At 58.9% G+C, this 102,500-nt stretch carries 94 protein-coding genes, 1 tRNA gene and 3 pseudogenes (1 of these 98 running past the window's edge); 48 read left to right on the top strand and 50 right to left on the bottom strand.

Features of this window, described 5'->3' with window-relative positions; all coding sequences use genetic code 11:
* Both GRI58_RS12765 and GRI58_RS12760 read left to right on the top strand, forming a co-directional pair.
* On the top strand, nucleotides 1-1,815 hold the 3' portion of the coding sequence (locus GRI58_RS12765) for an ABCB family ABC transporter ATP-binding protein/permease (protein ID WP_160753985.1). It extends 3 nt beyond the left edge of the window; the window shows 1,815 of its 1,818 coding nt (coding positions 4-1,818); the start codon falls outside the window, past its left edge; its stop codon occupies nucleotides 1,813-1,815.
* Between the two features lie 83 nt (nucleotides 1,816-1,898).
* A complete protein-coding gene (locus GRI58_RS12760; protein ID WP_160753984.1) occupies nucleotides 1,899-3,392 on the top strand; it encodes a SulP family inorganic anion transporter in 1,494 nt (497 codons plus the stop codon).
* A 26-nt stretch (nucleotides 3,393-3,418) separates the two neighbouring features.
* Here the strand turns inward: GRI58_RS12760 and GRI58_RS12755 are convergent, their stop codons facing one another.
* The 4 genes from GRI58_RS12755 to GRI58_RS12740 all read right to left on the bottom strand — a co-directional run bounded on the left by GRI58_RS12755 (nucleotide 3,419) and on the right by GRI58_RS12740 (nucleotide 7,109).
* A complete protein-coding gene (locus GRI58_RS12755; protein ID WP_160753983.1) occupies nucleotides 3,419-4,597 on the bottom strand; it encodes a BaiN/RdsA family NAD(P)/FAD-dependent oxidoreductase in 1,179 nt (392 codons plus the stop codon).
* Between the two features lie 54 nt (nucleotides 4,598-4,651).
* The gene (gene hslU, locus GRI58_RS12750; protein ID WP_160753982.1) at nucleotides 4,652-5,953 is read right to left on the bottom strand and encodes an ATP-dependent protease ATPase subunit HslU; all 1,302 of its coding nucleotides are present in this window, start codon (nucleotides 5,951-5,953) and stop codon (nucleotides 4,652-4,654) included.
* Nucleotides 5,954-5,973: 20 nt separating this feature from the next.
* A complete protein-coding gene (hslV, locus tag GRI58_RS12745; protein ID WP_160753981.1) occupies nucleotides 5,974-6,534 on the bottom strand; it encodes an ATP-dependent protease subunit HslV in 561 nt (186 codons plus the stop codon).
* 68 nt (nucleotides 6,535-6,602) lie between these two features.
* On the bottom strand, nucleotides 6,603-7,109 hold the full coding sequence (locus GRI58_RS12740; protein WP_337190980.1) for an outer membrane protein assembly factor BamE: 507 nt from the start codon (nucleotides 7,107-7,109) through the stop codon (nucleotides 6,603-6,605).
* A 138-nt stretch (nucleotides 7,110-7,247) separates the two neighbouring features.
* Between GRI58_RS12740 and GRI58_RS12735 the strand changes: the two genes are divergently transcribed.
* Complete coding sequence (locus GRI58_RS12735; RefSeq protein WP_237452297.1) at nucleotides 7,248-7,781, top strand: ubiquinol-cytochrome C chaperone family protein; 534 nt, start codon at nucleotides 7,248-7,250, stop codon at nucleotides 7,779-7,781.
* Nucleotides 7,782-7,900: 119 nt separating this feature from the next.
* A complete protein-coding gene (locus GRI58_RS12730) occupies nucleotides 7,901-8,323 on the top strand; it encodes a YceD family protein (protein ID WP_337190979.1) in 423 nt (140 codons plus the stop codon).
* 80 nt (nucleotides 8,324-8,403) lie between these two features.
* On the opposite strand, the gene GRI58_RS15450 is transcribed toward GRI58_RS12730, so the two are convergent.
* Both GRI58_RS15450 and GRI58_RS12720 read right to left on the bottom strand, forming a co-directional pair.
* The gene (locus tag GRI58_RS15450; RefSeq protein ID WP_202386966.1) at nucleotides 8,404-8,760 is read right to left on the bottom strand and encodes a hypothetical protein; all 357 of its coding nucleotides are present in this window, start codon (nucleotides 8,758-8,760) and stop codon (nucleotides 8,404-8,406) included.
* A 129-nt stretch (nucleotides 8,761-8,889) separates the two neighbouring features.
* Nucleotides 8,890-9,372: a winged helix-turn-helix transcriptional regulator gene (locus GRI58_RS12720; RefSeq protein ID WP_160754035.1), complete on the bottom strand. Its 483-nt coding sequence runs from the start codon at nucleotides 9,370-9,372 to the stop codon at nucleotides 8,890-8,892.
* 190 nt (nucleotides 9,373-9,562) lie between these two features.
* Here GRI58_RS12720 and GRI58_RS12715 point away from each other — a divergent pair, with 190 nt between their 5' ends.
* Nucleotides 9,563-9,907, top strand: coding sequence for a CC_3452 family protein (locus tag GRI58_RS12715; protein WP_237452296.1), 345 nt, complete (start codon nucleotides 9,563-9,565; stop codon nucleotides 9,905-9,907).
* 82 nt (nucleotides 9,908-9,989) lie between these two features.
* Here GRI58_RS12715 and GRI58_RS12710 read toward each other — a convergent pair whose 3' ends face one another.
* The 3 genes from GRI58_RS12710 to galE form a co-directional block, all read right to left on the bottom strand.
* The gene (locus tag GRI58_RS12710) at nucleotides 9,990-10,598 is read right to left on the bottom strand and encodes an HAD-IA family hydrolase (RefSeq protein WP_160753978.1); all 609 of its coding nucleotides are present in this window, start codon (nucleotides 10,596-10,598) and stop codon (nucleotides 9,990-9,992) included.
* A 93-nt stretch (nucleotides 10,599-10,691) separates the two neighbouring features.
* Nucleotides 10,692-10,817 (bottom strand): type B 50S ribosomal protein L36, encoded by a 126-nt coding sequence (gene ykgO, locus GRI58_RS12705; RefSeq protein ID WP_007165381.1) that lies wholly within the window; start codon nucleotides 10,815-10,817, stop codon nucleotides 10,692-10,694.
* 90 nt (nucleotides 10,818-10,907) lie between these two features.
* Complete coding sequence (gene galE / locus GRI58_RS12700; RefSeq protein WP_160753977.1) at nucleotides 10,908-11,921, bottom strand: UDP-glucose 4-epimerase GalE; 1,014 nt, start codon at nucleotides 11,919-11,921, stop codon at nucleotides 10,908-10,910.
* Between the two features lie 157 nt (nucleotides 11,922-12,078).
* On the opposite strand from galE, the gene GRI58_RS12695 reads away from it, so the two are divergent.
* Nucleotides 12,079-12,681, top strand: coding sequence for a DUF4136 domain-containing protein (locus GRI58_RS12695; RefSeq protein WP_160753976.1), 603 nt, complete (start codon nucleotides 12,079-12,081; stop codon nucleotides 12,679-12,681).
* A complete protein-coding gene (locus GRI58_RS12690; protein ID WP_160753975.1) occupies nucleotides 12,678-13,817 on the top strand; it encodes a M14-type cytosolic carboxypeptidase in 1,140 nt (379 codons plus the stop codon). The genes GRI58_RS12695 and GRI58_RS12690 overlap by 4 nt, the downstream gene beginning before the upstream one ends.
* On the opposite strand, the gene GRI58_RS12685 is transcribed toward GRI58_RS12690, so the two are convergent.
* The 3 genes from GRI58_RS12685 to GRI58_RS12675 are packed head-to-tail and all read right to left on the bottom strand — an operon-like array spanning nucleotide 13,814 to nucleotide 15,466.
* Nucleotides 13,814-14,218: a cytidine deaminase gene (locus tag GRI58_RS12685; protein WP_160754034.1), complete on the bottom strand. Its 405-nt coding sequence runs from the start codon at nucleotides 14,216-14,218 to the stop codon at nucleotides 13,814-13,816. The two genes, GRI58_RS12690 and GRI58_RS12685, sit on opposite strands and share 4 nt — an antisense overlap.
* A gap of 20 nt (nucleotides 14,219-14,238) precedes the next feature.
* Nucleotides 14,239-14,958, bottom strand: a complete 720-nt coding sequence (locus tag GRI58_RS12680) for a glycoside hydrolase family 25 protein (protein ID WP_160753974.1) — start codon at nucleotides 14,956-14,958, stop codon at nucleotides 14,239-14,241.
* 4 nt (nucleotides 14,959-14,962) lie between these two features.
* Nucleotides 14,963-15,466 carry a UPF0262 family protein gene (locus tag GRI58_RS12675; RefSeq protein ID WP_160753973.1) on the bottom strand — a complete coding sequence of 168 codons (504 nt, stop codon included), beginning with the start codon at nucleotides 15,464-15,466 and terminating at the stop codon, nucleotides 14,963-14,965.
* Nucleotides 15,467-15,605: 139 nt separating this feature from the next.
* Here GRI58_RS12675 and GRI58_RS12670 point away from each other — a divergent pair, with 139 nt between their 5' ends.
* The 4 genes from GRI58_RS12670 to GRI58_RS12655 all read left to right on the top strand — a co-directional run bounded on the left by GRI58_RS12670 (nucleotide 15,606) and on the right by GRI58_RS12655 (nucleotide 19,626).
* Nucleotides 15,606-17,126 carry a replicative DNA helicase gene (locus tag GRI58_RS12670; protein WP_160753972.1) on the top strand — a complete coding sequence of 507 codons (1,521 nt, stop codon included), beginning with the start codon at nucleotides 15,606-15,608 and terminating at the stop codon, nucleotides 17,124-17,126.
* 93 nt (nucleotides 17,127-17,219) lie between these two features.
* Nucleotides 17,220-17,564 carry a DNA-directed RNA polymerase subunit omega gene (gene rpoZ, locus GRI58_RS12665; protein ID WP_160753971.1) on the top strand — a complete coding sequence of 115 codons (345 nt, stop codon included), beginning with the start codon at nucleotides 17,220-17,222 and terminating at the stop codon, nucleotides 17,562-17,564.
* Nucleotides 17,565-17,749: 185 nt separating this feature from the next.
* Nucleotides 17,750-18,490, top strand: coding sequence for a ParA family protein (locus GRI58_RS12660; protein ID WP_160753970.1), 741 nt, complete (start codon nucleotides 17,750-17,752; stop codon nucleotides 18,488-18,490).
* 62 nt (nucleotides 18,491-18,552) lie between these two features.
* The gene (locus GRI58_RS12655) at nucleotides 18,553-19,626 is read left to right on the top strand and encodes a DUF3667 domain-containing protein (protein ID WP_160753969.1); all 1,074 of its coding nucleotides are present in this window, start codon (nucleotides 18,553-18,555) and stop codon (nucleotides 19,624-19,626) included.
* A gap of 97 nt (nucleotides 19,627-19,723) precedes the next feature.
* On the opposite strand, the gene ftsH is transcribed toward GRI58_RS12655, so the two are convergent.
* From ftsH to GRI58_RS12635, 4 genes are all read right to left on the bottom strand, one after another.
* Nucleotides 19,724-21,688: an ATP-dependent zinc metalloprotease FtsH gene (ftsH, locus tag GRI58_RS12650; RefSeq protein WP_160753968.1), complete on the bottom strand. Its 1,965-nt coding sequence runs from the start codon at nucleotides 21,686-21,688 to the stop codon at nucleotides 19,724-19,726.
* A 133-nt stretch (nucleotides 21,689-21,821) separates the two neighbouring features.
* Nucleotides 21,822-22,277, bottom strand: coding sequence for a MaoC family dehydratase (locus GRI58_RS12645; RefSeq protein WP_160753967.1), 456 nt, complete (start codon nucleotides 22,275-22,277; stop codon nucleotides 21,822-21,824).
* On the bottom strand, nucleotides 22,277-23,695 hold the full coding sequence (locus GRI58_RS12640) for an aldehyde dehydrogenase family protein (protein WP_160753966.1): 1,419 nt from the start codon (nucleotides 23,693-23,695) through the stop codon (nucleotides 22,277-22,279). The genes GRI58_RS12645 and GRI58_RS12640 overlap by 1 nt, the downstream gene beginning before the upstream one ends.
* Nucleotides 23,696-23,721: 26 nt before the next feature.
* Entirely contained in the window at nucleotides 23,722-24,801 is a 1,080-nt protein-coding gene (locus GRI58_RS12635; protein ID WP_160753965.1) for a CaiB/BaiF CoA transferase family protein, read from the bottom strand.
* 118 nt (nucleotides 24,802-24,919) lie between these two features.
* On the opposite strand from GRI58_RS12635, the gene cysD reads away from it, so the two are divergent.
* From cysD to GRI58_RS12615, 4 genes are all read left to right on the top strand, one after another.
* Nucleotides 24,920-25,831 (top strand): sulfate adenylyltransferase subunit CysD, encoded by a 912-nt coding sequence (cysD, locus tag GRI58_RS12630; protein ID WP_160753964.1) that lies wholly within the window; start codon nucleotides 24,920-24,922, stop codon nucleotides 25,829-25,831.
* Nucleotides 25,831-27,675 (top strand): sulfate adenylyltransferase subunit CysN, encoded by a 1,845-nt coding sequence (cysN, locus tag GRI58_RS12625; RefSeq protein WP_160753963.1) that lies wholly within the window; start codon nucleotides 25,831-25,833, stop codon nucleotides 27,673-27,675. The genes cysD and cysN overlap by 1 nt, the downstream gene beginning before the upstream one ends.
* 23 nt (nucleotides 27,676-27,698) lie before the next feature.
* Nucleotides 27,699-28,460 (top strand): 3'(2'),5'-bisphosphate nucleotidase CysQ, encoded by a 762-nt coding sequence (locus GRI58_RS12620; RefSeq protein ID WP_237452295.1) that lies wholly within the window; start codon nucleotides 27,699-27,701, stop codon nucleotides 28,458-28,460.
* A 92-nt stretch (nucleotides 28,461-28,552) separates the two neighbouring features.
* A complete protein-coding gene (locus tag GRI58_RS12615; RefSeq protein WP_419957049.1) occupies nucleotides 28,553-31,885 on the top strand; it encodes a trifunctional glycoside hydrolase family 18/polysaccharide deacetylase/glycosyltransferase family 2 protein in 3,333 nt (1,110 codons plus the stop codon).
* Nucleotides 31,886-31,888: 3 nt separating this feature from the next.
* On the opposite strand, the gene GRI58_RS12610 is transcribed toward GRI58_RS12615, so the two are convergent.
* From GRI58_RS12610 to GRI58_RS12585, 6 genes are all read right to left on the bottom strand, one after another.
* Nucleotides 31,889-32,599, bottom strand: a complete 711-nt coding sequence (locus GRI58_RS12610; RefSeq protein ID WP_160753962.1) for a DUF4396 domain-containing protein — start codon at nucleotides 32,597-32,599, stop codon at nucleotides 31,889-31,891.
* Nucleotides 32,596-33,357, bottom strand: coding sequence for a glutaredoxin family protein (locus GRI58_RS12605; RefSeq protein ID WP_237452294.1), 762 nt, complete (start codon nucleotides 33,355-33,357; stop codon nucleotides 32,596-32,598). Before GRI58_RS12605 ends, GRI58_RS12610 begins: the two co-directional genes overlap by 4 nt.
* A complete protein-coding gene (locus GRI58_RS12600; protein WP_419957048.1) occupies nucleotides 33,354-33,626 on the bottom strand; it encodes a metal-sensitive transcriptional regulator in 273 nt (90 codons plus the stop codon). The genes GRI58_RS12605 and GRI58_RS12600 overlap by 4 nt, the downstream gene beginning before the upstream one ends.
* 82 nt (nucleotides 33,627-33,708) lie before the next feature.
* The gene (locus GRI58_RS12595) at nucleotides 33,709-34,857 is read right to left on the bottom strand and encodes a M20 aminoacylase family protein (RefSeq protein ID WP_160753960.1); all 1,149 of its coding nucleotides are present in this window, start codon (nucleotides 34,855-34,857) and stop codon (nucleotides 33,709-33,711) included.
* A gap of 88 nt (nucleotides 34,858-34,945) precedes the next feature.
* Nucleotides 34,946-37,255, bottom strand: coding sequence for a putative bifunctional diguanylate cyclase/phosphodiesterase (locus GRI58_RS12590; protein WP_160753959.1), 2,310 nt, complete (start codon nucleotides 37,253-37,255; stop codon nucleotides 34,946-34,948).
* Nucleotides 37,252-37,881, bottom strand: coding sequence for a cupredoxin domain-containing protein (locus tag GRI58_RS12585; protein ID WP_237452293.1), 630 nt, complete (start codon nucleotides 37,879-37,881; stop codon nucleotides 37,252-37,254). The genes GRI58_RS12590 and GRI58_RS12585 overlap by 4 nt, the downstream gene beginning before the upstream one ends.
* An 88-nt stretch (nucleotides 37,882-37,969) precedes the next feature.
* On the opposite strand from GRI58_RS12585, the gene GRI58_RS12580 reads away from it, so the two are divergent.
* A complete protein-coding gene (locus GRI58_RS12580) occupies nucleotides 37,970-38,845 on the top strand; it encodes a DUF3034 family protein (RefSeq protein ID WP_160753958.1) in 876 nt (291 codons plus the stop codon).
* A 10-nt stretch (nucleotides 38,846-38,855) separates the two neighbouring features.
* Nucleotides 38,856-39,392, top strand: coding sequence for a group I truncated hemoglobin (locus GRI58_RS12575; RefSeq protein ID WP_160753957.1), 537 nt, complete (start codon nucleotides 38,856-38,858; stop codon nucleotides 39,390-39,392).
* Between the two features lie 410 nt (nucleotides 39,393-39,802).
* Here the strand turns inward: GRI58_RS12575 and GRI58_RS12570 are convergent, their stop codons facing one another.
* The 6 genes from GRI58_RS12570 to GRI58_RS12545 form a co-directional block, all read right to left on the bottom strand.
* On the bottom strand, nucleotides 39,803-41,236 hold the full coding sequence (locus tag GRI58_RS12570; RefSeq protein ID WP_160753956.1) for a UdgX family uracil-DNA binding protein: 1,434 nt from the start codon (nucleotides 41,234-41,236) through the stop codon (nucleotides 39,803-39,805).
* Nucleotides 41,233-42,486, bottom strand: coding sequence for a putative DNA modification/repair radical SAM protein (locus GRI58_RS12565; protein ID WP_160753955.1), 1,254 nt, complete (start codon nucleotides 42,484-42,486; stop codon nucleotides 41,233-41,235). Before GRI58_RS12565 ends, GRI58_RS12570 begins: the two co-directional genes overlap by 4 nt.
* Nucleotides 42,487-42,953: 467 nt before the next feature.
* Nucleotides 42,954-43,382 (bottom strand): hypothetical protein, encoded by a 429-nt coding sequence (locus tag GRI58_RS12560; protein WP_160753954.1) that lies wholly within the window; start codon nucleotides 43,380-43,382, stop codon nucleotides 42,954-42,956.
* Nucleotides 43,383-43,404: 22 nt separating this feature from the next.
* Complete coding sequence (locus GRI58_RS12555; protein ID WP_160753953.1) at nucleotides 43,405-44,544, bottom strand: hypothetical protein; 1,140 nt, start codon at nucleotides 44,542-44,544, stop codon at nucleotides 43,405-43,407.
* 25 nt (nucleotides 44,545-44,569) lie between these two features.
* On the bottom strand, nucleotides 44,570-45,643 hold the full coding sequence (locus GRI58_RS12550) for a hypothetical protein (protein WP_160753952.1): 1,074 nt from the start codon (nucleotides 45,641-45,643) through the stop codon (nucleotides 44,570-44,572).
* Nucleotides 45,644-45,717: 74 nt separating this feature from the next.
* Nucleotides 45,718-46,146, bottom strand: a complete 429-nt coding sequence (locus tag GRI58_RS12545) for a hypothetical protein (RefSeq protein ID WP_237452292.1) — start codon at nucleotides 46,144-46,146, stop codon at nucleotides 45,718-45,720.
* A 206-nt stretch (nucleotides 46,147-46,352) separates the two neighbouring features.
* Between GRI58_RS12545 and GRI58_RS12540 the strand changes: the two genes are divergently transcribed.
* Nucleotides 46,353-48,971, top strand: coding sequence for an ATP-binding protein (locus GRI58_RS12540; RefSeq protein WP_160753950.1), 2,619 nt, complete (start codon nucleotides 46,353-46,355; stop codon nucleotides 48,969-48,971).
* 125 nt (nucleotides 48,972-49,096) lie between these two features.
* Nucleotides 49,097-49,588, top strand: a pseudogene (locus tag GRI58_RS12535) (IS5 family transposase); the annotation flags it as partial.
* Nucleotides 49,589-49,691: 103 nt separating this feature from the next.
* On the opposite strand, the gene GRI58_RS12530 reads toward GRI58_RS12535, so the two are convergent.
* Together GRI58_RS12530 and GRI58_RS12525 are read right to left on the bottom strand one after the other, a co-directional pair.
* Nucleotides 49,692-51,698 carry a tetratricopeptide repeat-containing sulfotransferase family protein gene (locus tag GRI58_RS12530; protein ID WP_160753949.1) on the bottom strand — a complete coding sequence of 669 codons (2,007 nt, stop codon included), beginning with the start codon at nucleotides 51,696-51,698 and terminating at the stop codon, nucleotides 49,692-49,694.
* 70 nt (nucleotides 51,699-51,768) lie between these two features.
* Nucleotides 51,769-54,426: a TonB-dependent receptor gene (locus tag GRI58_RS12525; RefSeq protein ID WP_160753948.1), complete on the bottom strand. Its 2,658-nt coding sequence runs from the start codon at nucleotides 54,424-54,426 to the stop codon at nucleotides 51,769-51,771.
* Between the two features lie 356 nt (nucleotides 54,427-54,782).
* Between GRI58_RS12525 and GRI58_RS12520 the strand changes: the two genes are divergently transcribed.
* A complete protein-coding gene (locus GRI58_RS12520) occupies nucleotides 54,783-56,330 on the top strand; it encodes a BCCT family transporter (RefSeq protein ID WP_160753947.1) in 1,548 nt (515 codons plus the stop codon).
* A gap of 391 nt (nucleotides 56,331-56,721) precedes the next feature.
* On the opposite strand, the pseudogene GRI58_RS12515 reads toward GRI58_RS12520, so the two are convergent.
* Nucleotides 56,722-56,979: pseudogene (locus tag GRI58_RS12515) on the bottom strand (transposase); the annotation flags it as partial.
* Nucleotides 56,980-57,502: 523 nt separating this feature from the next.
* Between GRI58_RS12515 and GRI58_RS12510 the strand changes: the two are divergent.
* From GRI58_RS12510 to GRI58_RS12495, 4 genes are all read left to right on the top strand, one after another.
* Entirely contained in the window at nucleotides 57,503-57,889 is a 387-nt protein-coding gene (locus tag GRI58_RS12510) for a hypothetical protein (RefSeq protein WP_160753946.1), read from the top strand.
* Between the two features lie 73 nt (nucleotides 57,890-57,962).
* On the top strand, nucleotides 57,963-58,139 hold the full coding sequence (locus GRI58_RS12505) for a hypothetical protein (protein WP_160753945.1): 177 nt from the start codon (nucleotides 57,963-57,965) through the stop codon (nucleotides 58,137-58,139).
* Complete coding sequence (locus GRI58_RS12500) at nucleotides 58,132-58,530, top strand: DUF2384 domain-containing protein (RefSeq protein ID WP_160753944.1); 399 nt, start codon at nucleotides 58,132-58,134, stop codon at nucleotides 58,528-58,530. Before GRI58_RS12505 ends, GRI58_RS12500 begins: the two co-directional genes overlap by 8 nt.
* Nucleotides 58,531-59,160: 630 nt before the next feature.
* A complete protein-coding gene (locus tag GRI58_RS12495; protein WP_160753943.1) occupies nucleotides 59,161-60,336 on the top strand; it encodes an NAD-binding protein in 1,176 nt (391 codons plus the stop codon).
* A 44-nt stretch (nucleotides 60,337-60,380) separates the two neighbouring features.
* Here the strand turns inward: GRI58_RS12495 and GRI58_RS12490 are convergent, their stop codons facing one another.
* Nucleotides 60,381-61,025, bottom strand: a complete 645-nt coding sequence (locus GRI58_RS12490) for an FABP family protein (RefSeq protein WP_160753942.1) — start codon at nucleotides 61,023-61,025, stop codon at nucleotides 60,381-60,383.
* Nucleotides 61,026-61,034: 9 nt separating this feature from the next.
* Nucleotides 61,035-61,676 (bottom strand): MarC family protein, encoded by a 642-nt coding sequence (locus GRI58_RS12485; protein ID WP_160753941.1) that lies wholly within the window; start codon nucleotides 61,674-61,676, stop codon nucleotides 61,035-61,037.
* 1,043 nt (nucleotides 61,677-62,719) lie between these two features.
* Between GRI58_RS12485 and GRI58_RS12480 the strand changes: the two genes are divergently transcribed.
* From GRI58_RS12480 to GRI58_RS12460, 5 genes are all read left to right on the top strand, one after another.
* Nucleotides 62,720-63,268 carry a hypothetical protein gene (locus GRI58_RS12480; protein ID WP_160753940.1) on the top strand — a complete coding sequence of 183 codons (549 nt, stop codon included), beginning with the start codon at nucleotides 62,720-62,722 and terminating at the stop codon, nucleotides 63,266-63,268.
* Nucleotides 63,265-64,935, top strand: coding sequence for a lysozyme inhibitor LprI family protein (locus GRI58_RS12475; RefSeq protein WP_160753939.1), 1,671 nt, complete (start codon nucleotides 63,265-63,267; stop codon nucleotides 64,933-64,935). The genes GRI58_RS12480 and GRI58_RS12475 overlap by 4 nt, the downstream gene beginning before the upstream one ends.
* A gap of 52 nt (nucleotides 64,936-64,987) precedes the next feature.
* Nucleotides 64,988-65,311: a hypothetical protein gene (locus GRI58_RS12470; protein WP_160753938.1), complete on the top strand. Its 324-nt coding sequence runs from the start codon at nucleotides 64,988-64,990 to the stop codon at nucleotides 65,309-65,311.
* A 117-nt stretch (nucleotides 65,312-65,428) separates the two neighbouring features.
* On the top strand, nucleotides 65,429-65,860 hold the full coding sequence (locus tag GRI58_RS12465; protein WP_160753937.1) for a hypothetical protein: 432 nt from the start codon (nucleotides 65,429-65,431) through the stop codon (nucleotides 65,858-65,860).
* A gap of 888 nt (nucleotides 65,861-66,748) precedes the next feature.
* Nucleotides 66,749-67,930 (top strand): MFS transporter, encoded by a 1,182-nt coding sequence (locus GRI58_RS12460; RefSeq protein WP_160753936.1) that lies wholly within the window; start codon nucleotides 66,749-66,751, stop codon nucleotides 67,928-67,930.
* Nucleotides 67,931-67,978: 48 nt separating this feature from the next.
* Here GRI58_RS12460 and tnpA read toward each other — a convergent pair.
* Both tnpA and GRI58_RS12450 read right to left on the bottom strand, forming a co-directional pair.
* A pseudogene (gene tnpA / locus GRI58_RS12455) lies at nucleotides 67,979-68,302 on the bottom strand (IS200/IS605 family transposase); the annotation flags it as partial.
* 521 nt (nucleotides 68,303-68,823) lie between these two features.
* Nucleotides 68,824-69,537 (bottom strand): alpha/beta fold hydrolase, encoded by a 714-nt coding sequence (locus GRI58_RS12450; protein ID WP_160753935.1) that lies wholly within the window; start codon nucleotides 69,535-69,537, stop codon nucleotides 68,824-68,826.
* A gap of 57 nt (nucleotides 69,538-69,594) precedes the next feature.
* Between GRI58_RS12450 and GRI58_RS12445 the strand changes: the two genes are divergently transcribed.
* The 6 genes from GRI58_RS12445 to GRI58_RS12420 all read left to right on the top strand — a co-directional run bounded on the left by GRI58_RS12445 (nucleotide 69,595) and on the right by GRI58_RS12420 (nucleotide 73,543).
* Nucleotides 69,595-69,948: a MerR family transcriptional regulator gene (locus tag GRI58_RS12445; protein WP_160753934.1), complete on the top strand. Its 354-nt coding sequence runs from the start codon at nucleotides 69,595-69,597 to the stop codon at nucleotides 69,946-69,948.
* A gap of 155 nt (nucleotides 69,949-70,103) precedes the next feature.
* The gene (locus GRI58_RS12440) at nucleotides 70,104-70,466 is read left to right on the top strand and encodes a hypothetical protein (protein ID WP_160753933.1); all 363 of its coding nucleotides are present in this window, start codon (nucleotides 70,104-70,106) and stop codon (nucleotides 70,464-70,466) included.
* A gap of 120 nt (nucleotides 70,467-70,586) precedes the next feature.
* Nucleotides 70,587-70,814 carry a hypothetical protein gene (locus GRI58_RS12435; protein ID WP_160753932.1) on the top strand — a complete coding sequence of 76 codons (228 nt, stop codon included), beginning with the start codon at nucleotides 70,587-70,589 and terminating at the stop codon, nucleotides 70,812-70,814.
* 354 nt (nucleotides 70,815-71,168) lie between these two features.
* On the top strand, nucleotides 71,169-72,605 hold the full coding sequence (locus GRI58_RS12430) for a hypothetical protein (protein WP_160753931.1): 1,437 nt from the start codon (nucleotides 71,169-71,171) through the stop codon (nucleotides 72,603-72,605).
* A gap of 80 nt (nucleotides 72,606-72,685) precedes the next feature.
* Nucleotides 72,686-72,997: a hypothetical protein gene (locus GRI58_RS12425; RefSeq protein ID WP_160753930.1), complete on the top strand. Its 312-nt coding sequence runs from the start codon at nucleotides 72,686-72,688 to the stop codon at nucleotides 72,995-72,997.
* 27 nt (nucleotides 72,998-73,024) lie between these two features.
* Nucleotides 73,025-73,543 (top strand): AAA family ATPase, encoded by a 519-nt coding sequence (locus GRI58_RS12420; protein WP_202386963.1) that lies wholly within the window; start codon nucleotides 73,025-73,027, stop codon nucleotides 73,541-73,543.
* Nucleotides 73,544-73,595: 52 nt separating this feature from the next.
* Here the strand turns inward: GRI58_RS12420 and GRI58_RS15945 are convergent, their stop codons facing one another.
* Nucleotides 73,596-73,799, bottom strand: a complete 204-nt coding sequence (locus tag GRI58_RS15945) for an SRPBCC domain-containing protein (RefSeq protein WP_419957050.1) — start codon at nucleotides 73,797-73,799, stop codon at nucleotides 73,596-73,598.
* An 88-nt stretch (nucleotides 73,800-73,887) separates the two neighbouring features.
* Between GRI58_RS15945 and GRI58_RS12410 the strand changes: the two genes are divergently transcribed.
* Nucleotides 73,888-74,178 carry a hypothetical protein gene (locus tag GRI58_RS12410; RefSeq protein WP_160753929.1) on the top strand — a complete coding sequence of 97 codons (291 nt, stop codon included), beginning with the start codon at nucleotides 73,888-73,890 and terminating at the stop codon, nucleotides 74,176-74,178.
* 507 nt (nucleotides 74,179-74,685) lie between these two features.
* Here the strand turns inward: GRI58_RS12410 and GRI58_RS12405 are convergent.
* The 5 genes from GRI58_RS12405 to GRI58_RS12385 form a co-directional block, all read right to left on the bottom strand.
* Nucleotides 74,686-76,209: a carboxylesterase/lipase family protein gene (locus GRI58_RS12405; protein ID WP_160753928.1), complete on the bottom strand. Its 1,524-nt coding sequence runs from the start codon at nucleotides 76,207-76,209 to the stop codon at nucleotides 74,686-74,688.
* Nucleotides 76,210-76,246: 37 nt separating this feature from the next.
* Nucleotides 76,247-76,975 (bottom strand): TetR/AcrR family transcriptional regulator, encoded by a 729-nt coding sequence (locus GRI58_RS12400; RefSeq protein ID WP_160753927.1) that lies wholly within the window; start codon nucleotides 76,973-76,975, stop codon nucleotides 76,247-76,249.
* Between the two features lie 147 nt (nucleotides 76,976-77,122).
* Nucleotides 77,123-79,333, bottom strand: a complete 2,211-nt coding sequence (locus GRI58_RS12395; protein ID WP_237452291.1) for a TonB-dependent receptor — start codon at nucleotides 79,331-79,333, stop codon at nucleotides 77,123-77,125.
* Nucleotides 79,334-79,757: 424 nt separating this feature from the next.
* On the bottom strand, nucleotides 79,758-80,969 hold the full coding sequence (locus tag GRI58_RS12390; RefSeq protein ID WP_202386962.1) for a hypothetical protein: 1,212 nt from the start codon (nucleotides 80,967-80,969) through the stop codon (nucleotides 79,758-79,760).
* 112 nt (nucleotides 80,970-81,081) lie between these two features.
* A complete protein-coding gene (locus GRI58_RS12385; protein WP_160753924.1) occupies nucleotides 81,082-82,377 on the bottom strand; it encodes an MFS transporter in 1,296 nt (431 codons plus the stop codon).
* 108 nt (nucleotides 82,378-82,485) lie between these two features.
* On the opposite strand from GRI58_RS12385, the gene GRI58_RS12380 reads away from it, so the two are divergent.
* Nucleotides 82,486-83,529 carry a serine hydrolase domain-containing protein gene (locus tag GRI58_RS12380; protein ID WP_160753923.1) on the top strand — a complete coding sequence of 348 codons (1,044 nt, stop codon included), beginning with the start codon at nucleotides 82,486-82,488 and terminating at the stop codon, nucleotides 83,527-83,529.
* A 34-nt stretch (nucleotides 83,530-83,563) separates the two neighbouring features.
* Here GRI58_RS12380 and GRI58_RS12375 read toward each other — a convergent pair whose 3' ends face one another.
* Nucleotides 83,564-84,238: a TetR/AcrR family transcriptional regulator gene (locus GRI58_RS12375; RefSeq protein WP_337190976.1), complete on the bottom strand. Its 675-nt coding sequence runs from the start codon at nucleotides 84,236-84,238 to the stop codon at nucleotides 83,564-83,566.
* A gap of 229 nt (nucleotides 84,239-84,467) precedes the next feature.
* On the opposite strand from GRI58_RS12375, the gene GRI58_RS12370 reads away from it, so the two are divergent.
* Nucleotides 84,468-85,766 carry a spinster family MFS transporter gene (locus tag GRI58_RS12370; RefSeq protein WP_160753922.1) on the top strand — a complete coding sequence of 433 codons (1,299 nt, stop codon included), beginning with the start codon at nucleotides 84,468-84,470 and terminating at the stop codon, nucleotides 85,764-85,766.
* Nucleotides 85,763-87,403, top strand: coding sequence for a carboxylesterase/lipase family protein (locus GRI58_RS12365; RefSeq protein ID WP_160753921.1), 1,641 nt, complete (start codon nucleotides 85,763-85,765; stop codon nucleotides 87,401-87,403). The genes GRI58_RS12370 and GRI58_RS12365 overlap by 4 nt, the downstream gene beginning before the upstream one ends.
* Nucleotides 87,404-87,440: 37 nt before the next feature.
* Here GRI58_RS12365 and GRI58_RS12360 read toward each other — a convergent pair whose 3' ends face one another.
* A complete protein-coding gene (locus GRI58_RS12360; protein ID WP_160754026.1) occupies nucleotides 87,441-89,012 on the bottom strand; it encodes an AMP-binding protein in 1,572 nt (523 codons plus the stop codon).
* Nucleotides 89,013-89,096: 84 nt separating this feature from the next.
* Nucleotides 89,097-91,391 carry a TonB-dependent receptor gene (locus GRI58_RS12355; RefSeq protein WP_160753920.1) on the bottom strand — a complete coding sequence of 765 codons (2,295 nt, stop codon included), beginning with the start codon at nucleotides 91,389-91,391 and terminating at the stop codon, nucleotides 89,097-89,099.
* A gap of 745 nt (nucleotides 91,392-92,136) precedes the next feature.
* On the opposite strand from GRI58_RS12355, the gene GRI58_RS12350 reads away from it, so the two are divergent.
* Nucleotides 92,137-92,565, top strand: coding sequence for a hypothetical protein (locus GRI58_RS12350; protein WP_160753919.1), 429 nt, complete (start codon nucleotides 92,137-92,139; stop codon nucleotides 92,563-92,565).
* 509 nt (nucleotides 92,566-93,074) lie between these two features.
* Nucleotides 93,075-93,365 carry a hypothetical protein gene (locus GRI58_RS12345; protein ID WP_160753918.1) on the top strand — a complete coding sequence of 97 codons (291 nt, stop codon included), beginning with the start codon at nucleotides 93,075-93,077 and terminating at the stop codon, nucleotides 93,363-93,365.
* Between the two features lie 233 nt (nucleotides 93,366-93,598).
* Here GRI58_RS12345 and GRI58_RS12340 read toward each other — a convergent pair whose 3' ends face one another.
* Together GRI58_RS12340 and GRI58_RS12335 are read right to left on the bottom strand one after the other, a co-directional pair.
* Nucleotides 93,599-95,068, bottom strand: coding sequence for a M16 family metallopeptidase (locus tag GRI58_RS12340; protein WP_160753917.1), 1,470 nt, complete (start codon nucleotides 95,066-95,068; stop codon nucleotides 93,599-93,601).
* Nucleotides 95,069-95,554: 486 nt separating this feature from the next.
* Nucleotides 95,555-95,899 (bottom strand): hypothetical protein, encoded by a 345-nt coding sequence (locus GRI58_RS12335; RefSeq protein ID WP_160753916.1) that lies wholly within the window; start codon nucleotides 95,897-95,899, stop codon nucleotides 95,555-95,557.
* 264 nt (nucleotides 95,900-96,163) lie between these two features.
* Here GRI58_RS12335 and GRI58_RS12330 point away from each other — a divergent pair, with 264 nt between their 5' ends.
* Nucleotides 96,164-96,394: a hypothetical protein gene (locus tag GRI58_RS12330; protein WP_160753915.1), complete on the top strand. Its 231-nt coding sequence runs from the start codon at nucleotides 96,164-96,166 to the stop codon at nucleotides 96,392-96,394.
* A gap of 523 nt (nucleotides 96,395-96,917) precedes the next feature.
* Nucleotides 96,918-97,163 carry a DUF4253 domain-containing protein gene (locus GRI58_RS12325; RefSeq protein ID WP_337190983.1) on the top strand — a complete coding sequence of 82 codons (246 nt, stop codon included), beginning with the start codon at nucleotides 96,918-96,920 and terminating at the stop codon, nucleotides 97,161-97,163.
* Nucleotides 97,164-97,260: 97 nt separating this feature from the next.
* Here the strand turns inward: GRI58_RS12325 and GRI58_RS12320 are convergent, their stop codons facing one another.
* Both GRI58_RS12320 and GRI58_RS12315 read right to left on the bottom strand, forming a co-directional pair.
* A complete protein-coding gene (locus tag GRI58_RS12320) occupies nucleotides 97,261-97,611 on the bottom strand; it encodes a hypothetical protein (RefSeq protein WP_160753913.1) in 351 nt (116 codons plus the stop codon).
* A gap of 99 nt (nucleotides 97,612-97,710) precedes the next feature.
* On the bottom strand, nucleotides 97,711-97,962 hold the full coding sequence (locus GRI58_RS12315; protein WP_337190975.1) for a hypothetical protein: 252 nt from the start codon (nucleotides 97,960-97,962) through the stop codon (nucleotides 97,711-97,713).
* Between the two features lie 418 nt (nucleotides 97,963-98,380).
* Here GRI58_RS12315 and GRI58_RS12310 point away from each other — a divergent pair, with 418 nt between their 5' ends.
* Entirely contained in the window at nucleotides 98,381-98,953 is a 573-nt protein-coding gene (locus tag GRI58_RS12310) for a DUF805 domain-containing protein (protein WP_160753911.1), read from the top strand.
* A gap of 84 nt (nucleotides 98,954-99,037) precedes the next feature.
* Here the strand turns inward: GRI58_RS12310 and GRI58_RS12305 are convergent.
* Nucleotides 99,038-99,106: transfer RNA gene (locus GRI58_RS12305), tRNA-Leu, on the bottom strand.
* A 231-nt stretch (nucleotides 99,107-99,337) separates the two neighbouring features.
* On the opposite strand from GRI58_RS12305, the gene GRI58_RS12300 reads away from it, so the two are divergent.
* Nucleotides 99,338-100,060, top strand: coding sequence for a hypothetical protein (locus tag GRI58_RS12300; RefSeq protein WP_160753910.1), 723 nt, complete (start codon nucleotides 99,338-99,340; stop codon nucleotides 100,058-100,060).
* An 11-nt stretch (nucleotides 100,061-100,071) separates the two neighbouring features.
* On the opposite strand, the gene GRI58_RS12295 is transcribed toward GRI58_RS12300, so the two are convergent.
* Nucleotides 100,072-100,665 (bottom strand): hypothetical protein, encoded by a 594-nt coding sequence (locus GRI58_RS12295; RefSeq protein ID WP_160753909.1) that lies wholly within the window; start codon nucleotides 100,663-100,665, stop codon nucleotides 100,072-100,074.
* A 579-nt stretch (nucleotides 100,666-101,244) separates the two neighbouring features.
* Between GRI58_RS12295 and GRI58_RS12290 the strand changes: the two genes are divergently transcribed.
* The 3 genes from GRI58_RS12290 to GRI58_RS12280 all read left to right on the top strand — a co-directional run.
* A complete protein-coding gene (locus GRI58_RS12290; protein ID WP_160753908.1) occupies nucleotides 101,245-101,472 on the top strand; it encodes a hypothetical protein in 228 nt (75 codons plus the stop codon).
* A complete protein-coding gene (locus tag GRI58_RS12285; RefSeq protein ID WP_160753907.1) occupies nucleotides 101,469-101,819 on the top strand; it encodes a hypothetical protein in 351 nt (116 codons plus the stop codon). Before GRI58_RS12290 ends, GRI58_RS12285 begins: the two co-directional genes overlap by 4 nt.
* A 9-nt stretch (nucleotides 101,820-101,828) precedes the next feature.
* Nucleotides 101,829-102,500 (top strand): SOS response-associated peptidase family protein (locus tag GRI58_RS12280; protein ID WP_160753906.1); only part of this gene is annotated, 672 nt, incomplete at its 3' end.

The raw sequence follows: 102,500 nt of genomic DNA, 5'->3' as shown, positions 1-102,500 counted from the left end.
CCGCCCGACAATTCGACCATTCATTCACCGCCACCTGATGGCTGGGGCACGCTCAAGCGATTCCTGCCGTATCTTTGGTCGCGCGAAAATGGCCACTTGCGCTGGCGGATTGTCGTTTCGGTCTTGCTCGTTCTCGCCTCTACCGCGACCCAACTGGGTCTGCCATTCCTCCTGAAATGGGCAGTAGACGCCATGAACGTCACCGGCCCGCGCGTCATGCAATTGGCGATGCTGACCGTCATTGCCTATGCGGTCGGTCGGTTCGGCGGGGTGATTTTCAACAATCTGCGCAACATCGTGTTCGAGCGCGTAGGACAGGATGCGGCAAGATCACTCGCCGAGAATGTTTTCGAGCGCCTGCACCAGCTCTCACTGCGTTTCCATCTCTCACGCCACACCGGCGAAGTGACCAAGACGATCGAGCGCGGCACCAAGAGCATCGACACGATGCTCTATTTCATGCTGTTCAACATCGCTCCGACTGTGCTGCAACTGGCGGCAGTTGCGGTGATCTTCTATTTCGCTTTTGGCTGGACGCTGGTGGCAGCCACCGCCCTTGCCATCGTCGCCTATATCTTGCTCACCCGCATTATAACCGAATGGCGTACTAAACTGCGTGCGGAGATGAATCGCCTCGATGGGCGCGCGCTGGCGCGTGCGGTGGATTCGCTGCTCAACTATGAGACGGTCAAATACTTCGTTGCCGAACGTCGCGAACAGCAACGCTATGCCTCGGCAACCAGAGCCTATGCCGAAGCCGCCGTCAAAAGCGAGAACAGCCTTGGCCTGCTTAATATCGCGCAGGCGCTGGTGACCAACTTGCTGATGGCCGCGGCCATGGCTTTTACAGTCTATGGATGGTGGCAGGGGAGATACACAGCCGGCCAACTGGTTTTCGTGCAGGCGCAGCTGACCCAGCTGTTCCGCCCGCTCGACATGCTCGGAACGGTCTATCGGACCTTGCGCCAAGGGCTGATCGACATGGCGGCGATGTTCAGCCTCATCGATACCGAGGCTGAGGTGAAGGACATTTCCGGAGCGCCCGGACTGCTCGTTCATCGCCCTACCCTCGCCTTCGACAACGTCGTGTTCGGTTACGAGCCGGAGCGCACCATCCTTCATGGCCTCAGCTTCGAAGTACCAGCAGGAGCCAGCTATGCCATTGTCGGGCCATCGGGTGCAGGCAAGAGCACGATAGCCCGGCTCCTGTATCGATTCTACGATCCGCAGGCCGGACGGATATTGATCGACGGGCAGGATATCGCCGTTGTCACGCAGGAGAGCCTGCGCGCGGCAATCGGGATCGTTCCGCAGGATAGCGTGCTGTTCAACGACACCATCGGCTACAACATCGGCTATGGGCGTGACGGCGCGACGCGCGAGGAAATCGAGCAAGCGGCGCGCAGCGCTGCGATCGGCGGGTTCATTGCAAGCCTGCCACAGGGATTCGATACCGAGGTCGGCGAACGCGGACTCAAACTTTCCGGCGGCGAAAAGCAGCGCGTCGCTATCGCGCGGACGCTGGTCAAGAACCCCCCGATCCTGCTGCTCGACGAGGCCACCAGCGCACTCGATTCGCGTACCGAACAGGACATCCTCGCCACACTGCGGCGGATTTCTCGCGGTCGCACAAGCCTGTCGATCGCGCATCGCCTTTCCACCATTGCCGATGCCGACCGGATTCTGGTGCTCGAAAACGGCCGTCTTGCCGAGCAAGGTCACCACACCGAATTGCTGCGACGCGACGGACTTTACGCTGAAATGTGGGCGCGCCAGCAGGCCGAAGTCGAACTGACCGGAGAGGCTGCCGAGTAGGCCCAAACTTGCGCTGCACTGCACAATAGGCCACAGGGCGCACCAACCAGGCCGCCTGGCCAAGACAATCACGGAACTCACTCATGTTTTCAGCTGCCGCGTTTCACCGCGACTGGCTCGCCAATCCACGTGCTGACATTCTTGCAGGCATCGTCGTTGCCCTTGCCTTGATTCCCGAAGCGATCGGATTCTCGATCATTGCCGGGGTCGATCCGCGCGTGGGCCTCTATGCCTCGGTAACGATTGCCATTGTGATCTCTTTTACCGGAGGCCGGCCGGGGATGATTTCGGCAGCGACCGCAGCCGTTGCCGTGGTGGTGGTGCCATTGGTCCGCGATCATGGTGTCGAATATCTGTTCGCCGCCACGATCCTGATGGGCATTTTCCAGGCCATTGCCGCCATCGCCCGGCTCGACCTTCTGATGCAGTTCGTCAGCCGCTCGGTCATTACCGGCTTTGTCAATGCGCTCGCGATCCTCATCTTCATGGCGCAATTGCCGCAGCTCACCCATGTCGGGTGGGAAACCTATGCCATGGTCGTCGCCTCGCTGGCGATCATCTATCTGTTTCCCAAGCTGACCACTGCGGTGCCCAGCCCGCTGATCGCGATCATCGTGATGACCGCGCTGTCGATCTGGATTTCGGCACCGGTCCATACCGTGGGCGACATGGGCAAGCTGCCCGAAGGCCTGCCCTTCTTCCACCTGCCGCAAGTCCCGCTCAACTGGGAAACCTTGCGGATTATCGCGCCCTATTCCGCAACCATGGCTGCGGTCGGCCTGCTCGAATCGCTACTGACCGCACAGATCGTCGACGACATGACTCACACCGGCAGCGCCAAGCGTCGCGAATGCGCGGGGCAAGGCGGTGCGAACATTGTCGCCGCACTGTTCGGTGGCATGGGCGGCTGCGCCATGATCGGCCAGTCGGTTATCAACGTCACCAGCGGCGGGCGTGGACGTCTTTCCACCTTCACTGCTGGCGTCTCGCTGCTGATCCTGCTTTCGGCGTTGGGCAGTCTTGTCGGGCGTGTGCCGATGCCTGCGCTGGTGGCGATCATGATCATGGTTTCGATCGGTACTTTCTCGTGGAACTCGATTCCCAACCTCGCCAGGCATCCATGGCAGTCATCGGTGGTGATGGTGACAACGGTTGTGGTCGTCGTGGCGTCTCACAATCTCGCTCTCGGCGTTCTGGCAGGCGTAATCCTGTCCGGTATCTTCTTCACGCAGAAGGTGATGGGCATGTTCTCCGTCGCCCGCACGCGCGAAGCGGACAAGGCGGTCTATACCGCAACCGGACAGATCTTCTTCGCCAGCGTCGACCGCTTCATCGCTGCACTTGGACCGGAGAGCGCCCAGCCCGATCCGGCAGACCACGTCATCATCGACGTGTCCGGCGCGCATTTTTGGGACATTTCGGCCATCGGCGCTCTCGACAAGGTGGTTGAGCGCATGCGCCGCAACGGTCGCAGTGTTCAGGTCGTAGGCCTCAACCGGGCGAGCAGCGATCTGGTCGATCGGTTTGCCTTGACTGACAAGACCGGCGTCGAAATCGGACTGGCACCGCATCCATAAGGAAACGGCGCCGGGATTGGGACGCGCTAGGCCACCTGACCTGCCGCCCAGCCGCTCGCCCAGGCCCATTGGAAATTGTAACCGCCAAGCCAACCGGTGACATCGACCGCCTCGCCGATGGCGAAGAGGCTGGGCACGCGCTTTGCCTCCATCGTCTTGGAGGACAATTCCGCTGTGCTGATGCCACCCACCGTGACCTCCGCCTTGGCGAAACCTTCCGTCCCGTTGGGCTGAAATCGCCAGTCCGCCAGCCTTGCGCCGACAACGCGCAGGTCTGCATCGGGCACATTGGCCAATGGTCCATCGAGCGACAGGCGCTCCGCAAGCTCGTCAGCCAGACGCTGCGGGAGCGCGGCACGCAAGACGCTGCGCAAGGTAGAGCCGGGATTGTCGCGCTTTTCCGCCAGCAACCAGTCCCTCTCCTTGTCGGTCAGGAAATCAATCGCGATGGCTGCCCCGCTTTGCCAGTAGGAGGACACCTGGAGGATCGCCGGACCGGATAGGCCGCGATGGGTGAACAGCGCAGCTTCGCGAAACGCGGCCTTGCCGCAGCGCGCTTCGACCGGCGTGGCAACTCCCGAAAGTTCGCGAAACAGCACATCCTCCCCGCCCAGCGTCAACGGGACCAGTGCCGGTCGCGGCTCGACCACTTTCAGTCCGAACTGTCGCGCCAGGTCATAGGCGTAGCCGGTGCTGCCCATCTTGGGAATCGACGGGCCGCCGGTGGCTATGACCAGCGAATCGGCATCGACCGTTTGCGATTGAGTAGTGACGGCAAAGCGCACACCTGAATGGTCGACACGCCCGATCTGCTCGTCACACGCTACCGCAACGTCTGCCTTGGCGCATTCGTTCAGCAATAGCTCCACGATTTGCCGCGCCGATCCATCGCAGAACAGCTGGCCGAGCGTCTTTTCGTGCCAGGCGATGCCATGGCTATCGACCAGCGCGATGAAATCATGCGGAGTATAGCGACTGAGCGCGGATTTGGCGAAATGCGGATTGGCCGAGATGAAGCGTTCAGGCGCGGTATGGATATTGGTGAAATTGCACCGCCCGCCACCCGAGATAAGGATCTTCTTGCCGGGCTTTTCGGCGCGGTCGAGCACCAGCACGCGACGACCTCTGGCGCCCGCCTGAGCTGCGCACATCAGGCCCGCAGCACCGGCGCCGAGCACAATCACATCAAAGCTGGACTCGGACATGCTTGTCCTTTCGGCAGCGCAGACGACCCGGCGCGGACTATCTCAACGGCAGAACTAGAGGATATATTTGCTCAGATCAGCATCGCCCGCCAGCTCGTCCAACCGATCACGAACATAGGCCGCATCAATCGTGACCATCTCCCCTTCATGCTCCTCGGCCTCGAAGCTGATTTCTTCAAGCAACCGCTCCATCACCGTCTGCAAACGACGCGCGCCGATATTCTCGACACTCTCGTTCACCTGCGCAGCGATCTTGGCGAGTTCGCGGACCGCTTCATCCTCGAACGCCAGCGTCACGCCCTCGGTGCCGATCAGCGCCTTGTATTGCGCGACCAGATTGGCGCGGGTTTCGGACAGGATCCGAACGAAATCGTCCTCTGTCAGCGCGCGCAATTCCACGCGGATCGGCAAGCGGCCCTGCAATTCCGGCAGCATGTCGGAGGGCTTGGCGACATGGAAAGCGCCGCTGGCGATAAACAACACATGGTCGGTTTTCATCGGCCCATACTTGGTTGCAACCGTCGTGCCCTCGATCAGCGGCAGCAAGTCGCGCTGCACACCTTCACGGCTGACCGAGCCGCCACGCACGTCGCTGACCGCGATCTTGTCGATCTCGTCGAGGAAAACGATGCCGTTGGTTTCGGCGTTCTCCAGCGCGACCCGGGCGACATCGTCCTGGTCCATCCGCTTTTCAGCCTCTTCCTCGACCAGCCGGTCCCATGCATCGGGCACACGCAGCTTGCGCCGCTTCGTGTTGTTCTTGCCCATAGCCTTGCCGAACATGTCCGACAGGTTGATCATGCCGACGCCGCCCGGCATCCCCGGAATATCCATTGGCATGTTGGGCGCTTCGGAAACTTCGATTTCGACTTCGGTGTCGTTCATCGAATTGTCGGTAATGCGCTGGCGAAATGCCTCGCGCGTGGCCTCGCTCGCATTCTCACCGACCAGCGCATTGAGCAGGCGATCCATTGCCGCATTGCTCGCGGCTTCGCGCACCGCATCGCGACGGCGCTCTTTCTCGAGACGAATCGCCTCTTCGACCAGGTCGCGAGCAATCTGCTCGACGTCGCGGCCGACATAGCCAACCTCGGTGAACTTGGTCGCTTCGACCTTGACGAAGGGGGCCTCGGCCAATTTCGCAAGCCGCCGACTGATCTCGGTCTTGCCGCAGCCGGTGGGCCCGATCATCAGGATATTCTTGGGCGTCACCTCATCGCGCAGATCGGGCGAAAGGCGCTGGCGCCGCCAGCGGTTGCGTAGCGCCACGGCGACCGCGCGCTTGGCATCCTTCTGGCCAATGATGTGTTCGTCCAATGCGGCGACAATCGCCTTGGGGGTCAGGTTCTGGATCATGGAGTTCCCGGGTAATCGGCTCAGACGGTTTCGAGCGTCACATTGCCATTGGTGAAGACGCACAGATCAGCCGCAACTGCCATTGCCTTGCGCGCGATTTTCTCAGGGTCATCTTCATACTCTGCGAGGGCGCGGGCTGCGGCGAGCGCATAGTTACCGCCGGAGCCGATGGCGGCGATCCCGCCATCTGGTTCGAGCACATCGCCATTGCCGGTCAGGACCAGCAGATTGTCCTTGTCGGCAACGATCATCAACGCTTCGAGATTGCGCAGATATTTGTCAGTGCGCCAGTCCTTGGTCAATTCGACCGCAGCGCGCAGCAATTGTCCGCTGTACTGCTCGAGCTTCTTTTCCAGCCGCTCGAAAAGGGTAAACGCATCGGCTGTGGCTCCCGCGAAACCCGCCACGACCTTACCACCAGAGCCGATCCGGCGGACCTTGGTTGCATTGGGCTTCATCACGGTATTGCCCATCGAAACCTGACCGTCGCCAGCAATGATGGTCTTGTCGCTGCGCTTTACGCCGATGATGGTGGTGGAATGCCACTTCACAAGTCCGTGGCTGGAGGTTTGATCACTCATGACCGGCGATATGGGGTTCGCCGCCGTCCGGTCAAGCAACGGAGCGCAAACTACGGCACGCCGGGCAATTATCCACCGCCTGCGGTGTTGCTGCCCGAATCCGTATTACCCGAGGCACCCGCGGCGCCGACCTGGCCGATATTGCCGAACAGATCTTCGAAGAAGCCGCGCTCCCGCCCGAGGGTAGGCGTCTTGTCGCTGTTCGGGCGCAGATAGACGATCTTGTCGAGGCCTGTGTCGCGCTCAGTGCTGACCACGTTCCCTGCCTTGTTGAAGGTCACCGCCAGCAGGGAATGCTGGGCGATGCGCGGACGACGGAACGGGCCGGAAAGATTCGTGTCCGACACATAATACCAGATGTTCTGGCCAAACTGGCTCTTGAAGGTCGGATCGCCAAGCGTGTCACGCACCGAGCGCTCGTTATCGATGCCCGCATGGACGCCATTATAGAGCAGCGGATCGATAATATAACCGCGCTGTTGGCGGATCGAGGTGCAGCCTGTCGCAGTTAGCGCTGCAGCCAAGACCAACGTGAAGGCCAGCGCCCTGGAACCTGGAACTACCGATTTCGTCACATCAACTCCATGAACCCTGAGCGCCGCAATAAACCCAAGCGACGCTCAATACTTGGGCACGCCTTAGGACGGCCCGCCGCGCGGCGCAACACGAACCCCGTGCGGACTTGGGGACGGCCCCTTGAATTGCCGATGAACATGGCCCAGTCAGCACAGGTCATGAGCCTCATCACGCGCCTCTTTTCTTCCCGCCCCGACCCGCGTCTCGCTTTGCGTCCATTATGGCATCGGACGATCGAAATCGCCCGCGAGCCGGAGTGGTACCGCGATTGCGGGGTGGCGGATACGATCGAGGGCCGATTCGACATGGTGGCCGCGGTGCTGTCGCTCGTAATGCTGCGCATGGAAGACGATCCGGAACTGGCCCCCCGGACCTCGCTGCTCGCCGAATTCTTCGTCGAGGATATGGATGGACAGCTGAGACAGGCCGGAATTGGCGACCTGTTCGTCGGCAAACATATCGGCAAGCTGATGAGCACGCTCGGTGGGCGAATCGGTGCCTATCGCCAGGGACTGAGAGAAGGACACGAGGAACTCGCCGCGGCTGCGCAGCGCAATCTGACATTGATCGAAGGAGGCGATCCCGGCCTTGCTGCCGTCAGGCTGGAAGAGCTGCACAAACGCCTCGCCAGCACGGACAATGCAGCTCTGCTCGCCGGAGAAATCGCATGACGCAAGTCAGCGAATTTTCCCGCGTAATAAAGCTGGACCGGCTTCCTCAGGACGCGGTGACTATCACGGCAACCAGTGATGAAGTCGCTGCGTTGGCCCGACGATTTGGGCTCCCTTCCGTGAAGAATCTGTCGGCAACGGTTACGCTGGCTTGCGAGGGTCGTGAGATTGGCGTTTCAGGAACCCTGATAGCCGATGTGGAACAGGCTTGCGCAATATCGGGTGAGCCCTTTGCAAACCATATCGTGGAGCCGATCGCGTTTCGCTTCGTCCCGCGCACCGATGGTTCTTCAACGGCATCGCCAGACGAGGAAATCGAACTCGACAGCGATCAGCTGGACGAGATCGAGTATGATGAGGCGGCTTTCGATCTGGGCGAAGCTATCGCACAAAGCCTAGCTCTTGCCATCGATCCATACGCCACCGGGCCGGACGCAGAGATCTTGCGTCGCGAGCAGGGAATTACTGGCGACGATGCTCCAAGTGGTCCGTTTGCCGCACTTGCCCAGTTGAAGGATATGGGAACGGATGCTGATCGCTGATCGCGTGCTGATCGCGTGAAGCGTGAACGGCTGGCACACCAAGGAAGTGCCCGACCCGGGAATTAGCAGCAAGTTCGATTTCAAATGCTGTTGCTAGCGCTAAGATCGAGCGAAAGTTTGGTCGGAACGTGATCCCTGTCGCCTTCGAATTTCGTCAGGAATTCCTCAATCGGAATGTTCTGTCGGCGATCGACCATGGGATTGTGCCGGTCGCCCTCATGGGCGTGTGATTCTTCGGGTGTCATTCGGACATGCAGATACGGAACCCAGACATCGCCGAATTCGGCTCTCTGATACCACACATCCAACACATCGTAGGAAACCCACGTCCCGCTCGGCTCCTGCAGGCGAATCCCTTCGCCAATGCGCGGCACGACTATCATCTTCAGTCGAAAAGTCGTTTGATAGGTCTCGTTCTGAATTTCGACTTCGATCACGCGGCCCGACCAATCATTCAAATTCTGGGAGGTTCTGTGAAGACCTTCTCTCAAACAGAAATTGATATGGTTTTAACGATGACGTCACGCGGTCACAGCGTCGTCACGTCCATAGCGGTCCGCAAGTAGTTAATTTTGCAGCATTTCCGGATGAAGCCCGAGTTTACTCTTGTCGATCATGCGCAGCCCCTTGTGATCAAGGATGCGACCGTCATGCGCCAAAATGGAAACAGCGCCGATAGGCAGCCGATCACGCTCATCGACGAGTACCGGATTCTCTACGACGTCGACTCCGTATTTTTGCCCCCATTGGCGCAACGCAATCATCGCCGGGAGCAGATCCATGCCTTTTTCGGTCAGCCGGTATTCGATCTTGCGGCGATCATCCGCCATGGCCTGACGCACAAGGATTCCGTGTTCGACCAGCTTGGCGAGACGATTGGAAAGAATATTGCGGGCAATGCCCAACTCGCTCAGGAATTCCTCGAAATGGTGCAACCCATTGAAGCTGGCACGCAGGATCATGAAGCTCCAGCGTTCGCCCATGACTTCAAGTGCCTGAGGGAGACCGCATTCGGTCAATTCCCGCAGCGGTTCGCGTACGTCGCCCATTTTTATCCTTTCCCTTACGGAACCTTGTAAACCCATTTGTTGCACAACTGCAAAAAATGTTTCAGTTTTTAGTTGCAACTTAAAACTTAGTTCATTAAGTAGTGATTCGCAACTGATCTGGCAATCCCAGTCGGTCTGCGCGGGGAGTTTTTATGCCCGCCAATCCAACGCTTGTTTAAGGATGCACGTCATGCTTTCCAGTTCTCCTCTCTATTCCAAGGTGGGTTCGATTGGCCTCGCGCTGACCTGGACCCTTGCCACCTTCGGCGCTGCTCTCAGCCCGGTGCCCGCCTCGGCGCAGACCGCTGGACCTTCCTATTATCGCGCAGAATTGGTGAAGCCTGCCAAGGATGGCCGCACCATCGCAGGTGGCCAGGTATGGAATTGTGCCGACACTATTTGCGTTGCGGACAAAGGGATAGACCGGCCGTTGCGCGTCTGCCGCGACCTGTTCCGCAAGACCGGCGACATCGCCAATTTCACTGCCGATGGCAAACAGCTCGAAGCCAAGGACCTGGCACGCTGCAACGCCTGATATTTGCGAATAATATACCCACCCTCCTCTCCATCGGGTGGCTTTCTGGGCCTTCGGACTGTGCGCCGAAGGTCCTTTTTCGCTACCGAGCCAGCAGCCCGCGATCAATGAGATCGCGGCGCAGCGCTGGAGCATCAACGAAGTGATGCGTTTCCCAGCCACAATCCTGCGCACTCGCCACATTGGCGGCATTGTCATCTATGAACAGCATCGTAGCGGGGTCGCGACCAAATCGATCCGCTGCGCGCGCAAATATCGCAGGGTCTGGCTTCGTCAGCCGCTCCTTGCCGGACACTACGATGTCGCGGAACAGGTCGAAGATCGGTTGGGTCGGACGAAATTTGTCCCAGAACTCAGCGCCGAAATTGGTGATCGCGAATAACGGCACGCGCTCTGCGTCGAGGTCGCGCACGATTTCCAAACTACCTTCGACCGGTCCGGGAATGGTTTCATTGAACCTCCGGGGATATGCTTCGATAAACCGCGCGTGTTCGGGGAACTCGGCCAGCCGCTCTGCTACCATGTCGATCAGCGGGCGACCGGCATCGTGCTGAAAGTGCCACTCTTCCGTGATCACTTCAGACAGAACGAAATCCAGCTCGTCCGGATCGGACGTGAGCTTTTCGAAAAGTGCCCCCAATTGCCACTGGAACAGCACTCGGCCAACGTCGAACACGACCGCTTCGATCACGCGCAAGTCCCTTCAAAACGAACGGCCCGCACTCCCAAGGGAGCCGGGCCATTCGATAAACCAGAAAGCCGCCGCAAACAGCGGCAGACAGGTTCAGCCCTGGCGGGCCTTGAACCGGCGGTTGGTCTTGTTGATAACGTAGGTGCGACCGCGACGACGAATCACGCGGCAATCGCGATGGCGGTTCTTCAGCGACTTGAGGCTGTTGCGAATCTTCATGGCTATCTCATCTGAAAAATGAATGCGCGCCAGAATCTGGTCCGACACGCCGAATTCAAGCGGGGCCGTTAGCTTAGCAGTACCGGCCGGTCAAGCCTCGGCACGAATATCGGCCAGCCTCCGTTCCCATTGCAGGGCATGTTCAACGATCGTGTCGAGGTCGTCAAAGCGTGGCTGCCACGGCAGGGTGGCACGAATGCGCGCTGGATCCGATACAAGCACTCCCGAATCGCCAGCACGGCGCGGACCAAAGCGTCGGTCGATCGTCTGATTGGTCACTCGGCCGACCGCATCGAGCACTTCGAGCACCGAAAACCCTCTACCATAACCGCAGTTCATCGTCAGGGACTTGCACGGATGAGCGATCAGTTCACTCAGTGCCAGGACATGCGCGGTCGCCAAATCGCTGACATGGATATAGTCGCGTACGCCCGTGCCATCGGGCGTCTCATAATCCGTCCCAAACACATCGACATGGCTGCGCTTGCCGGTTGCCGCCTCGCACGCCACTTTAAGAAGATGGGTCGCTCCGGCCGTCGATTGCCCAGTCCGAGCGTGCGGATCGGCTCCGGCGACATTGAAATACCGCAATGCACAATAAGTAAAGTCATACGCACAGGCAGTGTCGGCCAACATTTGCTCGGTCATCAGCTTTGACCAGCCATACGGGTTGATCGGCACCGTGGGCGTTTCCTCGGTTACCCGCGGTTCGCATGGCACACCGTAGGTTGCAGCTGTCGAACTGAAGATGAAGTGCCGGACCCCAAGGTCGACCGCCGCTGCAATAAGCGCGCGACTCTTCACCGTATTGTTCTCGTAATATTTCAGCGGGTCGCTGACCGATTCGGGCACCACGATCGACCCGGCGAAATGCATGATCGCTCCGATCTCGTGTTCCTTTACGATCCGCGCAATCAGCTCCGCATCGGCGATATCGCCTTCATAAAGCGGCACTGCATCGGGCACTGCAAAGCGAAAGCCGGTCGACAGATTGTCGATCACGACCACCGGCCATCCCGCGTCGCGCAGCGCGAGGACTGCATGGCTGCCGATATAGCCGGCACCGCCGGTAACGAGGACAGGACACTGTGTGCTATCGTTCATGTGACGCGCGCTAGCATGACGAAACCGTTCGTGTAAGCTTGGAATCCGTTGACGTAACCTTGAGGGACATCACACCCCTATCGATACATTCGTCTTGCAAAATCTAGTAATGCCAATTGAGCATGAGCCGCCAAATCGCCCGGCAAGGAGTCTTCAAATGAACCGCATATATCGATCTCTTGCGCTTGCCACCGGCATGCTGGCCCTCGCGGGCTGCGCGACCACGCCGGGTCCGGTTGAAGTTACTCGCTTCGTAGCGCCTGAGGCCCCAAGCCAGCTTGGTCGAGGAACCATCGCTGTAACAGTGGCACCGGGACAGCAGGATGATCTCGAAACCGCGCCATACCGGGCAGCCGTGGCGCAAGAGCTGACCCGCCTGGGATACACGGTCGCGACAGCATCCACCGCGCAGACCGCCCAGATCGAGGTCGAGCGCCATCTCTATCTGGCGGGCCGGAAGCCAAGCCCGGTCAGCGTGGGCGTGGGCGGATCGACCGGTGGCTATGGCTCGGGCCTGGGGCTTGGCGTCGGCATCAATCTTGGTGGCGGCCCGCGCAACAAGATCGCCACGCAATTGTCCGTGAAGATCAAGGACGCTGCGAGCGGGCAAAGCCTGTGGGAAGGCCGCGCCGATTTGTCGGTCAAGGATAACTCCCCCCTTGCGGATCGCACGCGCAATGCCCAGACGCTGGCCGAGGCGTTGTTCCGGAACTTTCCGGGCAACAGCGGAGAAACAGTGAGCGTAAAGGTCAATCAGTGAGCGACATCAGGATCGATGCGGAATTCGACAGTGGTAATATCGAAGTATTGGGTGTCGACGGAGCAAGCGCTCGCCTAGCCATTCAACGCGACCACATGAGCGAGTTCGCCCAGTGGTTCCATTTCCGCGTTTCCGGCGCTGCCGGACGCGAGCTGGAGCTCAATATCACCGGGCTGAGCAAGAGCGCCTATCCCGGTGGCTGGCCCGGCTATGACGCCGTGGTGTCCGAAGACCGTCAGTATTGGGGCCGCGCCAGCTCGAGCTATGACAAGGACGCGAACGATGGCACGCTGACGATCCGCTATACGCCCGCCAGCGACATCGCCTGGTTCGCCTATTTCGCGCCCTATACGATGGAGCGCCACCACGATCTCGTGTCCGAATCCGCGGCAAGCGAAGGGGTCGATTACAAATGCCTAGGCACCACGCTCGACGGCCAGTCGCTCGACTGCCTCGAACTGGGCGATGGCGACAAGCAGGTGTGGCTCTATGCCCGTCAGCATCCGGGCGAGAGCATGGCCGAATGGTGGATGGAAGGCGCGCTCGAAGTGCTGACCGATCCCGCCGATCCGGTGGCGATGGGCCTGCGCAAGCAATGCCGCTTCCACATCGTGCCCAATTGCAATCCCGACGGCTCGCGCCGTGGCCATCTGCGCACCAATGCGGTGGGCACCAATCTCAACCGCGAATGGGACACTCCGAGCGCGGACAAGAGTCCCGAAGTGCTCGCGATCCGCAACGCGATGGACGCATCGGGTGTCGATTTCGCCATGGACGTCCATGGCGACGAAGCGATCCCGGTCGCCTTCCTCGCCGGATTCGAAGGCATTCCGAGCTGGACCGACGATCAGGGCGAGCGTTTCTATCGCTATCAGCGCATCCTCGCGCGCCGCACGCCCGATTTCCAGACCGAACTGGGCTACACCAAATCGAGCCCCGGCAGCGCCAATCTCTCGATGAGCACCAACCAGCTCGCAGAACGCTTCGGCGCAACTGCGATGACGCTCGAAATGCCCTTCAAGGACAATCCCAAAGCGCCCGAGCCGGCACAGGGCTGGAGCCCGGAACGCTCGAAACTGCTGGCACGCGATTGCCTTGCAGCTTTGCTGGAGTGGTTGGGAGAGGAAAAAGCCTAATCCAGGCTCGCCGGGCCGAAAGCGTGGGGTAGCAGCTCGGACAGCCTCACCGTCCGCACCTCTTTCGGCCCCACGCAGAACACCAGCGGATCGGTGCCGCCAAGCTGGGCGAGTTCGTTCAGCACCTGGCGGCAGCGTCCGCAGGGAGTAATTGCATCGGCGCCCGGCCCGGTGACGGCGACTGCCTCCAGTCCCCCGCGCACGCCCGCATCCATCGCCTTGGCCACCGCCACGGTCTCGGCGCACAGCGCGAGGCCGTAGCTGGCGTTTTCGATATTGGTCCCGGTCACGATCGTGCCGTCGGCGAAGCGCAGCGCAGCGCCCACAGGAAAACGTGAATAGGGGGAATAGGATTGGCCTGCCGCCGCCTGTGCTGCCTCGATCAGTTCATCGTCCTGCATCATTGCCTCCATCGCAGCGCTCACGGCTGCACGACAACCCAGCGCAGCGGGTGATCCGCCGCCGGTGTCTGGTAATCCCCGTTCGCAGTCCACAATACCCATGGCCGTCCGGCATAGGTTGGCGGAAAGAAATCGCGCGACAGCCACAGATTGCGATCGAGCCGCGCGGCGACATGATAGCGCGCTTCGAAGGCGCGCGTGGGCGCGAGGATCACCGGCTTGCCGGAATGCGCCTCGATCTGGTTGACGAAGGTCATCAACTCGCTCTGCACTGCCGCTTCGCTGACCCGCTCGGGACAATAGTCGGTGTTGCCCGACAGGATAACAGCCGGCGGAAGCAGTTTCGGATCGCGCGGCACTTCTGTGACGAAATTGGCCGATTGCCCACCGGCTTTCTGGCAGGCGTCGAACACATGAACCGCCCCGACCTGCAATCCCGCCGCGCGCGCCGCGGCCAGATTTTCGGAGAAGCGCGTTTCCTTGCCATTCGCACCCTGGCTGGCTTCGAGATAGACGAATTGCGCACCCAGCCCCTTGAGCACGTCGAATCGCACCGCCCCGTCCTGATCGCCGATCAACGCGCCCTGTTCGGGATAGCGGGTTTCGTCCGGGCGCCAGTGGCGAGCGTAGTGCCACAGCCATAGCGCCCCGCCCAGCGCGACCAGCACCAGAACGATGATCAGCTTGCGGCGCCAGTCGCTCTTGCGCCGGGTGCGAAGCTTGCGTTTCCTGCGCGCCATCCTGTCAGCCCTTGATGTGGAGGACGCAAATCAGCGTGAACAGCCGCCGAGCGGTGGCAAAATCGGTTTCGATCTTGCCTTCCAGTCGTTCCAGCAACAGCTCCGCCGCGCGGTTGTGAATACCGCGCCGGGCCATGTCGATCGTCTCAATTTCGGCCGGTGTCGCCTTGCGGATCGCCTGGTAATAACTGTCGCAAATGGCGAAATATTCGCGGATCGGACGGCGAAAACGGGCCAGCCCGAGGATGAGCTGTTCCACTGGCGAATCCTGTAAATCGGCAATGTCGAGCACCAGCCGTCCATCGGTGACGGACAGGCGTAACTTGTACGGCCCGTCCGCCCCTCGCTCCACCGAGCGGAGCGGTTTGAACTGGTTTTCTTCGATCAGATCAAAGATCGCGATCCGCCGTTCCTGCTCAATATCGGCATTGCGCCACAGGATCGTAGTCTCGTCGAGCGAGATATCGGCGATCCTGTGATCGGGGGCAAAGGAAGAGGATTCGGCCATGCGTCGCCAAGCGCTTTCGCAGATGCGGTAGGGTCGCGGCAAGGCAAGATCGCATCATCGCAAAAACGTCCCCGATATCCACACCGCGTGCAACGTCGGTGCGCTTGCAAGAACCCATCGGTCGTGTGCATCTGGCGCCATGACCGATCAGGACTTGCTTACCCGCTCCGCCGATTCGGCGGCAACGCCGCTTGCACAGGGCCGCACGCTGCCCGCGAATCTGGAGGCCGAGGCGGCGTTCCTGGGCGCTGTGCTGATCGACAACAAGGTCATCGAGGAGCTGACGGTCGCGCTGCGCCCGGACCATTTTCACGCGCCTGTGCACCAGCGCATTTATGAGCGTGTACTCAAGCTGATCGACCGCAATGCGACCGCATCGCCGGTAACGCTCAAACCCTATTTCGACGGTGACGAATCGTTCAAGGAGCTAGGTGGGACGACGTATCTTGCCCAGCTGACCGCCGATGGTCAGGGCCTGCTCGCCTCGCGCGAATTGTCGCAGCAGATCTACGATCTCGCGCTGCTGCGCCAGCTGGTGTCCGTCGGCCGTGAACTGGTCGAGGATGCACTCGACACCTCGGACGATGTCGCCCCGCTGGAAATGATCGCGCAGGCGGAAGCCTCGCTCTATGCCGTGGCCGAAGGCGAGGCGAGCACGTCGCAGGCGACCGATTTTCGCTCCGCATCGCTGGTGGCGCTGAAGCTGGCCGAGGCCGCGATGAATTCGGGCGGCGGCCTTTCGGGCAAGACCACCGGACTGGAGGTGATCGACGAAAAGACCGCCGGCCTGCACAATTCCGACCTTATCATTCTCGCCGGGCGTCCGGGCATGGGCAAGACCTCGCTGGCCACCAATATCGCCTTCAACTGTGCCGAGGAGCATCTCAAGCACCAGCGCGAGGGCGGGCCGTTCAATTACGGTGCGCCGGTGGCCTTCTTCAGTCTGGAAATGAGCGCCGATCAGCTGGCGACGCGTATTCTGGCCGAGCAGGCGGAGATTTCCTCGGAAAGTCTGCGTTCGGGCAAGATCAGCCGCGACGAGTTTCACGCGCTGTCGCGTGCCAGCCAGCGCCTCAACGAACTGCCGCTCTATATCGACGACACACCAGCGTTGACCATCGCCGCCCTGAGGAGCCGCGCACGGCGGCTCAAGCGACGCCACGGCATCGGGCTGATCGTGGTCGACTATCTCCAGCTGCTGCAAGGTTCGGGCCGGGCGAACGACAACCGCGTCAACGAAATTTCCGAAATCAGCCGCGGATTGAAGACGCTGGCAAAGGAGCTTGAGCTTCCCGTGATCGCGCTGTCCCAGCTCAGCCGCGCGGTCGAACAGCGTGAAGACAAGCGCCCGATGCTCTCCGACCTGCGCGAATCGGGCTCTATCGAGCAGGACGCCGACATGGTGTGGTTCATCTATCGCGCGGACTATTATCACGAGGCCTCGCGGCCCGACTTCCCGACACCCGAAAGCCCGGTCGACGTGCAGGAGAAATACAAGATCTGGGAAGAACGCTATCTTGAGCTCAAGAACAAGGCGACGATGATCGTCGCCAAGCAGCGTCACGGTTCAACGGGCAACGTCCCACTGCTGTTCCACAGCGAGATCACCAAGTTCTCCTCACCGGCAAAGCGCGATTACAGCAGTTGGGGCTACGAGTAGAGCCGGGCGCCGCGGGCGTTTTGCTTGACTTAGCGGGCTGCGACACCTATCTCGCAGCCTTTCCCGGATTCATTGATTTTTTCGGAGTGCTGCATGGCGCGCGTTACCGTCGAAGATTGTGTCGACAAGGTTCCTAATCGTTTCGATCTCGTCCTTCTTGCCGCCCAGCGTGCGCGCGAGATTTCAGGCGGGGCCGAGTTAACCGTCGATCGCGACCGCGACAAGAACCCGGTTGTGGCGCTGCGCGAGATTGCCGAACAGACCGTTCGCCCGAATCACCTGCATGAAGCAGCCGTGACCAATCTGCAGAAGATCCTGCCCGATGACGAGGACGAGGCCGACGAAATCGGTTCGCTCAGCCAGTCGGCCGAGGCGCTGCGGATCACTGCTGCGACGCCGAGCCGCTCGACGTCGATCGGCGGCGATTACGACGGCTGACGGGACCAACCCTGACGAATTCCACAAAGGGCCGCTCCATCGAGCGGCCCTTTTGCTTTGTCTGACTGAAATGCGACGGTACGCGCGCCTGTTTGCGTCCCTGCAACAATCCAGTAACCTCACCGTCACAACGCATGGATTGCGCGGGCTTGGGCTCGCAAGACAAGGGGTGTGACTGGAAATCGATGGCCGTCATTGCGGTGTACAGCGTCAAGGGCGGAGTGGGCAAAACGACCTTTGCCGCCAATCTTGCCTGGTGCTCCGCGCATGACAGCGGGTGGAAAACACTATTGTGGGATCTCGATGCGGCGGGCGGCGCGGCATTCCTGCTCGGGCTCGAACCTCACCCAAAGAAGTCCGCGAACAGCGTGTTTTCGCGCGAGCGAGACCCGGCAAAGCTGATCCGCTCAACGCAATATGCCAGCCTCGATGTCCTGCCCTCAGACAGCAGCCTGTGGTCGCTCGACAGCCAGCTTTCCGCCATCGGCAAGAAGCGCCGGCTGGCCAAGATCGCCGAAAGCCTCGGCAAGACCTATTCGCGCATCATCCTCGATTGCCCGCCCGTGCTCAGCGAGGTCAGCACGCAGGCCATGCGCGCCGCCGATCTCGTGATCGTGCCGCTGCCGCCCTCGCCGCTGTCGACCCGCGCGTTCGAGCTCGTCGCCGAGGAGGTCAAGGGTAGCGGGAAGAAGCATCCGCCGATGCTGCCGGTCTTCTCGATGATCGATCGCCGCAGGACGCTCCACCGCCAGGCGATCGAGGCGAACCCGACATGGCCGGTGATCCCGCTCGCCAGCGCGCTCGAACAATGCGCGGTGCAGCGCGCGCCCGTCGGTGCGTTCGCCCCCAGCAGCCCAGCCGCGCGTGACATCGCGCTGCTGTGGCGGGCGATCGAACGCAAACTGGCCAAGCGCAAGGTCAAATAGCGGGCGGATTGCGCCGTGCCCTTGCTGCCCTTAAGATCGCCGCCGACAAGCGAGGGGCAGTCATGAGCGATATTGGGGACGCACTGGGCACAGCTGCGGAAGGCGGGCTGTTCGCGCGGGCCATATCCGGCAGGCGCAAGGGCAACAAATCCGCCGCGGGCCATTTCGGAGAACATGACTGCCTCAATTGCGGTGCGGCTTTGACGGGCCCCTATTGCCAGCAGTGCGGCCAGCAGGCGCATCTGCATCGCACATTGGGGGCGTTCCTGCACGACTTGCTCCATGGCGCGCTGCACTTCGAGGGCAAGACCTGGCATACGCTGCCTTTGCTCGCATGGAAGCCGGGCGAACTGACGCGCCGTTATATCCATGGCGAACGGGCGCGATTCGTCTCGCCGATGGCGCTGTTCCTGTTCTCCATCTTCCTGATGTTCGCCGTCTTCCAGGCCATCGGACTGACCCCGCCGACCGAAATCAACACCACCGATGGCTTCAAGACCAATATGGTCGCGATGCAGAAAGACCTGACCGAAAAGCGCGACAGCCTGACGGACAAACTCGGCAAAATGTCCGCAACCGATCCTGACAGGGCGGCGACGGAACAAAAACTGGCCGATACCAAGGACGCTCTCGAAGGGATTAACAAGGTGGGGAATGCAGTCTCGAACGGTCAGGGGCTCGTCAAAGTCACGACCATCGACACGGGGATCGCGTTTCTCGATCACGGGCTGGAAAAATGGCGCAAGAACCCGGGCCTGATGCTCTACAAGCTGCAATCGAACAGCTACAAATTCAGCTGGCTGCTGATCCCGCTGTCGATCCCGTTCATGTGGGTGCTGTTTGTCTGGAAGCGCGGGGTCCGGGCATATGATCATGCGATCTTCGTTACCTACTCGATCGCCTTCATGTCGCTGCTGTTCGTGGTGCTATCGGTGCTTTATGCGCTCGGCCTGTCGTGGGGTATCGTCAGCCTGATCGGGACGACGGTGCCGCTGATCCATATCTACAGGCAATTACGCGGAACCTACCTTCTGTCGCGCTTCTCGGCGATCTGGCGACTGGTCGTGCTGACCGTCTTCATTGTGATCATCGCCAGCTTTTTCCTGCAGATCCTGCTGGTACTGGGCGCATTCTGAACAATCGGCGCGGACCAGATCAAACAGGCTCAAAACACGAAAAGGGCGGACCAAACGGCCCGCCCTTTCGTATTTTCGTCCCGGGAAGCGCTCGGCGTCAGGCGCCCTGCGGTGCGCTTTCGCCTGAACCGCCGAACTTGCGACCCGCCTTGGGGATTGCCGATGGGCGCGTGGGGATAACCACGGTCGGCGAACCATCGTCATCGCTGCGTTCAATCTTGCCGTCCTTCATCAGCTGGTCGATCTCTTCGCCGGTCAGCGTCTCGTATTCGAGCAACGCCTGTGCGAGCAGATGCAGCTTGTCCTCATGGGTCGAAAGCACGTCGCGAGCTCGGACCAGACCGCTTTCGACCAGTGACTTGATCTCCGCATCGATCAGCCGGTTGGTATCCTCGCCGCCCATGGTGCGCTGGGTGCCGCCCATGCCGAGATAGCCTTCCTGGCTCTGCTCGTACTGGAGCGGGCCAAGCTTGTCGGACATGCCCCATTTGGTGACCATGTTGCGGGCGAGGTCGGTCGCATACTGGATATCCCCGCTGGCGCCGGAGCTGACCTTGTCATGGCCGAAGATGATTTCCTCTGCCACACGACCACCCATGCTGACCGCAAGGTTCGCATGCATCTTATCACGGTGATAGGAGTAATTGTCGCGCTCGGGCAGGCGCATCACCATGCCCAGCGCCATGCCGCGCGGGATGATGGTCGCCTTGTGGATCGGGTCGGATGCCGGTTCATGGATACTGACGAGTGCGTGACCGGCTTCGTGATAGGCGGTCATTTTCTTCTCGTCATCGGTCATCACCATGGAGCGGCGTTCGCTGCCCATCATGACCTTGTCCTTGGCGTCCTCGAACTCCTGCATGGCGACCAGCCGCTTGCTGCGCCGCGCGGCAAGCAGCGCCGCCTCGTTGCACAGATTGGCGAGATCGGCACCGGAGAAGCCAGGCGTGCCGCGCGCGATGGTGCGCGCATTCACGTCGGGCGCCAGCGGCAGCTTCTTCATATGCACGCCGAGGATCTTCTCGCGCCCGTCGATATCGGGCACCGGCACCACGACCTGACGGTCGAAACGGCCCGGCCGCAGCAGAGCCGGGTCGAGCACGTCAGGCCGGTTGGTGGCGGCGATGATGATGATGCCTTCATTGGCTTCGAAGCCGTCCATCTCGACCAGCAGCTGGTTCAGCGTCTGCTCGCGTTCGTCGTTCGAATTGCCAAGGCCATGGCCGCGATGGCGACCCACGGCGTCGATTTCGTCGATGAAGACGATGCAAGGCGCATTCTTCTTCGCCTGTTCGAACATGTCGCGCACGCGGCTAGCGCCCACGCCGACAAACATTTCGACGAAGTCGGAGCCCGAAATGGTGAAGAAGGGCACGCCCGCTTCACCCGCGATCGCGCGGGCAAGCAGCGTCTTACCCGTACCCGGGCTGCCGACCAGCAGCGCACCCTTGGGGATTGTCCCACCCAGCTTGGCAAATCGGTTGGGGTCTTTGAGAAATTCGACGATCTCTTCAAGCTCTTCACGCGCCTCGTCGATGCCCGCGACATCGGCAAAGGTGACCTTGCCGGTCTTTTCGGTCAGCATCTTCGCCTTGGACTTGCCGAAGCCCATCGCGCCGCCGGCACCGCCGCCCTTTTGTACCTGCCTGAGCGCGAAGAACGCGATGCCCAGGATCAGGATGAACGGCAGCGACTGGATCAGCACATAGGTGAAGACGCTCATCTCCTCCTTCTGCGCACCGGAGTACGAGACGTTGTTCTTGTCGAGCAGCTCGGTCAGCGTGGTGTCACCATGGACAGGCACGGTAGAAAACTGCTTACCATTGGTGAGCGTCCCGGTGATGGTGTCTGCACCGATCTGCACGTCACGCACCTGGCCTTCGGCCACCTGATGGCGGAAGTCGGAATAGCGGATCTGGTCGCCGGTCGAACGGGTGCTGCCGCCGAATGCCGACACCACGATCAGCAGGGCCAGGAATATCCCGCCCCAGATCATCAGGCTCTTCACCCAGGGGTTGGGGCCGCCACCTTCGGGCTCACCGGGCTGGTTGGAGTCGCTCATCGTTAACGCAATTCCTCTAGAGTTCCCTACTAATCTAAGCGACAGCGGGTGAATGACAAGTTGATGCGCGCCCGGAAAGACGCGTAATAATTCAGATTACCGAAATCGTTCTGCCCGAAGACAGGATTATCGGTCAGTTTTTCGCGCGTTTACGCAATAATGCCGATCTCTCGCAGCGACAGACGACTTCGCCGTGCTGATTGATACATTCATGCAGAAAAGTGACGATTCCGGCTTCGGGACGTGATTTGCTCTCCCGCAACCCGATCACTTCGCTGGTCGCATGAAGCGTATCGCCGATAAACACCGGCTTGGGCATCACGAGCTTGTCATAACCGAGATTGGCGACCAGCGTGCCGAGCGTGGTATCACCCACGCTTAGTCCGACCATCAGCGAGAAGGTGAAGGTTCCGTTGACCAGAATCTGACCGAACTCGCTCGCCTTTGCTGCTTCCGCATCAAGGTGGAGCGGCTGGGGATTATGAGTCATCGTCGTGAACAGGAGATTGTCGGTCTCGGTCACAGTACGGCGGATGTCGTGGGTGATCGTATCACCCACGCTCCATTCGTCGAAGAACCTGCCTGCCATCAGGCGTAGCCCATCACCGCCTTGACCTCGACGAATTCATCGAAGCCGAACTTGCCCCATTCGCGGCCATTGCCGGACTTCTTGTAACCGCCGAAAGCCGCGTTCATGTCATAGCCGCCGTTGATGGCGACACGCCCCGCGCGGATCTTGCGCGCGGTCTTGCGGGCCAGCTCCAGATCCTCGCCGGTGATCGCGCTGGCGAGACCGTATTCGGTGTCGTTGGCAATCCGCACGGCATCGTCGAGATCGTCATAGCCAAGGATCGCCAGCACCGGGCCGAAGATTTCCTCGCGCGCGATGGTCATGTCATTGGTGACATCTGCGAAAACGGTCGGCTTGACGTAGTGGCCGGTTTCCAGCCCCTCGGGCTTGCCCGGGCCACCGGCGACCAGCGTCGCGCCTTCTTCGATACCCTTTTCGATCAGCCCCTGAATCTTGTCCCACTGCGCCTTCGAGACGACCGGGCCGATGGTGGCATTGCCCTTGGGATCGCCGGGAATGACCTTTTCGGCTGCTTCCCTTGCCGCGGCCTTGGCCTCTTCCATGCGGGCATGGGGGACCAGCATCCGGCTGGGAGCGGTGCAGGTCTGGCCCGAATTGCCCATCATCCCGACCGTGCCCTTGGCCACCGATTGGGCGAAGGTGCTATCGTCGAGAACGATGTTGGGGCTCTTGCCGCCCAGTTCCTGCGCAACGCGCTTGACCGTGGGCGCAGCATTGGCCGCGATCGCAATGCCTGCGCGGGTCGAGCCGGTGAAGCTGATCATGTCGATATCGGGATGGCCGGACATCGCCGTGCCCACGCCCGGACCGTCACCATTGACGAGATTGAACACGCCCTTGGGCACGCCCGCCTCATGCATGATCTCGGTGAAGATCGCTGCATCGAAGGGTGCGATTTCCGAAGGCTTGAGGATCATGGTGTTCCCCGTTGCCAGCGCCGGGAAGACCTTGCAGGCGATCTGGTTCAGCGGCCAGTTCCACGGGGTGATCATGCCGACCACACCGACCGGCTCATAGACATGCAGCGTCGGCCCATCCTGTCGCTCGAATTCGAAATTCTCGAGGATCTGGATCGCGGTGGCGCAATGCCCGGCGAGCAGGCCGACATGCGGGCCATTGGCGAGCGACATCGGCGCGCCCATCTCGTCACTGACGGCCTTGGCGAGGTCTTCGCGACGCTTTTCGATCCCGGCCTGGATTGCGCGCAGCAGCTCGAGCCGTTCCTCGCGAGAGGAGAACTGCCAGCTCTCGAACGCCTTGCGCGCCGCGACGACTGCACGATCTACATCGGCGGCGCTGCCGAAGGCGATATGCCCGATCGTTTCCTCGGTCGCCGGATTTTCGACCGGCTGGCTGTTCGGCTGGGCCGGATCGACCCACTGGCCGTCGATATAGAACTGGGTGTATTCGTACATGTCTCTCTCCTTGCGCATTGCGCGTATTAATATTTCCAGCGTTCCACCACCGCTTCGCCATCCTCGGCGCTGTCGCGGATCGTGCCCGGCGTGCGAGAAAAGCGTGGTGCGGGGGCGGTGTGCCAGCGTCCGTCATGCTCGACGAAGCATTCTCTTGCCCGCATGTGGGGATGATCTCTGGCTTCGTCGAGGGGCATGACCGGTGCAAAACAAGCATCGGTCCCTTCGAGAATGTCACACCATTCGGCTTGCGTCTTGGTCAGGAACAGCGCGGCCAGCTTTTCGGCATAGGCGTCCCAGTTCGCCGGATCGAGCTGCCCCTCGACAAGCTCGGCGGGCGCTTCGGATCGCCGGAGCAGCTCGGCATAGAATTGCGGTTCGATCGCGCCGATGCTGATTTCCTTGCCGTCCTTGCAGGCATAGCAGCGATAGAAATGCGCTGCCCCGCCCAGCAGCCCTGCGCCCCTGACCGTGCTGCGCAGCGCCGAATGCGGCTGGCCATAGAAAAAGCTCATCAGGCTGGTGACGCCATCGACGATTGCCGCATCGACAACCTGCCCCTTGCCCGAACGCTCACGTTCGAAAAGCGCGGCGAGGATTCCGAGCGCGCAATACATCGAGCCACCGCCGAAATCGCCGACAAGGTTCTGCGGTGGGACCGGCAATTCGCCGCGCTTCCCGATCGCGTCGAGCGCCCCGGTCACTGCGATATAGTTGAGGTCGTGCCCGGCAGCCTGTGCCAGCGGCCCCTCCTGTCCCCAGCCGGTCATGCGCGCAAAGATCAGTCGCGGATTGGCTTGGAGCAGCACATCGGGGCCAAGCCCCAGCCGCTCCATCACACCGGGACGAAACCCTTCGACAACAATGTCGGCCTTCGAACAGGCTGAAAGGCAGAAGCGCCGCCCCTCCTCGCTCTTAACGTCGACCTGCGCGCGGTGGCGCGCACGTTCCACCACTGGATTGGTAACCTGCGCCCCCTGACGTTCAATCCGCACAACTTCGGCGCCCATGTCGGCCAGCAGCATGGCTACATGCGGCCCGGGGCCGATCCCGGCAAATTCGACCACCTTGAGGCCCGCCAGCGGTCCCGTGCCCAGCTCGCTCATTCAGCAATTCTCCCAAATTTGTTTGGCCCTCGCATGGCCCGCACGCGGCACCCTTGGCAAGTGGCAACCAAATCTTTCTTTTCGGACAAGGCCATGCCCCCTAGCTCGCAATCTGACCATGAAAGAGCTTACCCATCTCCAGCGGCTGGAAGCCGAGAGCATCCACATCATGCGCGAAGTGGTCGCTGAGACCGAGCATCCCGTGATGCTTTATTCGGTGGGCAAGGACAGCGCAGTGATGCTGCATCTGGCGCGCAAGGCCTTCTATCCCGCGCCGCCGCCCTTCCCCCTGCTGCACGTCGATACGACCTGGAAGTTCAAGGACATGTACGCACTGCGCGATAGGGCCGCGCGCGATGCCGGGATGGAACTGCTGGTCCATCGCAACCCGGAAGCCGAAGCGCAGGGCATCAACCCGTTCGACCATGGCGCGCTGCACACCGACATGTGGAAGACACAAGGGCTGAGGCAGGCGCTCGACCACCACGGGTTCGACGCGGCATTTGGCGGCGCGCGGCGCGACGAGGAGAAAAGCCGCGCCAAGGAACGCGTGTTTTCCTTCCGCAATGCCAGCCACGGGTGGGACCCGAAGAACCAGCGGCCCGAGCTGTGGAATCTCTATAACACCCGCAAGGCCAAGGGTGAAAGTATCCGCGTGTTCCCGCTGTCCAACTGGACCGAGGCGGACATCTGGGAATACATCCTTGCCGAAGGGATCCAGATCGTCCCGCTTTATCTCGCCGCACCCCGCCCGACCTATGAGCATGAAGGCGCAATCTTCATGGCCGACGATATCGAGCGGCTCGAACGCGTGTTGGGGCATCGCCCGGACATCACCACCCGCACCATCCGGTTCCGCACGCTCGGCTGTTTCCCCCTGACCGCGGCGGTGGAGAGCGAATCGGCAACGCTGGACGATGTCGTGCGCGAAACGCTCGCCGCGACCGGTTCGGAGCGCGCCGGGCGTGTTATCGACCGCGACGACGGCGAAGGGTCGATGGAGAAGAAAAAGCGCGAGGGCTATTTCTGATGACCGGCCAAAGTTCCCTCCTGCGTTTCATCACCTGTGGCAGCGTCGACGATGGCAAATCGACGCTGATCGGGCGCTTGCTCTACGACAGCAAGGCGCTGCACACCGACCAGCTCGACGCGCTCGATGCCGATAGTCGCCGCGTTGGCACACAGGGCGAAAAGCCTGACTTTGCGTTGCTTGTCGACGGTCTTTCCGCCGAGCGTGAACAGGGCATCACCATCGATGTCGCCTATCGCTTCTTCGCTACCGAGAACCGCAAGTTCATCGTCGCCGATTGCCCGGGGCATGAGCAATATACCCGCAATATGGTCACTGGTGCATCGACTGCTGACGCTGCAGTAATCCTGATCGATGCGCGAAAGGGCGTGCTGCGCCAGACCCGGCGGCACAGCTTTCTGTGCCACTTGCTGGGGATCGAGGATGTGATCCTGGCTGTGACCAAGATGGATCTGGTCGATTGGTCGCAAAGGGCATTCGACGATATCGTCGGCGCTTATCAGGAGTTTGCTTCGACACTTGGGTTGAAGCGCGTGACTGCCATTCCGGTGTCGGGGATCGAGGGCGATAATATCGCCCAACAATCGACCAGCATGGACTGGTTTCGTGGCCCGACATTGATCGAGGCGCTTGAAGGCATCGAGGTAAACACCAGCCGTCTGGCCCAACAGCCCTTCCGGATGCCGGTGCAGCTGGTGAACCGTCCCAATCTCGATTTCCGTGGCTTCTCCGGCCTGATCGCCAGGGGTACGGTGGAGCCCGGCGATGCCGTGCGCATCCTGCCATCCGGGCGTGAAAGCGGCATCGCACGGATCGAGAGTTTTGATGGCCCGCTGGCGCGCGCGCAGGCGGGACAATCGGTCACGCTGGTGCTCACGGATGAGATCGATTGCTCGCGCGGCGATGTGATCGCGACCGCCGCTGCCCCGCCGCAGGCCGCCGACCAGTTCGAGGCAACGCTGGTGTGGCTCGACGATGCGCCCCTACAGGTCAATCGTTCCTATCTGCTGAAGCTCGGCGCACAGAGTGTGCCGGTCAGTGTGCGCCAGCCTAAACACCGCGTCGATATCAACACGCTCGACCAGATGGCCGCCAAGACGCTGGAGCTCAACGAGATCGGTGTGGCCGAGATTCATGCCGACCGGCGGATCGTGTTCGAGCCCTATGCCGAAAACCGGGCGCTGGGCGGGTTCATCCTGATTGATCGCCATACCAATGCCACTGTCGCCGCCGGGATGCTGCATTTTGCCTTGCGGCGGGCGCAGAACGTCCATTGGCAGCCGACCGACATCACGCGGGCCGAGCGTGCCCAGATGAAGAACCAGACGCCGCGCATACTGTGGTTCACCGGCCTCTCCGGTTCGGGCAAGTCGACCATCGCCAATGCGGTGGAAATGCGGCTCGCCCTGATGAACCGTCACACATTCCTGCTCGATGGCGACAATATCCGCCACGGGCTCAACCGCGATCTCGGCTTCACCGAGGCCGACCGGGCCGAGAACATTCGCCGTATCGGCGAGGTGGCGAAGCTTATGGCGGATGCCGGGCTGATCGTGTTGACCGCTTTCATCAGCCCGTTCCGCGCCGAGCGCGACATGGTCCGTGCCATGCTGCCCGAGGGCGAATTCATCGAGATCCATGTCGATACGCCGCTCGAAGTTGCCGAAGCGCGCGACGTGAAAGGGCTTTACCAGAAAGCCCGCGCGGGCAAGCTGAAGAACTTCACCGGGATCGACAGTCCGTATGAGCCGCCGCTCGATCCGGAGATTTCCGTCAATACCGTCGAAATGAGCGTTGACGAGGCAGCCGAGCATATCATCCGCGCGATCCTGCCGTTAAAGTGAGCGACGGGGATACTCACGCGCAAATGACAGGGGAACGCGCCATGACCGATGCCGAACTGGCTGCCAGGCTGGCGGAAACCGCAGGGCAAATCCTGATCTACCTGCGCGCATCCGGCCTACTGTCAGGTAAGCCGCTGGGCACAGCCGGCGACCGGACCGCCGACAGTTTCCTGATGTCCACCCTGAAAACATTGCGCAGCGAGGATGCGGTGCTGTGCGAGGAGAGCCGCGCCACTCCGGGCCGGACCAGCGCAAACCGTGTGTGGATCGTCGATCCGCTCGACGGGACGCGCGAATACAGCGAGGGCCGCAAAGACTGGGCGGTTCATGTCGCGCTGGCGATCGACGGTGTCGCCACGGTTGGTGCGGTTGCTTTGCCGGATTGCGATGGCGGCCTTGTGCTGCGTTCGGACGAGCCCTCGGCCTTGCCGGCCGCCGCATCGCCGCCGCGGATCGTCGTGAGCCGTACCCGCCCTCCACCCGAAGCCGAAGCGGTGGCGCAGGCCCTGGACGGGCAGCTCGTGCCAATGGGCTCGGCCGGGGCCAAGGCGATGGCGGTGCTGCGCGGCGAAGCAGAGGCCTATGTCCATTCGGGCGGCCAATACGAGTGGGACAGTTGCGCCCCGGTGGCCGTAGCCATTGCCCATGGCCTGACCTGCACGCGTCTGGACGGGTCGCCGCTGCGGTACAATTGCGCGAATGTCGCGTTGCCCGATCTGGTCATCTGCCGTCCCGAGCTGCATGAAACCATCTTGTCAGCGGTGCGGGCCGTTACCGAAGTTTAACCCCGCCATCACGCTGGGAACACAATTGCCTCGCTAATTAGGGCACGAGGGGATTGCATCAGGCATTGCCCTTTTCCTGGCATTGAAATCTGATGGCGAATATTTTCTACGATCCTTCCGGTCGGCGTAGTCTGTGGTCGAAGCGTGTGCTGGGCTTCGTGCTAATCGCCATTCTGCTGGCCGCGGCGGCGTTGGCGACATCTGTTGCGCATGTTCCGCAAGGCTCGGTAATGACGCCGTTCCTGCCACACGGCCATGCCCGCGCCTTCCTGCCGGAAACGCGGCATGGTGCTCCACGGCATCATTCGTGGTTGCCGGCACGCAAGGCTAAGTCATCCAACACGCCGCTCAACGTCGGTTTTTATGTGCCTGACGACGAAGCTTCGATCTCTTCCCTGAGGCGTAACATCCAGAACTTGGACTGGGTGGTCCCACTCGATGCGACCGTAGTCGGGCCGCAGCACCAGTTTTCCGTATTGGGTGACACCAATTTCGACCGCTTGCTGGCCAACACTGGGCATCCACCCCTGGTGATGCCGATGGTCCAGAATGCTCACAATGGGCAATGGGACGGGAAGGGCACTGCCTCGCTCCTGCACCAGCCGCTAAGCCGCGTCTGGTTTGCGAAGAAGCTCGCCGCCATGGTCGCCAACGCCCATGCAGGTGGTCTGGTGCTGGACCTCGAATCGCTACCGCAGGCGTCGATCCGCGACTACTTGACGTTCATCCCGCTGTTGCGCAGCGAACTGCCTGCCGGAAGCCAGATCGCTCTCACAGTCCCTGCGGGCGATCCGGACTGGCCGCTGGCGGCATTCGGCAAAGTGGCCGACCACGTGATCCTGATGGCTTACGATCAGCATTGGTCCGGCGGCGAGCCTGGGCCGATCGCAGCGCAGGACTGGTTCGTCCAGCAGGTCGAGCAGGCTCGCGCCAAAGTCGGCGATGACAAGCTGATCGTGGCACTGGGCAATTACGCCTATGACTGGCACGGTCAGAGCGCCGACGGGCTCTCGGTCGAAGAGGCTTGGCTCGAAGCGCACGACAATGATGCGCCGATCACCTTCGACAAGCAAAGCGGCAATCCCGGCTTCGCCTTCACCGACGATGACGGAGCGCACACCGTGTGGATGCTCGACGCCGCGACTGCATGGAACGAGATGCAGGCGCTCAAGCGGCTTGGCATCGACGATATCGCGCTCTGGCGACTGGGGACCGAAGACCCGGGCTTCTGGTCGTCGCTCAAGGCATTTCGACAAGGCGGGAAGCCTGATCTGTCCAAGCTCCAGGAGGTGCTCAACAGCGATGTCGAAGGGTCCGGCGAGATTCTCAGGATCACCTCCACGCCAACCGACGGCCAGCGCTCCATCAGCTTCGAGCGCGATGGGCTGATCGGTAACGAACAATTCCATTCTTTGCCCACCCCCACCGTGGTGCAACGGACCGGCAGCGCCGATCCCAAGGCCATCGCGCTGACGTTCGATGATGGTCCGGATGGAACTTGGACGCCGCAGATTCTCGACGTGCTGGAACGCAAGCACGTCCCGGGCACGTTTTTCATGATCGGCGAGAACGCGCTTGCCCATCCCGAAATCGTCAACCGCATCGTCGATGATGGCAGTGAAATCGGAAACCACACCTACACCCACCCCAACCTCGCCAAGACCTCTGACGCGGAAGCACGGCTGGAAATCAACGCCACGCAGCGCGTAATTGAAGCCTACACCGGTCGCCGCCTGACACTGTTTCGCGCGCCCTATTTCGGCGACGCCGAACCGACGACCGAGGACGAGCTCGCTCCGGCACTGATCGCGCAGAAACTAGGCTACACCATCGTCGGACTGCACGCCGATGCCGAGGATTGGCAGCGGCCCGGCGTTGACCAGATCGTCAAGAACGTAATGGACTCGGTACATTCGTCGAACCCCGACCGCACGGTCAATGTGGTCCTGCTCCACGATGGCGGCGGTGACCGCGCGCAGACAGTCGCGGCCTTGCCGATCATCATCGATCGCCTGCGAGCTGAAGGGTATCGCTTCGTACCGGCGTCGGCGCTTGCCGGTATCCCGAGAAGCGCGGCAATGCCGGTCATCTCGGGCAGCGATCTCGTCAGTGTGCGCATCGATGCGGCGATTTTCCTGCTGCTGGCCGGTTTCGGTCTGCTGCTGTCGTGGATCTTCTATGTCGCGATCACGATGGGGATTGCTCGGGCGATCATCATGGCAGCGCTCGCATGGTGGCAAAGCCGCCGCCGCCGTGCCGCCCCCCCAACGTTCACTCCGCAGGTGTCCGTCATCATTCCGGCCTACAACGAAGAGCGGGTCATCGCCTCATCGGTCGCGCGCGTGCTCGCCAGCGACTATCCTTCACTCGAGGTAATCGTGGCGGACGACGGCTCGAAAGATAACACCTCGAGCGTCGTGGCAGAGGCTTTCCCGAACGATCCGCGCGTTACGCTGCTGACACTCGAAAACGGTGGCAAGGCTGCCGCGCTCAACCGCGCGATGGCTCAGGCACAGGGCGAGATCATCATTGCGCTCGACGCCGATACCCAGTTCGAACCGACCACCATCCGGCGCCTCGCACGCTGGTTCGCCGATCCACAATTGGGTGCGGTGGCGGGCGACGCGCGGGTCGGCAATCGTGTCAACCTCGTCACCCGGTGGCAGGCGATCGAATATATCACCGCCCAGAATCTGGAGCGTCGCGCGCTCGCGGGATTCGATGCGATGACGGTGGTGCCCGGCGCAGTCGGCGCATGGCGTCGCAAGGCGCTCGACGAAGTTGGCGGCTATCCCGAGGATACGCTGGCCGAAGATCAGGATCTCACCATCGCGATCCAGCGTGCCGGCTGGACGGTGACCTACGATCCGCGCGCCACCGCCTGGACCGAGGCGCCCGAAGGCTTCAAGGCGCTGGCCAAGCAGCGCTATCGCTGGGCCTTCGGGACATTGCAGTGCCTGTGGAAGCACCGCGGCGTGTTGCGCAAGGGCGATCCAGCGGGCCTTGCGTGGATCGGGATGCCGCAGGCATGGGCGTTCCAGATCGTGCTTGCAGCAGTATCACCGCTGATCGATCTCGCGCTGGTACTCTCGATCATCTCCACCGTCCTGCGCGTGATGCAGCATGGCTGGGCGCAGACCAGCGGCGATGTCAGCATGATGGGGCTGTACTGGCTGGCCTTCACCGCCATCGACATGATCTGCGGCTGGGTCGCCTATCGCCTCGACGGACACAACAAGCGCTTCCCCGGATTACTGCTGATCGCCCAGCGCATCGTCTATCGTCAGGTGATGTACTGGGTGGTGCTACGCGCCATCGCTTCGGCGATCGGAGGTTGGACCGTCGGCTGGGGCAAGTTGGAGCGTAGCGGCCGTGTGGCCATGGCGCAGGATGGGCAGGGCGGTGGAAAGAAGAAGACCGCCTGACCGCTACATTTTTTCCTTCCAGCCGATCCGGATCAGCATCCAGTTGACCGGATAGGAGGTGACGAAGCCGCCCAGCATCGCAAGCTGCATGGCGAACCAGAATTCGGGCGTGTTCACCTCGGCCGTGCCGCCGAATGCCCGCTTGAACCAGACGAACTGGATCAGCGCCATCACGCCGTACATCCCGATCTGCCACGAGCTGATCGAGGCCGTGTCGGCTTTGACCGCAGCCCAGATGCCGCCGCCGACCGACAGGTCGCGCATTGGCTTGATGGTGAAATACTGGAACACCACGCCGATCAGGAAGGCGAGCAGGAAGTCGGGTATCCAGATCGCAAAAATCTTGTCCTCGAACCAGCTCTGCCAGCCGAACCATACCGCAATCGCGGGAAACGCGAATACCGCCCATTCGATGATGATATCGCCCAGCGTGCAACCCGCGCCGCAATGGCTCGATCCCTTGGCGACCATCACCGGAAACGAAACGTCGCCCTGGTCCGCGTCCGGGTCGGCAGGGGTTCTGCCCCAGCGATAGTAGATCGCCAGCCACAGGACCGAACCGAACAGCGCGGTCAGCAGCCACACTAGATTCATGATCCACATTCTCTGCGGACGACGAACCTCGTCGAGCGCGATGGTGGTCGCGCATACGAACCCCGATCCAACCGCGATTATGGAAACAAGGTGCAGCCACGCCGGAAAGGCTGGGCTCATTTGAGCAGCATCCAGATTCCCATCGCGAACATCATGACATTTTCGGTCAAGGAGACGAAGCCGAGCGGGACATTCGAACTACCGCCCACGCAGGCGCATTTGAGCTCGCGCTTCTGGACATACACCGCGTAGAACACGGAGACTGCGCCAATGCCGCCGATGATCAGTGCGATCGGCACCGACAGCCAGTCGAGCGCATGGGCCGTCATCAGCACGCCTGCCAGCGCTTCGGCGAAGGGATAGATAGTGGCATATGGCACCCAGCGCTTCGCCAGCAGGTCATAGCCCAGAAACATGGTGGCAAAGCCATCCACGTCGCGCAGCTTCTGCAAGGCCAGCAGGCACATGGTGATGGAAATGAACAATTCAGCGCTCATCACGCTGAGCAGTCCGCTACTCATCAGCCAGCTGACCGCCAGCGCCAGTGCCGCGCCCATGGCGAAGATCGCCAGAACGGGCTTGTAAGTCGTCGCCTTGGGGTCCTTGACCGGCTTGCCGAGGAAGCGGCGCAGATCGTCATAACCGCCCACCCGCTTGCCATCGATGAACGTCTGCGGCGTCGTCTTGACCCCGTGCTGTTCCTTGAACGCATCCGTTTCGGCACGTGTGGTGAGGTGATGGTCCTCGATCTCGTAACCTTGCGATTTGAGCAGATGCATGGTCTTCAGCCCCCACGGGCAGGTGTGCTTATCCATCACCATGCGATAGACTGTCGCCCGTTTGGCGGTGTCGTGAGAAATCTGGCTCATATCGTTCATCGTTTAATCCTGCCGAGCAGATCGACCAGCTCATTGAATTTCTGACGCTGCGCTTCCGCGTCGCCCGAAGCGATTGCCTCGTTCACACAGCTCGAGGTGTGATCGGCTAGAACGCTGTCCTCGACCTTGGCCAGCGCAGCCTTTACCGCCTGGATCTGATGCAGGACGTCCATACAGTAACGGTCCTGCTCGATCATTCCGGCAATACCGCGCACCTGCCCTTCGATACGCTTGAGGCGATTGAGCGTTGCGCTGCGTTCCGAAGTCACCGACATAGCCTCCTAATACCCGAGGGGGGTATATGGTTCCGACGCACGGGAGGTTCAACAGTCGGCGACGGGTCCGCTGCGGTCAGTCGCGCAACCAGTGGCGCGCCAATGCCATGTGCAGAAGCAAACCGGTTTCGAGCACATCGTCGTTGAAGTCGTAATGCGGGTTATGGAGCGAGGGCGAATCTGTCCCCCTTCCCTGCCCCAGCCAGATGTATGCTCCGGGACATTGTTGCAGCATGTAGGAGAAATCTTCCGAGGTCGCTGCCGGGTCCGGCGCCAGTTCTGCCTTTGCAACCGTTGCTGAAACTTCGAGCGCATCGGCAGCGGCTTGCGGATCGTTGATGGTCGCGGGGTAATTGCGGATGTAATTCAGATTTCCATGCACCTGGAAAGCCATTTCGATTCCGCGACAGATCTGGCCAATCCGCTCCTCGATGCGATCCTGCACTTCTGGATCGAACGTGCGCACCGTACCGCCCACCGTCGCTTCTGCGGGCAACACGTTGTGGGTATGGCCTGCCGCGATCTCCGTCACCGACAGCACCGCGGCGGCCGTCGGCAGTATATCTCGCGCGACAATCGTGTTGAGTTGCTGGACGAGAACGGAGGCCGCCAGAATCGCATCAGGCGTGTCCTGCGGCAAGGCAGCATGACCGCCCCTGCCCTCCAGTGTAACGCGGAACGTGGCTGCCGCCCCCATGATGGCGCCCGGCCTTGTGGCGATCGTGCCGGCTGGCAGACTGGGCCAGTTGTGGAGCGCATAGACGCGTTCGCACGGGAAACGCTCGAACAGGCCATCCGCCACCATCTCCCGCGCACCGCCGAGCCCCTCCTCCGCGGGCTGGAAGATGACATTGAGCGTACCGGAAAAGCGCGGATCGCGCGCCAGCGCCTGCGCCGCGCCCAGCAGCATGGCGACGTGGCCGTCATGTCCGCAGCCATGGAAGCATCCCGGATTCCTGCTCGCCCAGGCAAGGTTGGTCTGTTCGACGATCGGCAGCGCATCCATGTCGGCGCGCAGGCCCAGTGTGCGCGGTCCGTCTCCCGCGCGCAGCACGCCCACGACACCCGTCCCGCCGATACCCTCATGCACCTCCAGACCTGCCTCGCGCAGTAGCTTTGCAACAGTGGCAGCGGTCTGATGCTCCGCGAAGCCCAGTTCCGGCTGGCTGTGAATGTCGCGCCGCAGGGCGATCAGCGGTTCAATGAGGTCAGCAATCTCGGTCATGCCGGCAACCTATCAAATTGATACAGGATCACGAAGCGATAGCTGGCCCCCGCCTTTCCGCGTCACACCGCGAGCAACGGCCTTGCCGTCACGCGGGCCGTGTGACGCGCTGCATCCCGTTCGAATCAATCAGTATACCGACTTCGCTGACGTTGAGCGGATGGCTGTAGAGGAAGCCCTGAATATACCGACACCCCTCGCGCCTCAGAACCTCGAGCTGCCCCGCATCCTCCACGCCCTCGGCCAGCGTTTCCATACCCAGCGCGTCAGCCAGGGTCGTGATCGCACGGATGACCGCATGGGCATTTCCTTCGGTCGTGAGGTCCTGCACGAAGCTGCGGTCGATCTTGACCTTGTCGAACGGAAACGACCTCAGGTAACTGAGCGAGGAATACCCTGTACCGAAATCGTCGAGCGCAATGCGCACGCCGAGATCGCGCAAACCATGCAGAGTGGACAGCGTCTTTTCGACATTGGCGATGAAGATGCTCTCGGTAATCTCAAGTTCGAGCCGCCCGGGTGCGAGCCCGCTATGGCTGAGGGCCTGGAGGATCGTCTGCGCCAAATTGCCCGACGCGAACTGCTTGGGCGAGATATTGATGGCGACGGACAACTCCTCCGGCCATTGCGATGCCTGCCAGCATGCCTCGCGCAAAATCCATTCGCCAAGCGGGATGATCAGCCCGGTCTCTTCAGCCAGCGGGATGAAATCGACGGGGTTGACCAGACCGCGTTCGGGGTGGTTCCAGCGAACCAGCGCTTCGAACCCCTTCAGCCGGTCCTCGACCAGACTATAGAGGGGCTGGAAGTGCAATTCGAAACCGCCTTCATGCAGGGCGCGGCGCAGGTCGAGCTCGGTCTGGCGACGCAGGCGCGCTTCCTCGTCCAGCTTCGGTTCGAAGAACTGGTAGGTCGCCTTGCCTTCGCTCTTCGCCCGATAGAGCGCGAGATCGGCATGTTTCATCAGTGTGGTGCCATGTGTGCCGTCACCCGGCGCGATCGCGATGCCGAGGCTGGCCGAACACGGGATCTGCTGCCCGTCGATCACAATCGGCCGCGTGAAGCACTCGAGGAGCTTTTCCGCTGTTGCAGCCAGCGATTCTGCTGAACCGATATCCTTGATAAGGACCGCGAATTCGTCACCGCCAAGGCGCGCGACGTCGGCATTGCGCAGCCCTTCACGCAGGTGAGTGGCAACCTGGCGCAGCAACATGTCGCCGGCTGGATGACCAAGCGTGTCGTTAATGACCTTGAAATCGTCGAGATCGACATAGACCACCATCAATCGCTCGCCTTCGGACAGGCGTGCCAGTGCGCGATCCAGCTGTTCGACGAAGAGCTTGCGGTTGGGCAGGTTCGTCAGGCCATCGTGCAGGCCGACATGGATGATTCGCCGTTCGCGCTCCTCGATCGCACTGACCATGCGCTTGAAGCTGGAAGCGAGGCGTCCGATCTCGTCGGAGCTTTCTACCTTGATCTCCACCTCGCGCCCTTCACCGATGGCGCCGGTGGCCTCATCCAGCTTGCGCAATGGTTCGGTCACTGTCCGGGCGACGCGCCAGCTCAGCGCTATGACCAGTGCAATTGCTGCCAGCGCAAGCAACGCCAGTGCTGCTTCAAGGCGGTCGTAACCGGCCAGCGAGCGACTCAGCGAGTGGCGCAGAACCAGCCGCGGCGAAAGGTCGCCTTCCAGCGCCGGGATGGCAGAAATCTGATAGAGATTGCGCTCGGCATCACCACGTTCGATGATCTGCCCGTCATTTCCGGACCGCAGCCACTTTGGCAATTGTTCGCGTGGCACAACCTCGGCGCTGACGTCGATTGCGGCAAGCTGCTTGAGACGACCGAGCTCGGCCCGGTCCATCGGCTGCGCGATGACCAGCCACCCCATCAGGTCCGGCGCCTGGATCGGAGCGGCAGCAGCAAGGGCCAATTTCCCGTCGAGGCGGATCATGCCGTGCGTCTTGCCGGCATCGAGCGCGCTCCATAGCGCTCGCGCCGACCGGATCCTCGTATCGCCCGAAGCAAGCATATTACCATCGATTCCGATCACGAAAGCAGCATCTGCGCGCGACCGGCTTTTCAGGCTGTCGAGCGCGCTGTCGATGGTCGGGCCGTTGCGCGTCGCCACGGCTTCGCGAAAGCCGAAATCATGCGCCAATACGTCAGCGGAGCGATCCATCTGCTGCGCCCGCAGTTCCAGCAATTCGTCAAACACGCGGGCGTTGGCGGCGAGATCTCGCGTCGCGCTGGCCTCACCGAAATGCGACAAGGTGTTGCCAGCGATGACTACGATCGCTGTCAGCACCACCGCAAACAACCCGGCATAGAGCACAGCGATCCGCAGCTTTAGCGAACCGAAGCGCAGCGATACGAGCTTCGTTAGCGGGGCAATCATCGGAGCGAAATCACAAGTTTCTGAGCGTTTTCGCCGCTCGACAATGCCACCTTCTGAGTCAGGACATTGTCCGGTGCGCGCAGGCGCGGATGCCAGACCGTCATCGTCGCCGTACCAGCAGGAATACCACTCAGCCGCACCATGCCGTTACCATCGGACTTGTCCGCGAAGGGAGTTTCGACCACCCGGATATAGCCGCGCATCTGGTCATGGATGTTACAACCCAGCGCCACGGTTCCGGCAATCGGAAACTTCTGGGTGCGGTTCTGCTCTCGGCCATAGAGATCGATGGTAAAACGCGCCGCCTTCGAAAAGCTGTAGATTGAATGGCGCACCTGATCGAGGTTGGGAAACGCCACCGTGCTGCCTTTCGCAACAATCAGCGTATGGGGAACGAACTGCTGGTTCCTTTGCGCCATCGCCATCGACCATGGAAAACGGATCGGACCCGACCATCCGCCTGCGGGCATTACTTCGATAACGGCATCGCGCACAGGCGCGCCTTTCTGGTCGACCACCTGAACGCGCAATCGCGCATCCGGCGCGGCATGGGCAACAGTGGTCCATACGCCCAGAAAGAGCGAAAGAAAGGCTACGATGACGAAGGATCGATGCTTGTGAATCATGCGGACTCGGATAAGAACCAAGTCTTAATAATTTCGTCGATTAAGCTTAATTCGATTTTTACCGTCGCGCGGATAAGCATTTCGAGCGATGAACAAGACGATGCTTCTGACCGCGGGTCTGATGACCCTTGCGCTTGCCTCGCCAGCTTGCGCCGACGATGGGAAATCCTTTCCGGGCAACAAACTGCTGCTGACAAATGGCGTCACCACTATCGAGGGAACCAGCGGTGGCGGCATGGCAACATGGGCGACCATCGCCGGACGCGAAACCGATCGCAGCATCGGCGTGTCTACGCATGTCACCGTGATCGCGTTACCCGACTATGGATGGGAGAGTCACGGTGTATCCATCGGGATCGGCAACCGGATCGAGCTGTCCTATGCGCGGCAGAATTTCGACACGCGCGATGTCGGCGCGGCGCTCGGCATAGGGCAAGGTTACAAGCTCAATCAGGATGTTTACGGCGCGAAACTGCGCCTGTTCGGCGACCTTGTTTATGGCAATTCGCTGCTGCCGCAAGTCAGCGCGGGCATCGAATACAAGCATAATCTCGACCGACCGATCGCGCTCGCGGTGAATGCCGCCCAAAGCGATGGCACCGATTTCACGCTGAGCGCGACCAAACTGATCCTTGCGCGTAGCCTGCTGGTCGACACGACATTGCGCCTGACCAAGGCCAACCAGAACGGATTGCTGGGCTTCGGCAGCGCGGCGGGTGCGGGGTATTCGCTCCAGTTTGAAGGATCGCTCGGTTATCAGCTGTCGCGCCGCGCAGTGATCGGCGGAGAATTTCGCACCAAGCCGAACAATCTCGGCCTCGGTGAAACCAATTGGTTCGACCTTTTCGGCGCTTACGCGCTGTCCGACAATGTGACGGTGACCGCCGCTTATGTCGATCTCGGCTCGATCGCCACTTTCAACGACCAGCGCGGTGCTTTCCTGTCCGCCCAGCTCGCCTTCTGAGGATAATTGGATGTTCCTGCTTGCCGCCGCCGCCGCTGTCACGCTGATCGCTCAACAGGCGCCCGCACAGGGAATCGACTGGGACAAGCAGTTCGGTGTCGAGGAAAAGGTCCGCGATCCCAAGACCGGCGAAATTCCTGTCGATCCATACACGCAGAGCAATGCCAACGCCGGTGCCTCTCCGGTCAGTGGAGCATCGCTGGTGCGGCAATTCGGCGGCAAATCCGGCATCCGCCGCATTGCTGAACGCACTGTCGAATTGTCGGAAGCCGATCCGCGCATTTCGGCGATTTTCGTATCGCATGACATGGTCCGTCTGAAGCGCACGCTGTTCGAACAGTTCTGTTACCTGCTCAATGCCGGATGCGACTATACCGGACGCGATATGAAAACGACGCACGCGCAGATGGGCCTGCGCAAGGCGGACCTCAACGCGCTGGTCGAAAACCTCCAGCAGGCGATGCGCGAACAGAAGATCCCGTTCGCAGCGCAGAACCGTTTTCTGGCGAAGCTTGCACCGATGTCAAAGGACGTCATCACGCGATAGCAGCAGTGCGCCGGCTCAAGTTCAGATAAGACACATCAGCGCAATGCCCCGCGGGCACCAGATCGCCGTTTCGGCAAAAATCTGCGCTCATTGCATTGAGTATAGGGATAAGCACCGGATCGTCCGCTCCGACTTTATCGGCTGAGGCTTCGATGGCCCAGAGCGTTCGCTCAGCTGCGGATGATCGACCTGCTTCCCACTGGTTGCGGCGAGCGTCTCTCGTCGCGACCCGTTACGAGGGACTACTGATCTTTTACGCTCTCGATCGACGCTGGTTCGAGCAGCTACCGGACGATCTCGCTCAATTCGCCGATGCTCCAAAACATGAACCGATGGCCGAGCCACGAAAAACTCCTGCCTGCGCCCGCCAATATACCACAAGGGGCGGGATTTCGGGGCGGCATTCGGCGTCACGCTAGTTCGGACAGACGTGCAGCCGCGGCGGCCAGATCAGCATCGAAAAGCCTCATCTGTTTCTCGCGCCCGGCACCTTCCAAACGTAGCAGATAGGATGGGTGCGCTGTCACCCACAGTTCGCTTCCATCCTCCAAGGGGATGGGACGACCGCGGGTTTTGCCGATCGACACCGTCCTGCCCAGAACGCTCCGCGCTGCGCTTGCGCCCATCGCCAGCACCAGCTTCGGCCGCACGATGGCGCGCTCGCTCTCTATCCACCAGCGACACGTATCGATCTCCCTCGCTGACGGGTTCTGGTGGAGGCGGCGCTTGCCGCGCTGAACGAATTTAAAGTGCTTCACCGCATTGGTAACATAGGCTGCACTCCGATCGATTCCGGCCCTGGCGAGATGGACGTTCAGCAATTGACCGGCAGGGCCGACGAAAACACGGCGCTGCCAATCCTCCTGATCGCCCGGCTGTTCACCCACTATCATCAACCGAGCATGGACCGGCCCTTCACCTGGCACCGCATGCGTATGAAGTTCGGCAATCGGGCACCGCGCGCAAGTCTCAATCGCGTCGGCCACGGCCTCCAGCGTCCCGGGACGTTCGGCATCTTCCATTGCACCTGCTTTGACCATCGCCACTTCGCGTGCCTGAGCGCCCGCGATCAGTTGGGGGATAAGCTGGGCCTCGGGCATATTCTTCCAGTATTTGCGTGGCATTTCGCTCAGCATCGCCCGGGTTTTCAAACGCGCGGGATTGAAGATCGAGGCGTAGTACCCTCGCCACAGCTCTTCCATCGGGTCGCCGTTCGGCGCATCGACCTTGGTGGCCGCTGGTCCCTCACGCAAGCGCTCTCCATCCCAGTGCAAGCTGCCGCGCGGGGTCAGGATCGACCACCGCATATTGACAAAGCGGCGGACGAAGAACCCCGCATTATGTCGCAGGATATGATGAAACGGTTCGAACCATGCGACAAAATATTCGCCCTCATCATCCCGTTCCACTTCACGAAAGCGCAAAAAAGCGCGCATCTTGTGAATGTCGCGGCGCACGGTGCGGGCCATGTCCACCAAGGCACGCACGTCGGGATCTGCGGCATCCTCCATCAACCGAGGCTTTGACTGCAAACGCCACAAGACGCGATAGAGCAAGCCGAACCGTTCTGGATCGCAATGCATGACGGCGGCCTTCGCGATTTCTATAAAACGGCGCGGAACGCGTGGCTGCAGGCCGTGACTGTCGGTAATTGGCAAGCTGCGATCGCCGTGGCTGAACAAATCCGCGCTCTCCCCACCCGGCTCGGTCCAGACGATAAGGTCAGGCAAGACTCCGGCCATGACCAATTGGCGGGCATGGTCGCGCCATTCGGCAAAATCGTCGGGCGCTGACATCGGCAGGACGTGACAGCCGTCCAGCATGACATGTTGCTGCACAGTCATGCAGCAAACAGTTCCAGCTGACGGTTGCAATCCGGCGCGACAATGTTTTTCAGATCGGCCCGGTCGGTGAACAGCACCGGTCGCCAATCCGCAGCCACCACAAAGGGCTTAATCTTTGCGACTGACACGGTCAGCTTCGCAACATCGTCGAGCCGCAGCACCCGATGCCGTCGCGCACTCAAAATCTGCGCCACACCTCGCGTCCCCAACCCAGGCACGCGCAGTAGCGCCTCTTTCGGCGCACGGTTCAGATCCACAGGGAAATGTTCTCGAAATTTCAATGCCCAAGCGAGCTTCGGATCGATATCGAGCGGGAGCATGCCATGATGATCCGCTGCCTGCGCCACTTCTGCCGACGAAAACCCGTAAAAACGTATCAGCCAGTCCGATTGATAGAGCCTATGCTCGCGGATCAATGGCGGTCGTTTGAGCGGAAGAACCGCGCTGGCATCAGGAATGGGGCTGAAGGCGGAGTAATACACCCGGCGCAAGCGGTGCTGGCCGTAAAGGGTGCTCGCACGATTGACGATTTCGGCATCATTCGCACCATCAGCGCCCACGATCATCTGAGTGGATTGGCCCGCAGGAGCATATCGCGGCGCATGGCGAAACCGTTTCCTCGCATCCTTCGCTTCGACGATGGCCTGCTTCATCGTGTTCATCGCGCCGTCGATCACGCCCGCATCCTTGTCCGGCGCAAGGCGGTTCAGCCCTGCCTCGGTCGGCAATTCGACATTGATTGAGACGCGATCGGCATAAAGCCCCGCCTGCCGGACGATTCCAGGGTCAGCGTCGGGAATAGTCTTGAGGTGAATATAGCCGCGAAAATCGTGCTCCTTACGAAGGATGCGCGCCGTTTCGACCAACTGCTCCATCGTATGGTCGCTGTTCCTGATAATACCGGAAGACAGAAACAGCCCCTCGATATAATTGCGCTTGTAGAAGGCAAGCGTGAGGTCAGCGACTTCCTGCGGCGCAAATCGCGCCCGCTCTACGTTTGAGCTCTTACGGTTCACACAATAATGGCAGTCGAACACGCAATGGTTGGTCAGCAGCAGCTTCAGCAGCGAAATGCAGCGTCCGTCTGGAGCGTAAGCATGGCAGATGCCCATTCCTTCGGTGCTACCAATACCCTTGCCGTTTTGGCTATCGCGTTTTGCCGTGCCCGAAGAGGCGCAGGAGGCATCATATTTGGCGGCGTCCGCCAGGATTTTCAGCCTTTCAAGAACGGGTTTATGTGCCACTTGCATCTCCTTCGTTCTTTATATGTTCTTTTCCACGATTTGCCATATCAAATGCGCAAGAGAATACCGGTTCTTGCACTCGCCTGACGTGTGCGCGAAGGTCGGTCTGTGTGAAGAACCGCACCACTTGGAGCCATTTGCAGTCAGCATCATGCCTCACGACACAGGTCGCGGCCTTGCCTTACGCGGCAGTTTTGAATGTTTTCATTGTTACTAAATGGTCGCAGACGACATTCCGCCACATTGGGCCTCGGGTCTTGAACCACAACCGCAGGCGCGCATCGACTAGGTAAGATCGCACCGCATTGGACAGCAAGGTTGCGTTGGCGTTGTTCTGCTGTGCTGCAAGTCAGCTGTCGAGCGCGCTCTCAGGCTTGGCTTTGGCGTAGTCTATCATCGGACTGCCGCGCCCTGCGGGACAAACAAGACCAGCGCCAAGGCTGCTGCCGACAACAAATATCATAGCTGCGAGCCTATTTCGGCAAAACCGGATCATCAGGGTCCCAGTCTGCAACGATTACAACACACCCGTTCCCTTCGCCTTGGCAGATCGTTTGATCTCCCGATCGTTTTGCCTTCATTTTAATCTCGCTCCCGCCTGGCTGGATCTTGCCGGCAAATCCAAGCTTGGCGACCTGCTTCTCGAGAGAAGCCCGATCTATGAGGCAACTATCCGGATAGCCCTTCGGCGGCTTGACTGCCGTGATGGTAAAGCTTGCACCAGAACGGGTTGCGAGCTTGAGAAAACCCCCTGCTTTCCGCACTGAGGCAGCGCTGATGAAGCGGGATTGGTCAAGGGCAACAGACCGAAATTCTATCCGGGCTTGTTCCTGCTCTTGTGCCGCGGCCACATTGGAGGTGACGAGTGCTGCGGATACTATCAAGGCTGTTCTTAGTAGCATTTCGCGCTCCTTCCGATGATTTTCAAATTGCGCGGCAAGCGACCATCACGTCCTTGCGCACGCTGCGCTTGAGCAAGCCGCGCTGGTCGCTGACGTTGAAGCTGAATGAGAGTTGCTGGCGCGGGGCCGTCTCGCTGGCGGACGAAAGACCGCCAATGGGCCACGAAATCGGATAATTGGCGACGATGTAGTGGCCACCTGTTCCGTCCAAGTCGAGCCGGTTCAGATCCGACAACCAATGGTCGCCCAGAAAGATCGCGCTTCCTTCAAAGTTCCGCCGCACATCCACCCGACCGCGCAGGCGGATTATTTTCGGGCAGATCCAGTTGCCTATGCGCTCGATATCGGCCGGGGCAGTCATGAGTGACAACTTTCTGACCGTCGACTTGGGATTGGTCCGGCTACCGGATGGATCACTCTCGTTCGACGGATTTTCATCGCGGTCTTTATGTCTCTTCTTGTTCAGCTCTCTCGCAATGTCGGCTTGCGAGGCTGAGTTGGCCGACGTGCCCTTCGAAGTTGCCGCGAAATGCCCGGTCGGAAGGCATTTGATCGTCGCACCGATCCAGGTCGTGTCTATTGGCGGCGCCCGTTCGAACCGGCCGCGACTATCCCAGATCACCGCTACCTTGACGAGATAGGCTGCAGGCATCTTCAGGATCACGCCATTTTGGATGTAGCGCTTTCGCTCGGGTCCTTTCGCGTTGGCAACCGCCTCATTGCAGCGGGTCTGGACCGATTTGAGATGTTTCGGATCATTGGAAATGCCGGGTGTGCGGTAATTGAAAGAGATGGGATAGGCGTAGCCGTTGGGTTGGGCATAAGGCCCGTTGGGATGATCGGGGCCCGGCAATTCCTGAGCCTTAACATTGTCGACGAAGACATCGGTGCGCTTGAAACGGCGGGCCCAGTCCGGACGCGAGCCGAAATAGACGATCCATGCCACCAGCTTTTCGTTCTTGATGTGGCCGTATCTGCCGCGCGCGATCCCTTCTACCTCAATGACAGGCGCGCGGCTTTTCACGCCCAGCGCGCCGCCCGGCACATCGGCATCGCTTGCCGGTCGGATGGTGACCAACTCTCGTGCGGCGACTGGGCTGGCCGATACGATCAGCACCACCATTCCCACCTTTAAGGCCCGACGTAGATGAATGCCTGCCATTCCCGCCTTCCTCCTCATGGTTCGCTCAGTCGCTCAAACCGTCGTCGATCGCTGCTCCATTCGCTCCTGGGTTCGGCGCACGGCAGGTGACGCGGGTCGTTCTGGTTGCCGATGTCACGATGGTCAGGCTGGCGTTCGCGATGTTGAAATGGAAAGTCAGATTGCGACGCGGGGCACGGTTGCCACCTGCCGCCAGGCTTCCGGTAGATGTAGTGCTCCAGTCGATTGGATAAGACACGACGATCGAACGACCGCCTGCCTTGTCGAAGGCGAGCGTGGACCGTGGGGAAAACCAGCCATGCGCGCCAAAGATCGCCGAACCTTCGAAGCGATGCCCGACATCGATACGCCCGACGAGCCGGATCGCAGTCGGACAGATCCAGGGGCCGACACGCCGGACCGCCAGTTTAGCGGTCCTGAGCGATGCTTGCACATCGGGCGGAGGCGTTGTGCGCCGAGGAGCGCTGGGAGAAGTGCGCCTTGGCGCAGGAGTTGTGCTTCGCCCCGCATGGGCGTCAAGCGCCGCGCATTTCACCTGCGCAATGATCTCCACGCTATTTGTCCAGGTTTGCAAGGTGGGTGGATCCTCGAAGCCCGGGCCGGGCTTGTCAGCTATGAACCAGGTGGAGCTGAGTGATCCGTCGAAGGCATTGCGCAGGTTGTAGGTCTGGCCATCGCGCAGAAAATCTCGCCGCGCATTGCCCGAGAGTGCGTTTAGCTTGCCATTGCAGAACAGAACCGCATCGAAACTTCCGTTGCGTGGGGCCTGATAGGCGAAATCGATCCTATATATCTTCGGGTTACCGGGTTCTGCGAAGCCATGTTCGAACGAACCGATACGTATGCCGCTGCCTCTATGGGAAAGCGCACGTTTCGGCGAATGGCCCGTCACGCGCAGCCACGCGGAAACCGTGTCCGTCGTTACGCGGGTATAACGTCCCCCATTACCTTTCACGACAATCCTGGTCTGCCCAACCCCGGCATCACTGTCCGGGAACACCTGAAACGCTTCGATCACGGGTGATGCCTGTACCCCCGATGCCAGCAACACACTGGATGCAAAGATGCCGGCGGAGGACGCTTGTTTGATAATCTTCATCGGCTGAACTCCATTGGCGGTTTTGTCGATATCGGAGGTGAGGCAGATGGCGTGTCGCTTGCTGCGCCTGCGTTTCACCGTCGTGATTCGTGGGTAATCTCGACCTTCCCGAAGGTGAGCTGGAAAGTCTCGACCGGATCGGCTCGCTCGCGGTTTGCGGGATCACGCAGCGTCTTCCTGATCGACACGCCTGAAAGCAGATATTTGTGCTTGCCGTCACGAATTGTGAGCTGGAGCTTGTCCCCACATTCCATCAAGCTCCTAACAGTGCCGGCCGCCTTGCTGCCACGCACTTTGGCGAGGACCCGACCCGCTTCACCCCGCCTTGCCGAACGCTCCAGTACCGAACCGACAGATACCAGTTCGATCCACTGATCATGCCTGGCATCCTCCGCAGCGCCGCAAGCAGTTCCGGCCGCACCGCCGCTACCGCCCGATGCTTTGGCCAAGCGCATATACACCCCGGCATGGGCGGGACTCGCCATGATCAGCGCGATTGCCATCGCGGGTAGGAAAATGAGGAATCCTTGGCGCATATCAATTCCCTTCAATTGCCCTTCAGCTGGGGCCTTCGATCCGGAAAATCTGCACCAATAATACCGCGGTGCTCCCTCACCGCTCCGGTGGTCACACCCAATTTTCGCTCGGGTCATACCTAATTTTGAAGTCTTCCCTGTTCGTAAGTTTGCGAATGGGGCAAACTTGGCCGATGCTCGCTGAGAGAGATCGTGAACTTTTGCGTCTGACCCACTTATTCGAACAAGCGGGTGAAACCGGTCATGCCGTGGCGATCGGAGGCGAAGCCGGAATCGGTAAAACCGCCCTCCTACGTGAATTTGCGGCGCACCTGCCGGATGACTGCCAGTGCATCTGGGGCATGTGCGACGCGCTCTTCACACCGCGGCCCTTCGGTCCGGTCCTCGACATTGCAGCCATGCTTGGAGGGCCGGACCAGGGTTTGCAGTCTGGTCATGGAACAGCGCTGTTCTCGCGTCTGCTGGCCCAGCTTTCCGAAGGGCGCCAGCGCAAGGTATTGATCCTCGAGGATGTGCACTGGGCAGATATCGGCACACTCGATTTCATCCGATTTCTCGGCCGCCGGATCACGCTCTGCGGTGCTCTGATGATCGTCAGCTATCGCAATGACGAGCTCGGCCGGACCCATCCATTGCTGCGCGTTTTCGGCGACATTCCCACAAGCCAGATGGAGCGGATCGAACTGGCCCCGCTATCCTTGGCCGCCGTTACCCGCCTTGCGAACGAGAGCGGTCGGGATGCACAAAGCCTGCTGGAGATTACCGGGGGCAATCCATTCTTTCTGTCGGAAATCCTCGCCAGCGACAAGGCAGGCGGCGAGGTACCCGTCTCGGTACAGGATGCGGTCAACAGCCGCCTATCGCGGCTCTCGTCGGACCATATCGGTCTGCTCGAAGCGCTCAGCATCATCCCCGTGCCGATCGATCCTGAATTGCATTGCCGCTGGATCGAGAATCACGACCGCCTGCTTCAGGACTGTATCGATCTGGCCATTCTGACGAAGGATAATGAGCACCGTTTGCGCTTCCGGCACGAACTGGCGAGGTTGGCCACAAGCAATCGTTGTTCCTCGATCGACAAGCGCAATCTCCACCTCCGGCATCTCGAAAGCATGTTGCAAGAGCCTGAACGTTATGATGCCGGTGAAGTACTGCATCATGCTCGCGGTGCGGGAGATGCTGTGCGCGTACTGCAGTTCGCACCGATCGCAGCGAAGCGGGCGGCGCTGCTCGGAGCACACAAGGAAGCGGCCGATTATCTTGAGGCGGCACTCGATCACATCGACGAGGCCGAGCCAACGGAAGCGGCCCAGCTTTATGAAAGCTGGGCATATGAAGCGGCAATCTCGCACCGAATCGATGATCGGGTGGTCGAGGCCCGGCGTCACGCGTTGACCATGTGGCGCGCCATCGGCAATGACTTGAAGATCGCTGACAATCTTCGGCACCTTTCACGCCTGCATTGGTACCGCGGAGAGGCGGTGCAGGCGAACCGCTATCTCGACGATGCAGTGAGAATGTTCGAGCGGATCGACGATGATCGCCAGCTCGCTCTCGCCTATTCAATGCGGTCGCAGATGGAGATGTTGTCGAGCCACATGGATGAAGCGATCGGCTGGGGCAGGCGCGCACTCGAAAAAATCGGAAAGGAGCCATACCCTGAAGTGGAAGTTCACGCGCTCAACAATATCGGTACGGCACGGATGTTTCTTGGCGATGCCGACGGTATTGCCGACCTTGAACGTAGCCTCGAGATTGCGTTCCGGCACAATCTCCATGAGGACGCCGCTCGGGTTTTCACCAACCTTTCCGAATATGCGGTCGATATGCGGCGCCTTGATCTTGCCGAGGACGTGCTAGAGCGTGGTATCTCCTTCGATACCGATCACGATCTGGACAGTTGGACCTTTTACCTGCTCGGCCGCAAGGCGCAGTTACGGCTTGAACAGGGACGATTGCGGGAGGTCGAGGAGATCTGCCGCAGGGTTATCGGAACACCGGGTCAGACATTGCTGATGCGGTTGCCCGCGCGCATCATGCTTGGTCGCGCTCAATTGAGGCTTGGCGACGAGGAGGCGCCTCGTACGCTTGAGAAGGCGCACAAGGATGCGCTCGCGACCGGAGAGGTGCAGTATGTTATTCCAGTACTTCTGAGCATGCTTGAGCGCGCGTGGCTGGTCGGCTCATCGTCGGCTGCGCAAGAGGCCTGCGCCGCGCTCGACCGGATCGGGGCAGCAAGTTTCAGTCGCTGGAGCGACGCGGAATACGCGTTCTGGAGAGTCTTGTGCGGGCTGACGTACACTCCACCGCAAGGAGCCGATGGCACCGCCTTCGGCCAGGCGCTGGCAGGCGATTTTGAAGCTGCGGGAATGGCGTTTGCGCGACTGGGCGCGGATTATCTGGCCCATGTTTGCTTCGGGTTATGCGACAAGCCACAGACTGTTTCCGCTGCCCTCTCAGCACTGCATCGGCAGGAAGCCGGAGCCACGCTTACCCGGCTCACGCAATTGCTTGAAGAACGCGGTCTTCGACGCGAGGAGATTTCGCTGCCCCGCGGGCCCTACAGAGCGTCGCGCGACAATCCTTTCAGTCTCACCGCAAAGGAGATGATCGTTCTCGAATATCTCGCACAGGGCCTGAGCAACGCCGAAATCGCCGAGGAGATGTCGCGCTCCCAGCGCACTATCGAGCATCACGTTTCGGCGATCCTGCAAAAGCTCGAGGCGGAAAACAGGCTGGCAGTATTGCTCAAACTGCGCGACGAACCATGGATCATTGGTGGAAACCAATAGCTTGGGCATCTTTCGGAATACCGGAGCGGGCGCTGTGGAATTCGGCCATACAATAGCCGCTCGCTAGACGTCTGCTTTCTCTTGTTACTTTGATTGAAGGAGATGATTGTCATGAATGTTGGGGTTACTTGAAGGCGCACCGCACGACATCGAGCCTGCGGGCAAAAATGGGGATCTCGGGCGGCTTATTGGCCGCACCAAAGGAGGCATGAACACCGGGCCGAAGGCGAGCGTAGCTCAATCTCAACGCCGTCACCGATGCAAACGGTCGTCCGCTCAGCTTCTTCATGACCGCAGGTCAGATCGGCGATTATACCGGCGCTGCCGCGCTACTCGACGACCTTCCCAAGGCGCAATGGCTGATGGGGGAGCGCGGCTATGACGCCGACTGGTTCAGGGATGCCCTTCAACAAAAGGGCATCAATCCCTGCATTCCTGGGCGGAAATTGCGTCTCGATCCCATCAATTACGACAAGCGTCGCTACAAACGCCGCAACCGCATCGAGATCATGTTCGGCCGCCTCAAGGACTGGCGCCGCGTCGCCACCCGCTACGATCGGTGCCCTACGGCTTTCTTCTCGGACATCGCCCTCGCCGTCACCGTCATCTTCTGGCTCCGATCAATGAGCCCTGAGCCTAGCTTTGCAACAGCAATAGTCAAAAGCATCAACGTCATGCATCTTTGATCCGTTTTGCTGATATTGAATTTGCCAATTAAAATTATTCTGGACCTACGCTGGAAAGCGCTTTTGTTAACGGCTCGAGCCATTCCGCGTAGGGTCTCCATGCATTTTGGCCCGCTCGCGAGATCGGCTGCCGGACCTGTTCTGAGCTGGCGGTGCGCACTGCCCTTTCAGTGCGGTGGAAATCCACGCAAGCCTGCTCGAAGGGCACGCGGCAGAAATCGAGCATCCGGCGCACCTGGCCTTCGAGATCCTCAAGCACATCCTCGTGTTGAACGCGCAGCACACGGCCTGGCAGAACCGCGTCCCAATGCGCCATCAGGTCGACATAGTCGGCATAGTACCGCCCAATCTGCTCCAGCCCGTAAGTGAACTCCTGCCCCTCGGCGAACAGTTGCTTGAAGCAGGAGAAGCAGCAATCCATAGGATCGCGCCGCGCGTCGATAATCTTCGCGTTGGGCAGGATCAGATGGATCAGCCCGATGTGACGGAAATTGTTGGGCATCTTATCGATGAAGAACGGCGCGCCCTGTCGGTGGATGCGGGTATCCTCAATATACTGTCGCCCGAAATCGCCGAGCTGTTCGTCGCTGACCTCCGCCAGTACCGCAGGATAGTTGGACTGGCCCGCCTTGTCGCCACGCAGCCGGTGCGCCAGCGCTAGGATATTGGGCAGCTCCAGCGTGCCGTCGACCTGGCTATGGCTGGCGAGAATCTGCTCCAGCAGGGTCGATCCGGCGCGCGGCAGGCCTAGGATAAAGATCGGATCGGGCGCCTCGTACCCTTCGTTCTCGTGCGCAGCGAACAGCTCTGGCGTGCAGACCGCCTTTTGCGCGGCCAGCTCGGCGTGCATCTGATCCGCATCATAGCGCGTCTGCTGACGTTTGAGGTTGTTTCCCGCGTCATAATGGCGAAACGACTGCGCAAAGTCCTGCGCATCCTCGAACGCCTTGCCCAACGCGAATTCCAGATGGACGCGGTCCATCAGGCCAAGATCGCCGCGCGCGATCTGCGCCTGCATCACTGCAATTTCTTCATCGGTAAAACGATAGGTCTTAAGATTGGCCAGCGCATAAAAGGCATCGCCCTGTTCCGGGCGGGCGGCAATCGCGCGACGATAGGAGGCAATCGCCTCGCCCTGCCGCCCAAGCGTCTTCAGCGCATGGCCGCGCGAAGTGTGCGTTGCCGGATCCTCGGGCAGCACTTTCAGCACCTGTTCGAACAGCGCCAGCGCCCGGTCGTAATCGCCGGTTTGCAGTGACTCGATCGCGAGATGCGACTGAAACAGCGGATTAGCCGGATCGCGGTCATAAAGCGCGCGCGCCTGTTCCAGCGCCTCGGCGAATTTCTGCCGTTTGCGCAACACCTGAATATAATCGAGCCGTAACTGAATATTGTCCGGCTCGAACGCGACCGCGTTTTCCAGCAGGAATTCAGCGTCCTCGTGCACGCCCAACCGGCTGCCGATATCGGCCAGCAGCCGCATACCCTCCACATGGCGCGGATTGCCCTGAAGGAACTGTCGACACAGTTTCTCGGCCTTCAATATCCGCCCTTCGTGGATCATGTTGGTAACGGCGACCAGTTCACGGGGCAGTTGCGCCAGCCGCTCTGCCTGCAGGCGCGCCGCATGGCCTTCGGCCTGCCGACCCAAGCCTTGGAGCAATTGCGCCTGCGCAGCCCAGCTCGCCGCAAGCGCTGGGTTGAGTTGCACCGCTCGGGCATAGAGCCGCACGGCATCTTCCGCTCTCCCCTCATCGCGCGCGAGATGGCCCGCCTCTTGCCACCCACGGCCGAATTCGGGCGCCACCTCGCGCAATTGGCGATGCAGGTCATGCGCAGCGGAGAAATCATGCGCAAAGCGCGCCGCGACCGCTGCGATATACAGCGCATCGACATTATCCCGCTCGGCGACGGCGACAGCGCGCGCGGTGGTAAGCGCCCCTGCATGATCCCCGGCCTGGAGCTGCTGCTTGGCCCGATCGAGTTGATCGGCAACGGTGGTGTTCGTCTGTCCGGCCTTGGCTGTTTCGATTGCGCTCATGCCCCCTCCATAAGCGAAAGGGGGCGGACACGCGACCGCCCCCTTCGGGATTGGTATGATGCGCCTGCGGTCAGAAATCGACCGAGAAGCGCGCACCCACCGTCAGCGGGCGGTTGGTCACGACACGCGGGCGATCATAGTAGAAATCACCGCTGATTTGCGCCCGTTCATCGGTCAAATTGTCTCCGTAGATCTCAAAGGTCCAATTGTCCTTGGCGATCCCGGCGGTCAGGCCGAAGGTCGTATAGCCTTTGAGCCGCAACTTGTTGATGTCGATGATGTCGGTGAACTTGGATGCCGAATGCACCACCGAGGGCATGATATGCGCATCGATCGTGTTTGACAGCGCCCATTCGTAACGCACCCTGAGGTTGCCCTGGAACGGGGGCGCATAGGCCAGATGGCTGCCCAGTTGTACGTCGTTGGTGGGCGTCAGCACCTTGGTGATCTTGGTATCGAGCAAAGAGAATGCGCCCGCAAGCGTTAGCCCCGGCACCGCATAGGGAGCGAAGGTGAACTGACCCTCCGCACCCTTGATCCATGCATCCGCCGCATTGTCCGAGAAGAACAGATTGACGATGCTGGGATCGAAGATCGTGGTCTGCAGATTGGTGATGTCGACGTAGAATGCGCTGGCGTTGAACACCAGCTGGTTGTCGAACAGCTCCAGCTTGGCGCCGATTTCGTAATTGTCGACATTGTCGGTCTGCAGGGCATAGGGCACGGTGTAATTGCCCTTTGTCGCACCGCCCGGACGGTTCAGCAGCCCCGGACGGAAGCCTTGCGAGTAAGTGCCGTAGAACAGCACCCCGCTCACCGGCTTGTACGTCAGCGTACCCTTGACGATTACACCCTTGGACCGGGCGCGCGTCGGCGCTCCGGCGGGATTTCCCGGTGCATAGAGCGCGCTGATGTTCGTACCGCCAAGCTGGGCGTCAATAGCGGTGCCCGGAGCCACACCTGCATTCGGACCGAAGATAGCCGAATTGAGGTTGTAGAACGAGGAATTGGCGCTGCCGAACAGGCCCACTTCCACGTCGTAATAGCGCAGGCCAAAGGTCGCGGTCAGCTTGTCCGGAACGATATCGAAATCGGCCTGACCGAACAGCCCGATCTGCCGGTCCGTACGTTTGACATCGTTACGGAAGATGACCCCCGGCGGGAACGGGCCGGGGTCGGAGAAATAGCCGGCACTGGCATTGCCGGTCATACCCGGAGGCGCATTGACATTGGTCAGCGGATAATTGTCCACGAAGCCGGTGGTGACACCATCGGACCCGCGCACATTCACCGAGCCGGGATAGAAGAAGTCGTTGCGCTCCTTCAGCACCAGACGCGAGAAAAAGCCACCTGCCTGCACCCGGAAACGCCAGTCGTCAGGAGTGCTGAAGCGCAGCTCCTGCGTGATCTTGGTCATTTCGGAATGCGATTTGACCGACAGGTTCGGCGCCTGACAGGTCGGGTCCGCTGGCGCGGCGCTGACATAGGTGGGATAAACCACCGCCGTATCGCAGATGTAGTAAGGCAGGTACTGCCCGACGAAGAGATAATCCGAATAATCGACCGTCTGGTCGGTCTTCCGGTCCGTGAAGGCACCGGTATAGACCATGTTCAGCGCGCCCAGTTGCCCCTCCAGCGTCCAGGCGGTGTTGCTGAAGCGATCGTTCATGGTGTCGGGCATATAGCGCTGAATCTTCAGATCGCCGAGAGTGGGATCTTCGAAGAACACCCCATCGGTATCAAGGCTCTGGCGCATATGCGCGACCTTGAGCTTCCAGTCGGGGTTGATTTCCCACAGCGCGGACACCCGGAAACCGGTATATTGCGCGGTGTTGAAATTGTCCTTCACCAGCCCCGTGTTATCGGCGGAAATGAGGTTGACGTTCGACAGATCGGCGCCTGCCTGGAACCCGGCGCGCCCGGGGCTGACGGGAACGCCGTTGTAACGCACCGTACCCGCCTCGCGGAAACGCCCGCTTTCCGAAGCGTCACGCGTGCCGTGGACGTTATCGATATAGCCGCCCTGATGGTCGAGATAGACCACCCCGCGAACGGCCAGTGAATCGGTCACCGGCACGTTAAGCACGGCGGTTGCCTTCTCGCTCATGTCGCCGTGCTTGGTGAAGGAAACTCCACCAGTCACCCTGCCTTCGAACACACCCAGTTTGGGCTCGTTGGTAATGAGGCGGACGACGCCAGCCTGCGAGCTCGCACCGAACAGCGTACCTTGCGGTCCTGCCAGCACCTCAATCCGGGCGAGATCGGCAGCATAGACATCGAGGTTGCGTCCCGGCTGCGACAGCGGCTGGTCATCGAGATAAAGAGAGACGTTTGGCGCAAGCCCCGCCACACCGGCCGTAGTGAGATTGGGAGTGGTCGAGGCAAGGCCGCGAATATAGATCGTGCTTTGCCCCGGCCCGCTGCCGCCCGCGGTGACCGATGGCAACTGCTTGAGATAATCCTTGAAAGTGTTGACGTTGAGCTGCTCAAGCCCTTCTTCGCCCAGCGCCTGCACCGAGATCGGCACATCCTGCAGATCCTGTGTGCGCTTCTGCGCAGTTACGACGATCGTTTGCACGCCACCTTTGCGAATCTTGCCCTGCGCCTGTGTGCCAGGGGCGTTGGCGGCAGCCTGCGCGGGCTGGCTGTTGACGGTTTGCGCCATGGCAGGCGTGGCAATAGCAGCGGCTAGTACGCCCAGCGAAGCGCTGGATCGAAAATTCAACATCGAGATACCCCTCATTGCAATCAATCGCCGCAAGGGCGGCGCGGATCGTATCGCTTAGAAAATCATGGCGAGAATGCCGTAATTCGGGATCGAGAATAACGATTTTCCCAAGCTTCGGCCTGCTAACAATCTAATTCCCCCGACTCCACAGCAACGACCCTGAAACGGAAAGAGTCAAACCCAACCGTTGCAAAGACGCAACATTTTAGCTAATCGGGAACAATCTTAAAGGCATTCCTTCTATATTTTTATAGAGTTCCGCATTCAGCGCAGAAGAGAGATTTTTATATTTTCAAAATAAATTTCTTTACTACGCAATTCAAATACCATCATCTTATTACTTAAGGGGCACGTTGGTGGCATCAAATCCCTCTACCGGCAGTTCTGACGCACCCGCTTTCAAACCCTCTGTGTTCTTCGGGGCAATCGCGGTCATCGGGCTGTTTATTCTTGCAGCCTTTGCAAACCCCGATCTCGCAGCGGAGCGGTTCGGTGCGGTGCAATCGGTCGCGACACACAGCTTCGGCTGGCTGTTAATCCTGACGGTCAACATATTGCTGGTGGCGTGTATCTTCCTCGCGGTCACGCGCACGGGCGAGCTTCGGCTGGGTGGAAAGGACGCAAAGCCGCAATATTCGCGCGCCACATGGTTTGCGATGCTTTTCAGCGCCGGGATGGGCATCGGCCTGATGTTCTATGGTGTGGCCGAGCCGGTGATGCATTTCTCCAATCCCCCGGCCAGCGCCTTTTCCAATCCCAACGCCAGCCTGCCACGCGGGCTGGCTGGCAATGCCCAGCACGCCATGGGGTTGGTGTTCCTGCACTGGGGACTGCATGCCTGGGCAATCTATGCGCTGATCGGGCTGGGCCTCGCCTATGTCGCTTTCAATCGCGGATTGAATCTGAGCATCGGATCGTTTCTGAGCGCCTGCTTTCCCAAAATTCCGTCCTGGCTGGTCGATGTGATCGACATATTGGCAATCGTCGCTACCGTCTGCGGGGTCGCGGCATCGCTGGGCTTTGGCGCATCGCAGGTGAATGCAGGGCTGGATCTGCTCGCTGGTGTTCCCGAAAACGGTCTGAGCAAGGCGATCATTATCGCCATCATCACCGCTATGGCGACGCTGTCGGTCGCGCTTGGGCTGGATACCGGGATCAAGCGCCTCTCGGAAATCAACATGGGGCTGGCGGTTGCGCTGATGATCGCGGTCTTCGTGCTCGGGCCGACGGTTTTCCTGCTCGACGCCTTCGTCCAGAACATCGGCTATTACGTGCAGCGCTTCGTCTATCTGTCGACCTGGACCGAAACCTACAATCGCGGCGACTGGCAGACCAATTGGACGATTTTTTATTGGGCCTGGTGGATCAGCTGGTCGCCCTTCGTCGGCATCTTCATCGCGCGCATATCCTATGGCCGCACAGTACGCGAATTCCTGGGCGGCGTATTGTTCGTACCGGTACTGTTCACCTTCGTGTGGATGACGATCTTCGGTGACAGCGCGCTCTATATCGAGCTGTTCGGGCATGGCGGCCTGTCGGCGGCAGTAAACGACAGCATGCCCGACGCGCTGTTCGCGTTCTTCGCCCACTATCCCTTCGCCGAGTTCCTTTCAGGTCTGGCGATCCTCATCGTGACGACCTTCTTCGTGACTTCGGCGGATTCGGGCGCATTGGTGACGGCCATGATCGCGTCGGGCGGGCATCATCATGCTGGCTTCGTGCCACGGGTGACCTGGGCCATCGCCATCGGCATTTTGGCTGGCACTCTGCTATGGGCTGGCGGGCTGACCGCGTTGCAGACAGCCGCGATCGTGACCGGACTGCCCTTCGCTCTAGTTCTGCTTGCCATGGCCTGGGGATTGATCCGGATGTTGTATTGCGACGTGAATAGAAAGATTAATTGACGCTTGTCTATTGTCCGAGACACCACGGATACCAGTGAAGAATATCTGGCAGCGATTTCTGTCTGTAAAATCGTAAAATAACTGCAGTATTTATTCTTTGATATTTTTGAGCATATTCAGTGACTCAAGATTTTGCTTATAGTGAATGAATGTCAAACCTAACTGTCGGTTGACGGACTAGGATGTGACATAATTCGACCCCTGAATGGACAACCGTTATCGGGAAGTCGATTTTTTGGCGCTACGTCTGTTTTTTTGTCTATTCTGTTGAAGAAGTCGCTGCTGTCGCTACCAGGGTTGTTCCGCGGATAGTGGGCGAGCGGCCTTTGCGTCCCGGTCAGGCGGGTACGAGGCCCGGGATCGGCTTCATCTTGGCCAGCTTGCGGAGGTTTTAGGCTGCGGCGGCAAGATGGAACTTGTCGTTTGCTCCGTTGGGACCGCGCAGGCGCAAGCGATCGAGCTTGAGGATGCGTTTGAGGTGCGCGAACAGCATCTCGACCTTCTTTCGCTGTCGGCGCGAGACGAGATAGGCATCGCTGGTGGCGATATCGCGTGCCAAGTCACGCGCGCCTTCGTGGACCGAGCGCATGATCTTGCGTGCTGCCAGTTCTTTCTTTTCGCACTGCTGGGCGCTTTGTGCATAGCTAATGCTGCTGGACCAAAGGACGGACGCTTCGGCTGGCTCGCTGCTGGCAACCTCCTTTCCTTAATTATCCTCCTGACGCTTTTGGTGATCGGGCGCGAGGACAAAGCAGCGGTACTGTTGATCATCCTGTGCTGCATCGGACCCCTGTCAGGCATCTTCGCTTTCGCTGCATCACGTGGCAAGACCTGCTGAATAGCAACGTCCGCTTTCCCCAACAATTGTGACATGCAGATGCGCTTTGACGAGCGCTAAAAGCGGACAGAATGTGAGCGCCATCTTGCAGACATGTTCCTTTTATGTTCTCATTTATCCATGCCCCGAATCGATCTCCACTCCCTTAGTTCGCACCTTGAGCTCGCGCTAAGCTGCGCTCCCTCCTGTTCGCGCCGCGGTGGCGCAAGCAGCATCAAACAAGAGGTTTCCCATATGATTTTCCTGAGAGGCCATTGCGCCGCCGCGTCGTTTCGACCGATCGGAGCGAGTTTCCCGACGACGTGCCCGGTCATCCGCAAGGGGGTGCGGTAAGATGGCGACTAAGAAGGCCGCGATAAAAAAGCACTCGGCACCACCTGGACTCGATTACGCGCCAGTCGTTGGAAAGACGAAGAACCTCAGCTTCGGGGTAATACAGGCGAACCCTGGCGATGAATGCATTGCGACGGCCGAGGGCGCTGTATTCCGGCGTCTGTACCCTGTCTTGAAACCAGAGGATCGGACAGCGCCGTGGCGCGAGCCGACCTGCTTTCGGCGTGATGTGCTCTTACCGCCCGCAGCGAATGACGAATTGTTGGACCCCCAACGACTATCACGGACCTACGATGAGCAAGGCTTCAATATCGTCGATCTCGTGGTGGCGGTGACCTTAAGGTTCCCGGAGGTGGAAGAAATGCCCCCAGTCAATACGGTTGCATGAAGCTTGGGAAATAGCTCGCGCCTTCGCACTCGAGCGTTTGGTAAGATTGCATCACGTGGGAGCAATCTGCGTGATGCACGTCCCGTCCCGCGCCGCCCGCCCGGGGGCGCCGCATGTCCATCTGCTGCTTCCGGCGCGGGAGATACTCGCGACTGGCTTCGGCAAATTCGCTCGCCCGCTGGCGAGCGACGAAGGCCGCGTCCTACTGGATAAAGAATGGGCGGCATGGTGGGAGGCGGCACATGGCTGAGACTGACGCCAATAACGGTTCGACAACCGACCGCGCTAGTAGCGCGACCATGCGGGCCTTTGAGGGGCTGAGCAGAGTCTGGTCCATGACTTCGCAGGAACAATGGAAAGTCTTGGGATTGGGTTCGGCAACCGAACTTGCGGCGCTACGCAATTTGCCAATGAAGGACGTTCCAACAGAAATCACTCTACGAGTGCGGTATCTGCTCGAGATCTTCGAGGCGATTAATACACTTGTGCCCAGACGCGATTACGCTGCCGCCTGGATGAGGGCGCCCAACACTGCCGCGGTATGTGCGGGCCGCTCCGCGCTGGAAGTGATGATCGAGGGGAACGGAGAGGCGATTGCTAAGATGAGGGATTATCTTCTCGCGGAGCTTCAGGGTCCCTGACGCAGAAGTACCGGAGCACCCGGTCGCCAACTGGTTGGGCCATTACCTGAGGACAGGTCTTTTACGACCATCAAAATGAAAGGTAGCTATCGCAGATTTGCGCCCTAACGCCAGTAGTTCGCGGATTTTTACGAAGTTGCGAGAAGCGGGCATCAGTCCGCTCAAGTTGGAATGGCTGTATTTTTCGATGGTCAAGATTGACCAAACTTGGGTCGAATATACGGGAAGCTGACCGTCATTTACACAGACCAAATAAGCGCTCAGAACGAGTGCTTCGTTAGACGATCCGGAAGGGCAGGTTTTAGGGTTCAGCTTGCGGATAGCTGCCCTTCGTTGCGACCATGTCAGATGGCAGCTACGCGCCCCAAATTCGGTCCTTCGAAAGTTCCGCGAACTCAGCCGAAAGCTGCCGTTTGTTCAGGGCAGTAGGGGCTGCATTGTGTGAAGACACGGCCTCGTTCCCCAGAACCCAAGAAGGTTCCGGGCCGTCAGTTTTTGAGTTAAGCAGGGTGCAATGTTGCTTTATCGAGTGTCGGCGAGTTGGACTCGCAAAGGTTGCATCGCGCAAATCCCGATGATGCGGTATTCGATGGAGCAGGTTAACGCGTGAGCGAAGATGACAAAAAACTCATGCAACTATCACTCCTCAATCCCATCAGGCTGACCACGCGTTTCCGACAGTATTCTCATTTGCTGATTGCAGCAGGCGTGCTGGTGATGGGTTTCATCCAGCTCGGCAGCTTGTGGAACGACCTTCGTACAAGCGGACTGTCCATCGCGGGTCTTCAGAACCTTTCCAGCATCTTGGTGTCGGGCCTGTTGAGCGGGGCACACCGAACGGTGTCGGGTGTGTTCATGGTGATTATGTCGATCGGCCTGGCGCTACGCTCGCGCCTCGCCTGGGTGGTGGTGACGCTGCTGATGGCGATCAATATCGCGTTTTGGCTCGCCGCTTCCGACACACACTTCCTGCTCGGACTGCTGGAACTGGTGTTGCTCGCCGCGCTGTATCTTTTTCGGGCCCAGTTCAATCATACCAGCGTTGCTGCCGCATCGATCTTCTCTGTCGGCAGCCTCGTGCTCGTCACCGCTTATGGCGTACTGGGCAGTTTGATGATGGGTACCCAGTTTTCCAAACCCATCGCGGATCTGGGTACAGCGTTCTATTTTACCATCGTGACCATGTCGACGGTCGGTTATGGCGATATCTACCCCACGACTCCCGGCGCACGGCTCTATGTCATTTCGCTCATTATCCTGGGCCTGACTGTATTTGCCACTGCCGTCAGCACGGTACTGCTCCCGTTCCTGCAAAACCGGGTGCATAACTTCCTCGTCGGAAAGGAACGGACCATGAAGATGTCGGGCCACTATATCATTGTCAGCCGGTCCAATCTCGCGCTCAACACCTGTCGCGAATTGCACCAACGCGGAAAAAGCGTGATCTTCATTCTCGACACGAAGGGTGACGACATTCCCGATGAAGCGGATGTGGTCATCGGCAATCCAACCGATATCGACACGCTGAAAGATGCATCCGGCGCGACCGCCGAAGCGATCATGGCGCTGGGGGAAGACGATGCGACCAACGCCTTCGTGGTGCTGGCGGCGAAGGAGCTGGATGGCACAGCCAGGACCGTCGTCGCGGTCAACAATACGCGCAACCTGGAAAAAGTTCGCCGGGTTCAACCCGACATCGTCTTCGCGCCCACGATCCTGGGCAGCGAGCTGCTGGCAATGGCACTGACCGGCGAAGAGGTGTCAGACAAGAACCTCGTCGATCGGTTGATCAACACGCAGAAATAGGCCGCTGGCATTTGAGATGGGCGGAAGAGACCTGCTGTGCGCAGCTACTTCCCGCCGTTCGCGATTTTCAGCCACGGGTTGAGATCAGGCTCGCCGACCTTGGCCATCCGGCTGCTGTCGTGATGCACGAAGGGTTCGCTCTGACCATGCACCATCATGATCGTGTCTTCGCTGTAACTCCACGTTCCGTCATCGTCGAAGTCGATCTGGAGCCGGTAGCTGTCGGTTCGGAAGGCCTGTTCGAGAAAGGTCGATGAACAGATACCGTAGTCGGTCTGGCCACGTTTCGCCGCGACCACGATCCGTTTCCCGTCATTCTCGACATGCCCGCAAGCAAGCGCGACTTGGCCGCGCGGAATCGCCAGCGTCTGCATGATCAGCCCGGTCGCCGGCTCCCACAACCAATATCCGATCTGGTCATGGAAGGTGCTCGCCTCACCTGGCGCATTGATGTGAATGTGATAGCGCAGGCCATAGAGCAATTGCGGGCCGTTGGCCTGCGGATCGATCGGCTGAAACTCCGCGCGTTCGACGAATTCGCGATGTTCAGGGCCGTCGGCCTTCGGGCTCGTATCGCTGCCTGATCTGCCTTCCCAGATCCCCGCGAGCCGCCGCAGTGGCCCCAGATTGGCAAGCGTGTCGGGATCGATCGGATCCGGCTCGGTAAAGATGTCACCCAGTCTGTCCATCACTTGCTCCTACATGCCTCCTGCCAGGCCGGGCAGCAGCTTGGTCAGCCCGGCAATAATCATATCCACCGCGATCGCCAGCAAGATCATGCCCATCAAGCGGGTGGTGATCGTGCGCAGTGTCTGGCTCATGATCTTGCCGATCTGGGCGGCGAAAAACAGCACGACGAAGAGCAGGACGATGATCGTGCCCACGATTCCCATCAGCCAGAACATTCCTTCCATGCTCTGCGTGTGACCGGAATAGATGATCAGCGTGGCAATCGTGCCCGGCCCGACGATCATTGGAAATGTGATCGGATAGAACGCCAGCCCCGCAACATCGCTGACCTGCGCCTGTTCGCTGGCGCTGCCGTGATGCGATGTCATGCCGCCGCCATGCAGCATCGACCAGGCGATCCCGGCCAGCACCGCACCGCCGGCAACGCGAAACTCATCGATCGAAATGCCAAAAAAGCCGATAATCTCCTGCCCGGCGAACAGGATGATGACGCACATCAGGGCGGAAAAGATCGCGATCTTGACCGCAAGCATGCGCTGTTCCGCTACCGAGAAACCCTCGGTCAACGAGAGGAATATCGGAAGGTTGATAAACGGATTCATGATGGCGAAAAACGCGCCAAATGCCTTTGCGAGTTCGCTATAGTCCATTTGAAGACTCCCTGTTCAGACACTAGTCTGGTTCCAATCGCAGACGCTTCTTTCTTTAGAACACGACACACAACTGCAACCTTTGCGGCTGATTTTTTGCTCATCCAGCACGGTTCGTGACCTGAGTTCGCGTTTCGGCTCAATTTGTCGATGCGCGCAAGGTCAGGTGCCCCCAGGCTTGGCCAGTCTCCTGCCAGCGTAAGCTTTGCCTCGCCGGTCACTGATGCGGGGTTGGGTGTCGGGACCATGAGGATGATCTTGAGCGAAGTATTCGCACAGTGACCAATGGAGCCAGTGCGCGCTATCGCTCGCAAGCGATCCCGTCGTCGCCACCATCCATTTCACCAATGCCGACGTTCCGACGTTTCGCAGACGCTGGATGTTAAGCGTCCCCCCTTGCGCAATAGATCAATATGCGTCGCAGCGAGTCAGTCGCGCTGATCGTTGAGGTCGCGAGCACGAAAAGCGCAATCGAATGTGTTCGGCGGCCTGCAAACCGGATGCCCAAAATCGTGCTCACCACGGCGAAGAAGAACCAAACCGGTCAACATTGAAGTAAACAGCCAAAATGTGGCGATGCCACGAGATTGAACAAAACGATGCTGCCCCCAGCATCACACTTAACGAAACCAACGTAATCGCAACGCGGTGATGCGCACTACTATGTGTCAAAGACATCGAAAATACTTAGCTTGCGCAGGCTTATGATAAATTTCCGCTTCCCACGCCAATCTCTGCAATTCCTAGCAGAGCCAGTGTCAGCCGGCCGAACAGCCGCTTTCTGGCAACGAAGCGCCGGTCGCGAAGCCGAACGTCGGCTTCGCCTAGGTCCATGGCAGAACTGGACAGTCAGCTACCGGCCCAGGAAAGGCCATATTCCGCTGCGTGAATAAAGGGCTGGTTTCGGCGGCCAAGTTGGCGTCCTTGGACGTCTGCTTTGTTGGCGCTGGCTGACGTCCAGTCTTCGTAGTGAGAGGTAGTCGCGCGTCGCATCAACAGCATCACAATGACGGTTATCGACCTTTGCGACTTTGAGGCAGGAAGTGTTAGAGACGTTCAGTTCGTTTGATGCCGAAAGGTCAGACAGAGAAGCTGGGTTAGTTATAGAAAAGGAGCGGAGTGTTGGTATGGCGAAAAAGACGGGGCGCTTCGGTTGTAATGATGGCAGCCGCTGCGTCGGCGATGTCGTCTCTGTTAACGCTGCGCGCGATTCCGCAAGCAAGGCCACGCTTTCGCAGTATCGGCTGAGTACAGATACGCTATCCCGGGTGATAGCGGCAACGCACGATGCCAAGGCGCATTGCGTTCCCATGCATTCGGATTTCTCCCCGGCCACGCAATCGGCATCGATCGCGTCGCTTACACTGCGCGTAAAGGGTATGCCTCAGGTACCGGCCCTGCTCGCAAAGCATGGCCTGAGTCCGTTTGCTTATGTTGTCGCCACCCTGGCTGAGATGCAGAACGCCATGGCCGCGCAAATGCATGGCAGCCCCTTGGTCGCGAAGATCGTGGGCGCGCCCAATGATGCCAACAAGGCCTTTTATGCGCAGCTTGAGGCCGCCATTCGAAAATTGATGGCGCTGTCGCAATGATGCGCCTGAAACGTTTCGCCATGGTCTGCTTCGCGGCGGTTGGTGCGGCCGGAGTTGTTTACGCAAACGACCATGCCCCCCTGCCTTCCGATTCTGACACCGCAGGATGGAACTGGGCGGATACCAGCACTAATTCCAGTTCGGATCCCCGCTTTTCACAAACCCGGGCGGTATGCCGCAACCTCAGACACCTCGAGCCGCCCGCCACCGACTGGCCGGATGCCGCTACCCGGGCTTCGCTGGCGCATTGCGACTCCGAAAATCTCTATTACGGCATCGGCGTCAAGGCCAACCCTGAGCGGGCACGGCAATGCGCGCTGATGGAAGCGGCAGCGGCGCAAAAGAAAGGCCAAGAAGCATCTGGCATGCCGGCCGATCCGTTCCACGGCACGGCCATGCTGATGACGATCTATGCCAACGGCCTAGGGGCCAAGCGAAACCTTGATCTGGCGACATCGCTGGCCTGCCGGGTGGAGGGGGCTCCCTTTGCTGTCGACAGCCGGGTGCGCCATCTGCAAAACCTCAAGAAGAAGCAGTGGACAGGGCATGATTTCAGCATCTGCGACGATGTGACCAGCGGACTATACGGCGGGTTGTGCGCTGTGCATGCCGGTACAATCGCCGATGACAGACGCGCCAGCCATTTATCGGCCATGGCCCGCGACTGGTCGCCGTCCGTCCGACAGCGCTTTGCCGCGCTGGACAAGGCCGCTGAGGCCTATGCCGAATCCAGCGGCGAGAATGAGGTGGACCTGAGCGGTTCCGCGCGGGTCGCGTTCGAAATCGACCGGGAGCAGGATGTAAAGGACGGGTTTGCCCTTCTGCTGGAAAAGGCCAGCGCAGGCACCTTTCCGCCAGGCGATGCGGCCGCGTTCAAACAGGCCGATGCGCGTCTCAACGGGCTGTACCGCCGGATCATGGCGGCACCATCCCCCAACGATACACCGCATCCCGATGTGATCGGCAATAGCGGTCTCAGCAAGATGAATGTGCGCAAGACACAGCGCTTGTGGCTTGCCTATCGTGATGCCTGGGTGCGCTTTGCGGCCGCGGAATATCCCGATCTGTCCGATGCGCGCGTGAAGGCGGCGTTGACAAAGGAGCGCAACGACTTTCTGGCGCAGATCGCCCCGGAACGGCGAGTGCCTCCGAAGGCGCGGCCGCCCAAAAAGATCGCGATCATCATGAACACCCTGTCGTCCGGCGCGGCTGCGGTCCTGGCGCACGCATCGGGCATCATGGTGGGCGGTAGGCCAGAAGCCGCGCCTGTGTTGCAGGTGATCTTCGATCCCAATGCACCGTCTGATGCCATGTTATGGAACAATTTGAAGCGCCTTCATCCGGATTTGCCGGTCCGCTGGCTTCCGGTGGCGTATATCCATCCCGACAGCGGCGCTCTGGCTGCCACCATCATGGCCGCGAAGCATCCGGCCTTGGCGCTGGCGCGGAATTTCGACGGATATGACAAAAAGGCCCGTCATGGCGGTGTTCAGCCGACGGGCGGGCATGATCTGCCGCCTGCGCAAACCGCGCTGCGCAAGACGTGGATCAAATGGGGTGGTTATACGCCGATGCTGATTTTCAGGGACAGGCAGGGCGATTGGCGGCAGACCGGTGGGGCCGACCCGCAAGTCATTGCCGCTGCGCTGGCGCGGGCGAGGCGATAACAGCGCAGGTCCCATGAATTCTGCGAACATTCCAACCGGGAAAGAGATAACCATGCCATTGGCAAACCGCTATTGGGTCGCTTCGGACCTTATGCTGGCCGTATGCGCCGGTTGCTCCGCCAAGCATCAGACGAGCGACAACGCCGCTCAAAGCAATAGGGATGCCGCCGAGGAGGACGGCGCATCGCCCAATGCGGCGCGTGGCATCCCGCCGATCCACCTCGAGCAGACTGCCGTTCGGATGTATCATGGCAAGCCCGGCATCGCAGGCGACTATCTTCAGGCCGAAGCCGATTGCCGTCATAGCAAGACCCTCAAATCCTTGTCGCCAGATATGGTGAAGGACCGAGCGATGGCGGTGACGGATTCTATCTGACCACGCAGTCGATGACGGTCGGAAACCCTTTCGATCTTCATGTCTATGTCATACCGTCCGACGAGAAGCCTTAAGCAACCACAACCGACTTGCCACGAACAGAAGGGTTTAAAAACGATGAACCATTTCCATATCTTGCGCGGCGCTTTGATCGCATTCGGGATGATTGGACTGTCCGCCGTAAACGGTCAACAGCCGAACCCTAGCCAGATGAAGGGGATACAGCACTTCACCCTTCACAATGTTCACGCTGCAGGACCGTTGCTAACAGCCGGAAAGGCTTCGGGGGACGATGGGAAAATGCACTTGCTGGCCGGTATAAGGCTCGAAAAACCGCTAGCGCATGGCGTCACGACGATCGCGGTGACGGTCACCCGCAATGAACCCTCGCCACAGGTTCAGACCGAATTGGGCATCCATTCCGGCCATGCCCGGACGGTCTATTCTGTCGATGTGACCTGTCCTACCGTCAATGTGATAGCCATGCACGGCAAGACCAACGCGTTTGGCGAGGACTGCCGATTCAATGGCTACGAGGCTCCTCACTGACGCTTGGCCCATTGGCTGGTTCGGGATTTGCGCGGGATATTGAAGTCTACACCCATACATCGGCTCATGCCAGACCATTCCGCATATTCGAACGTCCGCAAAGACTAACAAAATGACTATGCACCAATGTCACGAGCTGGGGCTCCATCTGGTATCATGGTGCGCCCAACGTGCCGTCCCGCCATGGATCATTCGCGACTGAGGAAGGGCAGTGCCATTCAAAAGATAGTGTTCGTTCCAGTGAACCAAGATCTGACCGGCAGGGAAGGTCCAAGGTCGGTCAGCAGTTTCGATGTCTCTGAATGATGAACGAAGGGCAGGCCTCAGGATGCAAACCTGAGCCGCTGAACGTCGCCTTTGTTGGCGACAGCCGGCTCATGCACTGGTTCATGCGAACGGCAGCTTCACTACTCGTTTAGCCTGAAACCGGACAGGCAGGACACGGCCCAAGAATCGCTATAATTTGTCGTGTGAATGGTCGGCCGCTATCGGGAAGCGAGTTTGGGATATCGAACGGCAGCTAAGCTGGCGGGTGTCGCCCTGACGCCGGAGGCCAGGCGGCGCGTCAGCTAACCGAGGTTTTCGATCAGAATTGGCCGATCCGGACGCGACGCTCAGACCGCTAGAATAGCGTGACACCCCCATATTCGAGATTTAACATTGCGTGGCGCAGACTATCTGCACTCGTTCCGAGAGCATCTGCGTCCATCACAATTCCATCAGGACTTACGACTTCAATCTGCATAATCTTGCGCCCTACCAAATCTGATGCGGTGCCAGAGATAAATGGTCCCGCGAGAAGAAATGGAGTTGCAAGCGGTGAGCAAGAGAGCGGATTTCGGTCATCGAAGCGCAACTCCGCCATGCGTCTTTGCCATATTCGGTCAGGTGGATGGGTTGGCCGGCGGATTCACTGCGATCGTCCTGCCTTATATTGCGGTTCAGAAGGGCATGTCGGTGACAGCTATTGGTGCGATCATTGGCGCCTATGTCCTCGCGGCTCCAGTCAAGTTGCTGTGGTCTCCAATCCTCGACATGTGGTGGACACTCAAGCGCTGGTATTTGCTCGGTACCGCGATCACGATCATAACTATCCTAACCATGTTTCAAGCTCCGATCGACGACGGGGGACAATGGTTACTGATCGGACTGGGCTTTGTTTTAGGTACCGCCTCACAGATCGCCAACGCAGCGCAGGGCGCGCTGCTTGTCCTGACGGTCGAACGGAAGGAGCTCAGTGCAGCCTCGGGTTATGTCCAAGGCAGTAAGCTGGTCATGCAAGGTGTGTCTGGGGGGGCGGGTGTGTTGATTGCCACGCGATGGGGAATGAGCGCAGCCTCGCTTTGTTTTGCCGGAGCTGTCGTCTTCACTTCACTTCCAATCGGGATGATCTCAGAGCCAGCTCGCAGATTGGTGTCGCTCAAACTTAGCGCGCGCTTGCTAGCCGTTGGCGGAGAAATGGTCGACATGGCCAGGCAGCCACGAAGTCGGTGGGTCATGCTCGCCTTCCTCACTCCAATCGGAGCGGGAGGCGCTTCATATCTTTGGCCCGCGTTGGCACCCGAATGGCATGCCGGACCCAATGTAGTATCATTGGCCAATGGGTTGGGGGCAGCTGCTGCTAGCGGGCTAGGCTGCTTCATCTACGGTCGTTTTGTGGGGCACTTTGATCGGATCAAGGCATTCCTGACCACTGCGATGTTGCTGGTTGGCGCGGCGCTGCTGCTGACGGCTCTACCGCGCGAAGCGATGTTCTTTGCGGCTGGAACAATGATCTATTCGCTTATGCTGGGGTTCTCCTATGCCAGCTACACCGCGCTGCAATTCGAGACAGTAGGAGAGGGTGCAGTGGCGTCCAAGAATGCGCTGCTCAACGCATTTGGAAATGTCCCGATCACTTATATGCCCATTCTGCTTGGAATCGTCCACGACCAGTGGTCCACAACTGCCATGCTGCTTTTCGAAGTGATGCTGACAAGCTTTGTCATCACGATATTCGCATTTCTCCGTCCGCGAACGACCTGTGACCACATGGGAGCTATATCTATCGTTACCGTATCAGCCGGATAAAGATTTTGCGCACTCCCTGAATGACTGACCGGCCGTAGGCCGGTAGGATCAGACGGAGGTGCTGAAGCCATTCTTGGCGATATGGCGGTCGAGATAGGCCATGACCACGTCTTCGGTGATATTGCCCGCTGTGGTTGAGAAGTAGCCCCTACCCCAGAACCTCTGCCCCCAGTAGCGCCTGCGGATGTGTTCGAACTCCTGCTTGAACTTGCGCGACGAACGCCCTTTGGCGCGGCGCACGAAATCGCTGACCGAGACATGTGGCGGGATCTCGACGAACATGTGAACGTGGTCGCGTGACAGTGCGCCATTGATGATGGTCACACCCATTTCATCGCAAACCTGCTTGATGATCTCGCGCACGCGCAGCCGCCCAGCAGATTGGCTTCCAAAGTACGATTGAGAGCAAGGCAGCCCCTGGAATAGTGACGGCTTTGCGAGGTCGACCACGTCGGAGATGCAGTACGGCTGCGACGGCTAGAGCCGCAATCGCGATGGGCCAACTTATTACCATTAAGGGTATGAGAAAAAAGCTCACGCTCCCCGGCAACCCGGAGAGCAGCGCTAGGCCGAACACGCCCGCGATGATAGCTGGAGGAGACCAAGAGAACCAACAGTCCGGCGCACTGAGAGGCCGCCGATGACCGCCCGGTTCGCCCTGATTTTTCGAAGTTGTGGTGCCCATTCCGGAATGATGATCGTTTGGGTTCTGACCGACAAGTCCGGCCAGTCGATCGGTGCACCGCAACGTCGGCTTTCAGGCCGTATTCAGGGCCACTTGAACGTCTTCGATTGGACGTCAACGGAAATGCCGCCAGTCGTTCACGTGAACGGCAGCTTTTTAAGATTTTGGCCTGAAACCGGAATTTCGGGACACGACCCAAAAGCGGACTTCAAAGTCCGTCAGCTTTGCATCCCACTGCATCACACAGCCTTCCTAGGATCGTGGCGGCCTCGGCAGGCTTTTCGATAGGCGGAAGATGTCCACAGTGATGGATTATTTCCAGTGATGCATCCGAAATCATGGCCAAAGTCTCTTCCGCTCGCGTCAACGGGATCATCGCATCGTTGACGCCATGGATGATGGCCGTCGGGATATCAATTTCGCGCAGGACCGGACGCTGATCCCGCCGATTGAGAACAGCCTCGCTCTGGCGAATATATACCTCGACCCCGAGGCGGATACTCATCTGAACGATATCTTCTTTCACGGACAGTGACGCGTCAGGATGAACCAGCCAAGCAAGGCTGGCCTGTCCTGCCGAACGCATATCGACCCCGGCGCGCAGCGTCTCGATGGTGCGAACGCGTTGCTGCGCCTGCTCTGACGTGTCGGGGAAGGCGTTGCTGTCGATCAACGCCAGACCCGCTACGCGCTCAGGCGCCAGGCGCATTATCTCCAGCGCGACCATGCCGCCCATAGAGAGCCCGGCTAGGACGAACTTGTCCGGCGCGTCAGCGAGAATGCGCTGAGCCATGTCCGGCAAAGTGCTGTCCTGGAGGGTATCGCCTACAGCGCAGCGATAGTCATCACTGAGCAACTCGATAGTTTTACGCCAAACGGTTTCGTCGCTACCAAGGCCGGGGATGAGCACCAGATCGTTCATTGATTAACCTCCGACGCAAGCACATACACCTTCGACCATGGTTGAAGGTCAATAGCAGTGCGGATTGGCGAATTTGCACGCCGGGCAGGTGTCAGCACATCGGCAATCCGCTTCTATGAGAAGCGGGGGGTCTTCCCGCCTGCGCCGCGCGAGGCAAACGGGTATCGTAGCTACAGCGAAGATGATCTCCGGGTTATCCATTTGATCGACCAAGCACGCAAACTCGGCTTTTCAATCAGCGACGTAGAACGGTTCATGCGCCGTTCGCCCGAAGAACGGCGCGACAAGGCGCGACTGCTTCCACAGATAGATTCAAAGTTAGTTATTCTGAATCAACATCTTGCAGAAGTCAGGCGCCAGCGCGCCGCTCTGATTTTGTTCAGGAAGCAAATTGCCGATAGCGGGGAATAAGTTCTCTGACTCCGAAAATCCGCTCCCCCCAAAACCTGCCTGTCAGCAAGCGACACCATTGCTGACGTTTCGTTCCGAATGTTAGCACGCAGTTATGAGCGAAGCCCCCCTTTTGACCCCCTTGCAGACGTTACTGCACTCACTAGACTTGTAATATGGCAGCTTGGCGCTGGATTAACTTGTTGTGCGGCGCTCTACTCGTTGCGGCAGCGCTGGTAGTTCTGATCGCTCTCACAACCAGCTACGCTACTTCGACCTTCGAGGATGTATCGCTCGGCGCGACGTGGTTCTTTCTTTTCGCACTGCTGGGCGCTTTGTGCATAGCTAATGCTGCTGGACCAAAGGACGGACGCTTCGGCTGGCTCGCTGCTGGCAACCTCCTTTCCTTAATTATCCTCCTGACGCTTTTGGTGATCGGGCGCGAGGACAAAGCAGCGGTACTGTTGATCATCCTGTGCTGCATCGGACCCCTGTCAGGCATCTTCGCTTTCGCTGCATCACGTGGCAAGACCTGCTGAATAGCAACGTCCGCTTTCCCCAACAATTGTGACATGCAGATGCGCTTTGACGAGCGCTAAAAGCGGACAGAATGTGAGCGCCATCTTGCAGACATGTTCCTTTTATGTTCTCATTTGCCCATGCCCCGAATCGATCTCCTCTCCCTCACGTCGCACCTTGAGCTCGCGCTGAGCTGCGCCCCATCCTCCACCATCGCTGCACTTCGCGATTCCGACGCCCTGAAGCGCCGTCTTGCCGCCGTCGATCTTGCCGAGTTTCTGGCTGAACGGCTTGGGGCGAATTTGACAACTGTCCGACGCGCAGAGGAGATGCCGCTTCCGCTTGGTGTCGGCACTGCGGCAATGTGAAGCAGCCGCCTTACGGATGGATTCCAGGCCGCGAGAATTACATGCCGCTGCGCACGCTGTTCGATTGTGCGCTCTACAAGCTCAATCTGCGCGTAACGTGCAGGGCCTTCCACCCACAACGCAACTATCATGCTGGCGGGGCATGCAACGCCCGACCAGCATAGCGGCGATGGCAAAGAAACCCACTGAACCGAGAAGTCAAAGATTCTTGAAAGCGCTGGCGCGATTGGTACGCGCGGCAGAAGGCGGCCTATGAGGCCGCTGTGACTGATCTGAAAGCGACGATGCCGAAGCCGGAGTTCGGATCACCGCCCTGACTTGCAGACGAATTATTCGCTGTTAATGCCCGCAGGCATGAAGCCGAAGTACCAGTTTCTGGCTATTCTTATAGTCACCTTCGCTGTTCGATGTGCGACATTCGGCGATCCGACGCTTCACACTGATGAGGAATTCTATTTCCTCGTCGGACAAAAGATGCTCGGCGGCGCGCTGCCATACGTCGACATCTGGGACAGGAAGCCGCTCGGCCTTTTCGCGATCTACGAGGCGATTGCCGCTGTTTCACATTCGGTCATCGCATATCAGGTCGCCGCCGCGATAAGTGTTGCAATCACCGCCTTCATCATCGCCAGGATCATTGCCCACGTAGCACGCTGGCCGGCACAGTTGGCCGCTGCATTCCTATATATCTCGATGTTGCCCTGGTTGGGTGGCTTTGGCGGCCAGTCGCCGATTTTCTACAACGCGTTGATGGCCGGCGCCGCATTGCTGCTGGTCGAGGCGATACCCGATCTAAAAAACGGCACGATCCCGAAGAAGGTCTATTTCGCCATTGCGCTGTGCGGCTTTGCGCTTACGGTAAAGCAGACCGTTGTCGTTGAAGCCGTCTATATCGGCCTGTTCTCAATTATTCTTTCCCTCCGCGGCGGCCTGCCAAAAAAGACGGCACTCCGTCATGTCGGGGCATTTGCCGCTATCGGTATCCTTCCGACGGCGCTGATTGCCGGGTTCTACAGTACGATCGGCCATTGGCCGGAATTCTGGCAGGCGATGGTGACATCCAACCTCAACAAGCAGAAATATCCACTGGCGGAAATTTTAGCGAGCGCTAGATTCATGATGGGGCGGCTGTTGTTCCCGCTCTGGCTGGCGATCACCGGGCTGGCAATCGCACCTCGATCAGAACTCCGCGTGTTTCTGGCGGGGTGGCTGGTGGCAGCCATAGCCGCGCTGTTCCTAGTCCCGAACTTCTATTGGCATTATGCACTGCCGGCCCTTGTTCCGGTAAGCTGCGCTGCCGCATTCCTGTTTGATCGGTGGGCGATCACGATCCCCATCGTGGTTCTGTTTGACTTCGTTGCCATGTCGACGATCAGCACATTCGATTTCAGGCTTCACCAGGAGTCCAGGCAGAACGCGCTGCATGCTGCGAAGCTGATCGACGACAACGATCGGAATGGGACGCTGCTGGTCTATGACGGCCCAGTTTATCTGTATTCCCTCGCCTCTGCAAAACCGCTTTCAAAGCTGGTGCTGCCCTGGCATTTGAAAGAGGTCGTCGAAGAAAGGGCGACCGGCGAGGACGTGAATGAGGAAATCAGGCGGATACTTTCCCGGAGGCCGGGTGCGGTGACGCTTGTTGATTCCGGCCACTGGTCCTGGAGAGACAACGCCATCGGCCGGCGCATGGTTGGAAACTACGTTCATACCCATTGCCGAAAGGTCGGAGAGGCGACGTTCTTTGAATCCACCGTTCCGCAGCGAACGTCGATCTATGGGAACTGCCAGTGAAGATCGCCCCGCTAATTGAGTTGCTAGCACGTGCTCAACAATTCCCGGAGTAGCCATGCTGTGACTGGCGAGACACCTTTATGATCGCCCTGATCGGGCAGGCGGTGTTTCGAATGACGAAGGAACATCAGCGCGAGATTCAGCGTAAGTTGCGGGAGCTTCAGCACGCCGAACGTACAGGTCAGGTAGGTCGTGACAAAAGGGCAATGCTTACCGGACATCAGCTTGACGTCCGCTTGCCCCCAATTTCTCGCCGTTCCAGCAATTCAGTTGCATCGCCGATAGCGGTCAGTCGATCACATCAGCGGCAGCTTTTCACGTTTTGGCCTGAAACCGGAATTTCCGATGCCGACGCCATCGCGGACATTAACAAGTCTCGCTTTCTACGTTAGGTCGATACTCCGATCATGCCTATTGTCATGGATGGTTTGATGCGTGTGATGCTGTCAGGGTGCTCGGGAGGAGGCAAATCGACCCTCCTTTCCGAGCTTGCAGAGCGCGGACGTTCCGTCGTTGCTGATGCCGCTTTACGTGTTTTACCGGAGGAGCAGCGGAGCGAAGGGCGCGCGCTTCCTTGGGTCGATGCAATGGCTTTTGGAAGGCGGGCTTTGGCCATGTCCGTAGTAGATCACGAAGGGGCGCATGGGCTCACGTTCTTCGACCGTGGCGTCGTCGATGCCGGCGTGGTGATAACCGCGCGGGGCGGCTCACTTCCCGTTGAGGTTGCCCACTACCGTTACGATCAGGTATTTCTGGCTCCCCCTTGGCCGGAAATTTATGAGGTCAATGAAGATCGCCGCCACAGATTCGGAAAAGCTGTGCGCGACTATGAGCGCATACAATCGGCATACACCAATGCTGGCTATGAGCCTATCGAACTACCTCGCGATAATGTTGCTGCTCGTGCCGAGCTCGTTCTAACGCGAGTGACGGGATAGCTGCAAGTCTGCCATCGTCCAGTTTGAGCACCAGCAGATGGGGAGCTTCGACCTATTCAAAATTCCCTTTGAAATCGAAACCCATGGAGCCATCCCGCGCCTCCATCCGCGCGACGTTGCGGCCGCCGGGCTGAAGCTCGACCTCAGCGCGCGGGCAGCACCATTCCCGCGTAGCAAAATTCCATTGGGTGATCGCTTTAGGTTCGTTGAAGGCCTGCCAGGCTGCCTCGGGCGAAACCGGTACGTGGGTCTCGATAGCAATAGTATCAGTCCTTTGGTGTTTCTCCTTTGATTGATTTTTTTAGGTTAGGAACATCGAACAGTTGACGCACGTAGCCGTCTAGATGATCGACCGCCTGGCCCAATTGCTGATCGCAGATCAATGCCGGAACTCTATGTCGTGTAGCTCCCAACTCTCCGATCAGGCTGAGGCAATGAAAGTGGTTGGGCTGCGTGCTGGTGTTCCGGATTGGCGCCTATCGTCGGCATTGGAAATAATCCGGGAGCGGATTGATGAAATTGAGGAACACGAGACGACGTCCTCGGTCTCTCCAAGCCTCTCATCTTCAAATTCGTGTGACGAAAAATTTTCCGATGAAGCGATGGACGCTCTATTTTCTGGTCTTAAGCAGTAGAGTAAGGGCCGCGTCCGCTTTCGCGGCGCGCTTATCTAAAACCTGATGGTCCGTAGTCGGCCCTTCAGCTTACTGTTGATCGCCGATCAAATCCAAAGTGGGATTAGCGTGGGTAAAGCCGAATTCCCAACCCAAAACGACCCAAGCAGAACCCACAGCGCACGACCAGCCGAACGGCATTTCGCCCTAGAGCGCTGAATTTGCCTACTGAAAGTGGTGGTGCCCCATAGACGACAAATATGGGCCCTCAAATCATTGGGAAATTTCTCTGTCCAGACCATGAGCTATAACCAGAGGCGCAGCTAAAAGACAGCTTTTGCATCGATAGCAGACCGCCCGCTATACCTTTGCAGGCTATAGCAAACAGGCTTGCGCTTGAACGGGCAAAGATGTTCGCTATGCCTCTTATATCGAGCATGTTGGGACGGTCGACCACCAAGGCATTCAATCAATACTGGTCGCTTCTGCCCTCGTCTATCGACGGTAAACATAGCCGACCATTGATGATCACTCGTGTCCGATCTCATGCATAGCATTGCCAGACCAACCCGCGCGAGAGGTGGCGAGCGAACGTTGTCGCACTTTTTCCTCCATCGGAGAAAGGGTGGCTGAGCGCGTTGGCGTGCCGATTACCAGATATTGTTGAGCGCCATCCGCGGAAACTATTGGCCACATTGGGGCGCCGGGACCATTTGGGTTACCCGTGCTGGCGAAGCGGACCCAATAGCCGGCGATCGTATCGGACACTTTCCTGTCTCCTGCGTCCCACACCGATCCGGCATCGGGATTACCGAAGACATATTCCAGTTCACCGCCATGCGGGGTCCCGGCAGAACCTTTGCGGCGGTTGGACGGAACCTGATCGAAGTAGAAATCATAAGCCACGGCGCCGTTGGCCGCGTGCATGGCCGCGATTGAATAGGATGGCAGGATCGACAGGGCATCCTCGGCCAGATCTGTCTTCACCGCCTCGAAGGAAGCTCCAGGCCGTGCTTGCGAGTATTGTTTCAACGCGTCATCGTAACTGTCGCCCAAGACTTTGCGCGCAGCAGCTTCGTTGTTGCTAGGCAAGGTCGCTTCGTTTGAATTGGCGCCGATGATGAGCGGGATTTTCGACTCCGTTCCGTTGCTGAAAGGTGCGCCCGGGCTGGCGACGATTACCTTCCCGTCGATAAAGGGGAAGCTCCGTTGTAGCAGAGCGCTCACCGGCAGCGCCCTGAGCTGCTTTGCCGTCGCGTTCGGCAGGCCAACGCTCGCGGCCCAATGCGCACCCAGCGCTTCTGCTGACAGCGGTGCGCCACGGATTGGGAACAGCACCGCACCGCCTGCCCCGGACTCGGAGATTGCCTTCTCGAACAGCCCCTTCGATTGTGGAGACCCCATCAGCGTCTGGACAACTCCGGCGCCTGCGGATTCACCGAAAAGCGTCACATTCGAGGCGTCGCCATCGAAGGCCGCAATGTTTCGCTTGACCCAGCGCAATGCTGCAATCTGGTCCATGACGCCATAGTTGCCGAGCTGGCCATCGGGATTCTCTGCGGTAAGAGCCGGATGTGCGAAGAAACCCAACAGACCCAATCGGTAGTTGAGCGTGACGACAACAACTCCGCGCCGCGCCAGATTGGTGCCATCATACAAAGGAACTCCCGCTGCGCCGTAAGTGAAGCCGCCCCCATGGAGAAACACCATCACAGGGTATTTTCCGTGCTTTTCCGGCTGCCAGATATTGAGAAACAAACAATCCTCACTGGTTGGGCCGACCTGTGCCCAGGCTTCCTTATGATCGCCCGGCTGCGGACAAGCCGCCCCATAGTGCGAGGCGTCGCGCACTCCCTGCCAGTGCTGCAGCGGTGCGGGCGGTCGCCAGCGCAGGTCACCCACTGGCGGGGCGGCGTATGGAATGCCCTTGAACGCCGCGATATCGTTATCGACGACACCCTCGACCGCGCCGCCCTCGACTTGCACCACCGGTCGGTGATCCGGGTTTGCTATCGCGGAACTTGCCAGAACAACTCCCAGCAAAAATACCATGCCAACACGCATCCTGATCTCCCGTGATGTCCAGGCCTTAGCCCGATTTCGATGATGCAGCTTCCGTGCCCTCACAGATCGCCTTAAAGCCTGCAGCCATGAACGTGCCCATGTGTTGCCTGATGGCTTCAAAATCGCCGGAAGAGCACAACCCATGGGACAATTCGTCCAACCTGCCGGTGCGCGCCATATTGTGGGTCATGGCGCCCGAGACGAAATGGTAGCCCCAGAAGATCCGCTCTTCATCGGTATCGGGCATGGCCTTTTTGAGCAGATCGATCAGCGCCAGCACGACCGGATTGAAGTAATTGGTCATTTTCTCCGCCCCCCAGCCGACCGAGCTGTTTGCTTGGGCGGCGATGCGCCCGAATGCTGACCAGTATTCTTCCTGTTCAATCTGAGCATTAAGGTCCGTATCGATCCATGCTCGCAGGGCACCTTCGACCGTGACATCGTCGCCAACTTCTTCGGCATAGCGACGCATGGCGGCGAGGCGATTGCGCGAGGATATGGGGGCCTTGCGCGCCCACACAGCCTCGTAGATGCTTTCCTTGCCGCTGAAATGATAGTGCAGGAGGGTCGAACTCACACCAACCTTCTTTGCGACATCCTTCAGCGTAACACCGTGATATCCGAATTCGGCGAAGAGCTGCTCGGCAGCGTCCAATATGCGCTCGATCGAGGCCTCACGGGCGCGTTCCTTGTGTCGCCGCTGACGTGGCGGTCTGGAGGTCGTCTGCGATGTTGTTGAAGGTGTGCTGGTCATCTGCCTCAAATGTCGTTCGGCTCGAAAGGCGTCAACTTTTGCCGCGTCGTCAACGACTGTTCGACGACGACCAAAGTCTCGCACCGGAAGAACTTTGCCCCAAGCAACGGGCTTTACCGAAAGCCCGTTACTTGGTCTGCTTAACGTTTAGAGATTGTACCCGACGCGGACACCGAACGTCCTCGGCCTCAAGATAGCATAACGGCTGTAGATGAAGGCTTCGGGGTGCACATAGGTGACCGCCCTGCTGTTGGTCACGTTCTCCATGTAGAATGTGGTAGTGAGCCTCCCGATCCTGATACCAGTCTGAATGTTGATGTTGGTATAGGCGTCGGTGTAATCGAACAGCGGGCTCGGCACACTCGGTTTACCCGGCGTGTTGGGGAAGCCATCGGGGAACGACCCAACATATTGCACCTGGAACCCGGTAAAGCCCTTGGCGCCACCCATCAAATCATAGTTCAAATTACCGAATAGCGATCCCTGAACATGCGGAGAGGCAAGACGAGCATCCTTGACCGCACCGGAAATCGCGGCCTCCTCGGGCGTCAAATCGGTGATTTTTGCGTCGTTGAGCGACCCGTTCAACCCCAGCGTCAGCCAGCGTACGGGCGCCAGTGTGATTTCGGCCTCCAGTCCCTTGCTGACCGCGCCGCCAACATTGGTCGAGAACTGGACGGAATCGGACTGTCGATTGGCCTGCACCTGGATGTTGCGCCAGTCGATGTAATAGGCCGCGATGTTGGCGGTCAGCTTACCATCCCAGAATCGGCCTTTCAGTCCGGCTTCATAATTGATCAGATTGTCCGATGTCGCACCCGGTGGGATGACAATATCGCTCGGATCGACCGTGCTGACGAGGCCTGCTCGCGCATTGTAAACCGGGGTTCGATAGCCGGTCGCCACCGTGACGTATGTCGTAAGGTTGCGCGACGGCATGTAGGTAAGGCTCGCCTTCCACGATGCCTTGGCCGAGGACGGATATGTGGTGGATGTCGGCGCGGTGGGGATCCGTGCCAGCGGACCGGAGATGCCCGACAGCGCATAGACGAAATACTGGGAATTGAACCCCGCATATGTGTCCAACGTCCCGCCATATTTGCCGTAGCGTATACCGCCCGTCGCCGACAGCTTGTCGGTCAGGTGATAGGTCAGCTCGCCAAATCCCGCCAACTCATAGCTGCGCGTATCGCTGCTGAACTGGTTGAAGGTGGCATCCGCCGGAAGACCTGTAATCCCCTTCGCCGCGAGATATTCGGGGGTCGATGTCTGTCGACCTTCAAGGAAGCTGTCCCGATGCAGATAATACCCACCAATCGTCCAGTCGATCTTGCCACCTGGGTCGGATACCAGCCTCGTTTCCTGAACGAAGGTATTCCAGACACCGTGGTCAAACAGATAGAACGGTAGCGCGAGACCGAATGTGCCACTCAAATCGACGACGAAAAGGCCGTCCTGATGGGCGTAGCTGGTCGAACTCGTAAGGTGGGCACCATTCAACTGATATTCGATTGTGCCATTATACAGCTGTGTCTTGGAAGTGTAGAGATCGGGGATCGTCGTGTAACGCTTTCGATCGCCGAGTGAGGGCGTGACCAGCGATGCGTCTTCAGGATAGCTGTCTTCGTAAAGCGCCATCAGCCGGATGCTCAGTCGATCGGTAGGCTTGAACAACATGATCGCCCGGCCGCCCCAATCCTTCAGCGTGTTCGAGTTCCTGCGATTAAGCCCGATATTGTCGATGTAACCGTCCTCGTGGCGGTAGAAACCGACCACGCGCAGGCCGAGTTTGTCTTCGACCAACGGGACGTTGACCATGCCATTGTAGCGTTGCCGTATCCCACCGCCGTCGAAGGTGACGCCGATGTCGGCCAGGGCGGAGGAATCGAAGCTGTCGAGTTCGGGGCTCTTGGTGATGATCCGCAATGCGCCCGACAGCGATCCCGAGCCGAACAGCGTTCCTTGCGGGCCGCGCAGGAATTCGACGCGCTCGACATCGTATAGATTTGGATTGAGCGTAACCGAATTACCAATCGTGGTGAGCGGTAGTTCGTCGAGATAGACCGTTGTCGTGCTCTGCAGCCCGGCCTGATATCCATTGGTCGAGACGCCGCGTGTCGTGATGCTGAGATTGTTGTCACTGCGCTCATTGAGCACAACGCCCGGCGTCTGGCGGGCAATCCCCGAAAATCCAACGATGCCCTTTTGCGTCAAGTCGCTTTGCGAGAACGCGGTGATGCTGATGGGGACGTCTTGCAGGCGTTCCTTGTGCCGCGTCGCCGTGACCACGATCTCATTGGGATCGGTGTCGGTGGCTCCAAGCCGGTCCTGCGTGTCGGGGTCGCCCTGCCCCGACATAGTCGCTGTGTTCGTTTTGGCTTCGGATTGCGCATTTACCGGGTTCGTCGCAGCTAGCAACGCGACAAACGAAACGCCTAAAGACAGGCCCCTCATATCTCTCTCTCCCTGCCGACTTGGCTTACCTTTCTGGCTCGCTCTTGCGGACACCGAGAGAGATGCCACCTGGACCGTCAGCGAGTCAATACTGACTGTCTCATCAGTCAATATTTAGACCGGTTGAGCAGATTGGAATGACGAGTTTCAGACAGCCAAGGACGATCTATCCAGCTGACAAAGCTGTATAATATCCACAAAAAAAGAAATTGTGAGTGCGCGCAACCCTCTGCCGCTCGCGTTGCACTCCGACGTATGATGTAACGACGATTGTCGCTCATCCACCACTTCGGCGATCAACATTCCTGAATGCTGAAGTCGCCGAAGCTCAGCCCAGAACACGCTCCACAAAGTCGGCGAATGCGGCGGCTGCCGAGCTGGTGCCAGCAATGTCGAGGCATCGTTCGTCGTCCAACGCGACATGATGATAACGGTGGAGCCCGAAGACCCCGGCAGCCGTGGAATAGCCAGCCGCTATCACCTCATCGAGCTCGCCCGCCGAGAGGATTTTGCTCGACACCGGCGCCTCATACCCCGGCTGCCCCTCGAACACCTTGGTTGCCATATCGACCAGTGCGGGAGAGACCGACAGATAGCGCTGGCTGTCGACGCTGGGCAAAGGTGTGAGTTGGCCACCGAGATCGTGCCAGTCACGTGCGGCGACATTAGCCCCAAGATGAAGCCAGAACCTCGTTTTCCCAGGCGGTGGTGCGATCTTCTTCATCGCCTCTGCTGCCCCGAGATACTCGTATTCATGGCCCGTGTTGCAGATAAAGGCGAGGTTGTACGCCGGGAACTTGCGGATGGCCCTGCGCGCCAGATCGAGCCATGCCGCAACTCCGCCGCCACGCTCACCCGCGCAGGTGAACCAGCCCGATCGCGGCGTGGAGACCGCAAGCCATTGGTCCCTGCCGCGATCCATCCGACCGACGAAATTGAATGCATCGCGTCGCCCTGACTTACCGTCGATAACCAGCCTTGCCGCGGCGCGGTTCATGGCCATGCCAAGAAACGGACTTGCATCCTCCGGCGCGATCAGGGCGAACGGTCCGCCGAACATCGGCTTTCGGCCATCGGTGTTTAGCGCTATGACTTTTCCCGTGGGGCCGTTGGTTATCGCGACCACCGCAACCGCACCGCCAGCAAACGCTTTTCCGATCGGTTCGCGCGCAGCTTTCGCGAGCAGCGTCGACCAGCGCGCATACGGAAGGTCCACCAGCGCGATCGCTCCATCAAGTGATCCGTGCCAACGCCCCTGGGCGTCGACCCGAACCAAAGGGCCAGAGACTCCTGCCGGACCTGTACCGACAACGATTGGCTGCGGATAGACGACACAACTCGTATCGTCCGCGCTCAGCTCGGCCTGACGCTCGCTAAAAAAGGGTACCGAGATCGTCTGCCGTTCGACGGTGTACCCGGCACCTTCTAACTCTTCGGCGAGCCAGTTGCCGCAGGCCATGTCACCGGGGCCACCCGCGCGCTTGATCCCGTAACCGATGTATTTTCTCAGATCCGCTTCGATCGAATGCGCCTTGGTCATTGTTGCAGATCCCGCCATCCCCACCAGCGATAATGACGACGCCGCACTTATAAAACTGCGCCTGCTGGTGTCGAACATCGCCGTACCTTTCCTCTGCCTGATGTAGATCGCCCTATGCAAATTCGCGGCTGAAGCGCCTCTTGCCCAGCAGCGCCACGCTCACAAAGGACACAAGGCACATGGCCGAAAGATAGACCGCAATGGGGAACGTCGAGTGATATTCCGCAAACAGGGCGGTCGCGATGATCGGTGCGAAGCCACCCCCCACCACGGCGCCGAGCTGGTAGCCGAGCGATGCACCGGAATAGCGAACGGATCGCGGGAACAACTCGGCAAAAAGCGCCGCCTGCGGGCCATACATCATGCTGAGAAATATCATTTCGATAGCGATCGCGAGCATGACAGCAACCGGTGAAGCCGAATCCATCAACGGGAATATGGCAAATGCCCACCCAGCAGCGAGCAACGCGCCCAGCTGGAATATGCCGCGCCGTCCGAGCCGATCAGAGATCCAGCCGCAAAGAGGAAGCACGGGAATCATGAGGATACTCGACGCCATGACGGCGAGGAGCAAAAGGTCGCGCGACAGGCCAACCGTGCCGGTGCCATAGGCGACCGCATAGGTGATAGCGACATAGAAGCAGGTGTTGTTGGCGACGAAGGCACCGCCGGCCAAGATAATTTCTCGCCAGTGCTCTCGAGCAGCCTGCATCAACGGCGAGTTTTCGGTCGAGGCAGCCATGTCTTCCTGGGGATCGACGGCAGGTTCCTCCACTCTGTTCTGGATAGCCAACCCGATGAAGATCAGTGCCACGCTGGCAATGAAACCAATACGCCAACCCCACGCGATGAACGCATCGTCGCTGGTCAAGGCGCTGATGATCAGGAACATCGTGTTGGCAAACACCACGCCCAATGGCACGCCCACCTGCACCATGCTCCCATAGAAACCACGTCGGCCGGCCGGCGCACTCTCGATAGCAAGCAGGGCCGCTCCCCCCCATTGCCCTCCGACTGCCAGCCCCTGCGCGAAGCGCAGGACGATCAGCGCAAGCGGAGCGAAAATCCCGATACTATGATAGCTTGGCAGCAAGCCGATCAGGCACGTCGCCAGACCCATGACAAACATAGCCAGCACCAGCGCGCGCTTGCGACCATGGCGATCGCCGTAATGACCGAAAATCATACCACCCACCGGTCGGGCTACGAAGCCGACGGCAAAGGTACTGAATGACGCGAGTAGCGCGATCAGCGGCGGCATGGTTTCGGGGAAGAACAGGTGCGGAAACACCAGCGCCGCAGCTGTGCCGTAAATGAAGAAATCGTACCATTCTACCGCAGCCCCGGCCGAAGCCATCATCGCGACCTTGATATTCGCTCGATTCGCTTCGGCTGGCGCTTTCGCCATGAGACCTCTCCACCCAAACACGTTCTTTTCTGGCCATTGACATCACTCACTCATGAGTGAATGTCAATTGAGGGATGCGAGAGGAGAGCGACATTGAGGCTCACGCGGATGACATGCGCCATCATGGCACTGGGGCTTTCGGCCTGTGCGACGAATGGCAATCCGAGATTATCGGAGGCAGGACCAGCGGCGACAAATTCGATCGATTCAGCGCCCGTCCGCGACGTTGTCGACTACGTTCACTCGCAAAACACCACGGGTTTTCTGGTCATGCGTCACGGTCGTAAGCTCATCGCCGAAAACTGGCCTGCACCTGCCGATGACAAGCTTTTCGCGATTTTCGACTATGGCAAAGCCGCCAACGGCGAGTTGCTTGAAGACGTCGCTTCGCAGCAGAAAAGTTTTGTGTCGGTGCTGGTGGCAATCGCGATCGATAAGGGCATGATCGATGTCAGCCGCCCGGTCGATTCCTATATCGGTTCGGGCTGGTCGCACGCAACGTCCGAGCAGGAACATGCGATCCGGGTGATCGATGTTCTCACCATGAGTTCAGGGCTGGACGAGAAGTTTGCCTATAAGGCACCGCCCGGCACGAAGTTCTTCTACAACACCGCAGTCTACGCGATTTCCAAGAAAATCCTGGCAGCGGCAAGTGGCCTTTCACTCGAAACCATGACGCGCGAGTGGCTGACCGGTCCGCTGGGAATGACCGACACTGCGTGGCGTCAGCGTCCCGCTGCGCTTGCGGGAGTGGGCAACAGCACAGGGCTGGTCACCACGCCAACCGATTCGGCAATTTTCGGGCAGATGGTGCTGCATCGCGGCCTCGCCCCAACGGGCAAGCGGATTGTGTCTGCGGCAAGCTTGCAGAAGATGTTCGTCCCATCGCAGACGAACCCGGCCTATGGTCGACTGTGGTGGCTCAACGGCGGCTCCTATTTCATCGGAGCTTATGGTGCGCGGAAATCCGGTATGCTCGTACCTGCGGCACCAGCAGATATGGTCGCGGCTTTGGGCTACCTAGACCGCCGCGTCTATATTGTGCCCAGTCTTGGTCTGGTGATCGTGCGCACCGGCGCTGCGGCGAAAGACAAAGATTTCGACCAGCAATTGTGGACCAGGCTAATGCGAGTTCCCGAAGTTTCGGGCTAACCGTTTTGCCATCGGATCTGGGCGAGGTCGTGATCTACTTTTCGCAAATCTTCCGAAATCCGGCGGCCATGAAGGCGGCCATTCGTCCTTTGACCGCCTCGAAATCCTCCGATTGGCACAGGCCGCCGGACAATTTGTCGATGCGACCGGTCCTTGCGAGCGTGAGCATCAGCGCGCCCGACACGAAGTGATATCCCCAGAACACGTCCTTTGGATCGGCTTCGGGAAGCGCCTTCTGGAGGAGTTCGATCAGGCGCAGGACCACAGGATCGAAGTGGCTATCCATCATGGCTGCGCCCCATTCGGGCGTATTGGCGACTTGCGAGCTGAGCTGGCCATAATTCTTCCAGCCCTCGCCGCCCTGGATGTACAAGTCGAGATCCGTGTCGAGAAACGTGTGCAGCGCGCCTTCGATCGTAATATCTCCGCCGCAGGATTCCTCGTACTCGTCGAGCGCGCGCATCCTGCGCTCGCTCGTCACGAGAGCCCTGCGCGCGAACACCTGATCGAACAGCTCACGCTTGTCGGTAAAATAATAGTTGAGCAGCGTGTGATGCACACCGACACGCTTGGCGACGTCTTTCAGCGTCACGCCGTAGAGGCCGTGCTGGGCAAACAGAAACTCGGCCGCATCGAGAATCTGTTCCATCGTGGCGGCACGTTGCTCGGCCTTGCGGGAAACGCGTTTGGGCTTTTTCGGTTCGTTCACACCAATCGTCCTTCCTCTTGTGGCTCCGCCCGTCAAGCACTTCGACGGTGTATCGGAATAATCTTCATTCACATGATAGTGTGTATTGACAGGAGCAGCACCAGCGCGGACATACAGTCACAAAAAGAATTTGATCCTGGAGAGAGGATTTGGACCAGATGCGTGCACAACGGCAGCCGGCTCAGGCGGCACCTTCAACCACGTGGGAGTGGCACCGGAATATCGGTCAATGACGCCAGCCATCCGCACGCAGACACAATCTGCCCGTCCTCCCTGGCTCGTCCTGACGGTCCTGACTTTCGTCTACATCATAAACTTCCTCGACCGATCGTTGCTGGGCATCCTGGCCAAGCCAATACAGGACACGCTGCACATCACCGATGGCGAGCTGGGGTTGATTGGCGGCTTCTATTTCGCCCTGTTCTATTGCTTCATCGCCATACCCATCGGCTGGGTGGCTGACCGGGCTAATCGGGTCACCATCCTCTCGCTCGCCTGCGGAATATGGAGCGCGGCGACGATCGGGTGCGGCCTTGCGTCCACGTATTCCGAGCTCGTGATCGCGCGCATGATGGTAGGTTTTGGCGAAGCAGGCGGTGTTCCGCCCTCCTATGCTATCATTACCGACAGCTATCCACCGGGCAAACGCGCAAGCGCGCTCGGCATCTACAATCTCGGGCCGCCAATTGGCGCGGCTTTCGGGATCGCATTCGGTGCATCAATCGCGGTTGCGTTCGACTGGCGCGATGCCTTTCTGGCAATCGGTGCAATAGGGCTGGTGACGGCCGCATTGGTGAAGCTTGTCTTGCGCGACCCCCCACGTGGTGGGCTTGATCCCCAGCGATCCGATGCGCCATCAGGCAAGGCGCCGTTCTGGGCTACCGTCCGCGCCTTCTTCAGGAATCCCGTGCTTATGCTGGCCGCGTTGGGAAGCGGCGCCACCCAATTCATCACCTACGGTATGGGCAATTTTTCCGTGTTGTTCCTGATGCGTGAGAAGGCGATGACGCTGTCCAACGTGGCCATCTGGTACGCGCTGGTGCTAGGTATTGGCATGGGTGGAGGAATGATAGTCTCCGGACGGATCATCGACAGGATCACCCGGAAATCGAGGAAAGGCTACGCGCTGGCACCTGCGGTCTCGCTAACCCTCGCGCTGCCATTCTACCTCGGGTTCGTGGCTGTCCCGAGCTGGCCGCTGGCGCTGGTCCTGCTCACAGCGGTAATGTTTCTCAACTTCTTCTATCTCTCGGCATCGATCGCACTGGTGCAGGAGGAAGTCCGACCTGATCAGCGCGTGCTGGCGGGAGCGCTGTTGCTGCTGGTGATGAATTTTATCGGATTGGGGTTGGGGCCGACCTATGTCGGCCAGGCAAGCGACTTCTTTGCCGCGCATGGGCACCCGCATTCCCTCCAGATCGCGCTGTACACCCTCGCGCCATTCTATGCGGTCGCGATTTTGCTGTTCGCGATACTCGCCCGTCGTCTCGGCAAGGAAACACCACGACCAATGGAGAGTGTGCAATGAAAGTTCTGCATCTTCTCGCTGCCGCGAGCCTGCTCGCGACCGGCGCAAAAGCCCCTGAAGTGAGCAACCAAACCGTGGTCGATGCGCCCGCCGGCAAGCTGCGCGGAACTACGCAGGATGGACTGGATGTCTATAAGGGAATCCCGTTCGCCCTGCCCCCGGTCGGTAAGCTGCGCTGGCGAGCACCCCAGCCGATGCCGCGCTGGTCCGGGGTTCGCTCTGCGCAACAGTTTGGCGCCGCTTGCATCCAGCCAGAAGGCAAGCTTTCCACCATCTATTCCCCGCGCGAACCGCTCCCGATGAGCGAGGATTGCCTTACCTTGAATATCTGGGCGCCTGCTCACGCGAAGAATGCGCCGGTCATGGTGTGGATTCATGGCGGGGCCTTGGTGACCGGGTCGAGCCGGGAGCCGCTATACGATGGCGCGAAGCTGGCTAAGCGAGGAATTGTGCTCGTTTCGATCAACTACCGGCTGGGCGTCCTTGGGTGGATGGCTCACCCCGCGCTGAGCGCCGAAAACGACCGGCATATCTCAGGCAATTACGGTTTGATGGACCAGATCGCAGCGCTGCGCTGGGTCAAGCACAATGTCGCCGCTTTCGGGGGTGATCCTGAAAAGGTCACCATTGCCGGAGAATCCGCCGGTGCGTTGAGCGCAATCTATCTCATGGAATCACCGGCAGCGCGCGGTCTGTTCCAAAGGGCAATCGTTGAAAGCGGCTATATGATTGCCATGCCGCGGCTCAGGCAGCCCGTCTTCGGCATGCCGTCAGGTGAAGCGGTCGGTGCTCTGGTGCAGCAGGCCGTCCATGCCAAGGACATCGCCGCGATGCGCGCGATCGATCCCAAAACACTGACCTCGGCGGCCGCTGCGGCGGGGTTCATGCCCTGGGGGCTGGTCGACGGCGACTTGCTACCTGAACAAATGGTCACGGCGTTCGATCAGGGCAAGCAAGCGCATGTGCCGGTACTCGCGGGCTTTAACCAGGGTGAAATTCGCTCGCTAAGGATGTTGGCGCCTAAGCCGCCTGCTAGTGCAGCAGAATACGAAAAGCAGATCCGCGCGCGGTATGGCGAACTCGCCGATGCCTTCCTCAAGCTGTATCCGGCTCAAGATTACGAGGAAAGCATCCTCGAGACGACGCGCGATGCGCTGTACGCATGGACCGCCGAAAGGCTTGCGCGCAAGCAGGATTCAATCGGCGAGAAATCATACTTATATGAATTCGATCACGGCTACCCAGCCATGGACAAGGCCGGACTGCACGCATTTCACGCCAGCGAACTGCCTTTTGTGTTCGGCACATTCGATGGCGTCGGACCGCATTGGCCCGCGATACCCGATACAACCGAGCAGCACGATTTATCCAATGCGATGATCGATTACTGGAGCAGCTTTGTCAAAACCGGGGTACCCGCCGCTCCCGGTCATCCTGCATGGCCCACATTTGGCGCCAACCGGTCGTTCATGCATTTCACCGATGCGCCGCACCCCCAGACCGAACTGATGCCCGGCATGTTCGAACTCAACGAGGAAGTCATGTGTCGCCGCCGGGCCACGGGTAAGATCGCGTGGCCCTGGAACATCGGCATCGTCTCTAGCCCTTTGCCGCCCAAGGCTCCGGGATGCGACTAGCGTTCTAGGTCGGGACCAACCCCCTGCATTTGGCTATCTACTGATCGGAAGCGAACTGCGCGCGTAGGCTCTGCTTGTCGATTTTGCCGGATGCCGCCAGCGGCATCGAGGGGATCGACAAGATCTCGTCAGGAATCCACCAGTCGGCTACTTTGCCTTTGAGCAGCCCGAGCAGTTTCACGGGATCATCGGCCAAATCATCGGCTTCGACGATGGCGACAGGACGTTCACCCCACCTTGCGTCAGGTCTCCCGATCACGGCAACATGCCGCACAGACGGGTGCATCCCGATCACTGTCTCGATTTCGGTCGGATTGATCCACTCGCCGCCCGATTTAATCAGATCCTTCGATCGGCCCCCAATCGTTAGATTTCCTGCATCGTCTAGGATCGCCAGATCGCCGGTGTCGAAATATCCATCGCCGTCGAGTGCATCATCCCGCTCACCGAAATAGCGATCGACTACACTGTGCCCGCGGACCTTGAGATGGCCGAGCTGGTTGCGCTGAGTGGCTAGCGTTTGCCCGCTGGCGTCGGTCAGCTTGAGATCGAGACCAAACGCGGGCCGTCCCGAGCTTCCGTCCGGACCTGGTGCGCCCGGCGCGGCAATCGTACCGATGGGGGATAGCTCGGTCATGCCCCAGCTCGTCTGGATTTCAACGCCAAGCTGCTGCTCCAACCGCAAGCGAAGCGCGTCGGGGCAAGTCGATCCACCGACCAGTACGCGGCGCAGGGAAGGAAACTGCTCGCCGGTGGCCTCGGTATGGTCCGCTAGCGCAAGCCATACCGTTTGCACCCCTACCGCAACCGTCACTTCATATTCGGTCAGCAATCGCGCCAGACTGGCGCCGTCCAAGTGCCTGCCGGGGAGCACGACTGAAGCTCCGACTGCTGGTGCTGCAAAGGGGATGCCCCAGCCATTGGCATGAAACATCGGAACTGCAGGCAGCACTATATCCCGTGACGTGATGCCGAGCGCATCGGCTTGCAGAGCACGCAGCGTGTGAAGGTAATTCGACCGGTGGGTGTAGACCACGCCCTTGGGCCGGCCCGTCGTGCCCGATGTATAGCAAAGCCCTGCCGCGCAATTCTCGTCAAACACACCCCATGGGTGGTTTGCGCCATTCCGCTGCAGCAGCGTCTCAAAATCCCAAACCTGCCCTACGCCGTTCCCATGTGCCTGGGGATCGACATTCCCATCGAGAACCACCAGCTGTTCGAGACACGGACATTTGGCGCGCAATTCCCGGGCAATGTCCAGAAGATCGACAGAAACCGCCAGCACCCTGTCGTCCGCTTCAGTGATCATGGCGGCGAGCTGCGCAGTCACCAGGCGGGGATTGAGCGTATGGCAGACCATGCCGGCGCCCATAACGGCGAAGTAGAACTCGAAGTGGTTCAAGGTGTTCCAGGCGAGCGTCGCGACACGCTGGCCTGGTTCAATGCCAAGCGAGGCGAGCGCGCCCGACATCCGGTTGGCGCGCTCCCGCAGAACTGAATAGCCAGTCGCCACCATTCCATCATCAGCGTGGCCGGCGACAAATGCTTGGGGGTGCCATTTGGCGGCGTGATCGAGAAACTTGTCGACCGTCAGGCTGTAGCTTTGCATCAATTCGCCGCCCTCGATTGCCCCGAATGCCACAGCCAGCCCTGCTCGCGAGTGCGAGCGAAGGCGTGACCATGTCCAGATCGGTTAGAAAGTCTTGAAAATCTTGACACCATACTGGCGCGGTGGACCGGCAAGATAGAGCCCGCTGATGAGCGCCCCGGGATAATGCTGATCTGTCAGATTGGTCGCATAGGCAGTGATCGACCAGTCACCGCGACTGAGTTCGAGCTGCGCGTTCAGCACATTGCGCGCAACCAACCGATCTCCGAGTGCGGGATTTTCGAACAACGTCGCCCATTGCGGCGCGATATGCCCGAAGTTGACGCGAGGCGTCAGCGTCGATTTTTCTCCGAGCGGTATCTTGTACTGAGCCCCCACATTGAAAGTGAAATTCGGCGCATAGGTTTGTTCGCGCCCCTTAAGATCGATGCAAGTCGCGCTTGTCGGCCCAGCGTTGGGATCGCATGGCGTCGTGCTCGGCAGGCGGGAATCGGAGGCATAGAATTGAGCCAGTTCGCTGTGCAGAACATTGACGCCCGCATTCAGTGAGAAGTTTCCGAGATTGAGTTCGGTGGTCGCCTCAAAACCATAAATCTTCGTCGTGCCGGGAACGTTGAGCTCGATCCCGAAGGTCGGATAATTCGGATAACCGATAATAACCTGGAAATTCTTGTAGTTATTATAGTACCCATCCAGCGTCGTCCTCAGCTTGCCGTTGAGGAAATTGCCCTTCCAACCTGCTTCGAACGATTGCACGGTTTCCGGATCGAACGGAGTCGGCAGGCCCAGACCGACCGGCACGTTGAGACCGCCAGGCCGGAAACCGGTCGCGACGAAGCCGTACAGATACTGATCCGGCGACGCCTGCCACCCGAGCGATACCTTGTACGAGAAATTGTCGGAGGTGACCGTCTGTTCGTCCGGAATATAGGTCCCATATTGCATGACATCGACATGATTGGTCGACCGGCTGGCAGTGTAACGCCCGCCTACTTCGAGCTTGAGGCTGGGCGTGATCTTGAAGCCGATCTGTCCGAAGGCGGCCAGCGATCTTTCCGGATTGCGACCTTTCAGCTGATAGAGGCAGGCCGGGTTCGTCGCCACAGGATAACACACGTTGATGGTGAAATTGTCATACGGTGCCGGGAAGAAGTAGGTGTTCCACAAGCCAAACGCGCCCGCCAGCCACGTCACCCGCTGGTTATCGGGCGAAATGATGTTGAATTCCTGGGTGACCTGGGTCTCGGTTACCGTATCGAAGAAGTAGGAGTTCGGCACCGGCTGGAGCGTTATGGGATTGAGAGAGTCGGAAGATGTTCCGTCCAGATCGGTTTGATAGAGCGTGTTCGCGTTCTGAAGCGATGAGACCGATCGGAACTTCATGCCGCCATCGGTGACATATTCGAGCTTCAGGATTGATCGCACGAATTTGTCGCGCGCACCCATCGGGGCATTGGCGGTGATATCGAACAGGTCGGCATAGCGTGGATTGGCCGAACCATTCGGCAGCGTCTTCATCGATTGCCAATAAGGGCTCGCCGGATAGGCGCCGAAGTTCATGTAGCCGAGGTCAGTTTTCGACAGGACCGAGAAATTGGCGCTGGGCTTCCATAGGAAGCTGATGCGCCCGGCCGCCATGCGCAGGTCGTTGTTGTCCGAATACGTCGCACCACCCGGACCGGTGATATTGTAAAATCCATCGCGCCTTTCGCCAAAGAGCGACACGCGCATCGCGAAGGTGTCGCTGATCGGCAAGTTGACCGCGCCTTGCGCCCCCAGATCGGCGTAATTGCCCGCCTGCGCCTGCACGTAACCGTGAACGCCGCCCTCGATGACCGGGTCGTTGGTGTTGACGAAGACCGCCCCACCGGTGGCATTCTGACCCACGATCGTACCCTGCGGTCCGCGCAACAACTGAATATTGGCGATGTCATAGTAAGGCTCGCCCTGCACATAGCCGGGAAAAGTCGGGACACCGTCGCGATAGACGATGACGCCGGTGGTGGTCTGCGTGTTGTGCTCTGCCTTACCAATTCCGCGGACGTTGAAATTGTTGCCCTGGCCAAAATTGTTCACGACCACGCTAGGCATCGCAAACTGCAGCGCATCAACGTCGGTCACGCCCTTGTTTGCGAGCTGGCTGCCCGAGAGAACCGAGGCTGAAATCGGCGAGGTCATCAGATTCTCACTGCGCCGCGTAGCAGTAACTACAATCTCGCCGACAGCGTTTGGAGAATCTGCGCGATCGCCTGCCGCCGTTTGGCCGCTCTCGCTTGTGACAGTTCCCGTGCTTGTCGCCGCATCATCCTGCGCGAAAGCCGGTACACCCCAGGTCAGTGCCAATGCTGACACGCCAAGGCAAAGTGGCAGTACCTTCATAACCTCTCCCATCACTCAAAAGCGCTCTTGCGGCGCAGATGGGCTTAATGCGCCCTCGATTATCAAATTACAACATTAATTCTCGTCCGAGTGAATGTTTTTGCGAGCGGGTCGATAATCGTGTCTTAAGCTGCAATCTCATTGTCAGCAGGATGGCGGGTACCCTTCCTTTTCAGCAATCAATGAAGGCTGGGTCATTGTGCGCCACACCAGTGAACCCCATGGTCAAGAGTTCATATTTGTGCCCTGCCCTAAGCGGATAATTGCTCTGGGAGAGGGTTAATGCAATTCGCATGAGAACAGTTGAGGGCGTTTAGCTCCCGTAGGCGCTAACCTGAACGAACGGCAGCTTTCGGGGAACGATCCTGACCACACGCACGACCGATTTTTCGGGCGCGAAGCGGACATGGCAGCGCACGTCTCTTGCAAAAGTTCTCAGCAGTCATGAATGGGGTAGCCAAGAAATGGCGGTTTTCTGCGGTTCAAGAAGAGTGGTGCCCCATAGAAGACAAAAATGGGCACTCAGATCATTGGATAATTTCCACTGATTTGCCCTAATAGGTTCCGCCTCGAGCTTCAGTTTCGGTCATTAGCGCAATCGCCCGCGACTCCCGAAAGCGGTCATAGCCGTCAAATTTCGGCAGTGTCCGTTTTCAGGAAATTCCGAGAGGCCTCGGAATGTCTGACTATGAGGTGGGGAGCGGACGTTTTGGCAAACCTCTGAAAATATGCGTATGATCCATTAATGATCGACATACGAACCTGTTCGCGTTTCGCTGTGCTGACCGTATCATGCATTGGCCTGATCTCAGCAGCGCCGCCAAACGAAGTGCCCGGGAGGGGCGTTCTCTGCCTTGGGACGTTCATCTATTTCGTAGAGAAGGTGGGGAACCAATGCCGTGCGGGCCAAGACCCTGAGTTTCAGGCGAGGATCGCAAGCTACTCTCAGAGGTTCGATGACTACATAGTCCGCAACACAGGCGGAGACCCGGCCGTTCTTGAAAAGTTCAAGGAAGGTCAGAACCTCAACAGTGAGGACCACCGTTATATCTGCGAAGGTGATGTTGCTGAAAGCTACGATGGCTTCAAGTCGGCAGACGCTGGTGAACTTGATAGGGCTGTCGATGAGCTCCTAGCCGATGATGGTCCGCCTAGCTTTGGTGATTGCGTCTGAATATTTTTTCATGTCCGCAATTGGTCGTTAGCCGACAGCCCAGTTTTTTCGGCCAAGCTCCAAAAGCAGCCAGACCACATACGATCCGGAAAATGCCGGAGGAGCCCAGCATTGTCCGGTATGGCATCCCGAACATGCGCGTTTCTATCCGTAAACGAAAATTGGTGCCGCTTACAGGACTCGAACCTGTGGCCCCATCATTACGAAATCGACTATAGCGGTTGACACAAGCGCATGTATTAAAACGTGTTTCTACTGGATTTGGGCGGCTGGTTTCCATCAAACCCAAACACTTCCCAAACTCCGCTTCGTGTTGCCGCTTCAAGTATCCTAGTGAAAGCACTTTGGTAGGATCGCATTTACCATCACGACCCATAGCGGACCCGTTCTAGCGTCTGGATGACCGCTTTCAGCGCTCCACGAATTACATCGGTTTGTCATGAATGTTGGGGGAAGCGGACGCACGACGACTTATGCTATGGTCCTACAACGCTGCTGGAGTAGGGACGATGCGACGCGACAGACGGCTATTGTTCGCAATGGTGCTGTTTTCGATCTCGCTGATCGCGGGGGCAATTCAAGCATGGATTGTGCAGGCCTACATCTATCATGCAATCATGGGAAGTTGGGAGCAATTCGCGGAGTTCTTTGGTGTTGAAGCCCCAACGTCCGGCCCCAATGCATTTTGCTTCGATTACTGCGCGCCGAAGTTGCCATTTGCTGCTGGCTGGATTGCCATCACCGCCTTCGTGATTGGCTGGATCACGCTAGCCTATGCATGGTGGAAACCAAGATCATGACTGCAATGTTGGCGTATCCTGACCGGCTGGAATGGCGGGTTTGTTGGGGTAAGCTGCCGTTCACGTGAACGACTGACAGCTATCGGCGATGCAACCGAATTGTTGAAACGAAGGGAAATGAGGTGGTTTGCAGAATGGCGAGCTTGAGGTGGCACATTCCCAAAGCCCTCGCTTACACGATCGTCCTTAAGATACGCATCGCAATAGTCGCTGTGTCAGGTTATCGAAGTTATCTATTGACGCACTTTGCAAATAGCCGGGTTAGTCGCTCGACTAGCCGTCGCTCGGATCGCGGCTATGGGTTTTGTGGTCTGAGCAAGCTCTGGCGCTTCAACTCGTAGATGTTCTTTCCCCCTTCGCCATTGCTTTTTGAACCACTGATTGCCTTGCGCTGATCTGATGGTGGGCAAATAGGAACGCGCATAGCGCAGTAATTGGTCCGGTGGAATCAGCTCACGGTGCATCGCAAGGGCATGCGACAGGTCTTTTGCCAGTTCGACATTGGGGGTTTCACCCATCGTGTTTGCGCGTTGCTGAAGGTCTTGCAACACGTCTAGTCTTGCCGTCTCCCACTCGCTGTCGGAGAAACCTTTGGTTCTAATATCGCATGTTGCGCGCCACAAGGCCGAGACCGCCGATTGCCATTGGCCTTGGCCGAAGTTGTTCCAGAGCATGATCATGCGTTGCCCCTGACTGCCATCATCGATGAACATTCCAACGTTTCCGGGCGTGGAGTGTGGTCGTGTGCGCCCAAGACGATTGTTGACGACGCGGATCGCAAGCATGTCCATCAGCATAGACTCAGCCTGAAGGCGAGACGACTTTTCACGAAGTGGCGTTGGCGCCACTACTGTTACCATCGCAATCCTACGCCCTTGCTGGCGCGCCGAGAAGCTAATCGGCCTGATTTTGTCCGATTGAAATTGGGACACGCGGGTGTGCACGAAGCGGGTACCTTTCCAGTCTCCAAACCGCTTTTGGATCAAGCGTCTTGCTTTCGCTGGATCGACATTCCCCACAATTACGATCATCATGTTCGCGGGTTGATACAGCCGGTGGTAAAGCATCCGAATGGTATTGATGTTCGCGTTAGGCACATCGTCGGAGTTCTGGGCGTCAATCACATCGGTGGGCGAACCGGGAGCAACAGCTGCAATGTAATCGGCATAGATATCGTTGCCAGACTTCCTGCCAGCCATCTCTTGAACGACTTGGGCACGTCCTTCATCAACCGCGTCGCGCCGGAAGGTCAGATCGGTCGCGACTTCACGCAACAGCCCCAGCATTTTGTCGAGGTTCTCCAGGCTGTTAGTAGTGGTCGAGAAGAAATAGTTTGTTTCTCGCCATGACGTGGTGCCAGCCGAAGGCGCTGGAAGCGTCAAGTGCGAGCCGATCTTTATTAGGTGATGCAGATCGTCAGGCGCGTTTATGGTCGGACTGAGGAAAGCGATGTGCTCGATCAAGTGAGCTAAGCCGCGCTCGCCGGGGCGCCGCTCTTCGATGAAGCCGCCCTCGTTGCGCATTAACACACCCAAACCTGGCTCAGCATCACGGCGCGGGAGGATTGCGAAGCGCACGCCGTTTTTCAGATGCCCGCTGACCACGGGCCGCCAGCCGCCATCAGCCGAATTTACGTCTCTGACTTCATTTTCGGCTAAATCAGAGGTCTTCGTAAAATCGCCCGCATGTGACGGCACCCCCATGAGGAATAGAGACAACGCAATCAGACAAATCGATGATCGACTGGGCCTTTGCACGCAAATTAATTCCTCTCCAATTTTTCGTTGATTAGTACAATAGTATCGCGAGCAACATTGGCTTTGGCGGGAATTTGCGGCGATAAAATGACCGCACCCACGGGGTCGAAACGTCCGCAATTACAATGCATAAACAGTGCGCAAACGGCGTGGACCTTAGGGGAGCGGACGTTCCAAAATAAAGCGCACGATGAATCTTACGCATGCGCACTGTCAGCAATTACGGGAATAAGGTTATTGCCGACCAAGCGTGGAACAAAGGCGACTGCAGATGTGCAAAGGAGACCGCACCCTCATGTTCTTCATCGGCAGACGACACAGGGTAACTTTGCGACTGCCTAGGTCACGTGGCAAATTCCCATCTGAATGACTGACCGCTCTCAGGAGGCCCTGCACGGTCGCCGATTGACGGGAATGTTGGGGGAAGAAGACCTAAGGGCCGCGACCGCCATAGACACCCCAAATGTCTGTGATACGTCCACCTTGGGCCTTCCACCCGATGTTCCAAACGCTTGAAACGAGAAACCCCTTGTCGGTGTAGTTTGCTCCACCGCCATTAATCTGCGTCGTCACCGAGAAGCCTTGTTTCGTCAACTCTTCGGCAAGAGCATTTGTCGATGTTCCAACAGGAAATCGTGCTTTTAAGCGGGCATCGAAAACTCTTTCACCTTCGGAATAGTTGTTCGGCAGCCCTTGTGCGATTTCCGGGATTGGTGATCGAGCCGATCCGCATCCGGCTGCGAGAAGAGCGATTGATGCAATCAAACGAACGCGCATGAATTTCAATCTAACGACTAACATCATGTCCGCAATGGGTCGTGTCCTGACCGGCCGAAATGGCGGATTTGTTGGGGATAGTGGACGTTCACGAGGGCGAACCAGCGTGTCAGCTTCGCGCCCTCAATCGGACGTGCGCGCCGATGGTTTTTAGACTTCACCCAGAGAATGAAGCCGCAAAATGCGGAACCGAAGTCGCAGAAGAGGTACGATGGGATAACTCATCTCATTGCGCGGCTTCCAACGGATTCACAATGTGTATGAATGACAGTGAACCAGACGTTACAATGCGATGCGCTGGCGAGTGCTTGTGACAAACTTGATTTACCAACCTACACATCAATTACGGGAACCGTGGGTGGGGGAGCAATCGCCTCAGCAGGCGCGAAAGCTGCTGGCGGAGCAACAACCGGCTTATCTGATTTTTTCATTTTCCCATTGTGGACTAATTCCACTTCGATAAAGTTGCAGCAATTTGCTTATGGATGCAAATAAAGGAATTCAAAATGGATTACTCGTTAAGAAGTAAAATATTTTATATCACATTATTTGTAATGATGATATTTTTCTTTCGTTTTATAGATCATTACGTAACCGTCACGGTTGCACTGCTATCTGTATTGATATTTGAGTTTCTTGAAAGGCGTAAGGCTTAGTACGAGAAAAATAAGCTAGCAAAAGCACAGCTTCCGATACGGTGCAGAGGACGTAGTGAAGGCCAATTCTAGGGCGTCTAGCCGCAGCTGATTGCTGGGCTATTGAATCGCAGCGTTCGGCCCAAGTCATCGTTCCCACTACCCTTTCAGAACGGCGTATTTTGTTGTCGTGTCGCGAAATCCGGTTTCAGGCCAAAATCGCGAAAAGCTGCCGTTCACGTGAACGAATGACGGCTATCGGTGATGCGGCTGGATCGCCGGATCGAAGTGAATGTTGGGGATTCCAGACATTGCTGTCGTCTCGATTGCCGTGGGTTAGGTAGCGTGCAGGTCGTCCCAGCCAGTTAGAGAACGCGCGAAGGATTCCAGCTTCGCCAGAGGCCGCGCCACTTCCCATCGGTGCATATGGCCTCGAACTTGTCGGGATCAATGGTGATCGAATGGACACTCGCGTGACCAAACCTCCGGTGCAGCGGGCGGAAGCGCTTTCCGTCGCCACTGAAATTTACCACTATTGCCCGGACATCGTCGACCAGGGGACTGAGACACTGTCCACATTGGCTGGCACCATGGTGACTGGCCATTGGTGGAACTTCTGGTGGGATTGAAGGCACGTTTTCGGGACGTCTCTAAGGGCAACTAAAGTTGTCGAGCACAGTCGGGCTGTTTTGTCTGCAATGTTGGGGGAAGCTGACGCAACCGCAGTCAGCCAACCTTCTTGTATTGAGCATGACTTTCTACCCATTTGCCTTTACGGCGGTCCTGCCACCGTATTCGTTCCGGTTGAAAGTCGCAAAGCTCCACGTGAACAACGCCCGTCTCAGTCCAAGTGGCGCCCGCATACCGCTGCTCGAGGACAACCGTTGAACCTCTGACGCCATCCACGCTGATCGAATCATCGAGCGCCACCACGGCGGCAGGCAAATCATTCTGGCCCGGAATGAAGGTGGCTACGCTGCCCAGCAAAGAGACTCGCCCACTGAGCCAAGCAGGCTCAAAATCATAGCCACCTCTTAATTCGACTCGGTCCCCGGCACGCAAAGCAACAATCGTCATCTAGCGACAATAACGCGAACGCCTAGCGGCAGCAACGTTGTCGTGTCCTGACCGGCCGAAATGGCGGATTTGTTGGGGGTTTCTGCCGTCCGCCAGTAATCAGCGAGACACTCGCGCGAACTGGCTGGCAAACTTCACGTTGTATGCGTGAAGTTCGCCATCAGGCGTTATGACCAACTCGGTGATGTTGGAACGCTGAAAGGTGTCGTCTTTTGACTCGTCGTTGACCTTAAGGCTCACTGTGACAGCGCCGTCCGCCTGACCAATCAGCTTGTAATCGTAATCGACACCTTGCCCGGAATACGTGACCTCGCCACCGCTTACGACAAGACCCGTCGAGGGGTCGTCCACGTCAACCCAATGACCCTGCATCTCGGTTGGAAGGGGCGCATCTCGCTCTAGTCGCTCTTGCATGTGTGTGGCCTCGCCTCTGCAACGGCTTGTGGTGCGGTGACCAATCCTAACAAGACCGCCACGCCAATGCCGCTGCTAAATCGGACAGTCGGCAAATCTAGTGGCATCGGGACCAGCTTGCAGCGCAATCTCAATGTCCGCAATGGTGTCGTTAGCCGACAGGCAGGTTTCATGACCGCTATGCCCTAAAGCCGACCTTCAGTTGCATAGACATTGGCGATGGATGCAAATGTCTGCTTCCGGAACGGTCCAAGCTAAAAGCTGCCTGTCGGGACACGACCCAATTGCGGACGCTTAACAGCTAGGTATAACTGCCATACAGATTGTGCCGATTACAATCACAAGAAGTGGTCACATGCCAGATACAGTTACTATCAGAGAGCACTTTAAAAGGCTTGCCGATTTTAGTGGCAGAGAAGACCGCGCCAGCTTTTGGCCTTACGCAGCGGTCGCATTCGCTATCATCATGGTAGTGGGGATGATCATCTTCGTGCCTATGATGATGAGCGCAATGCAAGAGATGCAGCAGTTTGCTGCGCAGCACCCCGAGCAGGTGTCGGTGACAAGTGGGCCAAGTCAATACTCTATCTCCGTGCGTGGCGATCCTCCAGAGCTTATGCCGAAGGAGTCGATCCTGCTTTACCTCGTGGCCACCTTTGGCCTCGCTTTCGTCCTGTATGCTGCTGCCGTAGTGCGACGCCTGCGAGATCGAGGGAAGTCAGGCCTTTGGGGTTTTATGCCCTTCCCTTTCATAATCTATTCTTCGATACAGGTGCCGAGAATGTTCTCATCGATCGGGCCCGGTGCTCAGTCCGACATGACCCTCTTCTTCTCTATTTTCTTCAGCAACTTGCTGTACATCATCACTATGATCTGGCTGATCGTCTTGCTCGCAGGGCAAAGCGCGCCGGAGCGGGACGGCGAATGACCACTTCCCCCCAAATTTGAGACCTAGCAGCATGGCTCAGATCGACACCATTGCGGACATCCGGGTAGAGAAATAATTTAAGTTTGGCAGCGGCAGGGGTTTACCTGCAACCTCCGGGTTTGGCCCGGTGCGTCTCCATTCCGCCACGCTGCCTCGAGCCATATATCATGCCGCCTGCCTTTTGTAAGGCTCACGTGGCTAAGGTTCAGGTCCCATCGCGTTGACCATTGCCACAATGGCCGTTCCCCCAAGATTGGCGACGAAGCTACGTGGCTTAGTTCGACCCAAGAGCGGACGTAAGTCTGTCATTCAGGCTACAAAGGGCAATCGTTGATTGTGACTTTGTAACTTGCGTGCATTGAAACTGCCGAGCAATGTTGAGCGATGACGCCACGCACCATAGTCGCAACAGATTTCTTCTCTGAAGTTTTTCAGGAACTCCATGCCTTGCCGTTGATAGGCTTCGGCATCGCTGCCCTAATTGGGGTGCTTAGCCTTGGCTCAGACATAGCCTTTAGGGCTTTAGATGCCATCCATCCGATGCTGGCAAATGTCATGGGCGGATTGTTCGTCCTCACCTGGTTTCTTGCATACTTTTCAGTGACCATGATTTCGGCAAAGGTGAAGGTAAGTTGGCGTGGCGGTATTAAGTTCGGATCATCAGTCCTCGCCAATGTCGGCGTTCCCCTTGGATTATTGTTTGGGGGAATTTGGCTAACACGTTTCAGTGACGGAGCGGGTGTCCTAATCTTATCCGCCGCGGCTCTTTATCTAATGATAGTCATGCCTATGCTTTCAGGCTGGCCGCTTGCTCAGACCGTTGGTCAGGGTCTTGTTTCACCCCTCAGAGTGCTCAAAGCAAGCAAGGGGCATCGCTGGGGGTTGTTTGCCGCAAGTTACCTCTCGACCGCCATCAACAAGATTTTTCCCGCTACAGACACAGCCAAGAGTTTCAAGCAAGCCATGCTGCTTGGCGTAGGAAATGGTGCGGTTACTGCCGCCAGCCTACTAATTCTTGCAATTGTTGCGTCGACTGCTTGGAAATTCGCGTGCCAAAACGACCCGACACTGTGTGAGGAATCTAACACGTGTATCGTACCCGAGTGAAAACGTTGACCTTAGTCTGGAACGTGATCCGCCTGCCACTTCTGACAAACACGCAAGATTGCCAATCCGATGTAGAGTGCTCCCGCCACCAATATGATCGGATGCCAGCCGGCCATTAGATCGATCTTGGTTGCAAGCCAGACACCTCCGATTGTCACCGCGATGCCGGCCCAAATAAACTGGCCCCACTTCATGCGCCGAAGACTAGCCTGGCGGGCCTTGAGCTTTTCAATTGGCGGCGCGATTTGCGGCCTCTCGGCCAGTGTCCGCGCAGGAGCATTCCAAGCCCATTTCCAAACAATCAAAAACCCCACAACGGCGACGCTCATACTGATCCAGAGAAACTGTTCAAAATTCGAAGATTTTGTATCACTGAAAAGAGTTGCTCCGAGCACCGCCAGAGCTATCATCGCTGCCATCAAGCCACGACCTGCCCACGTTCTTGCGGCTACGAAATGATCTACGAATTGGTCGCGCTCATGAGGGGTCACCTTAACGGCTGGGCCGCTTCGGTTTCGGCGATAGATGAAATCCCCACCATCGGTTGGCTCAAACTGGTCGGCAAAGACCTTGTCGGCGCGAGTATAGGTGGTCTTATTGGCCATTGGTTTGGTCTCGCGTCCCGCCCGTCTGTTATCAAGTTTCGAAAGCAGGCTACTGCGAATGACGGTTTGCGCAAGTGCTCGGCAACGTTCTGATGTCCGCTTCCCCCAACATTCACGACATTAAATGTGTCGCCCGAACGCGCCAAAAGCCGACACGGCAGCTAATCGCATTTTTTCCCTGAAAACTGCCTGTCAGGACACGACACCATTGTGGACGATGCGCGCTCGACAGCAGCCTTTGCTCGAGTGTCCCGCAAAAATATATGCTATTGCACCTCTGATGAGCTTCTACCCGACACGATTCCTAATATTTTCGGTGATCGGTCTACCGATTGGGTTTGTCCTAACCGCACTCGCTTTTGCGGTCTCAGAGCAACCAATTGTGGCTGATCACATCTTTCCATGGGCGCTTGGCATTGCCTTAATAGTTGGCATTTTTGGGGCGCTTTGGAAGCGAGCGAGCTAGGGGCCGCTTCCCCCAACAATTGTGACATATAGATGCGCTTTGACGAGCGCTAAAAGCGGACAGAATGTGAGCGCCACCTTGCAGACATGTTCCTTTTATGTTCTCATTCACCCATGCCCCGAATCGATCTCCACTACCTCACGTCGCACCTTGAGCTCGCGCTGAGCTGCGCTCCGTCCTCTACCATCGATGCACTTCGCGATTGCGATGCCCTGAAGCGCCGCCTCGCCGCCATCGATCTTGCCGAGTTTCTGGTCGAACGGCTTGGGACGAATCTGCCCACTGTCGAGCATTCGCAGGAGATGCCGCTTCCGCTTGGCGTTGGCACTGCGGCAATGTGAAACAGCCACCTTTTGGATGGATTCCAGGCCGCGAGAATTACATGCCGCTGCGCACGCTGTTCGATTGCGCGCTCTACAAGGTCAATCTGCGCGTCACCTGCAAGGCTTGCGATCATTCGCGCGTGGTCGATGCGCCGGGATTGTGGTGGCTTGCGGAGCGCAAGCGATGGGATCAGGATATTCGCACATTCTCTCGCCGGTTCTATTGCGGCGAGTGTTGGCGAAAAAGGCGCTTCGTCGTGCGAAACGTGAAGGTAATTCAATCGCAGGAGGAAGCCGAAGGGCCGCTGCTTCCAGGTCCCGATAAAAGGGAATGGAAGGCCCGGCTCAGTCGCTACCGAGCATGAGGTATCCCAGTGTGTAATCTCTACCGCCTCAACAAGGGATCGAGCGAAGTTACCAAGTGGTTCGACGCGATCAACGAACTGGGCGGAGCGAACTTCGGCGAAGAGGTTTATCCCGGCTATCCCGGAGCGGTCATCGCCGATGGCAAGCTGCAGCAGATGACCTGGGGCTTTCCGCTGGTGCTGAAGAGCAAGGCCACTGGAAAGCCGTTGAAACCCAAGCCGGTCAACAATGCCCGCACCGACAAGCTCGACAGCTTCATGTGGCGCTACAGCTTCGAGGAACGGCGCTGTCTGATCCCAATGACCGCATGGGCGGAAGCTGAGGGGCCCAAAGGTCAGATGACGCGCACGTGGCTGTCGCGACCCGATGCCGAGATCTTTGCAGCAGCAGGGATCTGGCGATACAGCGACGAGTGGGGCGCGGTTTATTCCATGGTCATGACCGATGCTGTCGGGCCAGCTGCCGATGTCCACACACGGATGCCCGTCTTACTCGCCGAGCAAGACTGGGCGACTTGGACCGACAGCAATCCCGGAGATGCAATAAAGCTTTGCACAGGATGGGAGGGCCAGCTCACGATCAATCGCACTGAGGAACGCTGGGTGAATAGCCCCGAGTTTTCTAGACGCCCTCGGTGCTCATCATCTGCTGCCGTTCGAACTCTACGGGTGACAGCATCC

This window comes from Qipengyuania algicida, from assembly GCF_009828025.1.
GTDB lineage: Bacteria > Pseudomonadota > Alphaproteobacteria > Sphingomonadales > Sphingomonadaceae > Qipengyuania > Qipengyuania algicida.
Note: the sequence above shows the minus strand (reverse complement) of the source record. Positions and strands in the feature narration are given on the sequence as shown.

Bases quoted from the DNA above. Each gene is read 5' to 3' on its own strand.
- GRI58_RS12470 (WP_160753938.1), top strand. From the start codon at position 64,988: ATGCCATTGGCAAACCGCTATTGGGTCGCTTCGGACCTTATGCTGGCC.
- GRI58_RS12365 (WP_160753921.1), top strand. From the start codon at position 85,763: ATGAAAGTTCTGCATCTTCTCGCTGCCGCGAGCCTGCTCGCGACCGGC.
- GRI58_RS12720 (WP_160754035.1), bottom strand. From the start codon at position 9,372: ATGGGCGACGTACGCGAACCGCTGCGGGAATTGACCGAATGCGGTCTC.
- GRI58_RS12565 (WP_160753955.1), bottom strand. From the start codon at position 42,486: ATGCAAGTGGCACATAAACCCGTTCTTGAAAGGCTGAAAATCCTGGCG.
- GRI58_RS12540 (WP_160753950.1), top strand. From the start codon at position 46,353: ATGCTCGCTGAGAGAGATCGTGAACTTTTGCGTCTGACCCACTTATTC.
- GRI58_RS12495 (WP_160753943.1), top strand. From the start codon at position 59,161: ATGCAACTATCACTCCTCAATCCCATCAGGCTGACCACGCGTTTCCGA.
- cysN (WP_160753963.1), top strand. From the start codon at position 25,831: ATGACCGGCCAAAGTTCCCTCCTGCGTTTCATCACCTGTGGCAGCGTC.
- GRI58_RS12485 (WP_160753941.1), bottom strand. From the start codon at position 61,676: ATGGACTATAGCGAACTCGCAAAGGCATTTGGCGCGTTTTTCGCCATC.
- GRI58_RS12585 (WP_237452293.1), bottom strand. From the start codon at position 37,881: ATGATTCACAAGCATCGATCCTTCGTCATCGTAGCCTTTCTTTCGCTC.
- GRI58_RS12505 (WP_160753945.1), top strand. From the start codon at position 57,963: ATGCACGTCCCGTCCCGCGCCGCCCGCCCGGGGGCGCCGCATGTCCAT.
- GRI58_RS12290 (WP_160753908.1), top strand. From the start codon at position 101,245: ATGCCCCGAATCGATCTCCACTACCTCACGTCGCACCTTGAGCTCGCG.
- GRI58_RS12680 (WP_160753974.1), bottom strand. From the start codon at position 14,958: ATGGCGCGCAGGAAACGCAAGCTTCGCACCCGGCGCAAGAGCGACTGG.
- GRI58_RS12355 (WP_160753920.1), bottom strand. From the start codon at position 91,391: ATGAAGGTACTGCCACTTTGCCTTGGCGTGTCAGCATTGGCACTGACC.
- GRI58_RS12405 (WP_160753928.1), bottom strand. From the start codon at position 76,209: ATGGTATTTTTGCTGGGAGTTGTTCTGGCAAGTTCCGCGATAGCAAAC.
- GRI58_RS12400 (WP_160753927.1), bottom strand. From the start codon at position 76,975: ATGACCAGCACACCTTCAACAACATCGCAGACGACCTCCAGACCGCCA.
- hslU (WP_160753982.1), bottom strand. From the start codon at position 5,953: ATGATCCAGAACCTGACCCCCAAGGCGATTGTCGCCGCATTGGACGAA.
- GRI58_RS12335 (WP_160753916.1), bottom strand. From the start codon at position 95,899: ATGCGCGTTCGTTTGATTGCATCAATCGCTCTTCTCGCAGCCGGATGC.
- GRI58_RS12660 (WP_160753970.1), top strand. From the start codon at position 17,750: ATGGCCGTCATTGCGGTGTACAGCGTCAAGGGCGGAGTGGGCAAAACG.
- GRI58_RS12490 (WP_160753942.1), bottom strand. From the start codon at position 61,025: ATGGACAGACTGGGTGACATCTTTACCGAGCCGGATCCGATCGATCCC.
- GRI58_RS12735 (WP_237452297.1), top strand. From the start codon at position 7,248: ATGGCCCAGTCAGCACAGGTCATGAGCCTCATCACGCGCCTCTTTTCT.
- GRI58_RS12465 (WP_160753937.1), top strand. From the start codon at position 65,429: ATGAACCATTTCCATATCTTGCGCGGCGCTTTGATCGCATTCGGGATG.
- GRI58_RS12525 (WP_160753948.1), bottom strand. From the start codon at position 54,426: ATGTTGAATTTTCGATCCAGCGCTTCGCTGGGCGTACTAGCCGCTGCT.
- GRI58_RS12715 (WP_237452296.1), top strand. From the start codon at position 9,563: ATGCTTTCCAGTTCTCCTCTCTATTCCAAGGTGGGTTCGATTGGCCTC.
- GRI58_RS12430 (WP_160753931.1), top strand. From the start codon at position 71,169: ATGAAGCCGAAGTACCAGTTTCTGGCTATTCTTATAGTCACCTTCGCT.
- GRI58_RS12580 (WP_160753958.1), top strand. From the start codon at position 37,970: ATGAACAAGACGATGCTTCTGACCGCGGGTCTGATGACCCTTGCGCTT.
- GRI58_RS12610 (WP_160753962.1), bottom strand. From the start codon at position 32,599: ATGAGCCCAGCCTTTCCGGCGTGGCTGCACCTTGTTTCCATAATCGCG.
- GRI58_RS12635 (WP_160753965.1), bottom strand. From the start codon at position 24,801: ATGAGCGAGCTGGGCACGGGACCGCTGGCGGGCCTCAAGGTGGTCGAA.
- GRI58_RS12620 (WP_237452295.1), top strand. From the start codon at position 27,699: ATGACAGGGGAACGCGCCATGACCGATGCCGAACTGGCTGCCAGGCTG.
- GRI58_RS12345 (WP_160753918.1), top strand. From the start codon at position 93,075: ATGCGACGCGACAGACGGCTATTGTTCGCAATGGTGCTGTTTTCGATC.
- GRI58_RS12595 (WP_160753960.1), bottom strand. From the start codon at position 34,857: ATGACCGAGATTGCTGACCTCATTGAACCGCTGATCGCCCTGCGGCGC.
- GRI58_RS12385 (WP_160753924.1), bottom strand. From the start codon at position 82,377: ATGGCGAAAGCGCCAGCCGAAGCGAATCGAGCGAATATCAAGGTCGCG.
- ftsH (WP_160753968.1), bottom strand. From the start codon at position 21,688: ATGAGCGACTCCAACCAGCCCGGTGAGCCCGAAGGTGGCGGCCCCAAC.
- GRI58_RS12295 (WP_160753909.1), bottom strand. From the start codon at position 100,665: ATGGCCAATAAGACCACCTATACTCGCGCCGACAAGGTCTTTGCCGAC.
- GRI58_RS12380 (WP_160753923.1), top strand. From the start codon at position 82,486: ATGACATGCGCCATCATGGCACTGGGGCTTTCGGCCTGTGCGACGAAT.
- GRI58_RS12440 (WP_160753933.1), top strand. From the start codon at position 70,104: ATGGCAGCTTGGCGCTGGATTAACTTGTTGTGCGGCGCTCTACTCGTT.
- GRI58_RS12450 (WP_160753935.1), bottom strand. From the start codon at position 69,537: ATGAACGATCTGGTGCTCATCCCCGGCCTTGGTAGCGACGAAACCGTT.
- galE (WP_160753977.1), bottom strand. From the start codon at position 11,921: ATGAACGATAGCACACAGTGTCCTGTCCTCGTTACCGGCGGTGCCGGC.
- GRI58_RS12530 (WP_160753949.1), bottom strand. From the start codon at position 51,698: ATGAGCGCAATCGAAACAGCCAAGGCCGGACAGACGAACACCACCGTT.
- GRI58_RS12685 (WP_160754034.1), bottom strand. From the start codon at position 14,218: ATGCAGGACGATGAACTGATCGAGGCAGCACAGGCGGCGGCAGGCCAA.
- GRI58_RS12615 (WP_419957049.1), top strand. From the start codon at position 28,553: ATGGCGAATATTTTCTACGATCCTTCCGGTCGGCGTAGTCTGTGGTCG.
- GRI58_RS12605 (WP_237452294.1), bottom strand. From the start codon at position 33,357: ATGAACGATATGAGCCAGATTTCTCACGACACCGCCAAACGGGCGACA.
- hslV (WP_160753981.1), bottom strand. From the start codon at position 6,534: ATGAGTGATCAAACCTCCAGCCACGGACTTGTGAAGTGGCATTCCACC.
- GRI58_RS12370 (WP_160753922.1), top strand. From the start codon at position 84,468: ATGACGCCAGCCATCCGCACGCAGACACAATCTGCCCGTCCTCCCTGG.
- GRI58_RS12395 (WP_237452291.1), bottom strand. From the start codon at position 79,333: ATGTCGGGGCAGGGCGACCCCGACACGCAGGACCGGCTTGGAGCCACC.
- GRI58_RS12320 (WP_160753913.1), bottom strand. From the start codon at position 97,611: ATGACGATTGTTGCTTTGCGTGCCGGGGACCGAGTCGAATTAAGAGGT.
- GRI58_RS12555 (WP_160753953.1), bottom strand. From the start codon at position 44,544: ATGGCAGGCATTCATCTACGTCGGGCCTTAAAGGTGGGAATGGTGGTG.
- GRI58_RS12560 (WP_160753954.1), bottom strand. From the start codon at position 43,382: ATGCTACTAAGAACAGCCTTGATAGTATCCGCAGCACTCGTCACCTCC.
- GRI58_RS12655 (WP_160753969.1), top strand. From the start codon at position 18,553: ATGAGCGATATTGGGGACGCACTGGGCACAGCTGCGGAAGGCGGGCTG.
- GRI58_RS12500 (WP_160753944.1), top strand. From the start codon at position 58,132: ATGGCTGAGACTGACGCCAATAACGGTTCGACAACCGACCGCGCTAGT.
- GRI58_RS12695 (WP_160753976.1), top strand. From the start codon at position 12,079: ATGAACCGCATATATCGATCTCTTGCGCTTGCCACCGGCATGCTGGCC.
- GRI58_RS12310 (WP_160753911.1), top strand. From the start codon at position 98,381: ATGCCAGATACAGTTACTATCAGAGAGCACTTTAAAAGGCTTGCCGAT.
- GRI58_RS12755 (WP_160753983.1), bottom strand. From the start codon at position 4,597: ATGTCCGAGTCCAGCTTTGATGTGATTGTGCTCGGCGCCGGTGCTGCG.
- ykgO (WP_007165381.1), bottom strand. From the start codon at position 10,817: ATGAAGATTCGCAACAGCCTCAAGTCGCTGAAGAACCGCCATCGCGAT.
- GRI58_RS12390 (WP_202386962.1), bottom strand. From the start codon at position 80,969: ATGACCAAGGCGCATTCGATCGAAGCGGATCTGAGAAAATACATCGGT.
- GRI58_RS12350 (WP_160753919.1), top strand. From the start codon at position 92,137: ATGATCGACATACGAACCTGTTCGCGTTTCGCTGTGCTGACCGTATCA.
- GRI58_RS12645 (WP_160753967.1), bottom strand. From the start codon at position 22,277: ATGGCAGGCAGGTTCTTCGACGAATGGAGCGTGGGTGATACGATCACC.
- GRI58_RS12420 (WP_202386963.1), top strand. From the start codon at position 73,025: ATGGATGGTTTGATGCGTGTGATGCTGTCAGGGTGCTCGGGAGGAGGC.
- GRI58_RS12570 (WP_160753956.1), bottom strand. From the start codon at position 41,236: ATGACTGTGCAGCAACATGTCATGCTGGACGGCTGTCACGTCCTGCCG.
- GRI58_RS12640 (WP_160753966.1), bottom strand. From the start codon at position 23,695: ATGTACGAATACACCCAGTTCTATATCGACGGCCAGTGGGTCGATCCG.
- GRI58_RS12330 (WP_160753915.1), top strand. From the start codon at position 96,164: ATGACAGTGAACCAGACGTTACAATGCGATGCGCTGGCGAGTGCTTGT.
- GRI58_RS12435 (WP_160753932.1), top strand. From the start codon at position 70,587: ATGCCCCGAATCGATCTCCTCTCCCTCACGTCGCACCTTGAGCTCGCG.
- GRI58_RS12575 (WP_160753957.1), top strand. From the start codon at position 38,856: ATGTTCCTGCTTGCCGCCGCCGCCGCTGTCACGCTGATCGCTCAACAG.
- GRI58_RS12550 (WP_160753952.1), bottom strand. From the start codon at position 45,643: ATGAAGATTATCAAACAAGCGTCCTCCGCCGGCATCTTTGCATCCAGT.
- GRI58_RS12545 (WP_237452292.1), bottom strand. From the start codon at position 46,146: ATGGCAATCGCGCTGATCATGGCGAGTCCCGCCCATGCCGGGGTGTAT.
- GRI58_RS12360 (WP_160754026.1), bottom strand. From the start codon at position 89,012: ATGCAAAGCTACAGCCTGACGGTCGACAAGTTTCTCGATCACGCCGCC.
- cysD (WP_160753964.1), top strand. From the start codon at position 24,920: ATGAAAGAGCTTACCCATCTCCAGCGGCTGGAAGCCGAGAGCATCCAC.
- GRI58_RS12510 (WP_160753946.1), top strand. From the start codon at position 57,503: ATGGCGACTAAGAAGGCCGCGATAAAAAAGCACTCGGCACCACCTGGA.
- GRI58_RS12475 (WP_160753939.1), top strand. From the start codon at position 63,265: ATGATGCGCCTGAAACGTTTCGCCATGGTCTGCTTCGCGGCGGTTGGT.
- GRI58_RS12675 (WP_160753973.1), bottom strand. From the start codon at position 15,466: ATGGCCGAATCCTCTTCCTTTGCCCCCGATCACAGGATCGCCGATATC.
- GRI58_RS12590 (WP_160753959.1), bottom strand. From the start codon at position 37,255: ATGATTGCCCCGCTAACGAAGCTCGTATCGCTGCGCTTCGGTTCGCTA.
- GRI58_RS12670 (WP_160753972.1), top strand. From the start codon at position 15,606: ATGACCGATCAGGACTTGCTTACCCGCTCCGCCGATTCGGCGGCAACG.
- GRI58_RS12300 (WP_160753910.1), top strand. From the start codon at position 99,338: ATGACGCCACGCACCATAGTCGCAACAGATTTCTTCTCTGAAGTTTTT.
- rpoZ (WP_160753971.1), top strand. From the start codon at position 17,220: ATGGCGCGCGTTACCGTCGAAGATTGTGTCGACAAGGTTCCTAATCGT.
- GRI58_RS12425 (WP_160753930.1), top strand. From the start codon at position 72,686: ATGATCGCCCTGATCGGGCAGGCGGTGTTTCGAATGACGAAGGAACAT.
- GRI58_RS12410 (WP_160753929.1), top strand. From the start codon at position 73,888: ATGATCGACCGCCTGGCCCAATTGCTGATCGCAGATCAATGCCGGAAC.
- GRI58_RS12760 (WP_160753984.1), top strand. From the start codon at position 1,899: ATGTTTTCAGCTGCCGCGTTTCACCGCGACTGGCTCGCCAATCCACGT.
- GRI58_RS12340 (WP_160753917.1), bottom strand. From the start codon at position 95,068: ATGGGGGTGCCGTCACATGCGGGCGATTTTACGAAGACCTCTGATTTA.